We start from the raw sequence: 104,720 nt of genomic DNA, 5'->3' as shown, positions 1-104,720 counted from the left end.
CCAACAAGGTTGGCGCGCTTTTTCCAATCAGACGTAACGAGTGTTACTGGGAATTATTTCAAAAGGTTGTTTTTGATGTCCTTAAGGCCTTCCAAGGTGCTATCCCAGGTTTTTTCCACACTGGCTTTTACATCTTCCCAGCGCGCGTTGCTATCATTACGGACTTCATCCAGCCGCGCCGCCAGTTCCTGACGTTTTTCTTTCAGTTCCAGCTTACGGCTTTCCCACTTGTGGCGAACATCTTCACTGGCTTGGTCCGCCTTGACTTGCAACTGGTCGAATTCATTATCCAGCTCGTTCAGCTTACCTTTAATCTTTTCGATGAAAGCATTGCGATCCATCACAATCTCCTTTCAATGAATGGGTACCCCTTATCATGGGGCTGCCAAGACACTTTTCCATGGCGACTTTGTAAAATATCCATTTACAGAGTTTTCAGCATGGGCTGCACAAACGGTTAGCCCTCTTCTTCCTCCAGCGCCGACACATAGCCCAGATAACGGTTCTTGATCTGCCGGACATATTTCACCGGCTCGGCCCCGCGCACATAGCCGTAGCGAGCCTGACGGGCGTACTCCGGCCGGGAAAGTAACAGCATGGCCTCTTCCACGTTGCCGAACCATTTATCCGGATCCTTGCCCAGACGTTCCGCCAAGCGGCGTGCGTCTTCCACATGGCCGTGCCCGGCGTTGTAGGCAGCCAGAGTAAAATACAGCTTCTCCGCCAGGTCCAGACGTGCCGGGAAACGCTGTTCCAGCCAGTCCATATAGGCCACACCTGCCGCCACTCCGTTCTCTGGTCGAGTCAGGTTGCTATACCCGAGTTGCCGCCCGGTACGCGGCATCACTTGTAACAAGCCCTGCGCCCCGGCAAACGAGCGCGCCTTGGGATTGAACCGGCTTTCCTGGTACATCTGCGAGGTAATCAGACGCCAATCCAGCCCATATTTAAGGGCTTCGCTTTTTACCAACTCGTCGTAGGGAGAAATCGCTTTCCCCAATCCAACGCGATAGGCCTCGTGGGTATTGATGGTTTTTTTCTCGCGGAAGTAGCGGTTATAGGTGATGTTGTAGTTCAGGCCGCGGTAATGGCGGGCGATGTAGCTATTAAGCTGCTCTTCCAGCGCCTGCTGTTCAGGTCGCAGCCCCCAGCCAATTTCCTTGGCGGGTTCGAATTCAAACAACACCGCAATATCTTCCCGGTAGGTGGACTCCATGGCGGCCAGATGACTATCGGCCATGGTCAGATCATATTCGCCATTGGCGACAGCATTAATCAGCATCTCGGTGCTGGCGCCCGGCACCTCCTGAACGATGAAGGGAAAATCACTCTCTCGGAGTTTCTGCAGGGTATCGTAATAGGCGGTTTCAGGGTTGACGGCTACGGTACGACCGGCCAACTGGCCGATGTTTTCCAGCGGCGCTTCATCGGAACGGCCGATCAATTGCTCGTTTACTTCCAAATAACGATCACTGAACATCCAGCCCTGTTTCTGGCGATCCTCGGTAACGGTCATGGAAGCCGCAATGACATCTCCCTCCCCGACCTGTAACGCCGCGAACATAGCTGAAGGGCTGTCTCGGACAACGACACTCACTCTCAGCCGATGCTTCTTGGCAAAATCGTTGATCAAGTCGTAATCAAACCCCATCAACTCCCCACGCCACATGAAATAACTGGCGGGATTGTTGGAGGTAATGACTCGCAGAACGCCGTGCTCCTTGATCGCCGACCAGTCACGCTTTTCTTGTTCTTTGACAGAAGATATAACCCGCTCACTGGTTATGTACTGGTTGATGCGATCCAGCAGCTCGGTACTGTCCTGCCTCACTGCCCAGGCGATGCGCCGTTTACGGTTCACCACCGGGCCGATAGCTGCCTCGCCATCAGGGCTGATGAGAACATCCAGCATGTTGCTGTCGATAATAGTGGCAGCCAATTCTCCTGATTCCACTCCCTCAACCAGTTCTTCGTCGGAAAGGTTGGCATCCAGAATGTCCACCGAAATGTTGTCATGCCGGCGCGCCAGTTTTTCTGCGGTTTCCTGGTAAGAGGTCCCTTCCGGGACCGAAATAGTCAGGTTTTTCAGCTTGGTCAGAGTCAGGTCTGCCTTCTCTGCAGGCACAACCAGCTTCTCCTGCACTGCATTTACCGGGGTTGAGAATGCCAGGGTTTTCTGTCGGTCTTTGGTCACCGAATAGTTCGTCACGATAACGTCGGCAGCACCCGCATTGATGAGTGCACCCAGCTCCGCAAAACTTTCCGCGTAGACCCAGCGGGGCTGCAGCCCCAGGTGCCTGACAAACGCCTCGGCCTGGGCCTGATATTCTCTGGCAGGAACACCCTCCCGGGGCAGGCCGGAGGGCTCATCGAAACGGGGAGCCAAAAGACGGATATAGCCTCGCTCCTGCAAGGCAGGCAAATCGCCGGTTTCTTCATAGTTGTTGAAGGTGCTGACGACTTCGCCGACTCCTGGCTCCTTGTCACAACCTGTCAACAGGGAAACCAACAGACACACTGTCAGAAAAATACGGCTTCGCATGATGCCCCCTTACTGCACTGATTATCATTCTTGAGGCCAAAAATGGCCTTATAGACAGAGTAACGATTCAGGGCGAATCAGGCGATTATTTTGTCGATAGTAATACCGCTGTCACGTGAAGGGGCTAGCAGCAGAAAATCTCATACAAAAAAAGGGGCCCGAAGGCCCCTTTCAGTCACTCCCATGCGAAATCAGGGAGTTCCTACACAGACGTCATGTACACGGAAGGACTTGTTCGCGTTTACCAAGCCAGCGTAATCAAGCTGGATTGAATCAAACGCCTGGCTGGACGCAGGTGCGGCAACGAAACGCTGATCGGAGTTCGCCCCCAAACCTAGCAGGTCCAAATCCAACAGACCGCCACCGACGGTTGCACTGTCGACTTCTACCCCATCGTTGAAGAAGCGGATGGTGATGAAGTTGCCCAGCAGTTCCAGGTTAACCAGTTGAGACGACGGGTCGCTGATCACGAAGCCCACTTCACTCTCAGCGATGTCCATTGAAGTATCGTTAGCGACTGCAGCCACAAATCCGCCGCCGTACAACAGTGCTGCACCGATATTGATTTGCGCAAAGGTAGCGTTACTAGCATCCAGCGCATTGGCTTCGTCATCTACGGAGCAACCCAAGCAAACACCCAGAACACCACTGTCTGCCGTGTAATCAGTATTACCCAGCTGCTGGTAGGTGTTGGTGGCGGCGCAATTGAAACCATCGTCATCACACACATCACCTTTACCGTCGCCATCCGCATCGGTCTGATCAGCGTTAGGAATCAGTGGACAATTATCAGTCACATCCGGAATGCCATCGCCATCGGTATCGGTGGGGTCGCCACCACCGCCATCGCAGACATCGCCAATACCATTGCCATTGGAATCAGCCTGATCCGCATTGGCAGTGAACGGGCAGTTATCGGTATCGTTCGGGATGCCATCACCATCACGGTCGTCATCGCACACATCACCGATGCCGTCCAGATCCTGGTCCGCCTGATCCGTATTCGGCGTGTTCAGGCAGTTATCATTCGGGTCCAGAATGGTGTCACCGTCGCGGTCATCTTCGCACGCATCACCGATGCCATCAGTGTCTGTATCCACCTGATCATTGTTCGGGGTGTATACACAGTTGTCGTTGTTGTTATCGATACCATCGCCATCGGCATCATCATCACAAACATCACCGATACCATCATTGTCAACGTCACTCTGCTCAGGGTTGAAGATGGTCGGACAGTTATCAACGCCGTCATCGATGCCGTCGTTGTCTTGATCGTTATTCATGTCACAGGCATCACCGATACCGTCGCCATCGGTGTCTTCCTGATTCGGATTGGCAACTAGCGGACAGTTATCGGTAGGGTTGTCTTCGCCATCCCCATCACGGTCGTCATCGCAGACATCTCCAATGCCGTCACCATCTTGGTCTTCCTGCATGGCATTAGCGTTAGCGGGACAGTTGTCAACGTCATCCGGAACGCCATCATTGTCCTGATCATTGTCACGCGAGACAGGGTTGTTGTTACCAACGCTGCTTCCATCGCCTTCGGCTTCACAGCCTGCCAGCCCCATTCCCAACAAAGCGGTCAGGAGCATGGCAAACAAGATTCTCATTTGCGAGTTCATATCTTTATCCCTTATTTCTCAGTAACGCGGAATTCGACGCGACGATTCATGGCACGACCAGACTGATTTTCGTTGCTGGCGATCGGCTCGATTTCACCGTAACCGCGGGCGGTAAGGCGATCCGCATCAATGCCTTGCTCAATCAGGTATTGCCGCACTGATTTGGCACGCTCGTCAGACAGTTTCTCGTTGTAAGACGCAGAACCGGTGCTATCAGTATGACCGGCAATCTCAACGTTGAAGTTTTGCTGCGCCTTCAACGCCTTGGCCACACGGTTCAGAGAGGGGCCTGAACTTGCGGTAATCTCCGCGGAGTTCAACTCGAAATTGATATTATTGAAGGTAATGGTCTGGTTGGTGATCATGCAGCCATCAGAATCGACTTTGGCGCCCTGAATGGTATCCGGGCACTTGTCACGATCATCCGGCACACCGTCGCCATCGCTGTCCACAAAGGGCTTCTCGACAATTTTTTCCACTTCACGGGTTTCATAGACGATCTTCTCGACTTCAACCACCCTGGTCACACCCAGCGGGATTTCCAGACCCAGGGAGAAGCGCCAGTCATTGAAGCCGCCTTCGTCTTCAGATAGGGTTCCAGTGACGCCGTCAAAGTCGTCATACATGTAACGAGCTTCAGCGCGCAGTTTCAGGCCATTGTCGAAGATAGGCCCCGTTACGGCACCGATGCCAACGTTGGCATGAAGGTCTACACCATCATCATCGTCCGGCACTACATCGTTGTAGATCGCCCCGATATTTGCCAATACGAAAGGCGTAAAGCCTTCACGATCACCGAATGCATAAGCCAGACCTGTGCTGGCCGTGTATTGGTAAAAGTCGGTCGCACCGTCAATGCCGCTATCCAGGCCGTATGCGGCGCCCTCGGTCTCCCACCACCAGTGTTCAGACAGCTCACGGCCATAAATCAGACTGGCACCCAACCCCTTGCGAGAGATTTCACGGTCTTCGTCCAGAACCAGATAGCTGGCCATAGGCGCCAGGTACTGACGAGTAGTGTCCTCTGACTTGTTTTCTGCGAATGCCTGGTTTGCCATGGCCACAGAAAGTGCAAGTGCTGAGAGTCGTATGCATCCTTTCATGGTTACCCCCCTCGGGTATGATTGATCTGTGCAATTATTGAAATAGGATTGGGGGCGCTTTAAAACATCCAACGAGTGCCGTTACGTTGCTTTAATGTTGCCGGATGGTTGCTGGCACCCTATTTTGTTTCTGAGCGTATCTTTTCGTATCAAAAAGAGGGAAATGGCGCCGTTCAAAGGGTTATATTTCACAATTAACCCATATATGGCACGATGGTGCAAATTACTTGGAACACCATTCTCCATGCGAATATTGCGCACCCGCTACCTACTGCTATTACTCTTGTTTGCCGGCATTCTCGGTGGCTTGCTGCACACGGCCTGGCCGTTCCTGTTTTACCCCCGGCAGAACCTGTCTTTCTCATTCCCTGTACAACCGATAACAGCAGATGACTCAACAGCAAAAGCAGGTATCGCTGAACGGGACATTACGCCGCCCGCCGGCATACCCAAGTTCGGTTATTCCGCCTGGGCAAAGGATGCAGACGGCTTTCGCACCCGGCTCAAGGCAAGGGCGTTCTACCTGAAAGGCCCCGGCCAGACGCCACTTGCTATCGTACAACTGGATCTTGGCAGCGGCTCGCTGGTGCTGCGCCACCGGGTAGCAGAACTGATCGCCGACCATACCGATGTGCCCGCCCATGCGGTGACCCTGCTGGTTACCCACACCCACTCCGGTCCCGGTCAGTATCTCGGCAGCGATTTCTACAACGTCTTCGGCAGTAACCGAGCGGGCTTCGACCCGGCCCTGTTCGAGTTTTTCAGCCAACGTATCGCCGACGCCGTCATCAATGCCTATGAATCCCGGCGCGAAGCGCGCTTTGCCGTGGGCCAAAGTGATCTGTTTGGCGTTACCCATAACCGCGCCATCGGGGCCTGGGCCAATAACTTTCCTGAGCAGGATCCCTCCACCGCGGACCCCATGCAGGCGGTGAACCCCACCATGACCCTGCTGCGGATTGATCAACGCCGGGGCGACCGTTTCGAACCGGCCGGCGCGCTCAGCCTCTATTCCATCCACGGCACTGCCATCCCGCCCTTTACCCGTCCCTACCATGCGGATGTCTGGCACTGGATCAGCGAGCAACTGGAAAGCGAACTGGCCAGCGATTACCCCCAATTCATCCACGGCCCCGCCCAGGCAACCCATGCGGATAACAATCCGGCCTGGAAAGAGGGCCTGCGCGGCGACCGTGAAGCGGAACGTATCGGCAAGGCACTGGGCAAACATGCCTCACAGCTCTTTCATTCCCTGGAAAGTCAGCTCACTGACACCCTCAACACCGCCGTCGCCAGCCGCCAGCAGGACCTGCTCGACGACATCGATCCCGGCCGCTTCGGACTTTGCGAACGGGCCATCGCCGGTGCCTCCGTGGCCGGCGCCGCCAACGGCGACGAAGTCTTCCCGATTTCCTATCTCCCGTTTCTGAAGGAAAACTGGCCCCGGCGGGTCTTTAGCGACAACTGTCAGGGCGCGAAGCAGTGGATGTTATCCAAACTGCAACTGTTACTGCCGGCCGAACGCTTTCCCCACCAGGCCCTGTTCCAGATCGTGCGCATCAACGACCTGGTCCTGGTTCCCCTGCCCTGGGAAATAACCCTGGAAAGCGGCAATAGACTCCGCCAGGCAGTGGCGAGCACCCTGCCAGAAGGCACCGACTGGAAAGTAGAAATTTCCAGTCTGGCCAATGGCTACTTCGGTTATGCCGTCACCCCGGAAGAATATGCGCTCCAGTACTACGAGGGCGGCCACACTCTTTATGGTCCACATACCCTGGATTTCCTGATTCAGCAGAGCGAAAGGCTGAGCCGGGAACTGCAACAACAAGGCGACATCAATGACATCCCGGCCCAGCAGACCTTTTCCCTGCTCAGCCGACAATATTTTCCTGACTCGCTGGCAAATCCGGGCACAAGGCGTTGGTTGAGCGAGCCAACGCGACATGACGGTGACGCCACCACCGGCCCTTACTGGAGCCTGCTACTCGAAGCGGAACCCGCGGATCAACTGGCACTATATCGCCCTCTACTGGGGGTTCACTGCGACGATGGAGTGATCAGCGATGACAGCGCCGAGTTACAGTTGTTGCATCAGCAAGACACTGAGAAAGGGCACGGTCGTTATGAGGTGCGCTGGTACCCCGCCACACCCTCTCCTTCCAGGTCATGTCGCTTTTCCGTTAGTGCCAATCAGTCGCAATCGTCGGTGTTGTCCGCTCCCTTGCCATAGCCCGTTCAGCAAATAGCACTGAGTCAGCCTAACATCTGCGAAGCTGACTCAGTGCTGTACTGACAACCCTGTCACAACCACAGACGCAGTATGGCCGTTAGCGGATGAGCCCTGACAATGGCACTGCTACACTGGATTCGAGCGACACCGCTTTTTCTCCCGGAGATCCATCATGCGCCCGCTGCTTCGCTTTCTGCTGCCTGCCCTGCTTGTTGCCGGCTGTGCCAGCACCACTCAAGTTACAACTCGCTTCACCGCTGAAGGGAGTCATCCTCCCCGGGAAACATTGCTACTGGTGGCCCACACCCCGGAAGGCGGCACCCGTGAAACCTGGGAGCTGACCTGCAAGGAAATATTTTCAAGCAGTTCGTTGACCATTTTGCTCAGCCACCAGGAATTGCCGTTATGGTACGAAGGCGGAAAAAACCGCATCCTCGACTGGGCGCAAAGCAATGATGTGCAACGGATTCTGGTGGTGGAACTGACCCATCTGTTGATTGATGCAGCGGCACCACCGTCAGGCGGCAATCGCCTCAACCCCATGGACCAGTCCGCCAGTGAAATGACACCGACCTGGCAAGTGGGTATTGGCGGCGAGCTGGCCCGGGAAGCAGCTCCCGAGGCACTACGTCAACACGGTGCTGAGTTGATCAATGCTGACGGCAAACCCCTGTGGACCGGTATTGCCACCACACACGAAGCCAGCAACACCGTTGCCATTGCCAAGAGCCAATGTACGGCTCTGCGCAACACACTCAAAGAGCATGCTCTGATACCCTGACAACGGAAAATAAAGACTATGACTGGCCCACTGAACGGACTGACCTTTATCGAACTGGCCGGCATCGGCCCCGGCCCCTTCTGCGGCATGATGCTCGCTGACATGGGCGCCACCGTGATCCGCATTGATCGCCCCGGCGGCAACCCCCACGCCGCCATCGGCCATAGCGTTCTGTTCCGCAATCGACAGAACCTGGCCCTGGACCTGAAAAGCCCGGAAGGCATCGAGACCGTCCTCAAGCTCTGTGAAACCGCCGATGGCCTGTTCGAAGGCTTTCGCCCGGGTGTGACCGAGCGCCTGGGTATCGGCCCGGAACAGTGCCTGGCCCGCAATCCAAAACTGGTATACGGCCGCATGACCGGTTGGGGCCAGACGGGTCCGCTGGCCAAAGCGGCCGGTCACGACATGAATTACATCTCACTGTCCGGTGCCCTCCATGCCATGGGCCGCCAGGGGGAAAAGCCCGCCATTCCGCTGAACCTGGTGGGTGATTTCGGCGGCGGCGGCATGATGCTCGCCTTCGGCATGGTCTGTGCCGCCCTGGAAGCCCAGCGCTCCGGCGAAGGGCAGGTGGTCGACAGCTCCATGGTAGAAGGCTCCGCCGCCCTCATGGCCATGTTCTATGGCCTCAAGGCCCAGGGCATGTTCACCGAAAATCGCGGCACTCACATGCTCGATTCCGGCGCCCACTTTTATGAGATCTACGAAACCGCAGATGGCAAATATGTTTCCATCGGCAGTATTGAGCCGCAGTTCTACGCCGAACTGTGCCGCATTGCAGAGTTACCCGCCGAGGACTTTGGCCAGCAGATGAACCCGGCCATGTGGCCGCAACTGAAACAAAAACTGGCGGCGGTCATCAAACAGAAGAGCCGTGATGAATGGACTGCGCTGATGGAAGGTACCGACGTATGCTTTGCACCGGTATTGAGCCTTGAAGAAGCGCCTTCACACCCGCATAACGTGGCAAGAGGTTCCTTTGTCACAGTCGGCAACACCGTGCAGCCGGCACCGACACCGCGCTTCTCGCGCAGCGCCGCCGGCGATATCAAAGCCGCCGCCAGCGCCGGGGCCGACAGCCAGGCGGTTCTTCGCCAGGCCGGTTTCAGTGACGAACAGATCGACACATTGATCAGCAGCGGCGCAGTGAAGCAGGACTGACCTGAGCCACTGTTGGAGCCTTGCTCGCAAGGCGAAGGGGTTGGTCAAGTTGCGTGCAACCTGAAACCTTCGCTTTGCGAGCAAAGCTCCAACAGCCCCTTTTTCAGGCCAGCAGAGCCCCCGGCCACAAGCCGGGGCATTCTGACTAGCGGAGGACACCATGAGTGCAGTGATACCCGGAACATCCCTGGCCATTCATCCGGAACGTTTCCCCGATCCGGTAGACGACCTGCCAACTGACGGCACCCAGAAAGCCCTACTGGCGGGGGGCTGTTTCTGGTGCGTGGAAGCGGTCTACCTCAATCTGGATGGCGTACTGGCAGTCACCTCCGGTTATGCCGGTGGTCATGCCGCCCGTGCCAATTATGAGGCGGTCTGCACCGGCACCACCGGCCATGCGGAGGTGGTGGAAATCGAGTACGACAGCCAGGTAATCAGCTACGGACAGCTGCTCAAGGTATTGTTCTCCGTGGCCCACGACCCCACCCAGAAAGACCGCCAGGGCAACGACCGGGGTACCCAGTACCGGTCCGCCATTTTCTATCAGAGCCCGGAGGAAAAAGCGGTCGCCGAAGCCTATATTCGTCAGCTGGACAACGCCGGCGCCTTTACCGCGCCTATCGTGACCACGCTGGAACCGCTGGAGACATTCTATCGCGGCGAGGATTACCACCAGAACTTTGCCAACCACAACCCTAACCAGGGTTATATCGTTCACGTGGCCAGGCCCAAGGTGGAAAAACTCATCCACGCCTTTCCCGATCTGCTCAAAGGGGATACGCAATGAACGCAGCCCACTCCGCCAGCGGCCATGATCTCACGCCGCTTAGCGACGCCGAGAAACAGCAACGAGCAGAGCACCTCACCGACGAGGAAAAGCGCATCCTGCTCAATCAGGGAACCGAGCCGCCCTTCTGCGGCGGCCTGCTGGACAACAAGGAAGACGGTGCTTACCACTGCAAACTGTGCGACCTGCCACTCTTTGCCGCCAACGCCAAATTCGAATCCGGCACCGGCTGGCCCAGCTTCTACCAGCCCTTTGACCCGGAGCATATCCGCGAACTACGTGACAGCAGCCACGGCATGGTTCGGGTAGAAATCCGTTGTGCCCGCTGCGACGGCCACCTGGGCCACGTATTCCCCGATGGCCCGCCCCCGACGGGACTGCGCTATTGCCTGAATTCAGCGTCGATGGTGTTCAAGGCAAGCACCTGAACTACCCGTTACATCGTAGGAGCGGCGCTCTCTGTGGTTCAGATGCCGTTATGCCTGTCGTGCAAATCCCGGCACCACAGCACCCCTGACTTGACCGCAGCGTACAGCGGCAGTTTCTGTCATTGCCTCCCGCAACACCCTGTATACCATCGGAAGTGACCCCCAAGTCACGACACCCTGGCCGCTGCCAGAGCAATGGAAATCACAGGAGGCACCATGAACGCCGCGACCCCTGCCCCGCGCCGCGAGGAAAGCGCCGAACAGCGCTGGAACCGCTTTTCCGTCCTCAAGACCGGTGACGATTACCTGGCCAGCCTGCGCAACCGCGGCACACGCCTGTTCCTGTTTGGTGAGCTGATTGATGAGCCCGCCGACCACCCGATCATCAAGCCCAGCATCAACGCCCTGCGCGCCAGTTATGACCTGGCCATCGACGATCCGGAACTGGCCACGGCCTGGTCCCCGCTGATCGACGCCCAGGTAAATCGTTTCCTGCACATCGTGGAATCTCCCGGCGATCTGGTAATGAAGAACAAGATGCAGCGCCGCATGGGCCAGATCACCGGCACCTGCTTCCAGCGATGCACTGGGCTGGACACTATCAGTGTGCTGCACTCCGTGACCTACGAGATCGACGAGAAACACGGCACCAATTACCACCAGCGTTATCTGGACTTCCTCAAGGAAGCCCAGCGCAAGAACATCCTCATCGCCGCCGGCATGACCGACCCGAAAGGCGATCGCAGCAAGCGTCCTTCCGAGCAGGCTGATCCTGACATGTTCATGCGTGTCACGCGTCGCACTGACAAGGGAATCTACGTGAAAGGCGTGAAGGCCCACATGACCGGCGGCTGGAACCAGCACTGGATCTGTGTGCTGCCCACCATGAACCTGAGCGAAGCTGACAAGGATTATGCCGTCGTTGGCATGATCCCTGGTGACGCCGAGGGCATCACCTATATCTACGGCCGCCAGAGTTGTGACACCCGCGCCATGGAACCCGGCGACATCGACCAGGGCAACGCCCAGTATGGTGGCCAGGAAGTGCTGGTGTACTTCGATGACGTCTTCATCCCCAACGAGCATGTCTTCATGGATGGCCAATACCAATTCGCCCAGGAACTGGTAACCCGCTTCACCGCCTACCACCGAGCCAGCTACGTGTGTAAAACCGGACTGGGCGATGTACTGGTGGGAGCCGCCGCGTCAATCGTGGAATACAACGGCCTGGAAAAAGTCAGTCACCTGCGTGACAAGCTGGTAGAAATGACTCACCTGAACGAGACTATCTACTCCTCCGGTATTGCCAGTTCCCATGAAGCCAAGAAAATGCCCAGCGGCATATTCATGAACGACACCATGCTGGCCAACGTCTGCAAACATAACGTCACCCGCTTTCCCTATGAGATCTCCCGTCTCGCCCAGGATATCGCCGGCGGCATCATGGTGACCATGCCCAGCGAGCAGGATCTGGATAACGAAGAAGCCGGCGACATCATCCGTCGCTTCCTGAAAGGCCGAGACGATATCCCCACCGAGGACCGCATGCGTATCCTGCGCCTCATCGAGAACATGACCCTGGGCCGCAACGCGGTGGGTTACCTCACTGAATCCATGCACGGTGCCGGCAGCCCCCAGGCCCAGCGTATCCAGATCCTGCGCGGTATGGATGTGGAAACCAAAAAATGGCATGCCCGCAAACTGGCCGGCATCAAGCAGGTTTCTTGACGCCAATACTTGCCAGCCCGGGGCGTCCTGCTAAACTAGCGCCGCCCTGAGTACTGGGCATGCCGGGATAGCTCAGTCGGTAGAGCAACTGATTCGTAATCAGTAGGTCCGCGGTTCGATTCCGCGTTCCGGCACCATCGAATCACAGAAAAGCCGCCTCTTCAGGCGGCTTTTTTTGTGGGCGTGATTTTCACTCCGGCAGGATGCCGAGGCTCAACCAAACTGCCGCCGGTACTGACCCGGTGCACAACCTTGCCACCGCTTGAAGGCATGGTAAAAATTGGCGGTATCGGAAAAGCCCAGCTCCAGAGCCAGTGCCTGCATGTCACAGCCCGGCTCGCGCAGAGCCTGACAGGCATGCTGGTGGCGGACCTGGTCGCGAAGCTGGGCGAAGCGGGTGCCTTCCTCCTGCAGGCGACGCTGCAGAGTGCGGGGCGTCATGGCCAGGGCGTCGGCCACCGCTTCCATGGTCACGCCCTGACCACCCAGCATGATCTCAAGTTGCTTGATCACCTGGCCGGAAACACCGGCAGCCCGTGACAAACCAGACAGCACCTGGTCAGCGGATTGGCGCAGGCGCTCATTGTATTTGGGATAGGCCCTGGGCAGAGGCTCGGCTAACAGGCTGGCGGGAATGGTGATGGCATTGTATTGCTGCGTGAAGTGTAACGGGCACCGGAAAAACTGCTGGTAGACCGCTACCTGATCCGCCACCGGCTCGCCATGCAGAAACCAGGCAGCACTCACCGGCATGTTCCCCCCCAGCAGAGAGCGACCGATGGCAACCATGGTTGCCACCACCACTTCATTGTGGGTGCGGGTGGCGGTAAAGCGAAGGCTCGGGTCCTTGCTGGCCACGGCCAGCATCACGTCATTGCCAAGCGTCTCCAGGGTAAAGGCCAGATAGGGGACCACCAGATCCTTGTAGCGAAACAGCATGGCCAGACCCTGTTCCAGCGTATCGGCCGTGGCCATCAGGTTACCCAGCAGGTCCAGATTGCCATAGTGGTTATCGGCCCCTACGTGCAAGCCGAACAACGGGTCATCACTTTCAGTGAACGCGGAATAAAGCAGCTCGTCCAGTTGCAGCAAGCTGATAAACCGGTCGTTGCGGCCAACAATGTCAGCATCAATACCGGCACGCTCGAACAGGGATTGCACATCCAGACGGCTGCGCAGTGATACCTCGAGGAGGCCGGGTAGAATGGAAGCCGGAAGCAACGTTGTGGTCATGGTGTTTCCTCGCAATCTCCCGAAACTAGGCAAAGGCTCCGGACAGGTCAACCAACCGTGATGGATTGGCCCGTTTGACCGACTGGAGGTTAGCAGAGACAGTGAGTACTCTACCCTCACCCATAACAACAACCGGATCGATTATGCTCAAACGCTATCTGGTCGACGAGGTCACCGACACCCGGGCCTCCCGCAAGCAGGCCTTCAAATTGTTTACCGACGCGGCCAACTGGCAGAACTGGTGCTCAGTCGTCCGCCATGCCCGCCTGCTCAACGGCAATTGGCGACCCGGCGCCCTGCTGTTGTTTGTGGCAGACTTGCCCGGCCTGCCACCGGCGCCGGTGGTGGTAAGGGTGATGGAGTACAAGGAAAACGAGCGCATCACCTGGGGCTTGCATCTGCCCTTCGCCCGCATTACCCATCGCTTTACCTTTATCGATGATGGCCAGGGTGGTTGCCGGGTGCATCAGGAAGAATGGACCGAGGGGCTACTTACCCTGTTGGCCTGGCCGGCCGGCAAACTGATTCACCGTTTCGATACCCGCTTTGCAGCAGAATATGCTGCCATGTTCTAAAAACCGGCTTTACTGACCCTGAACGGATTCCTTCATGACTCATCGACTGTTTAATGCCTACTGCCGGGTTGTGCTGGCACACCCGGTTTTCTGGCTGGCTCTGCTGGCCCTGCTCTGTGCTGTTTCTGCCTGGCAGGCCCGGGAGTTCAAGATTGATGCATCAGCAGATTCGCTGGTGCTCGAGAACGATGAGGCATTGCAGTATTACCGGAAAATCTCCAAGCGCTATGGCGGCAGTGATTTCCTGATCATCACCTACACCCCGTCCCAGGCTCCCCTGTTTCAGCGGGACACTCTCACACACCTGCAGGCGCTGCAGAACGATCTGAAACAGGTCGACCGGGTCAGTTCGGTGTACAGCATGCTGGATGTGCCGCTGCTGTTCAGTCCCCAGGTGGAATTCAGCGACCTGGCCAACGACTACCGCACCCTCACCGACCAGGATGTGGACCTGTCACTGGCAGAAAAGGAATTCACCGAAGAAAACCCGCTGTATGAAGATCTGCTGGTCAGCGACGACGGCAACACCACTGCCTTGCTGGTGAGTTTCGAGCGCGACGAAAAGTATTACGAGCTGCTCTACCAGCGTAATGAGCTGCGCACTCAGAAACACGAGGGTCAACTGGACGAAGACGGCGAGCAGGCGCTGGAAGAAGCCTCACAGGCCTTCAGTGACTACAGCAGCCAGATTCAGGAACGCACCGCCGGCGAAATTGATCAAGTGCGCGATATCATGGACAGCTACCGGGACGAGGCAAAACTGTTCCTGGGCGGGGTGCCCATGATCGCCACTGACCTGGTGCGTTTCATTCGCGCAGACCTGAAAATTTTCGGGATCGGCGTGCTGGCCTTCCTGATCGTCACCCTGTTCATGATTTTCCGCCGCCCTCGCTGGGTGATAGTGCCCCTGGCCTGCTGTGGTGTCACCGTGCTGACCGTAACCGGCTGGCTGGGCTGGATGGACTGGAAAGTCTCGGTAATCAGTAGCAATTACATATCGCTGCTGCTGATTATCACCATGTCGATCACCATCCACTTGACCGTGCGCTTCCGGGAACTGCACGAGGAGAATCCGGATGCGAGCCAGAAGTGGCTGATCCGGGAAACCGCCGCCCACATGATGCGGCCCATGATCTACATGATCCTCACCACCATGGTGGGCTTTTCTTCTCTGGTGATCAGCGGGATTCGCCCGGTGATCGACTTCGGCTGGATGATGACCTTTGGTCTGGGCGTGTCGCTGGTGGTCTGTTTTCTGGTTTTCCCGGCCCTGCTGGGTCTGTTGAAGGCCGGCCAACCCCAACAGGGGCGTGACTTCAGCCGCAAGTTCACCCTGGCGTTTGCCGACTTTACCGAACGACACCGCCCTACCCTGATGGTGCTGGCCATTATCACCGTGATCGCCTCACTGTGGGGCGTCAGCCGATTGACGGTGGAAAACCGCTTTATCGACTATTTCCAGAAAGACACGGAAATCTACCAGGGCATGCTGCAGATTGATCGCAAGCTGGGGGGCACGACTCCGCTGGATATCGTCATCGATGCACCCAGTACTGAAGCCCAGACTGCGACAGCCTCATCCCCGCCGGCTACCGGCTGGGATGGTGAATCCATGGACGATAGCGCCGCAACAGATCCGTTCGCGGCAGGTGACGATAGCGACCCGTTCACCAGTGCCGAGCCGGATCCGTTTGCGGAAGGTGACAGTGATCCGTTCTCTGACGCCTCCGGCAGCGAAGATCCCTTTGCCAGCGCACCGTCAGAGGACCCGTTTGCCGAATCTAAACAGGCCAAACCCAATCCGCTGAAAGGTGCCTACTGGTTTACCCCGGCGCGTCTGGCCCAGCTGGTGGAGATCCAGAACTACCTGCAATCCCTGCCGGAAACCGGCAAGGTGTTGTCCATCGCCACTACCTACAAGGTAGCGGAAAAACTGAACGAGGGGCCGCTCAGCTATGTGCAGCTGATGCTGCTGGCCAGCTTCATCCCCGAGGACCTGCGCGACCAGCTGGTGCGCCCCTATCTGTCCGACGACGGCAATCAGGTGCGTTTCAGCGTGCGGGTGATTGACTCGGATGAAAACCTGAATCGCAACGAGCTGCTGGCCAAGATCCGCACCGATATGGAAAACAACTTCGGCCTGCAACCAGAACAGGTGCATCTGACCGGCGCCATGGTGCTTTACAACAACATGCTGCAGAGCCTGTTCGATTCCCAGATCAAGACCCTGGGCTATGTGTTCGCCGCTATTCTGGTGATGCTGCTGATTCTCTTCCGCAGCCTGCCGGTGGCGCTTATCAGCATGGTACCGAGCCTGATCTCCGCATCGCTGGTGCTGGGGCTGATGGGCTGGATCGGCCTGCCGCTGGATCTGATGACTATCACCATCACCGCCATCACTATCGGCATTGCCGTGGATGACACCATTCACTACATCCACCGCTTCCATGAAGAGCTGCCGAAAGATAATGACTACGTGGCCACCATGAAGCGCTGCCACGGCTCCATCGGCAAGGCCATGTACTACACCTCGCTGACCATCATTGCCGGCTTCTCGATTCTGGCGTTCTCCAACTTCAACCCCACAGTGTACTTCGGCCTGCTCACCGGTCTGGCCATGCTGGTGGCCCTGCTCAGCAACCTGACCCTGCTGCCGGCGCTGTTGATCTCGGTCAAGCCGAAGCTACAGGCGGGTTGAAGCCAGCTGTAGGAGCGGCGCTCGAGCCGCGAACTTACTTGCGAAAGCATTCCCAAGTACGGTTCGCGGCTCGAGCGCCGCTCCTACGGTGGACCAAGGCAGGTTCGGAGGCTTTGATTGACTACTGATCAAATGAACAGTATATTGATTGTCCGGGTGGCCCCAGGCCTTCGTACTGTGACCCCAGGAAGACCTGATTGATCTCCGTAGCCCCAGGGATGGGGCCGGGCTCCCGGACTTATTCGACAGATCTGGCTGGCAGGGTTTTGCAAAAAGAAACCCAGCCTAAGGCCAGTTGCGTAGGGTGGATTAGCTTCAAGCGTAATCCACCAGCACACCGTGAATATGTAGATTACGCCTACGGCTAATCCACCTACGGTACAGAATGATAATCACGTGTTCAGGGATTTAGAGCTTGGGGTGGGCCGTTAAGAAACGGTGAGCAAGCGGCTTAATTACCCGCTTGGCGGTCAGGCTGACACTGGGAACCCAGCAGGTTCTGGGCAAGCACGTAGCGATCCTGGGCATTTTCCGCCCGGATCTCACCCACCGACAGGTACTGCAAGGTCCAGTTGTCCCAGATTCTCGTATAGCGACTTTCCAGCAGCACATCACCGCGCATCATGGTGGCTCGTTCCGCCTTCACCGTCAGCTTGTCGCCATCACGCCGGATCTGGTACCCCTCATTGGGATACAGCACTTCCAGACAGGCCAGAAACCGTTTCAAAGTCATGTCCGAGGCGGAGCCCACGGTAAACGCCAGTGGCAGGTTGGGTACTTCCAGCATCAGGCTGTGGATATTGGCGCCGTCCAGCCTCTCCAGCCGCTGGCTCTGAGCCTTTTCCTGTTCCTCTTCGGCATTGCGCAAGGTTTCCGCCATTTGCTGGGCCTGGCGCATGCCCTCACGAATCTCCCGCCGCCGCTGTGCCTGTCGACGCTGCGCTTCCTTGTGGGCCAGCACTGCCTGCCAGGCACTTTCCACCTCCAGATCCACCTGTTGCGCATAGTGGCGGGCCTTGCGGGCTCCGGCGATTTGCTCCACGCAATCATCCAGCCATACCACCGCCTGCTGCTCTTTCAGGTAACGCGCCTCACGGTGATGCTCATAGAGAGACTGACAGCCCCCTACCCGGGCGCCCAGTGCGTCGATCTCATGGTAGTCCAGGCCATCCACCTGGGCCGGCGCACGGGTCCAGCCCAGCCAGTCGGCCGTGGTCGGCACAACAGTGCTGCAACCGCTGACAGCAGCTACCAGACACCCAGTGAGAAAAGCCGGAACAATACGCACAACAGAACGTCACCTGTGAGATCGGGACGGAAAGAAAGGGGGTAGCCAGGCTACCCCCTCCGAGACTTGCAGGAGCTTAACGTGCAGCGATCTTTTCTTTCCAGATCACCGGGCCGGTCTTGTGAACGGATTCACCCGTGGAGTCCACTGCCACGGTAACCGGCATATCTTCCACTTCGAATTCGTAGATGGCTTCCATGCCCAGATCTTCAAAGGCAGCCACGCGGGATTTACGGATCGCCTTGGACACCAGATAGGCAGCGCCACCCACGGCCATCAGGTACACCGCCTTGTTGTCCTTGATGGCTTCGATGGCGGTATCGCCACGCTCGGCCTTGCCGACCATGCCGATCAGACCGGTTTCTTCCAGCATGGTACGGGTGAACTTGTCCATACGGGTGGCCGTGGTCGGACCGGCGGGGCCGACGACTTCGTCACCCACCGGGTCCACCGGACCCACGTAGTAGATAAAGCGGTTGGTGAAGTCCACGGGCAGTTTTTCGCCGTTAGCCAGCATTTCTACCATGCGCTTGTGGGCCGCATCGCGGCCGGTGAGCAGCTTGCCAGAGAGCAGCAGGGTGTCGCCGGGCTGCCAGGTCTGCACCTCTTCCGGGGTGACCGTGTCCAGATTGACGCGCTTGGCGCCTTCGTCGTTGCCCCAGGCAATGTCCGGCCACTCTTCCAGGTCCGGTGCCTTCAGATCAGCCGGGCCGCTGCCATCAAGGATGAAATGCGCATGGCGGGTAGCCGCGCAGTTGGGGATCAGCGCCACCGGCTTGTTGGCCGCGTGGGTGGGGTAATCCACTACTTTTACGTCCAGCACGGTGGTCAAGCCGCCCAGGCCCTGGGCGCCAACACCGAGGGCATTCACTTTTTCGAACAACTCCAGACGCAACTCCTCAGAGCGGGTCTGGGCACCACGGGCCTGCAGCTCATGGATGTCGATCGGGTCCATCAGGGATTCCTTGGCGATCAGCATGGCCTTCTCGGCGGTGCCGCCGATGCCGATGCCAAGCATGCCTGGCGGGCACCAGCCAGCACCCATCTTGGGAATCTGTTCCAGCACCCAGTCCACCACGGAGTCGGACGGGTTGAGCATGGCGAACTTGGATTTCGCTTCTGAACCACCGCCTTTGGCGGCCACATCGATTTCCAGGGTGTCACCGGGCACGATGGAGTAGTTGATCACCGCAGGAGTATTGTCCTTGGTGTTGGCACGTTTGCCGTCCGGGTCCGCCAGCACCGAGGCGCGCAACACATTCTCCGGGTGGTTGTAGGCCCGACGCACGCCTTCGTTGATCATGTCGTCCAGGCTCATGTCGCCTTCAACGGTGACATTCATGCCCACCTTGGCAAACACGGTCACGATACCGGTGTCCTGGCAGATCGGGCGACGGCCCATGGCGGCCATGCGGGAGTTGACCAGGATCTGCGCCATGGCGTCCTTGGCAGCCTTGCTCTCTTCCTTCTCGTAGGCTTCTTTCACCGCGCGGATGAAATCCACCGGGTGGTAGTAAGAGATATACTGCAAGGCATCGGCCACGCTCTGAATCAGGTCATCCTGGCGAATCACCGTCATGGGATTACTCCTGCTGGGACAAATTGGGGGCGCGTAGTATAGCGCAGAGTGTGAAGGGGGTGAAAACCGAAAGCGGGCAGTGCTTGCCAGCCAGCCCTCTTTGCAGGAGTGTCGAGAATTGAGGCCTTTCTCTAGGAGCTATGCTTGTATGGCGAACCGAGCGCAGCGAGGCGGCAGAGATCCAGGTCGTCCGCCGTTCTTTCTGGAACCTGTCGAGCGCTGGGATTCCTAATCGCCCTACGGTCGATTTCCGCACAAGCGCGGTTCGCATGTCGCAGATCCCCCTTGGGGGGGCAAGCATAGCTCCTACAGCGGCTTCGTAGAGAGCACCGAAGTTTAGCCTTTTCCCCAGCCAACGAGCGTAGCTCGTAGCTCATTCAATCGCAGCGGGTATTGTTGAGTAACCGCAGCAGGTGATCATTGATCACCTCCGGTTGCTCCAGGTGCAGGAAGTGCCCGGCATTGGCGATCCGCTGCAGCTCCACTCCCCCGCTGAAATCACTCTCCACCAGGGTATGCTCAAGCAGTTTGGGGCTCATACAGCCATCATTCTCGCCAATCAGTATCTGAGTGGGCGTGGCAATATCCTGACCCAGCCAGCTCAAGGCTTTGCGCTGATCCTTCTTCCACAGCTTGAACATGGCCCGGTACCAGCCCAGCGCTGCCTTGATAACTCCCGGTTCGGCCAAGGTGTGCTTGGCATTGTCCAGATAGAGGCCGGGGTCCCAATCCGGCGACCAGCGCCGCCACAGGGTGTCCACCCCGCTGAGATCACCACGCTTGAGCCAGGCTTCCGGTGCTACCGGCAACTGGAAAAATTGCATGTACCCGCTCAGCAGGACTTGTTCCGGCACCTTGAGCAGCGCCTGGGGGATACGCCTCAAGGGCGGGATCGACAGGGCACTGAAAGAACAGAAGGTTTCCGGAGACTGGGCACAGGCCAGATAGCCCACCGCTGCGCCCCAGTCATGGCCGATCAAATGGACACGGCCACCCAGCTGAGCGGCAAAGACCATCAGGTCATCCACCGCCGCATAAACAGAATAATCACCACTCCCGGACTGACAGCTCGGGGCATAACCGCGCAGAGCCGGAGCGATCGCCGTATACCCGGCCGCCGCCAGGGCATTGATCTGCACCGCCCAGTTTTCGTAAGTGTCCGGAAAACCGTGGAGCAATATCACGGGCTCGCCGCTACCGGCCATCAGGGCCGGAAAGCGCAAGTCACCGTTTACCAGTTCAACCTGTTTCATCGAGTTACCTCAAAATGCCGGATCTGCGGCGCCTCACTTTCCCGGGTAATGATGTCATCCACCTGGGACATGGCCGGCCCCTGGCGCATGGCGTCCAGCATGGCCGACACCGCATCCGGCTGGCCGTGCAAGATGGCTTCCACACGGCCGTCATCACAATTACGCACCCAGCCGGCAAGATCTCGCAGGCTGGCTTCGTGTTGGGTCCAGGCGCGGTAGCCTACCCCCTGAACCCTACCGCTCACCAGTACATGTTTAGTGATCGCCATCATTGCTCTCCCGATTCTTCTCTTCGTCGCCACTACTGTCGCGGCGTTGAAAGAGTGTATCCAGCGGCATATCCAGCGGCGCCATCATACCGTCCCGGGCCTGATCCATTTTTTGCTTCAAGGTCCGCTCCCAGGCGGATTCATCATTCCCCAGCCGCACCCGCAGCTGGGCATGGGCAGGCCAGGGCAGCATGGCCACCAGTTGCCCCAGGGTCAGGTTGCGCAGATCCCGGGATAATATGTAACCGCCCTCCTCGGTACGCCGTATCAGCTTGGCGTCCATCAACAGATTGCGGAATTCATCCCACTGACTCACGCCGCAGTCGCGCATCACCTGACGTACTTCCTTGCTGCGCAGCACCTTGCCATGTTGCTGACGCAGCCAGAACGCGTGCAGTAAACGTATCAACGCATGCATTCTCGGTACCTGGCGTCGATGCTCCTGAAATACCACCAGGGCCCGCACCAGCTCTGCGCCACCAAGCACAATAATCCAGGAAATATAAACCCACAGCAGAAACAGCGGTACCGCCGCAAACGCACCGTACACCACTTCATAGCTGGGAGCCTGGCGAATAAAGAAGGTAAAGCCGCCTTTTGCCAGCTCAAACAGCAACGCCGCACTGGCAGCTCCCAGTATGCCCTGACGCAGTGGCACATTGGTATTGGGCACCACGGTGTACATCAGGGTTAGCATGGCCGTGGTAAAGAGAAAAGGCAGCAGAGACAACCACAGCCTGACCCCGCCGAGATAATGCACGGTATCACTGAATATGGCCTGGGAGGTCAGGTAGGAAGAGATCGCCAGCCCGGCGCCCAGACAGATCGGCCCCAACGACAGCACCGCCCAGTACATCATCAGACTGGTGAGTCCCTTGCGGGCGCTACGTACTTTCCAGATACGGTTCACGGTCTGCTCGATGGTGCGCAGCATCAGCACCGAGGTGATGATCAGAATAATCACCCCGGGGCCGGTCAGATTGGTGGCCTGCCGGGCAAATGACTGCAGGTGCTCCAGCAGCATATTGCCCGCCGACGGCACGAAGTATTCAAACGCCCATTGCTGAAGTTGAACGCCCTTGCCTTTCAGCGCGGGCACCGAGGCCAGTACCGAAAAACTCACGGTCATCACCGGCACGATGGCAAAGAGCGTGGTGTAAGTCAGTGCGGCGGCGCTTTCGCGACAGCCATCCTCCTTGAACTGACGCACCAGCAGCGCGAAGAAGGCACGAATGGAATCCAGCCTGGCACGAACCGGAATGACGTTTTCATCAGTTTCCATGCTATCGGCATCCTCTCCTTGCCAGCGGGTTCAAGCGCCTTACAATGGCACCCTCATCCACAGAATATGCAAAACTCATGACGGACTACACCATCTTCCATAACCCGCGCTGTTCAAAATCCCGCCAGACGCTGGCTTTGCTGGAAGAAAACGGCATCCAGCCCACTATCGTAAAGTACCTGGACGACACCCCGGATGCCGCCACGCTGAAAACCCTCATCAAGAAACTCGACCTTGCCAACGCCCATGATCTGGTGCGAAACAAGGAAGCCGACTATAAAACGGCAGGCTTGTCGGCGGATAGCAGCGAGGATGCAGTCATTGCCGCCATGGTGCAGTATCCGAAACTGATTGAGCGCCCCATCGTGGTACGGGGCGACAAGGCGGTGCTGGGACGCCCGCCGGAAAACGCCCTTAACCTGCTGGACTGACACCATCATGACGGATTATGTACTGGTGCTTTACTACAGCCGCAACGGCAGTGTGGCCAATCTGGCGCAACAGGTCGCTCGCGGCATTGAAGGCTCTGGCATGGAAGCCCGCCTGCGCACGGTACCGGCAATCTCTGCCAAGTGTGAAGCCACGGAACCCGCGGTACCAGAACAGGGCGCGCCCTATGCCACCCTGGAAGACCTGGCCGGTTGCAGCGGCCTGGCGCTGGGTTCGCCCACTCGCTTCGGCAATATGGCGGCGCCGTTGAAATACTTTGTCGACCAGACCAGCGATCTGTGGATGAAAGGCACTCTGATCGGCAAACCCGCCGGCGTGTTCTGTTCCACCAGCAGCCTGCACGGCGGCCAGGAAAGCACCCTGCTATCCATGATGACCCCACTGCTGCATCACGGCATGGTGATTACCGGTGTGCCCTATTCCGAACAAGCACTGCTGGATACTCGCAGTGGCGGCACTCCCTATGGTCCTACCCACGTTGCCGGCACCGATTCAGACCCGTCGCTGACCGACCATGAAATCTCTCTGGCAAGGGCCCTGGGCAAACGCCTGGCTACCCTCGCCCGCCAACTCAAGGCCTGAACATGAATCTCCTGCTTCTGCGTATCAGCTACGCACTATTATTGTTTGTTGGCATCTCCGGGCTGTTCAGCCTGGCCCCGCCGGATGTGCACATTGTCTCCAGCATTATCTTTGCGGTGATTCTCTATGCCCCTCTAGTGCTGATGCTGCCGGCCGTGATCAGTGGTAACAAGCGCCAGGCCACCTGGTTGTGCTTTATCCTGTTGTTCTATTTCTGCGGTTATGCCATCCAGCTGCTGGACCCGCCGCCGGTACGCACCCTGGCCATCGCCAAGACATCACTGACGGTAATGCTGTTTGTGTTCTCTGCGCTGCAGATTCGCCAGGGGCAACATGCTGATTGACGAACGGTTCGAGGTCGAAACACCGGAAGGGGCCATGCTCAGCCTGTCCCTGGCCGGCCCGGTGACACGGGCCATGGCCTATGGCATCGACCTCACCCTTCGTTTGTTGATCTTTGCGATACTGGCCTTTGTGCTCAGCCTGCTCGGCAAAATGGGCATCGGCCTGTTGCTGATTATCGGCTTTGCCCTGGAATGGTTTTACCCCACGCTCTTTGAAGCATTGCGACATGGCCAGACGCCAGGCAAGAAAGCCATGGGCATTGCTGTGGTCCACGCCAACGGCAGCCCGCTCAGTTTCAACGGCAGCCTGATCCGTAATCTGCTGCGCACCGCCGATGCCTTTCCGCTGTTTTACCTGCTCGGTTTCATCACTACCCTGATCAGCCCCCGCTATCAGCGCCTGGGAGATATGGCGGCCAATACCCTGGTGGTGCATATCGAAAAAACCGAGACCAGCCGCAAGCAACATAACGGCCCGACCAATCCACCGGACTGGCCGCTCAGCTCCCAGGACCAACTGGCCCTGCTGGCTTTCCACGAACGCCAGGACCAGTTTTCCGAAGCCCGCCAGCAGGAGTTGGCACAGCTGGCATTCCCGGAACTGAGCCCGCCCCAGGCACTGCAGCGTCTGCGATCAGTGACCCGTTACCTGATTGAGGGGGCCCAATGAAACAGGCCCGCTTCGAACAACAGTACCGCCCGCTATGGGACTCTCTGGAGCAGCAACTGGATCAACTGGAGGCGCTGCGGGTGTCGCGCAAGAAGCGCCTGCCCCTGGACCGCTTCGTGGCGGATTACCGCCAGCTCTGCCACCAACTGGCATTGGCCCGGGAGCGCACCTACAGCCTGGAACTACAGCAATACCTGAACAATCTGGTGCTACGTGCCCACCGTCAGCTGTACCGCTACAACCCGCCCCTGGCGGATCGCATCGGCGTTTTTTTTGCCAGCGGGTTTCCGGCGGCGGTTCGTCGGCAATGGAAGTGGCACCTGGTCAGCGCACTCAGCTTTGTGCTGTCCATCGCGCTAGCCTGGATTCTGGTGCAGCAACAGCCAGAGATGATCTACACCGTGGTGGACGAAGCCATGCTTTCGGATCTGGAGCTCATGTACCAGCCGGCGGATTCTGCAGGCGGCGACATCCATGCCGGGCGCGAGGGCGAAGATGACGTGCTGATGTTCGGTTTTTACATCAAGAACAACATCGGCATTGCCTTTCGCACCTTTGCCGGCGGCCTGCTGCTGGGCGTGGGTGCCATTTTTGTCATGCTGTTCAATGGCAGCTTCTTTGGCGCTATTGCCGGCCACCTGATCAATACCGGCGGCCATGAGGCCTTCTTTACCTTCGTGATCGCCCACGGCGCCCCGGAACTCACCGCCATCGTGCTGGCCGGGGGCGCCGGGCTGCGACTGGGCTGGTCGATTATCGCCCCGGGCCAATGGTCGCGACTGGATGCCCTGCGCCTGGCGGCACGGGATGCCTTGCCAACCATGTACGGGGTCTTCGCCCTGCTGCTGCTGGCCGCTTTCATCGAAGCCTTCTGGTCGCCCAGAGACTTCGACGCCACCCTAAAATACAGCGTCGGTGCCGCCTGCTGGGCACTGCTTTATCTCTATCTTTTCTTCGGGGGACGTCAACGTGGAGCTGGAAAAGGCTAGCGCCCGCCTGGCACCGCGTAGCCCCTGGCAGGCGGTGGACCTGGGCACAAAACTGTATCGGCAATGGGCCGCACCGGTGCTATGGGTATGGCTGGCGTTCACGCTGGCGCCCTTCGGCTTACTACTGGGCTGGTCGCTGCTGGCAGAAACCCTGTGGCCACTGTTCCTGTTCTGGTGGCTCAAGCCTCTCTGGGAGCGTCCGTTACTGGCCTGGTACAGCCATGCCCTGTTTGCGGAAACCCTGACCCTGAAGCAATTATTCCAGCGCTGGCGCCACTACGCCCTGCCCGGCCTCGCCAGCCAGCTCACCTGGCGACGTTTCAGTCCGGCACGCAGTTTCAACACCTGCGTCTGGCAATTGGAAGGCGCCAAAGAGGAACAACTCAGCCAGCGCTTGCGGGCGCTGAACAGCTACCCCTCCAACCGGGCCGGCATCATGACCATCGTGGTGCTTCACCTGGAGCAATTCATGGCCATGGGGCTGATGGTACTGCTTTACACCCTGGTGCCCTGGCAGTTCAGCCTGGAATGGAGCGACTGGTTCTACGATCAGGGCGCCCTGCAGATGGCCATTGCCAGTGCCACACTGTACCTGGTCATGTTTGTCACCGAACCGCTCTACGTGGCCTGTGGTTTTGCCCTCTATCTGAACAAGCGCACCTGGCTGGAAGGCTGGGATCTGCAACTGGGGCTGACCCGTCTTGGCCGCCACCGGGCCACCCGCAGCGGCGCCACCGTGTTGATGCTGCTGGCCCTGATGCTGCTACCCCTGCCGGAACCGGCAACGGCTCAACCCGCGCCCCGCAATGAAGAGCAACAGGAAGTCATCGAGCTGCTGGCAAGCCCGGACTATATGCCCTTCGAAGAGCGCACTGAGCGACAATGGAAAGACCGGGACGAAGACAGCAACAGCTGGCTGGAAGAGTTCTGGAAGCACTTCTTCGATAACCTGGACGATGATGAGCAACCGGAATCCTCCTCCCAGCCCTTTGACATCCCGGATGCGGTGCTGTGGATTCTGTTCTGGGCCCTGTTCGCCGGGCTGGTTATCTGGTTGCTCACCAAGGTGATGAATCAGTTGGGCCTGGGAAGCCAGCGGCGGGACCACAGCCCGGTGATCCCCACTCACGTAGCCGGCATGGATATTCGCCGCCATAGCCTGCCGAAAAACCTGCGCCAGGCGGTGGAGAACGCACTGGCAGCCAACGACATTCGCCTGGCCCTGTCGCTGATGCTGCGCAGTGCCCTGGCCAGCTTGCTGCGCCGCTACCCGGTGGCACTGGCCGCCGGCAGCACCGAACAGCAATGCCTGCGCAACCTCAAGGCAGCCCATGGTGAACCCTTGCCGATTCTCTACCTGCAGCGCCTGATCCAGGCCTGGATCAGCACCGCCTGGGCCCATCGTCCGGTAGATGCCGATGCAGTCCGCAGCCTGCTCACTCACTGGGAGGAGATTCGTGCTGAGGAGGCTGCCGATGCATAGGAAACTGCCCTGGCTGGGCGCCCTGCTGGTGGTGGCACTGATCATCGCTTACTACGCGCTCACCGAGCCAGTCACTGTAATCCAGCGGACTGCGCCTGACAGCGCCATTCAACGCAATCCCTACAGCGCCGCCCAGGCCTGGCTGGCACAACGGGGGCAACCCAGTCAGCGAGTGCTCAGTGCCGCTGCCCTTTTCCCGTTGCCGGAAGAAGACATCACCCTGATCATCGACAAGCAGCGAGGTCTGCTCAGCCACAGTCAGGTACGCGCGTTGCTGCACTGGGTGGAAGCGGGCGGCGAACTGATCGTCGAGGCACGACCACTGCCAAAATCCCGGGATGAAGATACCGCCACAGAAACGGACTGGCAGGACAACGATGCCCTGCTCTACAGCTTGGGAATCACCGTCTGGAAAGGGGAAGCGTTGGCTGACGAGGAGGAACTGGACCCGTTTTTCGAACTGCTCGACGCCCTGCCTGCCTTTGCCGGCAATCCCCTGCAATACTGCCTGCTCACCGACAACGATGAACTGCGCGAAACCTGCGAGGCGCTGGCCTGTGAGGCCCCGCCACAACCGGAGCCCCTGCTGCTCCATGCCGGCGATGACCAGCCCTCCCGTCGCATCCAGCTGCATAGCCAGCATGTACTCTGGCACGACAGCTGGAACGAGGAAGACACCCCGGCAGAGTTTCTCCCCGAGTGGCCAGTGGAAGTGACCGCCTATGCGGACAACGATGACGGCAGCCAGCTGGTCCAGCTATCCCTGGGCGACGGCCAGGTCACCGTGCTCACCGACCTGGGGCTGTGGGACAACCAGAACCTGCTTTATTTCGACCATGCCTGGCTGCTGGCCTGGCTCACTGGCAACCAGCCGGTGTGGTTCGTGCACTCCGTGGCCATGCCACCATTACTGCAATGGTTATGGCTGCGCGCCCCGGAACTGGGAACCGCCCTGCTGCTGCTGGTTGGCCTGTGGTTATGGTCACGAATTCCCCGCCGCGGCCCGATTCAGCCGGTGGCCGAAGACAACAACCGGGATTACCTCCAGCATCTGCATGCCAGTGGCTATTTCCAGTGGCGCACCGAACAGCAGGACACGCTGCTCACCGCCCTGCGGCAGCAGGCCCTGGCCCGACTCAACCGTTACCATCATCAGCGTCAGCAGGCCCTGGAACGCGCCGCCAGTCACCTGAAAGTGACTGTCGCGCAACTGGACCACGCGCTGACACAGCCCCCGGCAAACCGTGACCAGCTCGCCCAGCAGGTAGCCCTGCTGCAGGCTTTAAGGAGTGACACATGACACAGCCCACCACCCTGGCCGACGCCACCCAGCTGGCCCAGGATATTGAACATCATCTCAATCAAGTGCTGATCGGTCAGCAGCAGGTGGTTCGCGAAGTGCTGATCGCCCTGGTCTCCGGTGGCCATGTGCTGATTGAGGGGGTACCCGGACTCGGCAAGACCCTGCTGGTACGCAGCCTTGGCAAGGTGCTGGAACTGGACTTCAACCGCATCCAGTTCACCCCGGACCTGATGCCCACGGACGTGACCGGCCACGCCATGTACGACCAGAAAAGCGAGCAATTCCGTATTCGCCGCGGTCCCGCCTTTACGCAACTGCTGCTGGCCGATGAAATCAATCGGGCCCCGGCCAAGACTCAGGCGGCGCTTCTGGAAGTCATGCAGGAGCGGCAGATCACCATTGAGGGCAAAGCCTTTACGCTGAATGAGCCCTACATGGTACTGGCCACCCAGAACCCGCTGGACCAGGAGGGCACCTACCCGCTGCCGGAAGCGGAACTGGACCGTTTCCTGTTCAAGGTGTTGATCGATTACCCGGATCACGCGGACGAAACCCGTCTGGTGAACATGGTGCTGGACGGTACCATCCGCGCCAGCCTGGATGTGGAAAGCCTGAGCCCGGTCACCGATGCCGCCGGCCTGAAAGCCATGAAGGCGCTCAGCGACAGCGTGCTGATTGATGACGAGGTGCTCGACTATGCCCTGCGCATCGTACGCGCCACCCGGGATTTCAGCGGCCTGAGCCACGGCGCCAGCCCCCGTGCCAGCATCGCCCTGGCCCGGGCCAGCCGGGTACAGGCCCTCTTTGAGGGCCGCGACTTTGTCACCCCGGACGATGTACAGCAGGTGGCCCGCCCGGTGCTGCGCCACCGCATTCAGCTCAGCGCCGATGCGGAAATCGAAGGCCAGACTCCGGAAACCGCCCTGGGTCGACTGCTGGAACAGGTGGAAGCGCCGAAGCAATGACAGGGAACGCGAGACGCCGGACGCCAGACGCTGGAAGCCTAAAACCCGCACCGCGACTGCTTGCCATCGTTGCGCTGTGGGCCTTGCTGGCCGTTGCACTATTCTGGCTGCCCGCCGGGTTTGTCGTCGTCTGGTGGGCACTGGGCGCCCTGACTTTGGTGATTGCCCTGCTGGATCAGTGGCACGCCCGCCGCTTGCCTGCCCCACAGGCACAGCGGGAGTTACCTACAGCCCTGTCGGTTCAGCAACCGCACCCGGTACGGGTGCGGGTCTCCTCGGCAAGCCTGCCGGAAACCGTAGAGCTGGCCGACCAGCACCCCGGTGACGATCCCCACACCGGCCTGCCGGCCACCCTGACACGGGCCGAAGCAGAGCTGACCGAGCTGACCTATCACTACCGGCCCAGCCGCCGCGGCCCGGTACAGTTCGGCGACCTGGTGTTCTGGTTCCCCAGCCGCCTGATGCTGTGGCAGGTACGCAAGGTATGCGACGCCGCCTGCACCGTGCCGGTATACCCGGATTTCTCCCGTCTCAGCCACAGCGGATTGGATGCCAATCATGCCCACCTGCTCACCGGCACACGGCTGCAACCGCGCCGCGGCGAAGGCATGGAGTTTCATCAGTTACGCGAATATCACCCCGGTGACAGCCTGCGCCAGATCGACTGGAAAGCCACCGCCCGCCGCCGCAGTCTGATCAGCCGGGAATATCAGGATGAGCAGAATCAGCAGGTGCTGGTGATGCTGGATGGCGGGCGGCGTCTGGGGATGCCGGTTGGCTCGCTGACCGGCTTCGACCACGCGCTTAACGCCGCCCTGCTACTGGCCTGGAGTGCGCTCAAGCAAAAGGACAAGGCCGGCGCCATGCTGTTTTCCGGCGACCAGCCACGCTGGCTGCCACCGGTGCAGGGCCAGCAGGGCATCAACCACCTACTCAACGGGCTCTACGATCTACACCCCAGCCAGCATGCCAGCGACTTCAGCCTGGCCGCCCGGCAACTGGTGCGCCGCAGCCGGCGACGAGCCCTTGTGGTACTGGTTACCCGCCTGCAGCAGGAAGATCTGGATGATCTGATGAGCGCCGTGTCCCTGCTGCGTCGCCACCATCTGGTACTGATTGCCGACATGCTGCTGCCGGAACAGGAACAACTGTCACGCCAGCCGGTGGGCAACGATTTTGATCAGGCCCTGCAAGTGTGCGCCGACGCCCAGGAACAACAGGCCCGCCACGACCTGCACACCCGCCTGCGCCATGCGGGGGCGCTGGTCACTGCCACCACACCACAACAGATGCCGGCGCAGCTCAATAACCTTTACCTTATGCTGAAACGCAGCGGACGTTTGTAGAACTGACACACATTGAAACGTACCAACCACACGTTCTGAACTAGCTGTAGGAGCCCCGCTTGAGCCGCGAACCGCGCTTGCGCGGAAATCGCACGTAGGGCGATCAGGGATATCAGGACCCGACAGGCCCGAGCCTGCCCGTCATAACAATGTTTTCCTCACTCCGCTCGGTTCGCCCCTCAAGCGGGGCTCCTACAGCCACTCCGGCTATATGAACGTATCTTCCAAAGCCGTTTCCAGTTCCCTGTCCGCCAGGCCGTAATACTCCATCAGCACCTGGCACCAGCGCTGCGGGCGATCCGGCAACCCGCTTTTCAGCAGATCCTGAGCCTTTTCCCTGACCTTCAAGGCAAACGCGCCCTCTTCCCCCGCCTCCCCATTCAGGTTATCCAGTGACACCCGGAATGGATGGCCGCATGCTGCACAGAACAGGGCTTCCAAGGCCTGGGGGTAGACTTCTACCCGGGTGAACTGCGCCTGCTGCTCGGCATTGCGTCCGTCCGGGGCATACCAGTAGCCATAATCTTCCTGCTGTCGGCGGGTCGGGCCGGCCACACACCAGTGGGCGATTTCGTGCAGGGCGCTGCGGAAATAATCGCGGGTGTAACAGATACGATGGGGGTTGCCCGGACGATACACGGGCTCGTCCGCGCCGCCTTCCAGAACGGTGGTATGAGAATGAAAAAAAGTGGCCCTAAACAGTCTGTCCAGGTCCTCGCTACGGTGCCCCCGGACAGCGCTTTGCGGTATGGTAGCCGCCTTTGTTTGGCCCTGTGGCTTACCGCCAAGATCACCCATAAGATTCGTCGCGCCTATGTCATCCCGTCGTCAGGAGCTCGCCGCCCAGCTCACACTTGCCCTGCCCATTCTCGGCGGCCAGTTGGCCCAGACCGCCAACGGCTTTGTGGATACCATGATGGCAGGGAGAGTCAGTGCCAATGATCTGGCGGCGGTGGCGGTGGGCGCCAGTATCTGGGTGCCACTGTTCCTGTTCATGACCGGCGTGCTGATGAGCGCCACGCCGATTCTTTCCCGCCATCTTGGCGGCGAAGCTTACCATCGCATCAACCCGCTCGCCCAGCAGGGCATCTGGCTGGGCCTGGGTCTGGGTATTCTCTGCGCCCTGATCCTGCGCAGCATCGCACCGGTACTGGTATGGATGGACGTGGACCCGGCCATTCGCCCGCTGGTCAGCGGTTATCTGGATGCCCTCAGCTGGGGGATGCCCGGCGCCGCCCTGATGCTGGCCATGCGCAGCTACACCGAGTCCATGAACCACACCCGCCCGGTGTTGCTGTTCAGCGTGATCGGGCTACTGATCAATATTCCCAGTAACTATGTGCTGATTTACGGCAAATTGGGTTTCCCTGCCATGGGCGGAGTCGGCTGCGGCTGGGCCACCTCCCTGGTGATGTGGTCTATGGCACTGATGATGCTGTTTTATACCCACCGCCACCCGGTGTACCAGCACGCGCCGCTCAATCTGCGCCGGCGCCATTTTGAAATGGCCAGCCTGGGGTACATGCTGCGTCTGGGGCTGCCAGTAGGGTTATCGATCTTTTTCGAGGTCAGCATCTTTGCCGTGATTGCCCTGCTGATCGGCAGCCTGGGAGCCCAGATCGTGGCCAGCCACCAGATCGCCCTGAACTTTACCTCGCTGATTTTCATGGTGCCGCTCAGCTTTTCCCTGGCCGCCTCGGTCCGGGTGGGCCATGCCAGGGGGCGCCACGACGAGCCGGGACTGCGCCATGCGGTGCAGGTGGCACTGTGTATCACCACCGTGGTGGGGGTGACGGCAGCAGCGGCGCTGGTCTTGGCAAGAAGCTGGATCCCCCATATCTATACCAATAACCGGGACGTGATCGAACTGGCCACCTATCTGTTGCTGTTCGCAGCGTTATACCAGGTATCCGACGCCCTGCAGGTCTGCGCCAACGGCTGCCTGCGCGGCTTCGAAGACACTGCCTGGCCTATGATCATGACCCTGTTCGCCTACTGGGGTGTAGGCCTGCCACTGGGTTACGGCCTGGGACTGACCCACTGGTTCGGCGAGCCCATGGGCCCGGCAGGGTTCTGGATCGGGCTGGTAGCCGGCCTGACCGTGGCGGCCATTCTGCTGGGCTGGCGACTGCGCTGGCGGATGCGGCAAACCTTGTCACCAACCACCTGACACCATCCCTGTCCCGCGTCCTCCGTAGGGTGGATTAGCCTAGGCGTAATCCACCATCGTTTCGGCGTGATGACACCTTGCCCAGTCAGGCAGCAGGTGGATTACGCTTAGGCTAATCCACCCTACGATACTGTCCGGCATCTTCTCGGCAGCCGCCCGCCTACGTTTCAAATACCGGCACCTGCAACAGCCTTCGGTAATAACTGTCGGTCAACCAGGGGCGTCCGCTTAACAGATGGTTAAGGTACCAGCGCTCCGGTTTCAGGTTTTCCGCCTGCCAGTCTGCGTTGGCAATATAAACCCAGGTTGGCACTTCACCCGCACCTGTCAGCACCGGCAGGCATTCACGCCGGTAACGGACCGGGTGCCCTTCATAGGGGTCCATCCGCTCGATTTCCCGATGATCGCGCAAGCGGTACAACACCCCTTCCACCGCATCATTGGTCGGCACAATGTTGGCGTAGGCAATGCCCTGCTTGCCATGGGCCCGCTTGTTGAATGCCAGCGTCCACCCTTCCAGCCGCGCCGCCATGGACTCCCGATACTGCATGCCCCGCACCGCCATTCGGCCCGGGTTCATGTTCGAGCCATAGGCAAAATAATACTCACACTGCACACCCGCCTCCTGGATGAAATGAACATTAAAAGGGGATAAAGCCGAACCACAAGTCAACCGCGTTCAGACCTACAGGCTACGCCACCCCGACGCGCGGGCACCTTCGCAGCGAGCCACCTCAGTACCAAAACCGCGCAGCTATCAATTATCCATTATCAACTATGAATTGCTTTCTGCACCGGCTTGCATGGCCGCCCCGTACAGGCTAACGTGAATTCAGGAGACTCTGAATAACTCCTTGCATGCTCAGTCTTTCAGGCTGGCTCGTAATCTAGGCGCAATTTTGATGGCATGCTGGTTGCCTGTCGAGAAATTGCAACGACGAGTACGGGTCAGCCTGGAAGACCCGGAGGGCGCGGCCTGAAAGGCACATCTGCTGCGTTTTGTCCCTAGGAAAGGGAACCACCCTGTCCTTCGCGACAAACCACAACAGCTGCACCTTTCAGGCCACGCTGAGTATGCAACGAGTTATTCAGAGTCTCCTCAGGGCCGTGCAGAACGAACACTGTGTGTCGGGCTGGCGGCGCCAAGGACTTGTACCGGGAGGTGCCCATGACTCAGGCTCACCGGCAACACCCTGGCGGGAACAATGTGGTTCCCTTCTCTCCACGCCGCAAAGCGGCACAGCCCCCCATTTTGCGTCTTTCCCCGGAATACGATGGCATTGAGCTGTTGTACGCCAATGACCACCACCCGGATAAACTCTTTTCCCTGAAAATTCTGGCCTGGGCTCGTCTCGCCAATGGCGACACGGTGGCCATGGTCCCCTGGCTGAAAGAGCCGGTGACCGCCATGGCGCTGGCGGACCCTCTGAACGGCCGCTGGGAAGGATACCGACTGCCGGAAAGCGACTACCTGTTCGTTGATGCTCCCGAGCACAAGGTACAGGAGCTGGATGCGGCACTGGGCTTCTTTGGCAAACCCCGGCCCGGCGATCAGACGATTCAGGAAATCCCCGACACCATCGGCACCCACGCGGTTTTTTCCGAGGATGGCTTCCATACCATCAGCCTGATGGAGGTGGTGAGCTGGCGCCTGACCGCAGACGGCACCCTGGCCGCCATGGTGGCCGATGAAACCGGCACCATGGAAACCCCGGTGCTACCTGGCGCCAAATGCCTGATCCAGGCCCAACAATTACCGCACTTCCGCTACTTCTTCCAGCACGGCATCGCCAATAAACTGAAAGAACGTGACCCGGAAGCACTGGCCGCGGTGGCGATGCTTTCCAGGACCAATTGATAGTTGAGAATGGATAATTGATAACGTCGCGGTAAAGATTACGGTGACCTGAAATGCAAGAGGCCGCGCCCAGAGATTGGCCGCGGCCTCTTGCATTTTAATGCTGCACGGGGCTTGATCGCGCAGTTATCAATTATCCATTCTCAACTATCAATTACCCTTCTTCCGTATCCAATAAACCCAAAGCTCCCCCTCCTGCTCCTGGCCCAACAAGGTATGGCCAAGAAACTGGCAGAACTTGGGAATATCCCGTTCGGTGGACGGGTCGGTGGCGCGGACTTCCAGGACCTCGCCAGGGGCCATGTCGCGCACCTTGTTGTGCAACATCATCACCGGTTCCGGGCACAGCAGACCAGTGGCGTCGAGGTGGTGTTGGGCGTCCTGGGTCATGGAGTTACCTTTTGCGCGTTGTCATTAAGTGGCGCTTGCCAGAAAAAGGCGGCCATTATAACGGTTGTGCAGAGAATCGCAGCCAGCAGGAAGTGGCCCGCATAGCCCAGCCAGGCCGCACTGAAGCCACTCGCCAGTGTAAAGGCGCCCACCGCAAACAGCTGTACCGAGGCCTGCATGGTGTAGTCACTCCCCTCGTGGCCGCTACGGCAGTAGTCCATCATTAATACGAACAGAGCCACTGTGGACAGACCGTCGGCGAATTGCTCGAACAGGGCCACCGGCCAGATCCAGTGATCCGCCGGGCTGCTGGCCACCATCCACCAGCCAAGAAAGGACACGGCCTGCAAGGCGGCAAAACCGAACAGCGCCAGTTTGCGCGACAGCCGCATCATCAGCACGCCCGCCAGTGCCGCGCCGGCCAGTCCCACCAGGGATGAAACTAAATCCAGTCGACCGATGGCTTCCAGGCTCCACTGCCGGTCCACCAGAAAGGGTTTGATCATACGGGTACCGAACCCGTCACCGACCTTGTAGCCCAGCAGGATCACCAGCCAAACAGCCATCTGCGGCCGCCACCAGAACAGGGTCAGTTGTCGCCGCCACCAGAGCAACGTCACGGGTCGACGGGGTTTGATCTGCTCCCGGGGCTCACGAAATCGCCAGACAACCAGTGCCACCAGCAGCAGGGCGACAATCAGGCTTGCCAGGGTACCCTGCCAGCCCCAGCGACCGACCATGATCAGCAAGGCACCACTACCCAGGATCATGCCAATCTTGTAGCCGTTCACCTGAATGCTGTTGCCCAACCCGCGCAAGTCCGGTGTCAGCAAACGGGTGGCCAGGCCGTCGGTAGCGATATCCTGAGTGGCACTGAACAGGTTGAGCAGAAACAGCAGCACCACCAACAGCGCAAAGCCCGGACCAAACAACCATTCGCGGGGAAACAGTGCCGTGATGGCCAGTACCAGCATCACGGCAAACACGCAGGCCAGAATCCACCGCTTGCGATGATTGGGTTTGCCACTACCCCAGCGATCCACCCAGGGAGCCCAGAGAAACTTCAACGCCCAGGGCAAGGCCGGCAGAGCCAGCAGGCCGATCCATTCCGGTGACAGGCCTGCGTCTCTGGCCAGAGCCGGCATGGATTTTCCCAGCAAACCGGCCGGCAGCCCCTGGGCAAAATACAGCACGCCAAGAGTGACAAAGAGAGCCGGCGCGGGACGCTGTGCAGGCATGCTCAGTAGTCCCGGTGGAACGCTGCCCACACGGTAATTTCCTCACGATCGTAGTAAAGCTGTGCCGCCTTGATCTCGGGCACCCCCAGATGCTCATGGCGCTCCATGGCAGCAGTCAGCTTTTCCAGTAATTGCCAGGCCTCCTGGAAACGGCGCTTCATGGGCAGCTTGAGATTGAACAGCGCCGCTTTGGACCAGCCCTGGGTGAGCCACTTTTCCATCTGCTGCAGGGTCCGCGCCGGCTTGTCCACCACATCGCAGACCACCAGATCCACACTGCTTCGGGGCCGCCAGGTAAAGGCATCACCGTGGATATGCTCCACCGGATATTCATCCATCAGGCGGGTATCGAGTTTACCGTGATCCACGGCCTGCACCTTGATGCCACGCCGGGCCAGTTGCCAGCTCCAGCCGCCCGGGGCGGCGCCCAGATCAACGGCGGTTTTCGCTGTGAGACTGTCGGTGCTGCCGAAGAAGCGGATCAGCGCTTCTTCCACCTTGAGCGCGGAGCGGCTGGGGGCTTCAGCCGGCAATTTCAGCCGTCGCACCCCGCCTTCGACCAACGGTACAGCGGTCGGGCTGCTGGTCACCCAGCCATTGTGGGAATCACTGAAGAACAGGTGCACCCGTTGGCGGGCACCGGGTTTCAACAGGCCGGCCTTTTTCAGGCGTGGCTCCAGCGCCTTGCGAAAGCCGCGCAGAAAGCGCTGCATCTCACGACCTTCGTTGGTGTCCGGATGCTCCAGAAACACCTCGCTGAAAGGGGCCGCCTGCTTCAGAAGCGGCCACAGTTCGGCAATCCGGTCATCGCCGATATCCACGAACTGGCCCTCGGCCAGGCTCAGGCTACGGGCAAAAATCAGCCCGCTCCCCAGCAGTGCCGCCATCGAGCCCTGCTGACTGTGCCAGAGCACATAGCCGCTATCCGGGACGGTACGCGGATAACCGCCAACCATCTGCTCTGCCGCATGGAAGTTCAGCTCCGCAGCCAGGTCGTTCTCGAACCCGGGGCGGCACAACCCCAGCAGGGTTTCATCATGGGCGTGCTGCAAGTCACTGTGCATGTTGGTCTCGCGCTGGTTACAATGTGGCACATTGTCCTTATCACAACGGCTGGATCAATAATGAAAACAATATTGCCGCTGACCCTGGGCCTTGGCGCTGCCCTGCTCTCCCCTTTTATACACGCCGAAGAAGAACTGGCACCACCGGATGTGGATTTCTACGCCGAGGCGCAGATGCTACGTGTCGACCTGGCCCCCTATGGCTTTGATACCACCGACGGGCTGGATATTCGCCTGGGAATGTGGCTCAACAGTGTGGATATCGGCGGAAACTCTAGGCTGGGACTGGAGGCGGGCTTCCTACGTAACAGCGAAGACTCGAATGACCGTCAGTTTGAGCGTGCACCAGAGTCCAATGAAACCCCGATCAATGGAACCCCCATCGATAGTGTCAGGATCAGCGAAGAGAATTCACTACGCCTTAACGGCATTACGGTGGGTGTTGTCTGGCAAACCAAACGTTGGGTCTATCTGAAAGGCGGTGCCTATATCTACGATTTCAAGCTAGAAAACAGCCAGCAACGCGCATTCCTCGACAATAATTCCGACACCGTTGCCACCGTCAACGAAGCCCCAACTAACGACAGTCAAAGCGGTATCGCCCCCTATATCAGCGTGGGGCTAGCCATCCCGGTACTGGACAAGCTGTCTGTCACTGCAGATTATCGCCAAACGCAGTTGGAATCCGAAAACTTTGGCTCCTTCGGTGTTGGGATTCGCTTTTCCAACTGACCCGTAAACGCGGTTGGAGCCTTGCTTTCAAGGCGCAGCGCCTGGAACCGGCCTTCGCTTTGCTCGCAAAGCTCCAACAAGTCAGGCACCTTTTCATACCACAGCAGATGACCCTCTGCTGTTACTTCACAAACACCACGGTCTTGTTGCCATCAACGATGACCCGGTCTTCCAGGTGCCAGCGTACTGCCCGCAGCATTACCTGCCGCTCCACGTCCTGACCCAGCGATTTGAGCTCGTCAGCGGAATGTCGATGACTGACCCGCTGCACGTTCTGCTCAATGATCGGGCCCTGATCCAGATCTTCCGTCACATAATGGCTGGTGGCACCGATCAGTTTGACGCCACGATCGTGGGCCTGCTGATACGGGTTGGCGCCCACAAAGGCAGGCAAGAAGGAATGGTGGATGTTGATAATGCGATGCGGATGGTGTGAAACAAACTCGCTGCTAAGAATCTGCATGTAGCGGGCCAACACGATCACGTCCACCTGTCCGTCCAACAGCGCCAACGCCTTGGCCTCTGCCTCGGCCTTGTTATCGCCGTTCACTGGAATATGGTGATAGTCGATCCCAAATCGCTCCACTTCACCGCGTAAATCCTCATGGTTGCTGATCACCATGGGGATGGTTGCTGGTAGATCGCCCCGCGAGGTTCGCCACAAGAGATCCATGATCACGTGGTCATGGCGTGACACCAGCACCGCCATGCGCTTTTTCTCGCTGGCGTAGCTGATCTGCCACTGCATACCGTAGGGTTCGGCAACACGGCTGGCGAAATTGTTACGCAGAGCGTCCCGGGAACAATCCAGCTCCGGCGTCTGGAATTCCAGACGCAAAAAGAAAGTGCCACCTCGCGCATCGCTGGAGTGCTGATCGAAATCGGTGATGTTGGCACCGTGGTTGAACAGAAAGGTACTTACGGCGCTGATAATACCCGGCTTGTCCGGGCAGGTTACCAGCAGGCGGGCCGTATTGGCGTCTTGCACTGTCATTGCGGGTCCTGGTAATCGGGCAGATTAATGACTAACGCCGAAATGCTCTTTGCGGAAGCTGGATGGGGTCTTGCCCGTCCACTTTTTGAAGGCACGGTGGAAAGAGCTGGCTTCACTGAAGCCCATCAACAGGGCAATTTCATCGATGCTCAGATCCGGCTTGGACAGGTAATAGACTGACGCATCCTTGCGGATGGAGTCCTTGATCTCCTGGTAGCTGGTATTGGCCTCTTTCAGCCGGCGGCGCAGGGTTTGCGGCGTCATGTTCAGTTTACCGCAGATTTCCGTGAAATCGGGGAAACTGTTGCCGTACTCGTTGGAAATGATCGCCCGGATTTGCGCCGGCAAGCCCACATTGTGGATATTGCCATCGAACAACTGGGCCAGGGAATCCTTGAGGAACTTGGAGAGAGACAGCTCGTTCTGCACCAGGGGCAGGTCGAGAAAGTCAGCACGGAAACTCACCGCATTTTCGTCGGCACTGTACTCGATGGGGCAATCGAACAGGAAACGGTGTTCCTCATCGTTTCTCACATCGGTGTAATCCAGCTTCACCAGCTGGGGTTCAATAGCCTTGCCCACCAGCCAGCTCATGAAACGCAGCCAGACAAAAAGGGACGTCTCGATGATCACTTCCCTAAAATCCAGGCGCGAGTCCGCCTTGACGACCAGCCGGGCGATGTCTCCTTGCCGCTCGATCCGGGAATGCATGCTCAGTTCGAACAGATCGTAAAAACGAATACCCCGCTCAATGGCCGCACCGAGGGTCGGGCAGTTGATCACCGCGTGGGCCATCATTGAAAATGTGCCCGGCTTGGATTTGCGCCCCTGCCCGAAACCGAGAAACTCGTCTTGGGTCTGCTGCATAATCAGCAGCATCATCTTGATAAAGGTGTCGCGCTCGATGGTGCCGTCCGGATCATCCAGCAATTGCCGAGGAATATCACATTGATCAAGCAGATCAGGGATACTGGCACCGGACCGCCCTGCCCCCTGAAGCAACTTCACTACGCGATTGATATTGATTGTTCTGCGCTGGTACATCGACCGCCACCCTCACACCGTTGGCAATGCCAAAAAGCTGTCTCTATCAGAATCCAGTATCGTGATCTTCAATGATACCCGTTCCGCATCTCTCCGCAGGACCGTTCACGGGCCATCATAATAAAGAAACTGACCGTAATTAACACACTGTTTACCCTGGGCAGACCTGCGATTGTACTTTACCGCAACGAAAACTGCCTTGACGTGACATTCACTCTTGTTATCGGCTTGCCGTTACGTTACAAAATCAGTCATGAATGTTCTCGTTGTCGAAGACAATAAAGCTGTCAGTCTGATCATCTGCCGCATCATTGAAGAGCTGGGCCATGAATATGTGCTGGCAGCCGACGGTGAGGCAGCCTTGCGCCTTTATCGGCAACGGAACGTGGACCTGCTGATTCTGGACGTGGAACTACCGATACTGGACGGCTTCAGTGTGGCTCGGGAAATCCGCAACCAGAATGGCCAGACCCCCATCCTGTTCATCTCCGGCAACCACAGTGAGGCCTACCAGCAGCAATGCCTGGATGCCGGCGGCGAGACACTGATGCCCAAACCCTTGCGCCCCAGTGAGTTACGGCGCTGGCTGGAAGTCGCCTTCACCCAGTTAGCCTGCAGCAACCTGACTCCCTCCGGTGCGTCAGCCTGACCCCTGCCTCTACTCAGTCGCATCATCCATTACCGCCAGACTTCGCAACCAGTGGCGCCCACTTTCATCCACTTCTCTCGCCAGATTCAATACGCTGATACCCCGCATACGGGCATCTGCCACCAACGAATAGGCCTCACGTTGCAGCTGCTCCATGGCCTGCCGGTGCTGGGCCGCCAGGTCCGCGCAGGGTGGTGCCTGGTAGAGCCTGTCCAACGCTCGCAGGATCTGCTCACTGAAGCCCTGCAAACCGGGATCATGGCTTTCTGTCAGTAGCGCCAGGTCATCCGCCACATCCTTCAGCGCCTTCAAGGCATAAACCGCTTCACGCACCCTGGCACGCAAACGTTGCAGGCGCTGCTCCTGTCCCTCAGTCATGGGCTGCTGGGCCAACCGATTGGCATAGTCTGCCAGCTGCATTTCCAGATCCGTGACCTGACTATATTCCTCAAAGAAGCGGGACAGGGAACGTCCCTGCAGTGGGTTCCGGCAATAATCCCTGACCCGATCAATGAGAATGCCGGTTTCCCGTGCCAGCACCAACAGCGCAGGCTCTACCGATTGCGGGCTGATATCCGCGAACAGATCATGATGCCCTCGCTTGCCGATATGCGCTTCAATCGCTCGCTCCATAACACCCAGTAACGGCGCAAACACCACAATACCGATCAAGTTGAAGCCAGTATGGAAGGCCACCAGGCCATATAACGGATCATCGATACCCAACCAGCCCGAGACCTGTGGCCACACGGGCATCACCAGCAGAAAGGCCAGCAACGCCGTTCCCACGTTATAAAGCACATGAAACGCCGCCACTTGCTTCTTCTGCACGGACCCCTTGATCGCACCGAGCAGCAAGGTGCTGGTAGTCCCCAGGTCCGCACCGATCACCAGCGCCAGAGCTTCCGGCAAGGCAATCAAGCCGCCGTTTAGCGCCGATAGCGTAATCAGCATGGCTGCAGAAGAAGACTGGATGATGGCCGTCAGCAACACCCCGGCCATCAGATACAGCACCGGTGGATAAACTTGCAGCCAGCTCACATCAAAGCGCTGGCCGACGCCTTCCACCGCCACCTTCATGGTATCCAGACCAAAGATCAGTAAGCCGAAAGCCAGCAAAAACAGGCCGGCAGAACGCCACATGCCTTTCGGCAGGAGCACATAACAGAGGGCACCGGCCCCCGCCAGCGGCAGGCTGACCGCAGAAAGCGAGAGTTTGAAGCCCAGCAGCGTTACTAGCCAGCCGGTTACTGTGGTGCCCAGATTGGCGCCCAGCATCACCGCCATGGCATGGCGCAGAGGGAGTATCCCCACCGACACGAATGCCAGCACCAATAACCCAACGAGAGAACTGCTCTGCATCACTGCTGTAATCAGGCCCCCTGCCACCACCCCTTTCAGGGTGGTGTTGGTGGACCGTTGCAGCCACAGGGAAGCCTTTTCGCTGAACAGGGTCTGCACCGCCTGTTCCACCAGTTGCATGGCAAACAGAAACAGACCCAGCCCGGCAATCATTGTCAGCACACTGTTCATCGCTGCGGCTCAATCATTCTTTTTCGTCAGTACTTGCCGATAGTGCTCAATACACTGGGGATCTTCCTGCGGGTATTCTGGCGCCAGCTCCTTCAGCGTATCCAGGAGCAACGCCGCCACCGCGGCTCTGGCATTTTTCTTGTCATCGTTGGGAATCAGATGCCAGGGAGCATGAAGGGTATGGGTTGGCACGAGGGTCTCGTTGACCAGCGATAGATAGGCGTCTCTTGCCAGCCAGCTTTCCACATCCGCCGCGTCAAACTTCCAGCGTTTGCGGGGCTTGTCCAAGCGCTTTAAGAGACGGCGACGCTGTTCTTCCTGCGAGGTATTCAGCCAGATCTTGATGATCCGGGTTCCTTCCCGGTGCAAGTGCTGCTCGAAGGCGTTGATGGCCTCGTATTTCAGCGGCCAGTCATCACTGCTGTGTTCGGTGACCGGCCACAACCGTTCAGCCAACACCGATTCATAGTGGCTGCGATTGAAGGCGACCACTTCCCCCCTGCCCGGCAGGTGGCGCCAAACCCGCCAGAGAAAATCATGATCCACCTCTTCACCCAGCGGTCGACTGAACCCATGTACCCGAAACGCGGCCGGATCCATGGCCCGGGCCAGGGTGCGAATCAGGCTGTCCTTGCCGGCAGCATCCAGCCCCTGCACGACCAGGAGCACCCCGTGACGTCGATTGGCAAACAGGCGCCGCTGGTATTCGTGCAGACCGTCCAGCACCGTATCGAGATCCTGTTGCGGTGGTTCCCTGAAATCAGTGGGTAAACTTTGTACGTTGAGGGTGGGCCCCGACGGCCAACCAAAGCGGTCCAGTTCCATGCGCACTCCCTTGGGTATACCGTATTGAGCATAAAGGGCAGTGAGAGCCAGGCAAACAGGAGATTTTCATGGAACCACGTATCAGCATGATCACCCTTGGCGTCAATGACCTTGCGACGGCGATCCGCTTTTATGAGCAGGGTCTCGGCCTGCCCCGCCGCCCCATGCCGGACGAAGCGCCGGTGGCGTTCTTTGAATTGAACGGCACCTGGCTGGGCTTGTTCGGTCATGATGCGCTGGCCGCTGATGCCGGCGTTGCGCCATCGGGTCAGGGCTTTCGCGGCGTGGCGATGGCACACAATGTGGAAAGCCCACAGCAGGTCGACCAGTTACTGTCCCAGGCTCAGGAAGCCGGTGCGCAACTGATCAAGCCCGGACAGTCCACCGATTGGGGCGGTTACGCCGGCTACTTTGCCGATCCGGATGGCCACCTGTGGGAAGTGGCCTGCAATCCGCATTTCTGGGTGGGGCCCCGCTAGCTGGCGACTGACATCAACGTGCAGACATAAAAAAGCCCGGCACAGGGCCGGGCTTTTTTATCAGACGGAACCTACGTTACTTGTAGATTTCGCCTTTTTCCGCTTTCTCCACCAGGGAAGCCGGCGGGTTGAAGCGATCACCATACAACTTGGCCAGCTCCTGGGCGCGGGCCGCGAAACCACGCAGACCACCCTCGTACTGGTTGATGTACTGGATCACACCACCGGTCCAGGCCGGGAAGCCAATACCGAAGATGGAACCGATGTTGGCATCGGCCACAGATTCCATAACGCCTTCGTCGAAGCATTTCACTGCTTCGATGGCTTCCACAAACATCATCCGTTCCTTGATATCTTCAAACGGAATCTCTTTGTCACCACCAAAGGCGTCTTTCAGACCTGGCCACAGGTGCTTCTTGCCGTTTTCCGGGTACTCGTAGAAGCCTTTGCCCTGGACTTTACCGGGACGGTCCAGCTCTTCGACCATTTTCTTCATGACCACTTCAGCCGGATGCTCGGGCGGCAGTTCCTGACCTTCACGCTTGGCATCGTCACGGGCCGCCTTGCCGATCTTCAGGGCGGTTTCCATGTTGATCTCATCGATCAGGTTCAGCGTACCCACCGGGTAACCGGCCTGCATGGCGGCCTGCTCAATGGACTGGGCATTGATACCTTCACCCAGCATGGCAATCCCTTCGTTGGCGAAAGTGCCGATTACGCGGGTGGTGAAGAAGCCACGGGCATCGTTGACCACGATGGGGGTCTTCTTGATCTGCTGGCAGTAATCGTAGGTTTTCGCCAGCGCTTCCGGGCTGGTGTCCTTGCCGGAAATGATTTCCACCAGCGGCATCTTGTCCACCGGACTGAAGAAGTGGATCCCAATAAAGTTATCCTGCTTCTTCACACCCTTGGCCAGACCGGTAATCGGCAAAGATGAGGTGTTGGAGCCAAGCACGGCATCCGGCTTCACCACATCCTCGATTTCCTGGAAGACCTTGTGCTTCAGTTCGGTGCTCTCGAATACCGCCTCGATCACGAAGTCCACCCCGTCCAGATCCTTGGCATCTGCCGTGGCATGGATCAGCGACAGGATCTGCTCTTTCTTCTCTTCGGTCATCTTGCCGCGGGAGATGTCCTTGTCGAGCAGCTTGCGGGAGTAATCCTTGCCCTTGTCCGCGTTTTCCTGGGAGATGTCTTTCAGCACAACCTGGGCGCCACTGCGAGCGGTCACATAGGCAATGCCCGCGCCCATCATGCCGGCACCGAGGATACCGACTTTTTCGGCACGGAATTTCGGCACATCCTTGGGACGGCTGGCACCGGCGTTGATCGCCTGCAGGTTGAAGAAGAAGGCGGTGATCATGTTCTTGGCCACCTGGCTGGTAACCAGGGACACGAAGTAGCGACCTTCGATGGTGGAGGCATTGTCGAAATCCACCTGGGCCCCTTCCACGGCCGCAGACATGATCGCCAGCGGTGCCGGATAATTGGCGCCCTTGATCTGCTTCTTCAGGTTGGCCGGGAACGCCGGCAGGTTCATGGCGAACTTGGGATTCTTGGGGTCACCACCGGGGATCTTGTAACCTTTCTGATCCCAGGGCTGCTGGGCTTTGGGATTGGCCTTGACCCATTCGCGGGCCTTGGCCAGCATCTCGTCACGGTCAACAGCCAGCTCGTCGATCAGCCCCACTTTCTGGGCCTTGTCGGCTTTCATGCGCTGGCCCTGCATCAGCACTTTCATCAGGCCATCCTGGATACCCAGCATGCGGATCACGCGGGTGACACCGCCACCACCGGGCAGCAGACCCAGGGTCACTTCCGGAAGACCGAACTGGGCGGATTTGTCGTTGATGGCAACACGGTGATGACAGGCCAGGGCGATTTCCAGACCGCCACCCAGAGCCGTACCGTTCAGGGCAGCCACAACCGGCTTGCCGAGGGTTTCCAGCACGCGCAACTGACGCTTGATCTCGGTAACGTTATCCAGGAAAACCTGGCCGTCTTCCTTTTTCGCCTTAAGCAGGTCACGCAGATCACCGCCGGCAAAGAAGGTCTTCTTGGCGGAGGTGATGATCACCCCGGCAATGTTGTCTTTCTCTTTTTCCAGACGCTCCACGGTGGCTGCCATGGACTTGCCGTACAGCTCGTTCATGGTGTTCGCGGACTGGTTGGGATCATCCAGAATCAGGGTAACGATGTTGTCCGCGTCCTGTTCCCAACGGATTGCAGTTTGTTCACTCATGTTCTTTCTCCGAATTCGTTCGACGCGGTTTACAGACGCTCAATGATGGTGGCGATACCCATGCCACCGCCCACACACAAGGTGCACAGCGCGTACTTCTTGTCGCGACGTTCGAGTTCATCCAGCGCGGTGCCCAGGATCATGGCGCCGGTGGCACCCAGTGGGTGGCCCATGGCGATGGAACCGCCATTCACGTTGGTCACATCCGGGGTGATGTCCATGTCCCTCATGAAGCGCATGGCCACGGCGGCGAACGCTTCGTTGATTTCCCACAGATCAATATCGCTAGCCTTCAGGCCGGCCTTGGCCAGTGCCTTTTTGGCAGCCGGGCCCGGACCAGTCAGCATGATGGTCGGATCGGCACCACTGATCGCTGTGCAGACAATACGGCCACGAGCCTTCATGCCGTAATCCTTGCCAACCTGCTCGTTACCCAGCACGACCAGTGACGCGCCATCCACGATGCCGGAAGAGTTACCGGCGTGATGGACGTGATCGATCTTTTCCAGCCAGTGGTATTTCTGCAGAGCCACCGCATCGAAACCACCCATTTCGCCCATCATGGCGAAAGACGGATTCAGACCGGCAAGGCCATCGGCGGTGGTGCCGGCGCGAACGTGCTCGTCGCGATCCAGTACGGTCAGGCCGTTGAGGTCTGTAACCGGTACCACAGAATTTCCGAAGTAGCCTTTTTCCCAGGCAGTGGCAGCCCGCGCCTGGGATTCGGCAGCGAATTCATCCACATCACGGCGGGAAAAGCCTTCGATGGTGGCGATCAGATCAGCGCCGATGCCCTGGGGGACGAAACCGGTCTTGTAGTTGGTAACCGGGTCCATGGCCCAGGCGCCACCATCAGAGCCCATGGGAATACGGCTCATGGCTTCAACACCACCCGCCAGAATCAGATCATCCCAACCGGAAGCCACTTTCTGGGCACCGGTGTTCACCGCTTCCAGGCCGGAAGCACAGAAACGGTTCAGCTGATAACCTGCCACAGTGTCCGGCAGACCCGCAGCCAGCGCCGCAGTCTTGGCGATACAGGCGCCCTGATCACCCACCGGGGTAACCACGCCCAACAACAGATCATCAATACGGTTGGTGTCCATATTGGGGAAACGGGCTTTCACTTCATCGATCAGGCCGACCACCAAGTCCAGCGGCTTCACCGTATGCAGTGAGCCATCTTTTTTACCCCGACCACGGGGAGTACGGATGGCATCGTAAATATAGGCTTCGGTCATGGAACCTTCCTCTTGCCTCAGGCAGATGTCAGCTCAGCTGACGGGTTGTGAAAGGCGGCACCTGTCAGTGCATGGGTTCAATCATGCGCAACAAAGTGACAGGTACCGGCCAAATGTAGACCGCAGAGATTGCCCTACACGCGCCCGTCACTCAATGACAGGAGTTAACAGCCTGGGTGAGCGGAACGGGCAGTGGTTAACCGCTTGATATGCAAGGCGTCTTGAGGGCCAATGCGAGTCGCTCGAGAGATGGTAAGGTCCGGACATTCGTTTCAGGAGAATTCGCTATGTCCCATAACACCGAGGTGCTGCGCTCCCTGGCCGCTTCCGCCCTGCAGCAGGGTCGCGGCATTGCCAGCAAAGGCCACCGCAAGACACCCCAGGAACCCCTTGAACTGTATGACATGGAAGGCTGCCCGTTTTGCCGCCTGGTTCGCGAAGCATTGACGGATCTGGACCTGGATGTAGTGATTTTCCCCTGCCCCAAGGGGGGTGAGCGTTACCGCCCGCTGGTGGAACGCCTGGGTGGGCGTCAGCAATTCCCCTATCTGATGGACCCGAATACCGGGGCCGCCCTTTACGAATCCGCCGACATCATCGACTACCTGTACCGGGAATACGGCGGCCGCCCGGCGCCGCGCCGCTGGCTGGTTCGCAGCCTGCGCACGGCCGCGGCGGTGTCCGCCTCTCTCCCTCGCGCCTCCCGCGGTCTACGCGCCCAGGACAGCCAGGTGCCGGAACAGGCACTGGAACTCTACTCGTTCGAAGCCAGCCCTTTTGCCAGGCTGGTCCGCGAACGCCTCACCGAGCTGCAACTGCCCTACCTGCTCCGCCAGTGCGGCCGGGATCAGTGGCAAGACTGGGTGCTGCCGCCGCTACGTCGACGCCTTCTTGATGACTACGCACCCCGCCAGCGGAACCGAATTGCCCTGATGGAACGGGCCGGCCGCATCGCCGTTCCCTACCTGGTAGATCCCAATACTGGCGCAGAACTATTCGAATCCGCGGACATTCTGGATTACCTGGATCAGACTTACGGTCGATAATCGCAACCCGGCGCATCAACAAATGGTGTGCCGGACACTTCTCCCTTCCCCGAATTAGTGCTATATAAAGCACTGAGAACCCCCTTTAATTCTGTAAAGAGAGTAGCACCATGGGTCGTCGACATTTTGATGACTATGAACCGGACGATTGGAACGAAGAACACAAGCGCGCTGAACGTGAACGTCGCAAACGTGATGCAAAACGTCATCGGCACGATTCAGAGGACAAAAGTGACTCGCGCGAAAGCCGCGATTCGCGTCCTTACTGAAACAGGTTCCATCTCGGGAGCATTCGCTTCCAGGTCTGAAAACCGGGCTTCATGGATGAAGCCCCTCTCTCGTTTTGGCTAATTATCGCCGTAACGGCTGGCAAGAGTGGTCAGTGCCGCAGCCGTGTTCTCATCCGCCAGAAGTTTGAATCCACCTCGCCAGTGTCCATTGGGCAAATAATCATGCCAGCGGTGTTCCGCCATCACTGTCAATTCACGGTGGCCCGATAAAGCTAGCGGTAATTGTAGTAGTAGTGACTGGCTGCCCTGAGGTGGCGTACCACGCCCGGTAAGGCACAGGCCCTCGTCAGTCAGATTGAGAATATGCCCCACCGGTTTTCGATCGATGGAAGCTCGGACATTCAGTCTCAGTCGAGGCCTGCGGAAACGTCGTCGTTCCATAACTACCTCTCGGGAAGGGTCTCACTGCCAGTTTCTGCCCGCTTTGTGTACCATGCAAGCATGAACTAACGGGTTTTGTGGAGCAGTTCCATGGCCACCAATGACGATGATCTGTTCCGCCAGGAAATGGCGGATGTGACACCGATGAAACCGGATAATCGCGCGACCCAGCCCCGGTCCAAGCGCCCAAACAGTCTGCGCGAACAGCTGCGCCGCGCCGCCGCCATGGACGATCGCCAGGATCGCAATCCCCTCACCGTGCCGGAACAGGTCCCCCGGATTGGCCCCACCGACATTGTCGGAGTCAAGAAAAACGGTGTTCAGGAAGGGGTGTACCGTAAATTGCGACTGGGCAAATACGATGCCCAGGATCTGCTGGATCTGCACCGGGTACGCCTGATGGATGCCCGTGACCGAATGCAGACCTTTCTGATGAAAGCCCACGAACAGGGCTTGCGGTCCGTGCTGATCAACCATGGTAAAGGCGTACACAGCGAGCGTCCCGGCTTCCTGAAAAGCTACGTAATGCACTGGCTCGAGGAGAGTCACCTGGTACTCGCCTTCCATTCCGCCCCACAGAATCAAGGCGGCAGCGGCGCCACCTATGTGCTGATCAGAAAAAGCAGTCAGTCACGGCAGCGCAATAGGGAGTTCTTTATGGAGGCGGGAAAGAACAATAGAAGCAGTTGATAATTGAGAATGGATAATTGATAACTACGCGCCAACAGACTTTGGGTACTTAACCGCTGGAGGCCGCGACCTTACTTTGGGACGCGGCCTCCAGCACTCTAATTAGCTGCCTTGCCTATTCCGCGCCGTTATCAACTATCCATTCTCAATTATCAATTCAACCCTCACCTTCTTATCCGGTTAATCCCGTTGATCGCCGCCACCCGATACGCTTCCGCCATGGTCGGGTAGTTGAAGGTGGTGTCGATGAAGTACTCCAGGGTGTTCAGCTCACCGGGCTGGCGCATGATGGCCTGCCCTACGTGGACAATTTCCATGGCCTGATAGCCGAAGCAATGGATACCCAGCACCGCCAGGGTCTCCCGGTGAAACAGGATTTTCAGCATCCCCACCCGCTCACCGGTAATCTGCGCGCGGGCCAGATTACGAAAGAAGGCCTGCCCGACTTCATAGGGCACCTTGGCTTCGGTGAGCTCCTGCTCGTTACGCCCCACACTACTGATCCCCGGAATGGTATAGATCCCGGTAGGCACGTCGGTCACCTGCCGTACTTCATCGCCAGCAATGGCCGCCGCACAGAAACGGCCCTGATCATAGGACGCACTGGCAAGAGATGGCCAACCCACCACATCGCCGACGGCATAAATACCTTCCACCTCGGTCTTGTAGCGCTCATTGACCTGTAATTGCCCGCGGTTGTTGGGTTTCAGCCCGGCGGCTTCCAGCCCCATGTCCTGAGTGTTGCCGGAACGACCATTACACCAAAGCAAGGCGTCAGCGCGCAGTTTCTTGCCGGACTGCAATTCCAGGGTGACGCCCTCATCGTCGGCAACAACCCGCTGGTACTCCTCATCCTGACGAATGGTGCAGCCCTGCTCGCGCAGGTGATAACTGAGCGCATCGGAAATTTCCGTATCCAGAAAATCCAGCAGATGCTGCCGTGAATTCACCAGGTCAACCCGGATCCCCAGGCCGGTAAAGATGCAGGCATATTCCGAGCCGATCACCCCCGCCCCATAGATGATGATATGGCGCGGCGTATGGTCCATGGTGAGAATGGTATCGGAGTCGTAGATACGGGGATGATCAAAATCCACATCCTCCGGATGATAGGGCCTTGAGCCGGTAGCAATCACCACGTTACGGGTTTTCAACAGATGCAGCCGCCCTTCCCGGTCTTCCACCCTCACCTCATTGTTGCCAAGCAACTCACCCCTTCCACCAAACACCGTCACCCGGTTGCGGATATAGAAATCCGTGCGCACCTGGACCTGGGAATCGATCACCTCACGGGTTCTGACAATCAGGTCCTGCCAGCGGACTTCTCTGGGATTGATGATGCCGCGAAGTAACGGATTGCGCTGGGTACGGATCACCTGGCGGACCAGATGACGAAGCGCCTTGGAAGGGATCGTTCCCCAATGTGTGCAGTTGCCGCCCAGAGACTTCTGGTCTTCGACAATGGCCACTCGCAGGCCTTTTTTTGTCGCCTGCATCGCCGCCGCTTCACCGGCCGGCCCGCTACCGATCACCACCAGATCCCAACCCGCACTGATATCCATTCACTTCTCCTTTCCACGACAGCACTATTATAGGCATGTCCCCTCGCTCGCACGAGTAAGACCAAAGCAGAGGCCTGACCATGTTGGCCAAGACTGGCATGGTGGGGATAGAGGAAAGAATCGTTTCAATTCAATAACAGGAGCCTGACATGGAAGAGCGCAGCGAACAAAAGCCCTCGAAGTTGGCCCGTGGCGGCAAAACGACAGGACGCTGGCTGGTGGCCCACCCGATCGGGGCCCTGCAGATTCTGGCAGTGATACTGGTATCAATTATCGTGCTTCAGAATCTGGAGCCCACCAGCATCGACATCCTGTTCTGGACACTGGTGGACATCCCCAAATTGCTGCTCTTGCTAGCAAGCATGCTGGCCGGGGGGCTGATCTGGGAGCTGTTGCGGCGCAGCCTGCTACGCCGCCGCAAGGCGCCGGCGGCGCCAAAACAGTAATAGCAGGCTGGAGAACAGGCCGAGACTCCAGCTTCCAGCGCTGGTGTCTTCCTGTTCTCCCGGGTATGTGATGGTGAAGGTGGCTGCCGCTGACGTACTACCACAGTAATCCTCCACTTCCAGAGTGAAGCGGTCCTTGAACGGACTGAAGTTGCTATCAGGGATGTATGTCACGGTGCGTGCGTCAGAATTTATGATTATCCCCGTGCCCTGAGCGCTACCCGTTTCATTACTACGTTTAGTAAAATTAGGCTCATCCTTGATTCTAAGCGTTGGCCAATTGATGGAACTCGCGTCACCATCGGGGTCATCAGCAGTAATCTTAAAGGTTACCGATTCACCAGGACGGCTACTGCGGGTCTGCCCAGTGATACTCGGTGCCTTGTTGGTGATACTCATGCTGACAGAAGCATCTGAGGACTGCTGGGCCGGGTTCGCGTTGTCTTCAAAGTTGTACAGGAAAACCAGCCGAGGCGTGTCTCTCTCATCATCATTGAGGGCTTCACAAACTGCATCCTTGGCTGGATCTATTGAATCTGGAATGAAGCCCTGGTTTGAAGGAGTGAACAGGACGATACAATTTTCGGCCACATCTCCATCATCGTAATTGTCCGGATTGCGATTGATAAAACGCTGAGGAAGCGGATCGCCGCATTTCACGTCATAGCCATCAACCGATTCGCTGTAAAATTCCCAGACAAACTCAATGGTGGTGCCATCGGCTTGGGATCCACTACTACCAAGAACATAACGGCGGGTCGCTGAGTCATACGTGTAAGAGCCGGCCGCCGGATTGACCTCCTCTTCCCCGCCGACAATATCAAATTGTGCCGGAGTGAAAACGAACCTGTCGTCCAGTAACGCACCATTTCCATCAAGTAGCTGGATCTCGGCTCCATCACTCGGCAAATCATTATCAAAGACGTCTATCAGGACACGGCGGTCTGGAGCACGCTGGTTATTGGCCTCATCATCAGAAGCGGTAATCTGTTGATATTCGAATGCCCCACGGTCGCACTCCCCCCCGGACGTCCTGGCAATACCACGCAAATCCGTGGCACGGCATCGCAGCGGGGTTGAGGTACCAGATTGCAGATCGTCTTCGTTGCCAGCATCAATGATTAATGCATCGTTGAGATCAGCAGCAACGAGATACGGAGGCGTATAGTCCGTAGAACTACCCGACTCAACGGCAAGGTCAGTGGACATGCCCGCGGTTCCACCTTCCCCATCATCATTGTTCTCATCTGTACCACTTGCCGTACATGCAGCGTCTGAAAACAGGTTATAAACGCTATCGCGCAATTCCCCGGTACCTGTAGAGCAACTGGCTCCACTTGCCGCAACAATACTGTTTGCTAAGCTGACCGAGGCTTCAGAATCCCCCAGTTCAATACCATTTCCCGGAGCATTATTCACGAAGGTCAGATTCATCAGACGGACATTAATATCCACGCCGCTGAGATCCAGGGCCGAGCCTTTCGGTGCACTGTTATCCACAAAGGTACTGTTGGAAAATGCAATAAAATTGCCAGTTGGAATATTCAAATCAAAGGCGCCGCCCTCAACGTCAGCATGGTTGTTCTCAAACGTTGTATCAACAGCGGCAAACCGGAAACTCTCTCCATTCTGAGCTGTGGTTGCCATAACACCACCGGATTGCAACGCCTCATTACCTGTCACATAGGCACGATTGAAGGACACCTGCTTTTCATTGCCGGCGTTGGCCCGTACATAGATAACCCCGCCGGAACGGTCTGCCCGGTTATTGCGAAGTACAACCCGGTCGAAAACCACGGAGCCGCCGGTAATGATTGCACCGCCAAATCCCTGATCACCCACGGGGGTACCTCCAGGCACTGAGGCATTACCGTCTTCCAGCTGGAGATAGCGAAACAATACATTGGGATGGCCATTGCTAACTGGCGCTCGCACTTCGAACAATCGACTCTGCCCATCCCCGATAATTCGGGTAATGGTGTCTTCAGCATCCGGCTCTGCATCATCATCATTGCGAACACCCTTGCCGACCAACTCGACACTGCCCCCCTGGATGACCAGGGTGCCTTCCAGATGGATATCACCAGCAGGTAGCAGGATGCGGTCTTCGCCTTTGGCACCGAAATCACAATCCGGGCTACTGAAAGTGGCCGCATTGGCCAACGCTTCTCGCAAGGTGCACAGGCCATCGTTGGTAATGGAGGGGTTATCATCGAGCAGGGAGTTCACTTCAATATCAGCTGCCAACACTGTGCCCGATAGCATAACGGCAAGGGCAACAAGCCCTGAACGCCACCGACGCAGCAGGCCACTAGCGATCAACGTCAAAAATGCCAGGACTGAAAAAGAACCGCCGCTGTTGCCACCTAGAATGCTCTTGGACTCTGTAAGACCACTGGCCGGTTGCGCCACCATATTGGCGATTTCACTCTGATCCAGACCAATATCGGTGCCACCGGCAAAGGCATGCCGGGAAACCACATAACGAATCTGGTCTACGCCGTGAAAACTGCTGTCAGGGGAATAACGAATACGAGGATAGCCTTGGTCATCAATTTCCACTGATGCCCGTCCACGCTCAGGGGCAACAATAATCGTCATGCAACGTTCGAGTACTTCTTGCTCAAGACAGGCACTATCAATGGCCGGGCAGGTGCCTTCATCAATAATGATCTGTTCCAGACGTCCACAATCCACCATGGTGTCATTTCTGTCGTTTTTCAGCACATCACCGAGTACTGTCCGGCCGCTAATCAGATCAATCTCATCCGGTTGCGCCAGTGCACGCAGAAATTCCACCGCGCCCACGTCACAACGTCCACCAGCACCACCCCGCGATTGACCGCGCATGTCTTCCTTGGCACATTGATCTACCGTTTCCGGGTTACCGCGATCGAACAGGCTGGGAGTCGCCTCCGGTATTGTCGTATCCAACCCGGCGGGTTCCGGGTTAGGGAGAAAGCCAGGAAAATTTCCGCCCAGCTCCTCGGCAGGAATCGGCATGCAGGCTCCGGAGCCGGTCCCCACGCAAGTGACACGACTCATCGTTGCCTCATTCCAGCCAAGCAGTACTTCAGCCGTTGCCCCGTTCGGGTCCAGTGTCACCGGCGTCCCTTCGGTCTGCTCCCGCGGCAAGGGGCATGTCGCATCGTCGGTAATGGTGTAAAGCAGGGTGGCATCGGCATCGTCAATTCCATCCAGCGCAGTACCCGCACAAGCGCCAGCGCTGTTACCCGCCAGCACCGTATTGAAGATAAAAGCGGTACTGAAAGCTTCAGGCGGATCTGCATTCGGGTCGGTCGGCACATCCAGCTGAGCTTCGTCAAGATGCAACGCCAAGCCTTCGTTGAAAACAATCGTCATATTCTGCAGCACAAGCTGGTGCTTTGGCGCTACCAACTGAATCACGCCACCACTATTGTTGGTGATAGTTCCATTCGTCAGATCAAAAAGAATCTGCTGGTCTTCATCTCCATCAAGATAGAACAGGCCACCATCAGACTCCGATTCATTACCTGCCATGTAAAAACGGTGACCGGTAATTTCCCCATCAAATTCGGCAGACGTTGCTATCACGGCACCGTTGCCGCTGGCCACATTGTCTTCGAACAGCGTGCTTTCCGGAAAGTCCAGATTGCTACCGTTCTCAAGGTATACCGCGCCACCGTTGACCGCTTGGCCTCCACGCAACTCGACATTCTCTGCTAAGCCGAGCCCACCCCGAGCCAGGATCAACCCACCATTTTGGTCTGCCGGATCGATTTCATGATTCGCCGAGCCTTCCTGCAGAACAAGATTACTCAGCGTCAGCGAACCTCGCTCCAGCAGGAACAGGCGGCTGTTGCCGCCCGCCGAGATGACCGGCTTTTCCTTGTCTTCCGCTTCTTCAAAGCTGTCCAGAAACACATCAATTCTGATACTCGGCGAAATAGGAGTGTCATCGCCCTCATTAAGATCGACAGGCACTTTCACAACGATCTCTACTAGACAGTCATTTTGGGCTGTTATAGTACATTCGGGGTCCAGAACTTCTTTTGTCTGATCAATAAACTTGATTTTCCTGCCCCCCAAGGGAAGCTCCCCTTCGGTCAACAGGTACGTCTCACCTTCAAGCAAGCGAATGGTGTCATTACCAGTACCCGCCTCACAGGCCCCGACGCTGACTTGGTAACTGATCGCATAGATGGCTTCGCGCAGAGTGCACAAACCACCGCTGGATGCTGCTGTCACCTGGTAATAGCTATCTGCCGGAGTGAAATCGGGGGCATCATTTTCTGTATAAATGACACGATCTGCAGAAACGGCCACATCGTCCGTAGTCTCGATCTTGTAAACGGTTGCCTGGGAGGTGACGGCTGCGAGAATAAGGGCGCAGCCCGCAAGGGTTTGCCAAAGCGCAGTGTGGCGCATGTTGTGCTCCTGCAGGCTTTTTTGTGCCTGGCGTTATTGTTCTAATCTGGATCCAAAATCCGGCAATACTCAGATTGCCGGAAACGTAACCTGATGTAATGAATCATCAATATACCGGTTACTTGCGTAGCAAACTGTTGCTTCTTCGTTAAGCGACCCTTTTTACCACCCCAGCGCATCCTTGACAAAGGGAATAGTGACCGAGCGTTGTTGCGCGAGGGCCATACGGTCAAGGCGGTCCAGCAGCGCCATCAGCGCCCCAGGGCTGCGCTCGCTGCGCAACACGATATAGTGAGCTACATCCTGCTCAATCCGCAGCCCACGGGCCTTGGCTCGCTCTTGCAACACTTTTTGCATATCACCATCTTCCAAAGGGCCAAGCCTGTATACCGGCCCGGCGGCCAAGCGGGTGGCCAGATCCGGCAGCAACAGGCCGGCAGCGGCCGGAGAGGCATTGGCGGTCACCAGAAGGCGCCCGCCCTGCGCCATCAGACGGTTGTAAAGGTGAAACAGGGCTTCTTCCCAGGCCGGATCGCCGGCAAAGCGCTGACAATCATCCAGCGCCAACAGATCGAATTGTTCCATGGCCTCCAGCACCGCCGGCACCAGCGGCAGTAGCTCGCTGGCAGGCAACAGGCAAGCATCCATGCCCTGCTGCTGGGCCAGACGAACCGCCCCTTCCAGCAGGTGGCTCTTGCCCTGCTGTTCCCCGCCCCAGATAAAGGCCTGCCGGTCTGCACCCAGCACCACTTCACGGACACCGGCCAGCGCGGCCCCGTTGGGGCCGGAAAGGAAGTTGGAGAGGTTATTTCCCTCACGCAATTGCAGCGCCAGGGGCAGCTGTGCGCTCATGGATCAGGAACGCCAGCAGTAGCGCCACTGCGGCCCGGCGACCGACTCGTCCGGGCAGGGGCGCAATTGTCGGGAAAGCTCCAGCAGGCTACGTAGCTGGGAATCGCTGGCACCGAAATCCAGGCCGAAAGTCACGCCCTGATCAGTGGTCTGTACCAGCGAAACGGCCCGCATACCACTCAGCCCTGCCAGGAAAGCCTGGAGTTGATGCCAATCAGCGAGCGTTTCCACCTGCTCGACCTCCAACAAGGTGAGCCGCTCGGAAGCGCTGCTGGCCACCGCATAACGTTGGGCGAGCTGATCGGTCACCGCATCCACCAGCGTCGTCACCGCCTGCTCAGCGGAGGCACTTTTCTCACGGCCCTGGTCCAAGGTCTTCTTGCCCTGAAGCACACGCCAGCTCACCGTGGCCGGCGAGCCTTCATATAAGACGGCAGCGACAACAAGCTCATGGGGATAACGGTCGGAAGCGGACAGCAACTGATTATCGAAACGGCCGCGGACATCCGCTACGGTGACCGCATTGCGGTCTTGGCTGTCCCATTCGGGCACTACCAGGGAAAGCCCCCGACGCCGGGCTTCGCCAACCAGGTGGTCGCGCAGTTCATGCTCTCCCGCCACCATGTCTCCACGGCCGGCTCCCTGCTCTACCAACCAGATCAACACCTTAGGACGGGGAAAGCCCCATACCGGCGCCCCTGCTGCCGCCATGAAATCCATCAAGCCGCGAGTGTCATAGCGGACCATCAGTCGATCACCGTCGTAATCGTAGCGAGTGACCCAACGATCCAGCTGCGCCAGAGCCTGCTCTAATACCGGCTGCTCAAGCACCTGTTGTTTGCCACTCAGGCGCACCAGCATGTCCTTCAGCCCTTGCTGCAGAGCCTGCTGGCGCTGAGCCTCGCCACGGCTTTCCACCGTCAGCTCCACTGTATTCAGAGACTCTGCCTGGGCCACAAGGGCCAACCCCAACAACAATGCCACCATTCCAAGAAAACGCATGACCGCCCATTCCAACCTGAAAATTCAAGCGCGCTATTATCACTGATAACCCGCCGGGACGCGAGACGACTGAAAGCAGAGAGAGTGCAATCGCGCAAAGGTTTTCTACTGGCACCGCGTGAGGCGCGTCGCCAGCGGCAATTCTGCCGGTTTGGCTGGAAAGATAGCCCCCTCACCCTTAAAATACGCGCCTTCACCAATCCGGAGCCCCCCATGACCGATCAGAAACGGCCGCTGACTTACCGTGACGCCGGTGTCGATATCGACGCTGGCAACGAGCTGGTAAAACGTATCGCCCCCGTGGCCAAACGCACCCGCCGTCCCGAGGTGCTGGGCGGTCTGGGCGGTTTTGGCGCCCTCTGCGAGCTGCCCAGCCGCTACAAGAACCCGGTTCTGGTAGCCGGTACCGACGGGGTTGGCACCAAGCTGCGCCTGGCCATTGATACCGGTCGCCACGACAAGGTAGGCATCGATCTGGTGGCCATGTGTGTCAACGACCTGATCGTGGGTGGCGCCGAGCCCCTGTTCTTTCTCGACTATTACGCCACCGGCAAACTGGATGTGGACACCGCCACCAGCGTTGTCACTGGCATCGGTGAAGGCTGCGAAATGGCCGGTTGTGCCCTGATCGGTGGTGAAACCGCAGAAATGCCGGGAATGTACGAGGGCGAGGATTACGATCTGGCCGGCTTCTGTGTCGGCGTGGTGGAAAAAGATGGCGTGCTGGATGGCAGCAAGCTCCAGGCCGGCGACAAACTCATCGGCCTCGCGTCCTCCGGCCCCCACTCCAACGGCTATTCGCTGATTCGCCGCATCATGGCCCAGTCCGATATCAACATCGAGCTGGAAGGCCAGCCCCTGATGGAGCATCTGCTGGCACCCACCCGCATCTATGTCAAACCCCTGCTGAAACTTATCGAGCAGGTGCCCGTGCATGCCCTGGCACACATCACCGGCGGCGGCCTGCCGGAAAACCTGCCCCGGGTGATGCCGGACAACACCCGTGCAGTTATCGACACCCGTAGCTGGGAATTCCCCGCCGTATTCAAGTGGTTGCAGCAAGAAGGCCAGGTCCCGGCTTTCGAGATGTACCGCACCTTTAACTGTGGTGTCGGCATGGTCATCGCCGTCCCGGCGGATCAGGTGGATGCCACCCTGGCATTGATGGAAGCCGAAGGCGAAGTCGCCTTCCTGATGGGTGAAATCCAGGCCGGCGAAGGGGAACCGGGAGTGGTGCTGGAAGGCCTGGCAGAGTGACGCACCGCCTTGCTGTTCTGATCAGCGGCTCAGGTACCAATCTGCAGGCCATCATGGCGGCCATTGATAGTGGCCGCCTGGATGCACAAATCGCAGTGGTACTGTCCAACCGTGCCGATGCCGGTGGCCTGAGCCGTGCCCAGCATGCCGGCATTGCCACCGAAGTACTGGATCATCGCCAGTACGACAGCCGGGAAGCATTCGACCAGGCAATGATCACCACCCTGGACCGTTACCAGCCCGGCACGGTGGTCCTGGCCGGTTTCATGCGCATTCTCTCTGCGCTGTTTGTCCGCCACTATGCCGGCCAGCTGATCAACATCCATCCCTCTCTATTGCCCAAGTACCGAGGGCTCCATACCCATGCCCGCGCTCTGGAAGCCGGCGATCAACAGCATGGCTGCTCCATCCATTTCGTCACCGAAGAACTGGATGGCGGCCCGCTGATCGCCCAGGCCCCGCTGGACGTCCTTGCGAACGATACCGTTGATTCCTTGTCCAAACGCGTACAACAACGCGAACACCTGCTTTATCCTCTGGTGTTGCAATGGCGTGCTGAACAGCGCCTGGAACTGAATCAAAACGGAGTCATGCTGGATGCCAAACCTCTCCCCGAACAGGGGTTTCAACTGGTCTAGCAGTCTGTTGCTGACATTGGCCCTGGTGGCTCCGGCCAGCCATGCTGCGTCACCGGTTGCGCCTTTTTCTCTGGATTACAGTCTGAAGAGTGAAGGCATTCCTTTCACCGTTACGGCCACACGTACCCTGAAACCCATGCAGGACGGCCTGTGGAAAATGGAAGTGCAGGCCAAAAACTGGCTGGGCGAAATCCGCGAAACCACCCTGTTCGACTGGCAACAATGTATTCCCGAAAGCACGTTCTATGGCTACTACCGTCGTGGCCTGGGGCGGGTCAAGGAAGCCAAACTACATCTGGACCGGGAGGCCGGGGTCGCCGCCAGTGAACGCACGGATAAACCCACGCGCAACTACCCGATCACAGATCAAGCCACGGACGAACTCTCCGTCTCTCTGGCCCTGCAATGCTCTCTTCAGGCAGGCCAGCGTGACATCAAACTGCAGGTTGCCGATGAGCGCTCCATGGAAGCACACCGCTACCGTGTAGTCGGCGAGGAACATCTGAATATTGACGGCAAGCAGGTAGAGACAGTAAAAGTACAGCGCCAGCGCGGCACCAACAGCAAACGGCAGACCTACATGTGGTTTGCACCGCAGCATGATTATCTGCTCGTCCAACTGCTGCAGGAAAACAGTGATGGCGACCACGTGATGAAGCTGCAATCTATCGAGGGAGACTAACGGTGCGACGGATTATTCTTGCCTTACTGGTAGCCGCCAGCAGCGTAGCCGGTGCCGAACCACTGGCTCCTTTTGCGGCCGAATTCCGCATTTATGTGAACAAGCTGCCCACCCCGGTCAAGGCCGACCTGGTACTGGAACCGGCTGAAGGCAAAGACTATTACCGCATGCTGTTGAAGGCCAAATCCTTTCTGCTTACCAACACCGAAGAGAGTTATTTCCACTGGCGCGACTGTCAGCCCCGCACCAACCAGTATGTCCATGAATTCAAGGGCTTCGGCCAACACCGCTACCACCATATGGATTTCCAGTGGAACCCACCCATGGTCCACAACGAATCCGAGGACGATCAGGAAAGCCTGGAAATTCCGGAAAACACCCTGGACGAGCTAACCATTCTGCTGCGCGGGCGTTGTGTGTTTGCTACCGGTGACAAGGCCTACAAAGTCACCAGTGTCTACGGTGACAAGCTGCGCACCCATCATTTCGAGATCATCGACCGGGAAGTGATCGATACGCCCATGGGCGAAATCGACACCCTGCTGGTGGAAAAAAAGCGCGAAGGGGACAGCAAGGAGAAACGTCGCACCCTGTTCTGGGTGGCGCCAAGCCTGGACTACATGGTGGTCAAGGCCAGGCACATTGAAAGCACCCTGCTCAAGGCAGAATTGATCATGATTGATTACGACGGCCCGGATCTGCCGCCGTCGTCCTAGCAGCCCGCCCCCCCCTCTGTAGGAGCGTCGCTGGCGGCGCGATAGTCCAACGCCTGAAAAGATGGATTTACCACAGAGGGCACAGATATCACTGAAGGAAAGAAAGGGTTTGCTCTGTGTGCTCTGTGCTCTCTGTGGTGAATTTTTTTTGACCGACCCTGCTATCGACACGCCTACGACAAGGTTAGAAGCTGGCTTCAGGCCCGTGGCAGGGTGACACCGCGCTGGCCCTGGTATTTCCCGCCCCGATCCATATAAGACGTTTCACACACCTCATCGGACTCGAAGAACAACATCTGCGCCACACCTTCGTGGGCATAAATTTTTGCCGGCAGCGTAGTGGTGTTGGAAAACTCCAGGGTCACATGGCCCTCCCACTCCGGCTCCAGCGGCGTCACATTGACGATAATGCCGCAGCGGGCGTAGGTGGACTTGCCCAGACAGATGGTCAGCACATTACGGGGAATGCGGAAGTATTCCACAGTTCGTGCGAGCGCAAAGGAATTAGGCGGAATAATGCAGTAGTCGCCTTTGATGTCCACGAAGCTGCGCTCATCGAAAGCCTTCGGGTCTACCGTAGCGGAATGAATATTGGTGAACACCTTGAATTCATCCGCACAGCGCACATCGTACCCGTAGCTGGACACACCATAGGAAATCATTTTTTCGCCATTTTCATCCGCGCGGATCTGTCCGCTCTGAAAGGGCTCTATCATGCCCTTCTCGGCGGCCATGCGGGTAATCCAGCGATCCGATTTAATCGTCATTGTTGCGCCTCAAAATTCCGGGGTGGTTGGCGTTCAAGCAGATAATGGTATAGACGCCGAACGCCGGGCGCCAGATGTGGGGCGCCGCTAATTCGGCCCCGACATGTGGCGTTTGTTCAATGCTGCGTCACCTTGGGAAACGCCCGCTTGCCGCCTTCCGTCAGTGACAGTCTCGCTGCCAGCCGACGGGCAGCCTGGCGGTACAGGCCTGCCTCCTCGCTGTCCGGGCAGGCCGCCACCATCGGTTCACCGCTGTCTGCCTGTTCGCGGATACGCAAGGACAGCGGCAGGGCCGCCAGCACTTCGGTGTGATACTCACTGGCCATCTTTTCTCCACCGCCCTGGCCAAACACATGCTCATGATGGCCACACTGGCTGCAGATATGCACCGCCATGTTCTCAACGATGCCCAGCACGCGGATATCCACCTTGCGGAACATCTCCACGCCCTTGATGGCGTCCAGCAGGGCAATGTCCTGGGGCGTGGTAATCACCACCGCGCCGGCCACCGGAATTTTCTGGGCCAGAGTCAACTGGATATCACCGGTACCTGGCGGCAAATCCACCAGCAGATAATCCAGATGATGCCAACGGGTCTGCTCCATCATTTGCACCAGAGCACCACTGGCTTTCGGGCCACGCCAGACCACCGGGGTCTGCTTGGTGGTCAGATAGCCCATGGACATGGTCTGCAAACCATAGGCATCCACCGGCACAAAGTACTTACCTTCGAGTACCTCCGGGCGGGTACCGTCTGGCAACCCCAGCATCAGCGGCTGACTAGGGCCGAATACGTCCGCATCAAGCAGCCCCACCCGGGCGCCTTCCGCCTGTAAGGCCAATGCCAGATTCACTGCCGTGGTGGACTTGCCAACGCCCCCCTTGCCAGAAGCGATGGCAATCACATTGGCCACCTGGTCCATGGCCGGCAAGCTGCTCTGAGCGCGATGCGGAATAATCTTCGCCGTCAGATCCAGGGCCAGCTCACGCCCTCCCAGCACCTCGCTCACATGCTCCCGGATCTGGGTCATTAGGTGCTCACGGATACCGTCAATCGGAAAACCAAGAACGATTCGGGCGTGGACGGTGCTGTCATCCACAGTCAGTGATTCAATGGCATCCACGGACGTCAGGCTGACACCCAGATCGTCGGGAATAAAACCGCCCAGTTGCTGTCGAATGCGTTGCTCGGCTGAACTCATAATGGCCTCCGTTTCGAGAGGTGCGATGATAGGGGCTAAGCCGTTAACAACCAAGCCACCTTCGCGGAAGTTATTCGTTGCACAAACGCGAACCATGGGGTGGTTATCCCGCTGTAAATGCGCAAAATAGAGTGCCGATTGCACGGCAGTACAAGGAGAGTCCATGAAACGCATCACCGCCGCATCCCTAATCGCCCTGGGAGCATTGAGCCTGACAGCCTGCAACGATGCCCCCCATCTTATCAATCACGGACCTGACAGCATCACCGTGTCCGGCAGTGGCGACATCTCAGCGCAACCGGATATTTTCCGCGTGGTAGCGACTGCCAGCGAACAGGGCGACGACATTACCGCCATGAAATCCCGCGTCGACGACACCGTAGCCGATATGCTCGACCTGGCGGACGACCTGGATATTGAGGAAAAACAGGTGCGCGCCAGCGATCTGCGCGTTCAGCCGCAATGGCAATACCAGCCGGAGCGTAAACTGATCGGCCATCAGGTAAGCCGTGACGTCACCTTCCGGGCCAATGGCCTGGACACCTATACCCAGCTGCTCGACGGCCTGGCCAAGCAAGGTTTGCGGGATATTCGCCCGGCCGGCACCGAAGTCAGCAACGCCGACGAGCTGGCCAATCAGGCTCTGGAGAAAGCGGTGGCAGATGCCCGCCAGCGGGCCAGCATCATCGCCGAGGCCGCTGACCGGGAGCTTGGCAAGGCTATCCAGATCCAGGCCCAGGATTTCCAGCCCCCGCAACCGGTAATGATGATGGCACGGAGCGAGAAAAGCGGTAACGCCGACAGCTACCGGCCCGGCGAAACCGATATCACCGCCCGGGTCCAGATCACCTTCGAACTGGACTAGGGCCTGCTCCCACTAATTCCGAGGCCCCTGTTGCGGCCCAAAATGCGCCAATCTAGGCGCGAGGAGAGATGTTTGGTGTCTCCAAATGAACGACGAGCAACAACGAGTGGCGCATTTTGGGCCTCAACCCGAAGGGCTGGGCCCTTTTTCCGTCCAGCAGCCCCAACCGTTACTTATGTAGAACAACTACACCGCGCACCGGTTGGAACGACTGGACAAAAAAATGACTCCAGCAGGGGCCACGGAATTAGTGGGAGCAGGCCCTAATGGATCGCCTCGGTCAGATCTGCAGCGCCGCGCTGCAGCAGTATCTTGCCCACGGTGAAGCCCGGGGGCTGGATATCGCTGCGGCGCTGGATACCGCAGCGCTGGATGCGGAACGGGTCCGCCAGCCGGACGCTCGCATTCCCGGTGTCAGCTTCCAGACGCTGCTGCACACTCTGATTGATCACTCCCGCGACCCGCTCTTCGGCCTGCACACCTCCGAGTTTGTCCAGCCGGGCTCCTATAATGTGATGGGTTACATCGCCATGAGTGCCGGCACTCTCCAGGAAGCCCTGTCCAAGGTCAGCCTCTATGAAAAGCTGGTGGGCGATATGGGCACCACCGACACCCGCATTGACGACAACCAGGCCGCCATTCGCTGGGACTGTCGCTACAGACAACAACCCGCTCGCCAACACCTGATAGACAATGTGCTGGGCTCCTGGATCCGCTACGCCCGCTGGCTGACCGGCAATGACCAACTGGCCCCCGCCGAAGTCTGGCTGGAACATCCCCGACCCAGCCCCGCACAGGTGGAGGAATACCAGCGGGTGTTCCTCTGCGAGGTGCGGTTCGCGCAACCCTGCTCTGCCCTGATCGGTCCGCCGGACCTGCTGGAACAACCGATTCGCCAGCCGGACCCGCTATTGCTGTCGACCCTGGAAGCCCACGCCATTCAACAGCTTCACCAGCTGGGCGTGGAAACCAGCCTGGCCCAGCGGGTAAAACAGTGCATTCAGGATGCCATTGGCCATTCCCTGCCGCGCAAGGAAACCATCGCCGAACGGCTGGGTATGAACGTGCGCACCCTGCACCGTCGGCTCGCCGATGAAGGCCACAGCTGGCAGAAACTGCTGGACCAGGTGCGACTGCATCAGGCCCGGCAATTACTCTGCCAGAGCCCGGCCCCCCAGGCAGAAATCGCCGAAGCCCTGGGCTACTCGGATATTCGGTCATTTCAACGCAGCTTCAAGCGACATACGGGGATGACCCCTGGCCAGTTTCGCACCCAACAAAAGCCGGATTTGTAGGAAATCACTTACACGCTTTGTCGGCTTTCTCTTATGCGCATTTACTTATAGCCCCGTTCAGTGTCTACCTCACCGCCGCTGGTCGTTATCGCTTTGCCCATACCGCCAGCGGTTGACTACAACAGTTCCCAAGGGATCACGAAGTTCCCTCAAACCACCGGCTATGCCGGTTTCGGGAACCGTTACAGGGACGCACCATGAACCGAAAAATTTCCGTCAGCGGCCTCACCCATGACTCAGCCAGCGCCTTTGTCTCCATGATGGGCATCATCAATGGCCGCTGCAGTGTCATCTGGGAGAATGCCGACCCGGGTCAGGCCGACGTACTGCTGGTGACCGCCAAAGATAGCCCTCGCGCCACCTCCAGCAAGAGTGACAAACCCTGCATCCTGGTTTATCCCAGCTCCCAGGACCGGCCCGACGCTCCCTTTACCCTGTCCCATCCATTCCGGGCCATGAATATGATCCGGGTATTGGAAGATGTGGCACGGGCGCTGCCCGGCTAACTGCCCCACCCCATCAGCTTGCGCTGATCGCCTGTTAGGCAATTCTGCCCATATAAACGCGGCCTTTTCTTTTCGGCCGCGTTCTTTTTGTCCTACAAAGCCTTAATTCTCCCCATGGGTCATGGCTATACTGACATCAGCTAATGACAACAATGAGCGGAGACCTGCATGAAAGGCACTCTCAAACAACTGGATCGGGCCATCGAGCACGCTGAAACCTACGAAGAGTGGTACGAAGCCAGCCGCGAACACGACCGTCTTTCCGGTGCGGACGAATGGAAAGAAATTGATCGCTCCCCCCATTATGACTACGAGCTGATCCGCAATCGCCTGTGGCAGATTCGCCAGGCCCGTGAACGCAATGACGTCAACAAGCTGGTGTTTCACCTGCACGAAGGCCTGCATGGCAATCTGGGCAACATTTCCAACCCGCGCCTCTATCAACAAACTCGCGTGGGCACCAAACGCCTGATCGAGAATTATCTCGAAGAAGTCACCATCGCCCTGAACTACCTGTGCGACACCAATTTCAAGGAGTTCGGGCTCAAGGAGAAACTGGATTTCTTCGAAACCACCGGCCAGGCCTTCGGCCAGAGCTGTCTGATGCTCTCCGGTGGCGCCGCTCTGGGTCTGTTTCATATCGGTGTGGCCCGCTGCCTGTGGGAACAGGGGTTGCTACCTTCGGTGATCTCCGGCTCCAGTGCCGGCAGCATCATTGCCTCCGTTGTGGGCACCCACAACGATGAAGAACTGAAACTCAAGCTGGAACCGGAAAACATCTACCTGGAAGCCTTCAAGGTGCTGGGCTGGAAGGGCATCATCCGTGGCACCCCGGTGCTGGATGGCGACCACCTGGAAGCCTGCCTGGAAGAAAACATCCTCGACATGACCTTCGAGGAGGCCTACCGGCACACCGGCCGCGAAATCAACATTACCGTCAGCCCTTACGACCGTAATCAGCATGCCCGTCTGCTCAACTGGCGCACCTCGCCCAATGTGCTGATCCGCAAGGCATCACTGGCTTCCTGCGCGATTCCCGGCATCTATCCACCGGTTTCCCTGTGGGCCAAGAATATTGATGGCGAGCGGGTGCCCTACATTCCTGGTCGCAAGTTCGTGGATGGCTCCATCGTCGACGACCTGCCGATCCGCCGCCTGTCCCGACTCTATGGCGTCAACCATTCCATCGTCAGCCAGACCAACCCCCATGTGGTGCCATTCCTGTCGCGTAACGAAAATACCGACAGCTCAATGAGCACCCTGGCGGACTGGGGGCTGAAAAATGTCTCCATGAATCTGCGCTACGCCCTGCAACTGATTCAGCGCAGGGTGGAATCGAACGACGTGGGGCTGATGTTCGACAAGGCCAAGAGCATGGTCACCCAGAAGTATATCGGCGATATCAACATGATCCCGCCACGCCAGCCCATGAATGCCTTCAAAGTGCTTAATAACCCCACCTTGCAGGATGTTCGCAACTACATCCGCAAAGGGGAAAAGGCGACCTGGCCCAAGCTCGGCATGGTGGCCAACACCACCGCCATCAGCCGCACCTTCCGCGACTGTCGCGCCCGCCTGGACCGTATCGAGGAACGCATGCTCGAACAGGTACCGATGACCGCCGTCTGAGCCCTACCCTCTGCCCCGTGGCTCATCGAGCCCGGGGCAGATCGGCCCAGCGGGTGGTATAGGCCGGCGATAAATGGGCTCGGCGCATGGCCCAAACACACCGTTCATTCTGGTTCATTCCCCGACCCGCCAGCCATACCTTGCCCTTGCCGCTGCTGTTGATGGTATCCATCACCTGCATTAACGCGTTCCCTTTCTCCGCGTTTTCGTCTTCCCGAAACAGGGTGACCTGCTCACGCCCCGCCGGGCCCAGGTCCGTCAGCATGACGCCCGCCTTGCCATAGCGATAACCGGCCTGCCAGAGGGCCGTTACCATCTCCACCGCATGGTGCACCATCACCCGGGTATCTACCGTGGCTGGCGACAGACTTGTTCGGCCAGAATCGGGGAATAACTGCTGCGGCTTGCCCATCGGCGCTGTGCGGAGATAAACGCTGATGGCACCGGCACTGAGCCCTTCTGCCCGCATGCTTTCCGCCGCCCGGGCGGTGAAATCACTGACCGCCTGCCGCACCGCTGCCAGCGATGCCACCGGCTCACCGAAAGAGCGGGAATGGATAATCTGCTGACGGGGTTCCTGCCGGGCTTCCAGGGGCAGACAACTCTCGCCGTTCAACTCCCGTACTACCCGCTCCTGAACCACCGAGAACCGCTTGCGGATCAGACGATAGTCGGCACGGGCCAGATCCAGAGCCGTCTCGATCTCCATATTATTCAAACGCTGCCCGAGGCGCCGACCGATACCCCAGACCGCCGAGACCGGTGTACGTGCCAGCAGGCGCTCACGCCACCGCGGATCTGTCAGCACCAGCACGCCCCCAGTCTGCGGGTACGTCTTGGCGGCATGGTTGGCCAGCTTGGCCAGGGTCTTGGTGGGTGCCACTCCCACACACACCGGCACACCCACCCACTTGCCTACCCGTTCGCGGAGGGCCAACCCCAGCGGCTGAAGCTCCTCAGGTTGCATCAGGGACAGATCCAGAAAGGCCTCATCAATGGAGTACACCTCCACCGCCGGCACCAGGGTAGCCAGTGACGCCATCACCCGCCGGGAGAGATCCCCGTAGAGCACATAGTTGGAGGAGAACACCGCGACCCGGTGCTTACGAATCAGATCCCGAGCCTCGAACAATGGCATGCCGGTTCTCACCCCCAGCGCCTTGGCCTCGGCAGAACCAGCCACGATGCAGCCGTCATTATTGGATAGCACCACCACCGGCCGCCCTGCCAGATCCGGCCGGAAAACGCGCTCACAGGAGGCATAGAAACTGTTGCAATCGACCAGGGCAAACATGGCACTCACCGCCGGGGCCGGGCCACCGGCCGGTGTGCATGAAGGGAAAATGTCACCACACCAAACAACTCCCACTCCTGATCCGCCAGCGGTATCGCTGCATAGCGGGGGTTACGTGGCATCAGCATGGGCTGTGGCCGCAGCCGCAACTCCTTCACGGTGAACTCCCCATTCAGCGACGCCACCACCACATCACCGTGAGATGGCTCCAGGGAGCGGTCCACCACCAGAATATCGTCCGGGAAAATCCCCGCTTCCCGCATGGAGTCCCCCTCTACCCGAAGCAGAAAGGTGGCCTCCTGCTGGCCAATGCATAGCTGGTTCAGATCCAGCGGCGCCTCCATATAGCCCTGGGCCGGGGACGGAAAACCGGCAGCAACACGTTCGGAGAAAAAAGGCAGCGCAGTCATGGGACACCACAGGAAAGATAACGATGGGGCCATGCTATCAAATACTGTCTTTATGTACAGCTAAATGACATTTCCACACCATCGATACCGGCACTGACAGAACACACAGCAAGGTAACAAAACGCAAAGAAAGGTATATCCAAACGCCGCCATGGCTGCCTTAGGGTTGGACTAACAATGCCGTCATCAGGGTGTAGTCATGATGCTTGAAGGTAACCCGGGCTGGATGTCCGACTTTCTGGAAGAAATGGGGCTGCCGGCCAGCGCCGCGTTTCAGGGATATGTGCTCTATCATCGGGAAAGTGACAGCTTTGTCGCCGATGCACCCGACCCGTCCTTTCCCCATTATGTGAAGCCTTGTGCCTGGGCTCACCGCTACCCTTACATCATGCTGGCACGGGACGCTGCCATGGACATGGAGGATGGCATGCAGGTGCAGGTGCTGTTCCGGCTGGGCGGACAGTTTCTTGCCTACCCGATCTGAAAACGCCGGATCCGGAAAAACAAAAAGCCACCCGATGGGTGGCTTTTTTTGATATGGAGCGGGTGAAGAGAATCGAACTCTCGTATGCAGCTTGGGAAGCTGCCGTTCTACCATTGAACTACACCCGCTTGAACAACCGGCAATATAGTCAAAAGGATGCGCCTTGGCCAGCGCTGATGTGAGCAGATACGCCATCATGACGGGTTTGAGGTTACACTGCGGGACAGATCAGAATGACAAAGAGGAGCGTGGCCATGCCAATGGCATTTGTGAGTGGGGCCCGGGGGTTTCTCGGTGGACACATCGTCGACCAGCTGCTGGAAAAAGGCTGGGACGTCACTGCGGTTATACGGCCACGCAGTGATGCCGCGGCGCTTCAGGCCAAAGGCGTTCAGGTCGTACAGGCTCCGCTGGATAATGCCACCGAACTGGCACTGGTGATGCCGGCAGCGCCGGATGCCGTCTTTCACGTGGCCGGCAATACCAGCCTGTGGCGGCGTGGCAACGCGCAACAGTACAAAGATAACGTACTGGGCACCCGGGCCATGGTCAGCGCGGCACTGAAAAACGTGGCGGGCCGATTTGTCCATACCTCCTCAATCTCCGCCTGGGGCATTCAGGACACCCCCATCAACGAACAGACGCCCTCCAATGCAGCTAACGACTGGATCGGCTACAACCGCAGCAAGTACCTCGCCGAGCAGGAAATAGAGAACGGTATCCGGCAGGGTCTGGACGCGGTGATCCTCAATCCCTGCGGCATTATCGGCGCCGGTGACACCCATAACTGGTCGCAGATGATCAAATTGATCCAGGACGGCAAGCTGCCAGGGGTGCCACCGGGCGGGGGCAACTTCTGTGCCGTTGAAGAGGTGGCCAAAGCACACCTGGCGGCGTTGGAAAGCGGCCAATGCGGCGAGCGCTATATCCTGGCCGGGGTGGAAGCCAGCTTTCTGGAACTGGTACAGACCATTGCCGGACAGCTCGGTAAAAAAGCCCCGTCGCGAACCGTGCCCCCGGCGGTATTGAAACTGGCCGGACAGCTATACCCCATCGGCAGCCTGTTTACCGGTAATGAGCCTCGGCTGACACCGGAAAAAGTGGCGCTGGTCACCAGCCGGGTACATGCCGACGGCAGTAAAGCCGTCCAGGAATTAGGCTTTAACGATCAGGTGCCACTGGCCACCATGATCGCAAACTGTATTCGCTGGATGGAGCAGGAAAAACGCCTCTAGAAACGAAGCGTAGCGGTGTGGGCAGTTCGCCATGCATGCCAGCATGGCTGCTACAGAAAACCGTTACCGGAAAAAGACATCAGGGCAGCAATGCCCTTTTCCTGATTTAAACCACTGCCCGGTATACCCGAAAACGCGTGGTTTCCCCTGCCACCTGCACATGGGAAAAGGCATCGTCCAGCCACTGGGCATAAGGCAGCTCGCGGTTCGCCACCAACCACATTACCCCTTCCTTGTTCAGATAGGCTGGCGCCTCGGCGATCAATCGTCGGGTGATATCGGTGGTACGCTGGCGCCGGTCGTGGAACGGCGGGTTGGTTACGATCATGTCCACCCGACCGGCCAGTGGGGAAAACAGATCGCCGCCAGTCACGCGGCCCTGCAAGCTGTTGCGAGCCAGGCTCGCAGTTGTCGCAGCGACCGCACAGGCACTCACGTCCACCGCCTGCACCTTCCACCCCTGGCTGGCCAGGCTGGCACTGATCACACCAGCACCGCAGCCCATGTCGATCATGCTTCCCCGTCTGGGCAAGCGGTGTTCTGCCATCAGATCCAGCAACAACCGGGTGCCCTCATCCAGACGGCCATGGCTGAATACGCCCGGGTAGCTGACGATTTCCAGCTCACCCACCGGAATCACCTCTCCCCAGGCCGCCAGGGTCTGCGTTTCTCCCGGCTGTAGCTGCCCGCTATACAGCTTGCAATGGCGGGCACTATCCACCAGTACCGCATCATCCACATGTGCCTGCAGATATTTCAGTGCCCCGCGGATGCCGCCCTTCGCCGGCCCGATCAGCCACAACTCCACCGGCTGACTGATTTCGCCAGCCAGCCAGTTGAGCAAAAACCGCAAGCGGTCGATGGATTTGGGCAGAGGCAACACCAGCAGGTCCACCTCGGGTGGCACCGTCGGTGCCGGCGCCCATTGCTGGGCGCCCACGGTGAAATCATCCGCATGCAACTGCAGCTGGGCATCCACATCCAGGCTTTTCAACGCCGGGTCGTTGGCATCGATCACCAGCACCTGACGGCCCGACAGAGCGCCAGCCTGGCGCAGTAGCAATTGTGTCGTGTTTTCCATAGCAGCAAGCCCGAACCGGCGGAGTAAAGTGCGCCGCAGTATAGAGCAGCAGGCGTTTTCATGTCAGGCATAACGCACTCTCAGACTTTTGTACCAGCCTGCAAGTTTTACACATTCCGCACGCCAAAGAGTCTGCCGCACCGGTAGAATTGGAACGTTGACCCGACGATGTGGAGGCTCAAATGGTTAGCGCTGCACCCTGCATTCGCGCTGTAACCTATTTTCGCGCTGTGGCACTGTTTAGCTGTTGCCTGTTTTCTTCGTTGGTAGCCGCCGCTACGGATAGCGGCGTCTTCCGCCAGGCACTGGACGCAGCACGCAATGATGACTGGAATACTCTGACCCGACTGGAAAAACAGCTGGGCGATGATCACCCCCTGCAAGCCTATCTGGATTTTCATCGGCTGCGCGCGGCCCTGCCCGACCTGGCACCGGAAAAGATAAACGACTACGCCCGGCGTTACCCCGATTCCCCGCTGCCAAACGACATTCGCCAGCTGGCCAACGTGGCTTATGGCAAGGTGGAAAAATGGGACGCCCTGCTGGCCGTCAACAGCAACGAGCCTTCAGCCACCGCGCGTCAGTGTTATTACTACCAGGCCAAATTGGCCAACGGTGACGATAGTGCCCTGCAAGCCGCTGCCGACATCTGGGCCAGCGGCCAGTCACGCCCAAATCAGTGTGATCCCCTGTTTGATCAGGCCCAGGCAGGCGGCGTCATTGATGATGCGGCAATCTGGGAAAGACAGCTGCTGGCCTTCAAGGCCAACAGCCATGGCCTGGTTCGTTACCTGGCCAGAAAACTCGAGGATACGGATTACGACACCGCCAGTGACTGGCTGGAAACCCTTTATCGACATCCCGACAAGGTGGACAACCTGCCCACCAACATCAAACCGGAACAGCGTCAGCAACTGCTGGCCGCCGCTATACATCGCTGGGCCTACAAGGACACCGTTAAGGCACGGCAATGGTTCGATGACCACAGTCGCCGTCAAGGCCTTCGCGATGACGCCATGCGGGAAGACGCCGGCCGGCGCATCGCCTGGTATTCCACCATTCGAGGTATTGAAGAAAACCGCCAATGGCTGGACAACTGGCTGACGGTCAACCCGGATGCGGAGCTGCTGGACCAACGTGCCCGCCGCACCATCATCGAACAGGACTGGGACAGCGCGGAACTGTGGATTACCCGTTTACCTGATAGCGAACAGCAGGATTCGCGCTGGCTCTACTGGCGCGCCCGGGCACTGGAAGAACTGAACCAGCCTGACCAGGCCCGTGCCCTCTACCGGCAAGCCTCCAGACACAGAAACTTCTTTGCCTTTATGGCCGCCGACCGCCTGGGCGAGCCCTACCATTTCTCCAATGCCCAGGTGCAACCGTCCGCGGATTTCACTCCCCCTCAGGCTATCGCCCGTGTACGCCTGCTGCGCGAGCTGAACGAGGATTACGCGGCCCGTCAGGAATGGCTGTGGCTGATGTGGCACAACGATGATGCCAACGTCCGCCAGCTTGCCCAGCATGCGCTGGAGCAACACTGGTACGATCTGGCGGTACAGGCATCTATCCAGGCCAAGGCCTGGGATGTTCTCGCCTGGCGTTTCCCGCCTGCCTATCAGCGCGAGTTTGAACAGCAAGCGCAAAGGCATGATCTGGACCCCTGGTTGGCCATGGCCGTGGCTCGGCGGGAAAGTGCCTTCAATCCCCAGGCCCGTTCACCTGTCGGCGCCATGGGGCTGATGCAACTGATGCCGGGCACCGCCCGTAAGGTTGCCAAAGATGCCAACCTGGGCCGCCCCACCACCAACACCCTGCAAAACGCGGACTTGAATATCAAGCTCGGCAGCCGCTATCTGGCGGAGCTGCTGGACGAGTTCAAAGGCAACCGAGTACTGGCTCTGGCGGCCTATAACGCCGGTCCGCATCGGGTGAACAACTGGTTGAGGGAAGAGGACGAGGCGGTGCCCGCCGATGTCTGGATTGAATCCATTCCCTTCCGGGAAACCCGGGATTATGTCCAGGCCGTGCTCACCTATCGGGCCCTGTTTGTTGGGCTACACGACAACCAGGCACGCACCTCACAACTGCTCACCGAAAAGGAAAGCCAGGATCTGTATTCGGTATCGATGCTGGATTGATAACAGGAAAATCGATTAACCACAGAGGGCACAGAGTTCACTGAGAAAAGCGTGCTTGTACGCGAACGGTTCGGCTGCAAGCAGCCTCCTACAGAAAGAAAGACCATGACCGCAGGCCGCGTAGTGACAAGTGTTCCTCAGTGAACTCTCTGTCCTCTGTGGTGAAAGATTGCCTTTGCTCGGCAGCCACTCTCAATCCAGCTGGCGGATGTGGTAATCCAGCCGGGCGCGAGCATCGCGGGTGCTGAGGGACTTGGTGGCTTCTACCCTTCTGCGCAGATGAATACTGCGGGCCGGTTCCCGGGTAAAAGCGATAATCGCATTGTGGCAGTCACTGCATGACAGCCGGAAACGGCTGGCATAGCCAGCCATGGCTTCATCCGTGGCAGCGGGACTTTCCCGGTATTCCTTCCAGTCACCAAAGTTCATCACCAGGGTACCGCTGGCCGACAGATTGTCCGCCAGGCATTGCAGCCACGCCTTGTCCGCCGGCACCGCCCGGCTGACTTGCTGATTGCTGGGCGCAAACAGGTCTTCGATGATCAGGTCGAACGGTTCCCCCTGATACGCCTGCAGCCATGCCTGGGCATCGCCCTCATAGGTCTCCACGCCGAAAGCGTCCATGCCAAACACTTCACGGGCCACCTGCAAGTGGGCAGCGTCCAGCTCCACGGCAACCAGCGTTTCAGGATTCAGTAACTGGCGAATGGGCGGGATCAACGACCCGCCCCCCAGGCCCAGCACCAGCACCCGTCGGAACCGGGAGGGCTCGTGCAGCAGGGCCGGCAACCAGAGCAGATCCCAGACACTGCCGGTGAGCAGGCGTTTGGGGTGAAACTCGGAGTGTTGTACGCCATTGGCATAAAGCCGCAGGGTTCGACCGGCACGGCGCACTTCGTAATGCACCCCCTGCAGCTCGGTTTTCCAGATTAGCGCCACACTTATTTTTCCAGGGTCAGAGTCAGGCCAGCTACTTTGCCATCGACATTGGTTTCGTTCAGGAAAATCCGGCTCTGTTCAATACCCAGTGTCTGCACCAGCATCGCCTTGGCATTTTCCCCTCGCAGGCGTGCCAGTTCTGTGAGCTGAGCCCGGTCCAGGGCCTTGGTATCGGTTGCCAGCATGGTCTCCCAGGCGGCTTTGGCCAGTACCGTTTCAGGTTGCTCTTCATCCTCGGGAAGCGCGTTGCCTACCAGACTTTCCACATCCCGATCGGTGCTGGATTCATAGCGACGAATCAATTTTCGGCGCCATTTCTTTTCCTGCAAGGCATCATCAATACCCTGCCAGTCCTCGTCTGCCACCTCGCGGCCGATGGCCTGCGCAGCCAGGGCGGTGCGATCCTCAGCGTTGGTGGTACCGATCAGCCCCACACGCAATTCCGGGCGCTCATTGAGCACCTTGGCCAGCGCCTCCAGGGAAGAAGCCGTGTCCTGACCAGTTGCTGCCAGCCCCGGCTCAAAAGCAATACTCTCCAGGTTCTTGCCGCCCGCCAGCGCCGACAGCACAGAGAACGGTGCCGTCGCCGCCTTCACCACAACGTTGCTCAACACCTTGAGCACCATGCCTCCAACGCTAAAGCTCGGATCATTCAGATCCCCGTCCATGGCGACCGGCAGGGTGATCTTCCCCGAACGGTTACGCAGCACCGACAACCCCAGTTTCACAGGCGCGTTCACCGCCGTATCACTGGACACTTTTTCTCCCAGGTAGAATTCATCGGCAAGAATATTCGTGTTGCTGCTAAGCCGGTTGTTGTCGATGGACACGCCCGAGTTCACGCCGAGTTGGCCCTTCTCCACCTTGTAACCCAGATATTGCCCCGTATAGGGGGTCAGGCCAGTCATTTCGTAATTCTTCAGGGAAATGTTCAAGTCAGTGAACAGAGGCTCCGCCGTCAGCGCGCCCTTGATGCTGAACGGCGCATAACGATCCACCTGGGCGTTCAGATCCATGGTGGCCTTTCTGCCCGGGCGGGTATCCAGATTGCGCAGGTTCCCTGAAAGCTCATAAAGGCCAATGCGGAAATCAGGACTGAGCGACAAGTCCTCGTGGCGGATCTGGCTGCCAACCAGACGTACTCGATCCACCGTCACCTGCCAGGATTTACCCTGCTCACCCTGGCTCGTATCACTGCCGCTACCGCTGGCATCACCGGAAGCCATGCCCGCCTGAATCCGTGTGGCCACATCCCGGCCCTGGGCATCCACCCGATTGGCCATATCCATGCCGGTAAGGCCGATTTCCCCAATACGTACCGTCTGCCCGGCAGAGGCCAACGACAGATCCGTCACGCTGCCCTGGTTGATCTTGAGCAGGGATTCGCCGTTCTCCAGCAAACTGAAGTTTTCCAGGGACGCATTGGCGCTGACGGTGACCGCCGTGTTCTCACCTTTCACACTGGCGCGGGTATCCACAGACAAAACCCCGTCGGCCAGAACCAGCGGCGCCTCGCGTTCCAGCCAGGGCGAAAAGGGAACCAACGGCAATCCTTGCAAGGCCGCCTGGGCATCAACACTGAAGGGGGTCAGATTGCCTTCCCCGGAATGCTTCAGTGTGCCGCTTTGCTGGATCTTGCTGCTACCTTCCCAGGTGAAGGTAGCAGGCTCACCGATAATAAGGTTTTTCAAGGTCAGTTGACCGTCCGAAAGGGTCAAGGCCTGAGCAGGTTGCAGAGTACGGTCAGTAAAGCGCAGTCCACTGCCGTCCACTTGCAGGGTGTCCAGCCGCACGATCCAGTCAGCCTTGCCTTCCTGCACCTTCTGGGCCGCCTGCTCGGCTTTTTCCTTTACTTCCTCCACCCGCTCTTCAGCGGCTTCCCGGTCCGACGGCAAAAATAGCGTCGCCAGGTCGATGCCCTGTTCATTCAGCACCACGCCTAGCTCAGGATTAGTGACGGTCACTTTGGGAACGTTGACCTTCTGTGCCAGGGAATCCAGCTCCACCCCTTCAACACTGACTTGCGGCAGCGACACGCTGGGGGAGTCTTCACCTGGCTTGAGCAGCTGAAGCTGTCGTAATACCATCTGGCCATCACTGAGCACTACCTTCGGTTGCGGCTCCGCAGCAAAATGATAGGCGGTTTCCACATCCAGTTCGCCGGACGGCACGGTAAAGCGGACTTCATTCTTGAGCAGCCGCGCCAGGGGCACCAGGTCGACCTTTTCCACACTCAAGTGTCCCCGCGCGATGAAGGGAGTGAATTCAAAGCGACCCTGCCAATCCAGTGCGCCACCGTCCGGCCCCTCCAGACGAATCGCGTAGTCATTGCTGTTTTCACCTTTGCCCTTGGTAGAAAAATTGCTCACCGTGAAAGCCAGTGGCAGCACCAGCTTTTCCGGCTCGTCGCCGGAGGCCTCGGTAAAACGCAGATCGCCGGCGGCAAGGCTGAGGCTGGCAATGGAAATGGCCGGCAAGCCAGGCTCCTCCTGCTCCGGCTCCGGAGCTTCCTCTTCCGGAGCCTGGGCAAGCTGCTCCTGGATATGGGTCAACACATCATCAAAGCTGAAGGTGTTACCGGGATTGCGTTGGGCACGCACCGTCAATGCATCGAGCATGACTTCATCAAAATGCCAGCTCCAGCGGAACAGGGAAGACAACTGGAAATTCACATACAGCTGGTTGAAGCCTAGCAATACCTCTGTCTGGTCATCCTGGATGGAGAAACCATTCACCGTGGCGCTCAGCACCAGAGGATTGATCTTCACCTCATCAATGGTGACTTGCCGACCAGTCAGATCCGCCAGTGCCTTGCTGGCATTATCCCGGACCAGTCCCGGCGCCAGGAAAAAGCCAAACAAGGCGTAAAGCAGATAAAGGCTAGCCAGAATAATCAGGGTTTTCACTTTCCAGCTACTGCTTTTCCAGGCCTGTAACACCTTCACATCTGTCTCCCTATCAAGACGCTCCGATTTTGACGCCATGGTAGCAGTTGCGCGCCCCGCTGGCGCTCCAAACCCATTGCGCCGCCATGGTGGCTATGGAAAATGGGCGCATCTTGCACAGGAGTCCTGCCATGAGCGACAACTACCTTCTGAACATGTACGAAAAAGCCCTGAAGCTGCCCGCCGGCCGCAAGCTGTTTTCCATGGTGTTCAGCCGCAAAGCCCCCTACTTTGCCACTATTACCCCGATCATCAGCGAACTTCGCCCCAACTTTTGTGAGGTAAAGTTCAAGAAACGTAAAGGTGTGGAAAACCACATCCAGACAGTGCACGTGATCGCCATCTGCAACGCACTGGAATGTGCCATGGGCGCCATGGCGGAATCCTCTGTGCCCAAGCACCTGCGCTGGATTCCCAAAGGCATGGATGTGAACTATACCGCCAAGGCCACCAGCGATATTACTGCCACCGCCGAAGCCAATCCGGAAGACTGGAAACCCGGCAACCTTCCCGTCACCGTCAAAGCCATGCGCGACGATGGCACCGTGGTAGTGGAAGGCACCATCAATCTGTGGATCAGTGAGAAACCCGCTAAAAGCAGTTAACAGTGAATAGTTAACGGTTCCCGAGCTGGGGCCGTGTTTGCGTCACTGTATGAGGCCGTGTCCAGGCATTTGGGCGCGGCTTCTTTCGTTCTGAACCCGCAGCGCTCTGACAGCCCTCCCCCGCCTGCAAGGATGACGCTACACTAGTCGCCGGGAAAAGGGGGAACCACATGCTTATCGTACCCGTCGGTGACAAGGAAGCGCGCCGCACTACGCCCTGGATCTGCATTCTGCTGATCCTGATCAATATTGCCGTCTATACCTGGACCACCCACCAGGATCTGCAAAGAGACGGTCCGCTGACTGCAGAACAGGCCAATCTGCTGGCGGACTATGAAGTGGATTTGCTGCTGCAGTGGCTATCACAGCAGGACAGCAGGACCTATGCCGATGCTGTGGCCATGAACGACAAGGGCGCGGATTTCATGATGGCCTACGGCTGGTACGATCAGGCATTCGCCCTGCATGTTCACCACCACTGGCAGCAACACCCCCCTGCCAACCAGTGGCGCCAGCTTCGCAACGATCTTGAAGACTGGATGGATCAGCAATCCACTATTCGCTGGGGGCTGATTCCCAATGATCCCAGCCTGGTCACCCTGCTCAGCTCCCAGTTCATGCATGGTGACTGGTTTCATCTTCTCGGCAACATGCTGTTCCTGATCATGTTTGGCATTGCCATGGAACGGCATTGGGGTGCCCGGCGTTTCCTACCGGCTTATCTGCTTTGTGGCATCGGTGCAGGCCTGTTGTTTATCGCATCCGCTCCGAACAGCGGCATTCCACTGGTGGGGGCATCTGGCGCCATTTCCGGTCTGATGGGACTGTTTGCCGGCACATTCCGTCTGCGCAAGCTGGAGTTTTTCTACACGCTGGGATTTTTCTTCGGTAGCTTCCGGGCACCGGCACTGGTGCTGTTTCCGGTATGGCTGGGCTGGGAACTGATACAGGCGGCGACAATGAACAGCAACGTCGCCTATATGGCCCACGCCGGCGGCCTGCTGACCGGGCTGGCTCTGGCTTTCCTGCTTCCTTTCACCGAGCAACCGAACCGGCAGAAAGGCAATCAGCCCGGCATGGACGGAGATGACACTCAGGTGCCTGCAATCTGCCAGCAACTGGCCGAACAATTACGCTTTGATGATGCCCAGTCCCGCTGCCGCCAATGGCTTGTCAACCACCCTAAAAGCCGCCCCTTGTGGTTTTTCTTCCTGCAGATGGGCCTGCGCCGCAAGCAGCTGGATGCGGCCATGAAAGAGGCAGTTAAAACCTTGAGCGAACGCCAGGGCAGTGATGCCCTGCTGGGGGCGCTATGGCAGGAATACGAATTTCTGGGCGGCGACATCCGTGCCCTGCCTCCCGCCTACCAACTGCTGCTGGCAGAGCTGGCCTGGCGCCAGCAGCGTAGCAAGCTGGTACGAGAGATCGTGCAGGATCTGCAAAAGAAACAGTGGCAGCACCCTCGCCTGGAACGGCTCAGCCAGCGGCTTTAAGACGCTGGAATACCTGCATGGCTTCGCAGGATTCCTGGCTCTGAAACTGATCGGGAAAGTGCTTTTCCACAAAGGCCAGCAACTTGCCCGCCCGGAGCAGATCCCCGTGCTGCTCCATATACAATCGGGCCAACAGCACATAGGCCGTGCCCAACAATGGGAAGCCCGGCGTTCGTTGATGCAGGTTTACCAGCAAATGCTGCGCTTCTTTCAATCGCCCCCTCTCGTACAACGCCTGGGCCAACGACAAAGACAAACTGCCTTCTTCTTCAAAGCGGAATCCCGGCTGTTGCTGCTGGGCTTCCAGCCAGATCTGCACAGCGGAACCCTCGTTGCCATTGGCGAATTGCTGGCGAAGAAAACGGGCAAGATGCGCCTGCCAGGGTTTGTCTTTTTCCAGCAAGCGCAGCAGACGCAGTCGGCGCCAGTTCAGTTCCTGGTGCATTGGGGCTGCATTGAGGCCACGATTTACCACGCCCAGCGCATCGTCAAAACGCCCTTCCTGAGCATAGATATGGGCAGAACCCAGCGCTTCTGCCACATCAAAATCATCCGCAGCCAGGGAACGCCCCCGGGGCTCATCTTCTGCCAGCCCCAGTTCGCGGGCCTTTTCATTGAGCATGGCGCCCATCATGGCAGAGGCAACAATCGTCGTATAAGCAGAGAACGCCGTACCCAGAAATACCAACACCTGAAGATCACTCTGGGTTTGCAGTAACGACGGAGCAGCCGTCACCGCCATCACGGCAAACCACAAAAGCAGGTAGGACACCCCGACAGTGACCACCAGCTGCAACCAGCGCAACGGGTTCAACGCCATGCGCAGAGATCGACTCACTGCAAGAATCATCACCGCCGCCGGCAACACCAGCGCAGCCAGGGCCAGCAGCCCCATGGCCAGAACCATGGACGTTGAAACCAGCAACAGGGGCACCGTAAACAAGGTAATCAACAGGACGATCTGCTTGACCAGCAAGCCACCTTCGGACATCACATCCATCGGGGATGGCGGTACCCAGTCATCGCCAGCGACCTCCGCGATCACTACCAGCGAATAAACAAACAGGGTGAGAGCCAGAAACAATAACAACAGGCCCGTAAGCAGCCCCAGAGACAGCACACTGGCAATGCCCAGAGACAGAATCAGCCATAACGCCGGTGGCTTGAGCGGGTATTGCAGGATTTCCCCGGAGCGTTGCCAGAATGGCGTTCCAGGCTCACCATCGCCCTGCCAGTCCAGCTGTTGGCTGCACAACACACAGCGCGGCAAGCCAGGACGAAAATTCTCTTCTCCACCCGGCACACACTGCCCACAAAACCGTTTGCTGCAACCGGAGCAATGCCAGCTCCCTGGCTTCTTCAGGTGATAATTACAGGCTTCCATGTCACTCCCTTACCCTTCCCTACCGGCACGTCATTGTGCCGCTCTTATTTCCCTGATGAACAATGCTGCCCTGACAGCAGCGTCACCAATCAAATCGGTCTGCTCAAGACCACTGCGCTTTAGTGGTCGAAAATCATGATCCCCATGGGGCAGCCAGTGTAAAGAGATGGCTTGCGGCAAACCATAATTCGTCACCTCCTGCGGCTTGCCGAAGGGGTCACGTTCACCCTGGCAAATCAGCATGGGGACAGCCAGATGTGGCAGATGCTCAGTGCGGGTTTTCTCCGGTTTTCCCGGTGGGTGAAACGGGTAACCCAACGCCACCACTCCATGGATAGGCGGACAGTCTGTTTCCGCTGCCAGCAGTGATGCCATGCGCCCGCCCATGGATTTGCCCCCGATCCAGATCGGCAGATTGTCGTCCGGCAACGCCGCCAGTACGTCCCGGAAGTGCGCCAGCAACTGCGGGGCGCGATTCGGCGGGAACTTGCGTTGTTCCTGGCGACGGCGCGCCATATAGGGGAACTCGAAACGGACAACGGAGATTCCCCGATCGGCCAGAGCTTCCGCCATGGCGTTCATGAAGTCACTATCCATGGGAGCGCCAGCGCCATGGGCCAGCACCAACAGCGCCGCTGGCTGCTCGGCACAGTTCCACAGCAAATCCATCACAGCGCCATCTCCAGCGCCTTGAACTGGGCCTGCAGCGCCGTTTTGAAATCTACCCGAAAAAGATCCAGCCCAGGTGTATCAAGCACCTTCTCTACCACCGGTGCCGGATGACTGACAGCCCAGCAGCCGATCAAGGTTTGCTGTACCTGCATCAGATAAGTGGCCGCCTTATCGCTGGACAGACCATAGGCCTGCTGCAGACGCTGAGCCAATTGCGCGAAATGCGCTAGCAGGGACTGTTTGAACGCTAAGGCCGCCGCCTCATCCAGATTCTGTTCCAGCACTGAGTGCAGGATCGCTGTGAGCCGGCAAAACAATGGGCGCGCCACCAGCATCTCCGACAAGGCCTGCCACAGTGGCAAGCTGTCATCCACTGGCGCATGGCTTACCCGCTCAAGTTCATCCAGGTACAAGCCAAGAAACAGCGCTTCCTTGGAAGGGAAGTAACGATACAACGCCGCCTTGGTGACGCCGGCCCTGCGGGCAATGGAGGCAAGGCTGATGGCTTCGAAACGCTCCTGCTCAAAGAAGGTTGCCGCCGCCGCAAGAATCTGGGCGCGCCGTTCCGCCTTCTGCTCAGGTGAGCGGGCGCGCTGAAAAACACATTCGGCCATAGGGAACCTCTGATTGAATCAGGAATCAGTGCCAGATCGCTCATCATGCAAGCATGATTTTCCGCCGACATTAGTATCCAGTCGGAACCTGCAGGGGCGCCGAGCGTAGGGTTCAGAACTGCACCAGAAAAATTGATAATGAATAATTGAGAATTGATAACGTGCGGGATAGTGCCTTTATTCTCAAAGCCCGGATGCCGCACTTGCATTTTGAACGCGGCTTCTGAGTTTTCCAATCAGGCAGGCGTTTGATCGCGTCGTTATCAATTATCCATTCTCAATTATCAACTTAACGGTATTGGTGCAGTTCGCCTAAGGCTCAGTGCACCCTACGCCAGAGATCCGCCAGCGCAGATTACGCCTGAAGCATGCCTGCCAGTCGGCGGGTAATCATACGGGGCGAGAACTTGCCCATCCACACCAGCAGCAAATTTTTCAGGCCGGGAATCACAATGGCGCGACGGCGCCCTGCCAGAGACTTTTTCACCACCGCTTCGGTAGTCATGGTGCCAGCCTTGAACAACAGGGTATCGGTCATGTGGGCTTCGGTAGCAAACTCTGAATCGGTAGCACCTGGACACAGAGCGCTGACCGCGATCCCGTTACCTTTCAGCTCTTCGTGCAGGCCTTCAGAGAACGACAGAACAAAGGCCTTGGTGGCGTAATAAATGGTCATGTTCGGGCCTGCCTGAAAGGCCGCCGAAGACGCCACATTGATCACAAACGCATCCTTAGCCTGCTTGAGCGCCGGCACCAGACGCCAGGTCAGATCTACCAGGGCTGTCACATTCACCTGCACCATATCCAGCTGCCGCTGCAGATCCAGATCCGCAAACTGCCCGCGATCACCAAAGCCGGCATTGTTGATCAGGCCAGTCACCGCGATCTGCTGTTGCTCCAGCGCCTTTGCCAGCTCGGCGGAGGCTTCCGGCTGCGCCAGATCCGAGGCGATGCAGGCAACCTCAATACCGTTTCGCTCGCGCAACTCGCCGGCAAGGGCCTCCAGGCGATCCAGGCGCCGGGCCACCAATACCAGGTTGTTCCCTTCCATTGCCAATTGCCGGGCAAATTCCTTACCAATACCGGCACTGGCGCCAGTAATAACGACCGCTTGCATAGCTTTTCTCCATTAAGTAACCATCGGTCACTAATTTAGAGAAAAATCACCGATCTGTAAATAACCGCTGGTTACTTAAATGAGTTGCGCCTCGACACTACCTTTTGAGAGCCCTGGTTTTCAGTGCAATCTTCGCTTTGCGAGCAAAGCTCCAACAGCGCCATCGCTTCAGGTCTCCCCTTCTGCCACGCCCCACAGGTTGAGCTGGCCATGGGGACCTGGTGGCACAAAGCCACTGCAATCCAGAGATTGTTCTTCACGGGCCTGCAATCCGGCCGCTTTGCAAGCGGATGCAAAACGCTGGCGCAGCAGATGCGCCCAGGCCCCCTGCCCGCTTTGTCGCTGGTGCCAGCGGCTGTCATAGACGGCGCCACCATGCAGATCCCGCATCACCGACATCACCTTCTCCGCCCGCTCCGGGTAATGCTCATGCAGCCACTCCTCCCAGAGCGGCCCCACTTCATGGGGAAGTCGCAACACCACATAACCCGCCTGCTGAGCACCGGCCTGGGCCACCTGCTCGACAATATCTTCCAGCTCGTGGTCGTTGATGAAAGGAATCACTGGCGCCACCAGGGCAGTTACAGGCACCCCGGCCCGGCTCAGCTCACGAATCACCTTGATGCGCTCACGGCCACCACTGGCCCGTGGCTCCAACTCGCCTTTGAGGCGGTTATCCAGCGTGGTCACGGACACCGCCACCGACGCCCTGCCCAGGCGCGCCATGGGAGCAATCAGGTCAAGATCTCGCAGTACCAGGGTGCTCTTGGTGATCAGGCTGAAGGGATGCTGGCAATCCACCAGCACCTGCAACAGTTCCCGGCTTATACGCCGTTCTCGTTCGATGGGCTGATAAGGATCTGTCACCGTACCCAGCACAATGGGCCGACAGCGATATCCTGGCTTGCGCAAACTATCGCGCAGTACCTCTGCCGCATTGTCCTTGCAGAAGATTTCACTCTCGAAATCCTGGCCCGGTGACAGATCCACATAGGCATGATTGGGGCGGGCATAGCAGTAGATACAGCCATGCTCACAGCCCCGGTAGGGATTGATGCTCTGCTCAAATGGCAGGTCCGGGCTGCGATTGGTCATGATCAGGCTTTTTGCCTGTTCACGGTGATAGCGGGTGGGCCGGTTTACCGGCGCGTCATCCATATCGCTATGGCTGACGGCAAAGCGTCCCGGTATCTGGCTGAAGGTACCCCGGTTCACAGCAGGCATAATGGCTCCCGTCAAATACTGTCTTTTTGTACAGTATATCGAGAAGAGCCCGGACTCAATACTTTTTACCCAACTACGCCCAGCCAGCCCGGTGGCGCCTTGCTCGCAAGGCGAATGGGAGTATTGATCACCAGCATATGGCGAAGCGGGCAACCCCTTCGCCATGCAAGCATAGCTCCAACGAAGTCTGGTGGCATAAGTGGCCTACAAACTCCGAAGCTTGCGCAGCTCCCTTACCCCGACTGCAAGTGTCATGAAGTCGTGGGGGCTGTCTGCCTGCAGGGTTTGCAAGCGGTGGATGCCGAAGGCGACCTTGCGGCTGGCCTTGTCTTCCCACGCAGCAAAGCGAGCGGCGGCGTTGTCGCCCTCCTGTTCCAGTACCTTGGCAGCCACCTGGCGGTGCAGGCGATAAGAGTCTTCGCGCAGGTTGGCGCGGGCCAGGGCCTGCCAGCGACCCTGTACGCTCAGGTCGATGATGGCGGACAACAGCCAGAGGATCTGCAGGCGATCCCCGACCAGGAAGTAGACCTCCGCCGCCAGTTTCAGCGGCACCTGGGCCTGGGAGGCCAATTCGATCACGTCCGGCGCGCTGCCCAGCACCATGGTGTTGGCCAGCAGGCGAGCTTCTTTTTCCGGCACGCCATCGTCGCCCATGCCGGCCACCGCCTGATCCCACTCCTGACGGTAACTGCCTGGCAGGATATCCGGCAGCATGGCTTCCAGCTCACCAATGGACTTGCGATAGCGGTTGACCGCTTCCGCCACCGGGCGACGACCCCATTTGTAATGGATCAGCCAGGTGGTGACGTGTTTCATCAGGCCGATGACACGACCATAGAGGCGCAGCTGCACCTGGCTGTCCACCTTGCCATCCAGCCCGTCCACCGGTGCCCAGTAAAGGTCCCCATCGAACACCGCGTGAGCCATGGCATAGGCCTTGACGATACGGTGCAGGGACAGCCCATGCTCATCGGCATAACGGTGGACAAAGGAAAAGCCCATACGATTGACCACCGCATTGGACAACACAGTGGCAATCAGCTCCCTGCGCAACCCATGCGCCAATAAATCCTCGCGGAAGGATTCCACCAGCTCTTCCGGGAAATAGTTGAGTACGTCCTGATCGAAGAAGGGGTCGTCCGGCACATCGGTGGCCAGCATGGCATCAAACAAAGCATTCTTGGTGTAGGACAACAACACCGACAGTTCCGGCCGTGTCAGCCCTTTGCCCCGGGTGCGGCGCTCACTGAGCCCCTCGTCATCCGGCAGGTATTCCACCGAGCGGGTCAGCGAGCCCTGGCGCTCCAGAGTGCGCAGGTGGTTGGCGTGTTCGTCGAGACGGCTGGCGGCATTGAATTCCAACAGGCTCAGGGCCAGGCATTGCACATAGTTGTCGCGCAGTACGGCCGTTGCCACGTCATCGGTCATCCGCTCTAGTAGCGGGTCACGGGTTTCCCGGTCCAGGCGACCATCACGCAGCCGCTGATTGAGTGGAATCTTGATGTTCACTTCCCGGTCGGAGCTGTGCACGCCACCGGAATTGTCGATGGCATCGGTGTTGATACAGCCGCCGTTCAGCGCGTACTCGATCCGCCCCAACTGGGTCAGCCCCAGGTTGCCGCCCTCGCCCACCACCTGACAACGCAGGTCGCGACCATTGATACGGATGGCATCGTTGGCCCGGTCGCCTACCTGTGCCGGACTTTCGTTGCTGCCTTTCACATAGGTGCCAATGCCACCGTTCCAGAGCAGCTCCACCGGTGCCTTTAGGATGGCGGTGATCAACTCCGCGGGTGTCAGGGTACGTTGCTCGATACACAGAGCGTTACAAGCCTGCTCACTGAGGGTGATGCTTTTGGCACTGCGCGACCAGACCCCGCCACCGTCGGAAATCAGCGATGCATCGAAATCTTCCCAGGTGGTGCCACGCGTGTTGAACAGCCGCTGACGTTCGGCAAAGGTGGTCATCGGGTCCGGGTCCGGATCAATGAAGATGTGCATGTGGTTGAACGCGGCAACCAGCTTGATCTGTTCGGACAGCAACATGCCGTTGCCGAACACATCGCCGCCCATATCGCCGATGCCCACCACCGTAAAGGGCGCTGTCTGGATATCCTTGCCCGCTTCCCGGAAGTGCCGCTTAACGCTCTCCCAGGCACCGCGGGCGGTAATACCCATCTTCTTGTGGTCGTAGCCGGCACTGCCGCCGGAGGCAAAGGCATCGCCCAGCCAGAAGCCGTATTCATCGGCCAGGCCATTGGCGATATCAGAAAAGGTCGCGGTGCCCTTGTCAGCGGCCACCACCAGATAAGGGTCATCGCCATCATGACGGACCACGGAGGCTGGCGGCACCACCTGATCCCCGACCCGGTTATCGGTGATATCCAGCAGGCCGCGAATAAATTCCTTGTAGCAGATGATGCCCAGCTGCTGCCAGGCCTCCCGGTCCGCCGGGTTGCCTCGCTTGAGCACAAAGCCGCCCTTGGCACCCACCGGCACGATAATGGCGTTCTTCACCATCTGCGCCTTCACCAGGCCCAACACCTCGGTTCGGAAATCCTCGCGCCGGTCAGACCAGCGCAGCCCGCCCCTGGCCACCGGACCACCACGCAGATGGATACCTTCCATTTGCGGTGAATAGACGAAGGCTTCATACATGGGCAGCGGCGGCGGCAGTTCCGATACCTGACTCGGGTCCAGCTTCAGACTCACATAGGACTTGTCGTGGCCGGCCGCATCCGGCTGGTAGAAGTTGGTGCGCAACCCGGCCCGCACCACACTGAGGAAGGCACGCAGCACCCGGTCCGCATCCAGCGAGGCCACCTGGTCCAGCTGGTGATCCAGGTTCTGGGCCAGCTTGAGGCCCTCGTTTTTGCGGCGCTCGTCGCTGATTCCGGGGTCAAAACGGGTTTCAAACAGCTGCACCAGAGAGCGGGCGATGCTGGCATGGTCCGCCAGCAACTGTTCCATATAATTCTGCGAATAGGGCAAGCCGGTCTGTACCAGGTACTTGGTCAGCGTCCGCAGACAGACGATCTGCCGGGAGTTAAGGCCAGCCAACAGTACCAAGCGGTTAAGGCCGTCGTTTTCCGTGTTGCCATGCCAGCATTCCAGAAACGCCTCTTCAAAAAAGCGTTTCTGCTGCACCGGCCCCAGGGCACAATCACCATGCACCTGCACATCAAACACCTGTACCCACTGGGCCTCACCATCCCGAGGGATGACCTGAGTGGGTTCCTGTCTCACCACGCGCAGACCGAAATTTTCCAGCGCGGGTAACACATCTGACAGGCCAATCGGTTTCTTCTGGCTATAGAGACGCAGACTGGTGGGGCAGGCAGCCCCGTCGCCGCTATTGATGGACAGCGAGGGCAGCACCGGCTGGCGGTCATTCAACTGCGCCAGATAATGAATATCCGCTGCAGCTTCCATCGGATCAGTCTTTTCCTGATAGCCCACCGGGAAAGCGTCGCCGAAGCGCTGCGCCAGTCCGGCACCCTCTTCGCCATGCTCGCCCTCCTTGCGCAGGATGTCGCGAAGCTGGTCAGCCCAGGTGCGGGTAACTGCCAACAGGCGTTCTTCCACCTGGGCCTGTGACATGGCCAGATGAGTCCCCTGGGGAATACGGATAATGCAGTGAATCCGTGCCAGCCCCTCACGCAGAAAATCCACCGTGCGCTCCACCGAGCTGCCATTGCAGAGCTGCTTCAACTCGGCGGTGACATGATCACGCAGTTCCCGGGAATAACGCTCCCGGCTCAGATAGACCATGCAGGAATAGAACCGTCCGTAACGATCTCGCCGCATGAACAGGCTGAGGTGGTGACGGTCGCGCAGGGCACGGATACCCATGCAGATGCTGTAGAGCTCCTCTTCACTGCACTGGAACAGTTCGTCTCTGGGTAACTGATAGATAATGTCGCGGAGATGTTTGCCGGAGTGGGACCGCTCGGGCAGGCGGGAGCGGTCCAGCACATAATTGACCTTGCGACGGATCAACGGGATGTCCCGGGGACGATTGATATAGGCATCCAGCGAGAACAAGCCGATGTAACGATCGGTCCCCTCTACAGTGCCGTCCTCCGCCAACCGTTTGACCGATACCACATCCATGTAATGGGGGTGGTGGATCGGCGAACGGGCATTGGCCTTGGTCACCACCACCAGACGACCATGGGCAATGTACTTGGCCATCTCGTCGTGGGGGGCAATAAACTCTTCCGCGTTGGCATAACGGCTGCCGGGGCGGGCCAGGCCAAGCCCGGCATCATGATCCAGGGAAAGCTTGATGCCGTCGTCCACGGGCTCCGCCCGGGAGCGGGCATAGCCTAGGAAGGTAAAATGATCCAGTGACAACCAGTCAATAAAGGCCTGAGCCTCGGCAAGTTCTTCCTGATCGCGACTGGGGAAATCCCCAGAGAGGTTCTTCTGGGTGGTTTCCAGGTTATCCAGCATGGCCGGAAAATCCTCCACCACCAGGCGCAACTCTCCCAGCACCTGTTCTAGGGATTCCTGGAGATGCTCATAGGCCTCGTCGCTGGCCAGTGGTTCAAACTCAACATAGACCAGGGATTCCGCCGGATTCTCGCCATCGCCAACGCCGGCCACCCTAGTCATGTGTCCATGGGTATCACGAAGCACCTGTATCACTGGATGAATAGTCCAGTCGATAGCCGTGCCCGCATCTCGTACCGCCATGGCGATCGAATCCACCAGAAATGGCACGTCATCGGTCACCGTCCGCAACGCCGCCAGCCCACCTGGCCTAGTGGGTGGTTTCAGATGAATCAGGGTTTCTTCAGGGTGGCGCTGGAAGGCCATCATCCAGTGTTGCTGGGCGATGTGAAAAAGCTGCTCGGGGGTACGGGCGGTGAGCGCCGCCTGGCTGCTCATTTCAAAATAAGCCGCCATGAAACTGCGGAACAGGGGCTGATGTTCGACCCCGACGTGGGCGGTAACCAGTGCTTCAAGCTGGGCCTGTAACAGGGCCTGGCGCTGCGCGACGTCATCCTGCATCGAATCCTCCGGCGTCCGTTCGGGCGCGCCGGCAAGGGGCCAGCGGCCTCGGTTTCACTCTATACCGGAGGAATGGATCAATACCAGCCCGGCGCCGTGATTAGATCGGCAAACAGGAAAATGACAGGAAAGCGGCAGCAACATTGTGCAGCGGGCTATATCGCTATGCAGCAGGGTGCACTGAGTCCAAGCGAACTGCACCAACACCGCTAAATTGTTAATGGAGAGAGTGGATAATTGATAACGACGCGATCAGACGCCGGCCTGACCGGAAAACTAAGAAGTCGCGTTCCCAATGTAAGCGCGGCCTCCTAGCTTTGATAATAAAGGCACCATCCCGCGCGTTATCAATTCTCAATTGTCCATTATCAATTATTCTGGTGCAGTTCGCCTCAGCCTCAGTGCGCCCTGCATAAAAGGCTTCTGGCGCCTTACTGCACCTGCACCGGCTGCACCAGCACCCAGGGCATCACTACCACCGTCCATAGGCCCTGATCGATCTCAAACCACTTGGCGGCCTGATCATCGGTGACCTTGTCTACCTGCCCCTTGTCCCGCCACAGAGACAGGGTGTCGGCCTGGTCTTCGGAAAACGCCAGTGCCACTTCGATCAGGTCCAGTTCTGGCGCCACATAGACAGTCTGGCCACGGGCAAAGAACGGCTGCAGCTCTTTCCAGGTGGCCTTGGCCGTTTCCTGATTGAGTTTGGCTTTGAGAATATCGCGATCTGCGGATGAATCAGACATGGGCGGCTCCGTGTTCAGGGCCGTGCATTATCCGTATTCGGGAGGGTGCAATCAAAGAGGGAAAAAAGAACGCCCGCCACTTGGGGAATGGCGGGCGGGCTGTACCGGGGCCGAAATTGAACATCCGTGTTCGATTGCGTCCTTGCGAGATCCACTTTAGGGAAACCAGCAAGGCGGCATAAGACGCGATTTGCTACATCTTTTGTAAGCCATTTGCCATAGCAAGGTGTGGTTTTCGGCCTCGGCAAGCCAAGGCTTATTGCTGTAGGAACCCAGCCTAGCGAAGTAACAGCCGCAGGCTGGCCCGAAGGGGGAGCGAAGCGAATAACGCCGCTTGAGGCGCGAAGCCTTCTGGCACGAGGCTTTCATGTGCGACCGTGCCATTTCGCGCCTCAAGCGGCGCTCCTACAAAACAGCCAGCCAACGCTCCGGGGTCAGCGCCAGCGAATCTCACGGCTTGTCTCGCTGATTGGTCGCTGCCTGCGATCGAACAGCTGAAAGCTGGCCCCTTCGGCGCTGAAGCTCACTTCGGAAAAGGCGTTATCGCTGAATACCTCGCCGGGGACCTCCACCCGGCCCAGAGGCTTACCCCAGCCCCCATGGAGCACACCCGGCACCCGAATCATCGGGCGATACCAGCGGAACGCCCGCAGCGCTGTGGGCCAGAACAAACCGGAGCAGGTCCAGCTATGCACCTGCTTGCCACCATTTAACGTCAAACAGGCATACAGGGAGGCATGCACATCCCCACTCAGCACCACCAGCTTGTCGCTACGGCTGCGCCCCATGGCCTCCAGCAGACGCTGACGCTGGTGCTTGAAACCCTCCCAGGCATCCTTGCCACGGAACGGGCGTCGCTGCTCCGGGAACAACAGCACCGAGGTCACCAGCACCTTGATGCGGTCCGGATCACGATCCAGCCACTCGATAAAGGCCTGTTCCTGAATATCGCCGATCATGCGACGCTGCCAAGGCCAACGACTCAGTACCCGCTCGGTGCGCACATCCATGACAAAGAAATCTGCCGGCCCCCGGGAGAAGGTGTACCAGAAACGGTCCGGATCGCGATCCAGATAGGTGCCCGCCTGATTCAGGGGGGCCGCCGGAGAGTGGGACGCCTGGTAAATCTGATAGGCCTTGATGGCGGCGGGATATTTGCTGGTCCACAACTCAGCATTGGCCCGGGCCGGCCAGTTATTCTCGATCTCGTGATCGTCAAGGATCATGTAGCTGTTGGTATCGCGAAGCAGCTTGGCCAGATGCGGCTGGGAAAAGCTTTCCCGGTAAAGCGCATCAAAATCCTCACGGGTGGTGGCGGCACCTAACTTATACATGGAATCGGCATATACCTGATCTCCGCCGAAAAGCACAAAATCCGGTTTCGAGGTATCCGCCCGCGACGACATTTCGGCAAAAATCTTGTCTGCCCGATCGTCCTGAATTTCACCATCCAGGCCGACAAACCGGTAGCAACAGGAGCCAAAAAAGAAACGCGTGGCATCCGCATCCGGCTGATTGGTAAGAAACTCCCCCTGATCTGCTGCTTCCCAGTCCAGCGCTACCTCATCTTCCGTGGCCACCCAGCCAGCCTGATATTCATAGCGGGTACCAGGCTGCAACTGATTGAGAATCACCACACCGGAGCCATCGAAGTTGCCATTAAGCCGAAACGTTCTCGCCGGCGACCAGTCAGTGCTTCCCTTACGACGCCAGCGAATCCGCCCCCACAGCCATTTTTTTCCGGCTCCCAGCTTCCCTTTTGGCAGCGCACCGAACACTCTCACATGGGTGTCCACCGCCTCCCCTACCACCGGCCCTACGGCAAACCTGTTCACACTTTGACTCATGGCTTATGCCCCCCCTGCATTGAGCCCCCCGGCCCACGCTGCTAGCATCACGGTTAAGCGGTGCAGGCAGCCTCATGGTCACTCGTATGGGCCCGAAATAAACGGCACCCTCTGTCAGGAATAAAAACGTTGTTCAAGGATGCGAAAACTGCCTTTATTCTGCTTGTTGCCTTTCTCTCACTCGGGCTGACATCAGCCGTCTGGGCTAACGGTCCCGAGCTGCAGATTATTGGCGAAAAGCAGGAAGAACTACACCCCTATCAAGGGCTGGATTACTTCTGTACCCCTGCGGCACAGTCGCCGACCATTAATGCCCTGCAAAAACGCCCGACCCTGCCCTGGCAATCCAGCCGGGGAGAAATGCCCAACCTGGGATTCACCAATCAACACTGCTGGTTCCGATTTGCCGTGCGCAACCAGAACCCACGGCACAGCGACTGGCAGCTACTGGTTGATTACGCCATGCTCGGCGAGCTGGACGTCTACCAACTGGATGCCGGCGGCAACCTGGTCAATCACTTCCAGGCCGGCATGGACCGGGATTTTGCCGTACGGCCTGGCAACTACCCCACTCCCGCTTTCCCGCTGTCCCTGCCCAGCGGCAAAGACAGCAGTTTTTATCTTAAGGTCACCTCTCCTCACAGCATCCAGCTGCCGATACGACTGCTTAGCCACGATCAGTTCGCCCGATCCGCGCAGAACCAGACCATTATCCAGGGAATCTTTTTCGGCGGCATGCTGGTGATGATTCTCTATAACCTCTCGCTGTTCTTCTCCATACGCGAAAAGGTCTATCTGCTATATGTGTGCTGGTCGGCAGTGGTTACCCTGTTTCTGGCAGTACTGCACGGCTATGCCCACCGTTACTTGTGGCCGCACTCTCCGCTTGTCAGTCAGTACATCATTCACTACCTGCTACCCCTGATCGTGCTGCTGCCACCGTTGTTTACGCTGCATTTTCTGTCGCTGCGGGAAAAGGCGCCGCGCCTGGCGGCATGGCTGAAAGGCCTGGTAATCATCGGTACGCTGCTGTTCCTTGCCGCCCCCTTTACCAGCCGCGGTTTCCTGATTCCGATTTCCGTCAGCGCCATTCTGGTGATGGACTTCAGCATCCTGGTGGTAGGGCTGCTACGCACCCGCGCCGGCGACCCGGATGCCCGCATTTTCACTATTGCCTGGGCCTGCTTCATTACCGGTGTGGCGGCCATGGCGCTGAACAAATACGGCGTACTGCCGCGCACCGGCCTTACGGAAAACCTGGTCCAGACCGGCGTATTCCTGGAAGTCATTCTGCTGTCACTGGCGCTGGCCCGGCGCATCAGCCGGCTCAAGGAAGCCCATTCCGACTCCATTCGCGAAAAAGCCATTGCAGAAATGGAAGCCTTCAAGGCCGGCGCTCGTAACCATGCCAAGAGCGAGTTCCTGGCCACCATGAGCCATGAAATCCGCACCCCCATGAATGGCATCATGGGTATGACCGACTTGCTGCGTCGCACCTCCATGACCCAGCAGCAGGCTCAGTATGTGGGCACCATTTACCAGTCCACCCAGTCCCTGCTCACAGTGATCAACGACATTCTCGATTATTCCAAGATTGAATCCGGCAAGCTGGAGCTGGATTACCAGAGCGTGCAGCTGGAAAGCATTGTCGACGACTGTGTGCGGTTGTTTGCCCTGCGCTCCAGCGAGAAACAACTGCCGCTGTATATCCATATCGACAGCCGCGTACCGGAACGCATCAAAACCGATCCGATCCGGCTCAAGCAGATCATTACCAACCTGCTCAGCAATGCCTTCAAGTTCACCGAACGAGGTAATGTCTCTCTGCACGTCACCGTGAAACAACCGGTGAATGAAAAGAACCTGTGCGTGCTGATGTTTGAAGTGGTGGATACCGGTGTGGGCCTGGACGAAGGACAACAGAACAGTTTGTTCCAGGCATTTCACGAGCTATCCGGCAAGGGCAAACATACCGGCGCCGGTCTGGGGCTGGTGATCTGCAAACGACTGATCGAACTGCTCAACGGGGATATCGGTGTATCCAGCTCGCTGGGCCGCGGCGCCACCTTCTGGCTGTCCCTGCCAGTGGAAGTGGAAAAACCGCAAAGCAAACCGGTATTGCAAAACCGCAGCGCCCTGCTCATTTCCAATACCCCGGCCCAGTTGCTGAGCCTGTCCCAGATTCTCACACGCTGGGGGGCGAAGACCCTGGAATACCGTGATGTGGAAAGCGCTCTGGATCCGGCCAATCCGTCACGCCCGGTGGACTTTGTCATCGCCGAGCATGCGGTAATGGAGAACCCGCAGTATGTGCAACGGCTGAAGCAACACTTCCGTAACCCGGTGCTGGTACTGCTACACCCCACCGGCAAACCGCTGAGCGACAATCTGCCCGAGAACCTGTTGCTGATCGAAACCCCGTTCTCCTGTCAGGCCCTCAAACGCAGCCTGCTCACCGGCCATGACGAACAACTCGCCCAACAAAGTGCTGAAGAACCCGCCATCGTGTTGGACAAGGGCAACGCCCTGAACGTAATCGTGGCCGAAGACAACCCGGTCAACCAGCTGGTGATCGACAGCATTCTCAAATCCCTGGGTATTTACGCCACCCTGGTCAGCGACGGCGAACAGGCGCTGGAACTGGTTGGCGAACAACCCGGTTACTGGGACATCATCTTCATGGATTGTGAGATGCCGGTGATGGACGGTTACCAGGCAACCCGGGAAATCCGCACTCTGGAGCAGGAATCCACCGCTCACCCGCATTGCTGGATTATCGCCCTGTCAGCCCATGCCACCGGCGACTATGTACAGAAAGCCCGCGACGCCGGCGTGGACGACTACCTGAGCAAACCGGTTTCCCAGCAACAGGTGCGCGAAGCGCTCCATCGCGGTCAGGTCGCTACCCCATCAGGTATCTCTGGCTGAGCAAGCAACCCGGCACACACGGTAATCAGCTGTTTCACGCGAATGGGCTTGCCAAGGAAGGCATCGCAACCCGCGTCCATGCAGCGCTGGCGGTCCACCGCCAGTACGTTGGCCGTTAATGCCAGTATCGGGCCCGCAAAGCCACGGTCCCGTAGTGCCTGGGCGGCTTCATAACCGTCCATCACCGGCATCTGCATATCCAGCACCACCAGATCAAAACGGTCCTCGGCATAATAACGGCAGGCTTCGCGCCCATCCTCGGCTTCTACCACCTGCATCCCGGATTTCTCCAGCACTTTGCGAACAAACAAGCGATTCACCGCGTTATCTTCCACGAGTAATGCCCGGCCTTTCAGCTCCATGGCGGTCCCTGCCAGTTCAGGCAACTGTTGGGCCGCTGCTGCCCGCATATCCACTTCGGTCGCCTGAGACAGTGGCATCACCAGGGAGAACTGGCTGCCCTTGTTCAGTTCACTGGACACTGAGATATCACCGCCCTGGGAACGGGCCAGCTGGCGGGCGATGCTTAACCCCAGCCCGGTTCCGGTATAGCGACGGGAATGGGACGCGTCCGCCTGGGAAAACGGCTGAAAAATCTTCTGTTGCTCCGCGTCACTGATACCAATACCGGAATCCTCCACCGACACCTGCAGTTGCTGCTCCACCTCCGACCAGCCAGCACAAACCTGAACATGGCCTTCCTCCGTGAACTTCACTGCATTGCCGACCAGATTCACCAGAATCTGGCGCAGCCGAAAGGCATCGCCACACACTGTCATCGGCATGCTCGAGAGATAATCCAGGCGCAGGTCAATCTGCTTTTCCTGCGCTCGCAATTGCAGGCTATCAACCACTTCATCCAGCAGCTCGGTCACGGAAAACAGACGCTGCTCGTTATGTAATTGCCCCGCCTCGATACGCGACAAATCCAGCACATCATTAATCAGTGCCAGCAGGGCATCGCCGTTGTGCTGGATAATGGTGAGATAGCGATTCTGATCTGCCTGGCTCAGGGAACCATCACGCAGCAACTCGGTATAACCGAGTATCGCCGTCATCGGGGTGCGGATTTCATGGCTGATATTCGCCAGGAACTGGCTCTTGGTCTGGCTTGCCTCCTCCGCCTGACGGCGGGCATCCGCCAACTGTGTCTGGGCGTGATTAATGCTGTCCACCATGGCATTGAAGTCTTCCGCCAGAGCGCCGATCTCATCATTACCCAGCACCGGCACCCGCTGATCCAGCGCCCCGCCTCGCGCAATGGAACGCACCGCGTTATGCACCAGGTTCAAACGCCCGAACAACATCGGCTGAATCCGGTAGTTGATCACCAGCACGGTAAGCCCGGCCAGCACCGCCATGATCAACCCGATCACCAGCACCGACAGATTCAGGGATTTATAGCCATCGCGAGGCAGTTCCACCACCACTTCCAGCGGATTGCCGCCAAGGAAATCCGGCACCGGGAAACGGCCGAGAAGCTGCTTGTCCTCGGTCATGGTCAATCCCCGCACCGGTTTCAGCGATTCCGGAACCTCACGAACATAAAGCGCATGGCCCAGCCGGTCTGACAGATAGCTCATCCAGTCACTGTCCAGCCACACCCCCAGCAGATAGGCTTGGCAGCCCATCTCCACCGCGGTGCTGAACAACAATGGGCGGCCTTCCACCTTCACCACCCCCCAGATCGGCATGCAGCCCTGCTCGTCAAAGCGCTCCGCCAGAGTGGCAAACACCGGAGAGGAAACCTTATCGGCGCCGTTATTCCAGACCACCGAGCTGCCACGCAGCTCCATCATCAGGTCCAGATAACCCAGCCCCCCCTGATTGCTGGGCGGGTGATCCGGTTGCTGGCTCCAGTCCTGGGCCCGCACCCGCAAGATGGAAAGCTGATCCAGAAAGGTAGCCTCCACCTTTTCCAGTTCCCGCTCGGCGTTGCGTTCGGTGAGGGTATCCACCAGCGATAGATTCACCCAATACAGCGCCACGGTGGCCAGCACCACACAACAAGCCGCGGAAATTACCAGCAACCACCGAATGCGCACTCTCAGTGACATCGTTACCTTCCCCTGACCGGGTGGCCGGACGACAAAAAGTGCCGCCCCATGGCCTGCATGAGCTCCCGGAATCACTGTATTGAAAGAATAATTTTGAGCCGAAACCCTAGCACAAGATTCCCCGCAGCGGGCCCCTGCCAGTATCAGCGGTGGGAGATGCCGCACAGCCGTTCACCCACAGGATGAAAAAGCCCCGCCGCACCCGTATCATAGGCCACCCTTTTTCCGGAATGACGACGTCGACCCCATGAGTGACACGCCCCGCAAAATCCTGGTGACCAGTGCCCTTCCCTACGCCAATGGCCCCATTCACCTGGGCCACCTGCTGGAATACATCCAGACCGATATCTGGGTCCGTTTCCAGAAACTGCGCGGTGAGCAGTGCATCTACGTGTGCGCCGACGATGCCCATGGCACCGCCATCATGCTCAAGGCGGAAGAAAACGGCATCACCCCGGAGCAACAAATTGCGCAAGTCAAAGCGGACCATGAACGGGACTTCGCCGACTTCCAGATCCAGTTCGACAACTACTACAGCACCCACAGCCCGGAAAACCGCGCGCTGTCGGAAATGGTGTTCCAGCGTAATAAAGACGCCGGCTATATCGTCGAGAAAACCATTACCCAGCTCTACGACCCGCAGAAAGGCATGTTCCTGGCGGACCGTTTCGTCAAGGGCACCTGCCCCAAGTGCAAGTCCGAAGACCAGTACGGCGACAACTGTGAAGTGTGCGGCGCCACTTACACCCCGGCTGACCTGATCAAGCCCTACTCCTCCGTGAGTGGCGCCACCCCGGTGGAAAAGGAAACTACCCAGCTGTTCTTCGATCTGCCCAAGTTCGAGTCGCTGCTGCGCGAATGGACCCGCTCCGGCGCCCTGCAGGAACAGGTGGCCAACAAGCTGCAGGAATGGATCGAAGATCTGCAGCCCTGGGATATCTCCCGCGAGGCCCCCTACTTCGGCTTCGAAATTCCCGGCTACCCGGGCAAGTTTTTCTACGTCTGGCTGGATGCCCCCATCGGCTACATGGCCAGCTTCCAGAACTACTGCGACCGCGAAGGCCTGAGCTTCGACGACTACTGGGGCAAGGAATCCACCGCCGAGCTGTATCACTTCATCGGCAAGGACATCATCAATTTCCACGGCCTGTTCTGGCCCGCCATGCTCGACGGTGCCGGACTGCGCAAACCCACCGCCATCTACAGCCACGGTTTCGTCACCGTGAACGGCGCCAAGATGTCCAAGTCCCGTGGCACCTTTATCAAGGCGCGCACCTACCTGGATCATCTGGGCCCGGAATACCTGCGCTACTACTTCGCCGCAAAGCTCTCCAGTCGTGTGGATGATTTCGACCTGAACCTGGAAGACTTCGCCCAGCGGGTGAACTCCGACCTGGTGGGTAAACTGGTGAACATCGCCAGCCGCACTGGCAACTTCGTGAAGAAGTTCGGCGGCACGCTTAGTGACGAACTGGACAACCCACTGCTGGTCCGCGAAGTGCAAGAAGCGGCTCCGCGCCTGGCTGAGTTCTATGAGAAGCGTGAATTCGGCAAGGCCATGCGCGAAATCATGGCCCTGGCCGACCACGCCAACGGCTACATCGCCGACAAGGCCCCCTGGACCTTGGCCAAGGAAGACGGCAAGGAACAGGAAGTGCTGGCCATCTGCACCACCGCCATCAACGTGTTCCGCCTGCTGGTGATCTACCTGAAGCCGGTGTTGCCGGCGCTGGCCGAGCGCGCAGAAGCCTTCCTGCAGGTCGAGCCACTGACCTGGAGTGATAGCGACACCCTGCTGCTGGGCCACGAGATCGCCAAGTTCAAACCGCTGCTCAACCGCATCGACATGGCGCAGATCGAAACCATGCTCAACGCCTCCAAGGAAGACGTACCGGCCAAACCGGCCAGCAATAAAAGCGAACCGAAAAAGGCCGACCACGTGGCAGACGACACCATCAGCATCGATGACTTCCTCAAGGTAAAACTGCGCGTGGCCCGCGTAGCCAAGGCCGCCCATGTGGAAGGGGCCGACAAGCTACTGCAGCTCACCCTGGACGTGGGCGAACTGGGCGAACGCAATGTGTTTGCCGGCATCAAGGCCAAATACAGCCCGGAAGATCTGGAAGGCAAACTGGTGGTACTGGTCGCCAACCTGGCCCCGCGCAAGATGAAATTCGGTATCTCCGAAGGCATGGTGCTGGCCGCCGGCCCGGGCGGTGAGGACATCCACATCCTCAGCCCGGACAGCGGCGCCCAGCCGGGTATGGAAGTGCGCTAACCCGGCACCGATCCCCGCTCCCCTCGTGGGAGCGGTGGTGCCACCGCGAATGCTTTCCTTCCCGAACTCACCCCGATATCCCTCCCCTGTGCGGTTACCGCCATCTTTCCGGCCAGCCACGACGTACAATCGCTTTCCCCTTGCCCCGGATATGGTCTTTCCCTCTACACTGTAAAAACGAAAAACAAGGGAGAGCGCTACCATGAACCGCCAGGCAACACTGACCCCGGACGCCATCCAGTCCAAGAAAAACACCGTCAGCGCAGAAGAATGGCAACTGCGTGTGGATCTGGCCGCCGCCTACCGGCTGATCGCCCTGCACGGCTGGGACGACCTGATCTTTACCCACCTGTCTGCCCGCATCCCCGGCGACGAGCATCACTTCCTGATCAATCCCTACGGCATGATGTTCGACGAGATCACCGCTTCCAGCCTGGTGCGCGTGGATCAGGCCGGCAACAAACTCGATGACAGTGACTTCGATATCAACCCGGCGGGCTTCACCATCCACAGCGCCATCCACGCCGTGCGCGAGGATGCCAACTGCGTGATGCACACCCACACCACCGCCGGTGTGGCCGTGTCCGCCCAGCAGGAAGGCCTGCTCGCTCTGTCGCAACAGAGCCTGTTCCCGCTGGCCAGCCTGGCCTACCACGACTACGAAGGCGTGGCCCTGCGTGAAGACGAAAAGGCCCGCCTGCAGGCCGACCTGGGCGACGCCAACTTCATGATCCTGCGCAACCATGGCCTGCTCACCGTGGGCAGCAGCATCGCCGATGCCTTCCTGGGCATGTTCATCCTCCAGCGCGCCTGCGAAATCCAGCTCCAGGCCCTGTCCGGCAACCGCCCGCTCACTCCGATCCCCGATGGCATCGTCAACACCATCAAACAGCAGGCCTCCCAGGTCACCAAAGGCATGGGCGGCAACCTGGCCTGGCCAGGCCTGCTACGCAAACTGGACCGCCAGAACCCCGGGTACGCGGACTAAGCACCTGTTTAACGCGCTAGTCGAAAGCCAAGATTATTTACAGAACCTTTCCCTCCCCCTACGACCTCTCTAGAGGGTTCCCTCTCCCTTGAGGGGAGAGGGACAGGGAGAGGGTGAAAGGCCTACCAGACAATGGATGGCGCTGGCTCAATTGCCCAAACACCCCACCCAAATCTGTTTCCTCTCCCCTATTCCCCCTGTCAAAGCAGGCCAAAACCGGCCAACCTATACAGAAAGGCGACTTCCGTTAATTGTCTTGCCAGACAGGTATACGCAATGTGTAGGGAATTAACAGACACTGTCTACCGAGGTCACCGATGACACAGTCACTGGACGCTCTCTGGGAAAAGGTCCGCGCCCAGAAAACCCGGATCCCCTCTCTCTACGGCGATATCGACTTTGATGCCACCCCGGAGCGATTCACGGATTCCATGGATGTCCGCAGTACATTGCCGGCCCACTTCGCCAGGAAGTACCGCAAGAAAATCCTCGCCGACCATGAAAAGGTGGAACGGGCCCGCGCTTACACCCTGCTGGGCGACACCGTGGCCGATGCCTACGCCGCCCTGATGCCGGCATACAGCTTTCGCGATCTCATCGGTATGCTGAAGAAAGCCTGTGACGAAGGGCTCGACGCGGTACCCGATGCGCCACAGGAACTGGTGGACTTTATCACCGCCATGGAAACCACCCCGGACTGGGTGGACATGGAGCTGGTGCGCGAAGGCGCCCGCCTGAGCCGCAACCAGATGGCCAACCTGGCCCCCTACGTGATCCGTGGCGCCTTCGTGGCCACCTTCATGAACAAGTACTCCGGCCTGCCCATGGCCATCACTGGTACCCTGGCCAACGACTCGGTAAACCGGCGCATCAACGAAACCGCCAGCTTCTTCACCACCGCCACCCTGCCCGGCGCCCTGGAACGCTTCGGCCCAGGCTTCAAGGCCGCCGCCATGGTGCGCCTGATGCACTCCATGGTGCGCTTCAATATCCTCAAACGGGTAAAGAAATGGGACCCGGCCATCTACGGCATCCCCATCCCCCAGGTAGACCAGATGCCCGCCGGCACCATGCCTGCCTATCTGGCCGCCTTCAAGGCCATGCGCAAGGGCCGCAAACACTTCACCCGCAACGAACGGGCCATCGTCGAACTGTCCCGCTACCAGTGTTTCCTGCTGGGCCTGCCCGAAGAACTGCTACCCGCCGAGGCGCCGGACATTATCGACACCATGCTCACCTACTCCGGCACCCTGCGCGAAGGGTACGATGACGAGACCTGCGGCGAACTCACTCGCGCCACCATGTCCGTCTACCGCCCAAAGGACAACAAGCTCACCAGCAAGGTCCACAACCTGGTGGAGCGCAGCGTCTCCAAGGTGTTCTTCAATCAGGCGTTTCTCGGCAAAAACGACAAATCCAAAGCGAAAGAGATGGGCGTGGAACCACACCTGCTCGACTACGCCCTGTCCAGCATCGGCAGTCTGTTCATCATGCCCCGCCTGATCGCCTATCGGACCCTGCAAGACATCCCCGTGGCCAACAAGATCGCGGACAGGATACTGGTCAGACGCATCAACGAATTGCTGGTGGACTATGGCCATGCGGAATTCACCACCGATGCGGCGCAGTACACTCCCACCATCAAGAACGCCACCTGATCCTGCATTAATGCCCTGCTACGACAGCGGCAAAGAGCCACAAAAAAGCCCCCTTAATCAGGGGGCTTTTTTATCATCAGGCAACAGCATCGAAACAGGACGCGCGCGATTCAAGGGTAACGGTCAACCCAGACTACACACCCAGATACTCCCCGATCAGAAACGCATCCCCCTGCCCTTCCTGCTTGCCAAAGTAGCTAACCGGATCACGCTCATCGTTCTCGATAGAGCCCACCTCGCAATCAATGCCATATTGCTTGGCAAGATCATTGAAAAGGGTGACCGGCGTCTTCAGCTGCGCCTTCTTCTTCACCGGCTGGCTGATACCCAGTTGCCAGTCCTCACAATCGTCACTCTCGCAGTCATTGATCAGGGTGACCTTCCCCGCTTCGTTCTCATCCACATACGCCTGCAGCGCCGCTTGCAGGTCAGGCAGGTTGCGCTTGAGCTTCTTTTCCTGCTTTTCATCCAGGCGATCACAGGCGACGAGGAGGTATACGAGCATATCTGGGTCCGGGGTTGGGGCTTTGGGGGTATTTTACCACAGTGGGGCGGTTTGTTGGTTTCAGTAGAGAACCGATGCAGGACTGACTACGAGTCGTAGAAGCAAGAAATTTTTAGCCGCTTGACGCACGGAGCAAGACCTCGCATTCCTCATGTTCCGATACTGCCGGTGCTTTCCCTGATTATTCTATGGAGAAATATGCATCTACTCTGGTTAGGAGAAGATGCCCACTAAAATGGGGAAACTACATATCCTGCCTGCTCACCCTTGTTCATCCGCCTAACTTAAAAATACAAAAACAAAAAAAGAAAACAAGCCAGCAAATGATGTTATTAATGTAACCCTTTTGAGCTTAGGTGTTTGCCAAGCCATAATAAAACCCGAAACGAGTAAAGCAACGATGGAAATAGCAAGAACCACAGCATAAAATTTAAAAGCTATGCCGCCTTTAGCCTTGTGGAGTTGAACCAGGCTTCTGTACCAATCAGTGCGTTTAACAGTGAGCTTGGCGATCAACGGATCTTCAGTTGGCTCTAAGACTACGTCTTTAGAAGAGCCTGTCCATTCAAGGAGAAAGTGACTGCCATAGGCCTTGAGCTTTGGCTGACCTTCAGGATACTCAATCACAAGGTCATCGAGCTCTAACTGAGCAAGGTTTATTAATTCACTAAGGTTTGACTGTACAGGCTTACTAAGTTTCACTTCATAGACATCATTTTTGTATCCCCCTTTTACACTCCAAGTATACAAGGCCCCCGTAACCATAAACATTATCGCGGCAGGAAAAATAAACGCTGCAAGCAATGCATGGGCTTTCATCAGCTTCATTCTATCCATCATTCATTTTCCGTACATTGAGATTTTATTTTTATCCTAACGCCTGCCTTCAGCCGCCCACTTGGAGCGAATGACCGAAGGGAAGTAGCGGAAAGTGGGTCGGCTGCAAGGCATTGTTAGGTAACAATTTCTTGGGATTTGGTTGCTTTGGCATCTTTAAGAATTTTTATGCCGCCTCTGACTACTACGGCGGATATTATTGCCCCGATAACTAAATCTGGGTATCTACTACCGAGGAGCCAAACGAGAGCGCCAGAACAGATGACGCCAACGTTAGCAATTACGTCATTTGTGGAGAATATCCAGGATGCTCGCATGTGAACCCCGCCGTCTCGGTGCTTGGATATGAGCATTAGGCAGGCTACGTTAGCTATTAGCGCTAGAAGCCCGACAGCCATGATGAGCATGCTTTGAGGTTCGCTTCCATAGAGTGAGCGACGCACAACCTCAAAAAGGACTCCAAGACCGAGAATGATTTGGAGTACACCGCTTACACTTGCTGCTTTTGCTTGCTGAGAAATGCCTTTACCTACGACGTAAAGTGATATTCCGTAAACGGTAGCATCCGCTAGCATGTCCAATGAATCTGCGATAAGGCCGGTTGATTGGGCGTAGAAGCCTAACGCAGCCTCAACCACGAACATTACCCCATTGATAGAAAGAAGATAGGCCAGAGTAGTTCTTTCTAGCTTCTTTGCTTGCTCTGCGCCGCAGCCGCAATCTGACATTGGTTTTATTCCTCTTTGAGGGTGGGACTTGTTACCTAACGCCCGCATTTGCGGCTGGATTGGAGCGCAGCGGAAAACCAGTGATCTTCACCCGATAAAACGGAC

Annotated in this window: 87 protein-coding genes and 2 tRNA genes; 43 read left to right on the top strand and 46 right to left on the bottom strand. The window is 58.3% G+C overall.

What is annotated here, in order from left to right; translation table 11 throughout:
• Positions 1-53: 53 nt before the first annotated feature.
• The 4 genes from T9A_RS14195 to T9A_RS14180 form a co-directional block, all read right to left on the bottom strand.
• A complete protein-coding gene (locus T9A_RS14195) occupies positions 54-341 on the bottom strand; it encodes a sll1863 family stress response protein (protein ID WP_035249668.1) in 288 nt (95 codons plus the stop codon).
• Between the two features lie 116 nt (positions 342-457).
• Positions 458-2,542 carry an MltF family protein gene (locus T9A_RS14190; RefSeq protein ID WP_035249666.1) on the bottom strand — a complete coding sequence of 695 codons (2,085 nt, stop codon included), beginning with the start codon at positions 2,540-2,542 and terminating at the stop codon, positions 458-460.
• 191 nt (positions 2,543-2,733) lie between these two features.
• A complete protein-coding gene (locus tag T9A_RS14185) occupies positions 2,734-4,155 on the bottom strand; it encodes a thrombospondin type 3 repeat-containing protein (RefSeq protein WP_232222124.1) in 1,422 nt (473 codons plus the stop codon).
• A gap of 23 nt (positions 4,156-4,178) precedes the next feature.
• On the bottom strand, positions 4,179-5,270 hold the full coding sequence (locus T9A_RS14180; RefSeq protein ID WP_035249663.1) for an OmpA family protein: 1,092 nt from the start codon (positions 5,268-5,270) through the stop codon (positions 4,179-4,181).
• 244 nt (positions 5,271-5,514) lie between these two features.
• Here T9A_RS14180 and T9A_RS14175 point away from each other — a divergent pair, with 244 nt between their 5' ends.
• The 7 genes from T9A_RS14175 (at position 5,515) to T9A_RS14145 (ending at position 12,522) form a co-directional block, all read left to right on the top strand.
• Positions 5,515-7,500 carry a neutral/alkaline non-lysosomal ceramidase N-terminal domain-containing protein gene (locus T9A_RS14175; RefSeq protein ID WP_035249660.1) on the top strand — a complete coding sequence of 662 codons (1,986 nt, stop codon included), beginning with the start codon at positions 5,515-5,517 and terminating at the stop codon, positions 7,498-7,500.
• 172 nt (positions 7,501-7,672) lie between these two features.
• Positions 7,673-8,281 carry a hypothetical protein gene (locus T9A_RS14170; RefSeq protein WP_035249658.1) on the top strand — a complete coding sequence of 203 codons (609 nt, stop codon included), beginning with the start codon at positions 7,673-7,675 and terminating at the stop codon, positions 8,279-8,281.
• Between the two features lie 18 nt (positions 8,282-8,299).
• Entirely contained in the window at positions 8,300-9,442 is a 1,143-nt protein-coding gene (locus tag T9A_RS14165) for a CaiB/BaiF CoA transferase family protein (RefSeq protein WP_035249656.1), read from the top strand.
• Positions 9,443-9,602: 160 nt separating this feature from the next.
• Positions 9,603-10,229 carry a peptide-methionine (S)-S-oxide reductase MsrA gene (gene msrA, locus T9A_RS14160; protein WP_035249654.1) on the top strand — a complete coding sequence of 209 codons (627 nt, stop codon included), beginning with the start codon at positions 9,603-9,605 and terminating at the stop codon, positions 10,227-10,229.
• A complete protein-coding gene (gene msrB / locus T9A_RS14155) occupies positions 10,226-10,657 on the top strand; it encodes a peptide-methionine (R)-S-oxide reductase MsrB (protein ID WP_035249651.1) in 432 nt (143 codons plus the stop codon). The genes msrA and msrB overlap by 4 nt, the downstream gene beginning before the upstream one ends.
• Positions 10,658-10,873: 216 nt before the next feature.
• On the top strand, positions 10,874-12,385 hold the full coding sequence (locus T9A_RS14150; RefSeq protein ID WP_035249649.1) for a 4-hydroxyphenylacetate 3-hydroxylase family protein: 1,512 nt from the start codon (positions 10,874-10,876) through the stop codon (positions 12,383-12,385).
• A gap of 61 nt (positions 12,386-12,446) precedes the next feature.
• Positions 12,447-12,522, top strand: a tRNA-Thr gene (locus tag T9A_RS14145).
• A 76-nt stretch (positions 12,523-12,598) separates the two neighbouring features.
• Here T9A_RS14145 and T9A_RS14140 read toward each other — a convergent pair.
• Positions 12,599-13,618: an AraC family transcriptional regulator gene (locus tag T9A_RS14140; RefSeq protein ID WP_035249646.1), complete on the bottom strand. Its 1,020-nt coding sequence runs from the start codon at positions 13,616-13,618 to the stop codon at positions 12,599-12,601.
• Positions 13,619-13,761: 143 nt separating this feature from the next.
• Between T9A_RS14140 and T9A_RS14135 the strand changes: the two genes are divergently transcribed.
• Entirely contained in the window at positions 13,762-14,193 is a 432-nt protein-coding gene (locus T9A_RS14135; RefSeq protein WP_035249644.1) for an SRPBCC domain-containing protein, read from the top strand.
• A 34-nt stretch (positions 14,194-14,227) separates the two neighbouring features.
• Complete coding sequence (locus T9A_RS14130) at positions 14,228-16,891, top strand: efflux RND transporter permease subunit (RefSeq protein WP_035249642.1); 2,664 nt, start codon at positions 14,228-14,230, stop codon at positions 16,889-16,891.
• A 451-nt stretch (positions 16,892-17,342) separates the two neighbouring features.
• Here T9A_RS14130 and T9A_RS14125 read toward each other — a convergent pair whose 3' ends face one another.
• The 5 genes from T9A_RS14125 to T9A_RS14105 all read right to left on the bottom strand — a co-directional run bounded on the left by T9A_RS14125 (position 17,343) and on the right by T9A_RS14105 (position 22,562).
• Positions 17,343-18,113, bottom strand: coding sequence for a hypothetical protein (locus T9A_RS14125; protein WP_035249640.1), 771 nt, complete (start codon positions 18,111-18,113; stop codon positions 17,343-17,345).
• Between the two features lie 142 nt (positions 18,114-18,255).
• On the bottom strand, positions 18,256-19,758 hold the full coding sequence (locus T9A_RS14120) for a fumarate hydratase (RefSeq protein WP_035249638.1): 1,503 nt from the start codon (positions 19,756-19,758) through the stop codon (positions 18,256-18,258).
• A gap of 377 nt (positions 19,759-20,135) precedes the next feature.
• Entirely contained in the window at positions 20,136-21,011 is an 876-nt protein-coding gene (locus T9A_RS14115) for an alpha/beta fold hydrolase (protein ID WP_035249637.1), read from the bottom strand.
• Positions 21,008-21,283 (bottom strand): acylphosphatase, encoded by a 276-nt coding sequence (locus T9A_RS14110; protein ID WP_035249635.1) that lies wholly within the window; start codon positions 21,281-21,283, stop codon positions 21,008-21,010. The genes T9A_RS14115 and T9A_RS14110 overlap by 4 nt, the downstream gene beginning before the upstream one ends.
• Positions 21,267-22,562 (bottom strand): YihY family inner membrane protein, encoded by a 1,296-nt coding sequence (locus T9A_RS14105; protein WP_035249634.1) that lies wholly within the window; start codon positions 22,560-22,562, stop codon positions 21,267-21,269. The genes T9A_RS14110 and T9A_RS14105 overlap by 17 nt, the downstream gene beginning before the upstream one ends.
• Positions 22,563-22,639: 77 nt before the next feature.
• On the opposite strand from T9A_RS14105, the gene arsC reads away from it, so the two are divergent.
• From arsC to T9A_RS14060, 9 genes are read left to right on the top strand one after another with little or no spacing between them, the layout of a single operon-like run.
• Positions 22,640-22,993: an arsenate reductase (glutaredoxin) gene (gene arsC / locus T9A_RS14100; RefSeq protein WP_035249633.1), complete on the top strand. Its 354-nt coding sequence runs from the start codon at positions 22,640-22,642 to the stop codon at positions 22,991-22,993.
• Between the two features lie 7 nt (positions 22,994-23,000).
• The gene (gene wrbA / locus T9A_RS14095; RefSeq protein ID WP_198030671.1) at positions 23,001-23,594 is read left to right on the top strand and encodes an NAD(P)H:quinone oxidoreductase; all 594 of its coding nucleotides are present in this window, start codon (positions 23,001-23,003) and stop codon (positions 23,592-23,594) included.
• A gap of 2 nt (positions 23,595-23,596) precedes the next feature.
• Complete coding sequence (locus T9A_RS14090) at positions 23,597-23,938, top strand: DUF2069 domain-containing protein (RefSeq protein ID WP_035249632.1); 342 nt, start codon at positions 23,597-23,599, stop codon at positions 23,936-23,938.
• A complete protein-coding gene (locus tag T9A_RS14085) occupies positions 23,928-24,608 on the top strand; it encodes an RDD family protein (protein WP_035249631.1) in 681 nt (226 codons plus the stop codon). Before T9A_RS14090 ends, T9A_RS14085 begins: the two co-directional genes overlap by 11 nt.
• Entirely contained in the window at positions 24,605-25,597 is a 993-nt protein-coding gene (locus tag T9A_RS14080; RefSeq protein WP_035249630.1) for a stage II sporulation protein M, read from the top strand. Before T9A_RS14085 ends, T9A_RS14080 begins: the two co-directional genes overlap by 4 nt.
• A complete protein-coding gene (locus T9A_RS14075; RefSeq protein ID WP_035249629.1) occupies positions 25,578-27,080 on the top strand; it encodes a hypothetical protein in 1,503 nt (500 codons plus the stop codon). The genes T9A_RS14080 and T9A_RS14075 overlap by 20 nt, the downstream gene beginning before the upstream one ends.
• The gene (locus T9A_RS14070) at positions 27,073-28,380 is read left to right on the top strand and encodes a DUF4350 domain-containing protein (protein ID WP_035249627.1); all 1,308 of its coding nucleotides are present in this window, start codon (positions 27,073-27,075) and stop codon (positions 28,378-28,380) included. The genes T9A_RS14075 and T9A_RS14070 overlap by 8 nt, the downstream gene beginning before the upstream one ends.
• The gene (locus T9A_RS14065) at positions 28,377-29,348 is read left to right on the top strand and encodes an AAA family ATPase (RefSeq protein ID WP_035249625.1); all 972 of its coding nucleotides are present in this window, start codon (positions 28,377-28,379) and stop codon (positions 29,346-29,348) included. Before T9A_RS14070 ends, T9A_RS14065 begins: the two co-directional genes overlap by 4 nt.
• The gene (locus tag T9A_RS14060) at positions 29,345-30,694 is read left to right on the top strand and encodes a DUF58 domain-containing protein (RefSeq protein ID WP_052043046.1); all 1,350 of its coding nucleotides are present in this window, start codon (positions 29,345-29,347) and stop codon (positions 30,692-30,694) included. The genes T9A_RS14065 and T9A_RS14060 overlap by 4 nt, the downstream gene beginning before the upstream one ends.
• Positions 30,695-30,901: 207 nt before the next feature.
• Here T9A_RS14060 and T9A_RS14055 read toward each other — a convergent pair whose 3' ends face one another.
• Positions 30,902-31,396 carry an elongation factor P hydroxylase gene (locus T9A_RS14055; protein ID WP_232222125.1) on the bottom strand — a complete coding sequence of 165 codons (495 nt, stop codon included), beginning with the start codon at positions 31,394-31,396 and terminating at the stop codon, positions 30,902-30,904.
• Positions 31,397-31,508: 112 nt separating this feature from the next.
• Between T9A_RS14055 and T9A_RS14050 the strand changes: the two genes are divergently transcribed.
• A complete protein-coding gene (locus T9A_RS14050) occupies positions 31,509-32,864 on the top strand; it encodes an MATE family efflux transporter (RefSeq protein WP_035249623.1) in 1,356 nt (451 codons plus the stop codon).
• Between the two features lie 160 nt (positions 32,865-33,024).
• Here T9A_RS14050 and T9A_RS14045 read toward each other — a convergent pair whose 3' ends face one another.
• On the bottom strand, positions 33,025-33,480 hold the full coding sequence (locus tag T9A_RS14045) for a gamma-glutamylcyclotransferase family protein (RefSeq protein ID WP_035249621.1): 456 nt from the start codon (positions 33,478-33,480) through the stop codon (positions 33,025-33,027).
• Between the two features lie 552 nt (positions 33,481-34,032).
• On the opposite strand from T9A_RS14045, the gene T9A_RS14040 reads away from it, so the two are divergent.
• Entirely contained in the window at positions 34,033-34,722 is a 690-nt protein-coding gene (locus T9A_RS14040) for a hypothetical protein (RefSeq protein WP_035249619.1), read from the top strand.
• A 150-nt stretch (positions 34,723-34,872) separates the two neighbouring features.
• On the opposite strand, the gene tusA is transcribed toward T9A_RS14040, so the two are convergent.
• From tusA to rlmM, 3 genes are read right to left on the bottom strand one after another with little or no spacing between them, the layout of a single operon-like run.
• Positions 34,873-35,112 carry a sulfurtransferase TusA gene (tusA, locus tag T9A_RS14035; RefSeq protein ID WP_035249617.1) on the bottom strand — a complete coding sequence of 80 codons (240 nt, stop codon included), beginning with the start codon at positions 35,110-35,112 and terminating at the stop codon, positions 34,873-34,875.
• The gene (locus T9A_RS14030; RefSeq protein ID WP_035249615.1) at positions 35,109-36,350 is read right to left on the bottom strand and encodes an MFS transporter; all 1,242 of its coding nucleotides are present in this window, start codon (positions 36,348-36,350) and stop codon (positions 35,109-35,111) included. Before T9A_RS14030 ends, tusA begins: the two co-directional genes overlap by 4 nt.
• A 2-nt stretch (positions 36,351-36,352) precedes the next feature.
• Positions 36,353-37,414, bottom strand: a complete 1,062-nt coding sequence (rlmM, locus tag T9A_RS14025; RefSeq protein WP_052043045.1) for a 23S rRNA (cytidine(2498)-2'-O)-methyltransferase RlmM — start codon at positions 37,412-37,414, stop codon at positions 36,353-36,355.
• A gap of 60 nt (positions 37,415-37,474) precedes the next feature.
• Between rlmM and T9A_RS14020 the strand changes: the two genes are divergently transcribed.
• Positions 37,475-38,146 (top strand): outer membrane beta-barrel protein, encoded by a 672-nt coding sequence (locus T9A_RS14020; RefSeq protein ID WP_035249613.1) that lies wholly within the window; start codon positions 37,475-37,477, stop codon positions 38,144-38,146.
• Between the two features lie 121 nt (positions 38,147-38,267).
• On the opposite strand, the gene purU is transcribed toward T9A_RS14020, so the two are convergent.
• Positions 38,268-39,140, bottom strand: a complete 873-nt coding sequence (gene purU / locus T9A_RS14015) for a formyltetrahydrofolate deformylase (protein WP_035249612.1) — start codon at positions 39,138-39,140, stop codon at positions 38,268-38,270.
• Between the two features lie 24 nt (positions 39,141-39,164).
• Complete coding sequence (locus tag T9A_RS14010) at positions 39,165-40,184, bottom strand: AraC family transcriptional regulator (RefSeq protein WP_035249610.1); 1,020 nt, start codon at positions 40,182-40,184, stop codon at positions 39,165-39,167.
• Positions 40,185-40,437: 253 nt separating this feature from the next.
• Here T9A_RS14010 and T9A_RS16700 point away from each other — a divergent pair, with 253 nt between their 5' ends.
• A complete protein-coding gene (locus T9A_RS16700) occupies positions 40,438-40,833 on the top strand; it encodes a response regulator (protein ID WP_052043042.1) in 396 nt (131 codons plus the stop codon).
• 9 nt (positions 40,834-40,842) lie between these two features.
• On the opposite strand, the gene T9A_RS16695 is transcribed toward T9A_RS16700, so the two are convergent.
• Together T9A_RS16695 and T9A_RS13995 are read right to left on the bottom strand one after the other, a co-directional pair.
• On the bottom strand, positions 40,843-42,366 hold the full coding sequence (locus T9A_RS16695; protein ID WP_052043040.1) for a Na/Pi cotransporter family protein: 1,524 nt from the start codon (positions 42,364-42,366) through the stop codon (positions 40,843-40,845).
• A 9-nt stretch (positions 42,367-42,375) separates the two neighbouring features.
• Positions 42,376-43,191, bottom strand: a complete 816-nt coding sequence (locus T9A_RS13995) for a PPK2 family polyphosphate kinase (protein ID WP_035249608.1) — start codon at positions 43,189-43,191, stop codon at positions 42,376-42,378.
• Positions 43,192-43,259: 68 nt separating this feature from the next.
• Between T9A_RS13995 and T9A_RS13990 the strand changes: the two genes are divergently transcribed.
• Positions 43,260-43,670, top strand: coding sequence for a VOC family protein (locus T9A_RS13990; protein ID WP_035249606.1), 411 nt, complete (start codon positions 43,260-43,262; stop codon positions 43,668-43,670).
• Between the two features lie 76 nt (positions 43,671-43,746).
• Here the strand turns inward: T9A_RS13990 and T9A_RS13985 are convergent, their stop codons facing one another.
• Positions 43,747-45,912: a 3-hydroxyacyl-CoA dehydrogenase NAD-binding domain-containing protein gene (locus T9A_RS13985; RefSeq protein WP_035249604.1), complete on the bottom strand. Its 2,166-nt coding sequence runs from the start codon at positions 45,910-45,912 to the stop codon at positions 43,747-43,749.
• 29 nt (positions 45,913-45,941) lie between these two features.
• Positions 45,942-47,153 carry an acetyl-CoA C-acetyltransferase gene (locus tag T9A_RS13980; RefSeq protein ID WP_035249602.1) on the bottom strand — a complete coding sequence of 404 codons (1,212 nt, stop codon included), beginning with the start codon at positions 47,151-47,153 and terminating at the stop codon, positions 45,942-45,944.
• Positions 47,154-47,440: 287 nt separating this feature from the next.
• On the opposite strand from T9A_RS13980, the gene T9A_RS13975 reads away from it, so the two are divergent.
• Complete coding sequence (locus T9A_RS13975) at positions 47,441-48,199, top strand: glutathione S-transferase N-terminal domain-containing protein (protein ID WP_035249600.1); 759 nt, start codon at positions 47,441-47,443, stop codon at positions 48,197-48,199.
• A gap of 347 nt (positions 48,200-48,546) precedes the next feature.
• On the opposite strand, the gene T9A_RS17110 is transcribed toward T9A_RS13975, so the two are convergent.
• Positions 48,547-48,870 (bottom strand): hypothetical protein, encoded by a 324-nt coding sequence (locus T9A_RS17110; protein ID WP_156964908.1) that lies wholly within the window; start codon positions 48,868-48,870, stop codon positions 48,547-48,549.
• A gap of 90 nt (positions 48,871-48,960) precedes the next feature.
• Between T9A_RS17110 and smrA the strand changes: the two genes are divergently transcribed.
• Positions 48,961-49,560: a DNA endonuclease SmrA gene (gene smrA / locus T9A_RS13965; protein WP_035249596.1), complete on the top strand. Its 600-nt coding sequence runs from the start codon at positions 48,961-48,963 to the stop codon at positions 49,558-49,560.
• A 164-nt stretch (positions 49,561-49,724) separates the two neighbouring features.
• On the opposite strand, the gene sthA is transcribed toward smrA, so the two are convergent.
• Positions 49,725-51,122 carry a Si-specific NAD(P)(+) transhydrogenase gene (sthA, locus tag T9A_RS13960; RefSeq protein ID WP_035249595.1) on the bottom strand — a complete coding sequence of 466 codons (1,398 nt, stop codon included), beginning with the start codon at positions 51,120-51,122 and terminating at the stop codon, positions 49,725-49,727.
• A 149-nt stretch (positions 51,123-51,271) separates the two neighbouring features.
• Here sthA and T9A_RS13955 point away from each other — a divergent pair, with 149 nt between their 5' ends.
• On the top strand, positions 51,272-51,568 hold the full coding sequence (locus tag T9A_RS13955; protein WP_035249593.1) for a hypothetical protein: 297 nt from the start codon (positions 51,272-51,274) through the stop codon (positions 51,566-51,568).
• On the opposite strand, the gene T9A_RS13950 is transcribed toward T9A_RS13955, so the two are convergent.
• The 3 genes from T9A_RS13950 to T9A_RS13940 form a co-directional block, all read right to left on the bottom strand.
• A complete protein-coding gene (locus T9A_RS13950) occupies positions 51,530-55,978 on the bottom strand; it encodes a choice-of-anchor Q domain-containing protein (RefSeq protein ID WP_035249591.1) in 4,449 nt (1,482 codons plus the stop codon). The genes T9A_RS13955 and T9A_RS13950 overlap by 39 nt on opposite strands.
• 162 nt (positions 55,979-56,140) lie before the next feature.
• Complete coding sequence (gene hda, locus T9A_RS13945; RefSeq protein WP_035249589.1) at positions 56,141-56,830, bottom strand: DnaA regulatory inactivator Hda; 690 nt, start codon at positions 56,828-56,830, stop codon at positions 56,141-56,143.
• 3 nt (positions 56,831-56,833) lie between these two features.
• Complete coding sequence (locus T9A_RS13940; protein ID WP_035249587.1) at positions 56,834-57,832, bottom strand: DUF2066 domain-containing protein; 999 nt, start codon at positions 57,830-57,832, stop codon at positions 56,834-56,836.
• A gap of 213 nt (positions 57,833-58,045) precedes the next feature.
• Here T9A_RS13940 and purM point away from each other — a divergent pair, with 213 nt between their 5' ends.
• Genes purM through T9A_RS13920 form a run of 4 tightly spaced genes read left to right on the top strand, consistent with a single transcriptional unit; the run spans position 58,046 to position 61,125 of the window.
• Entirely contained in the window at positions 58,046-59,089 is a 1,044-nt protein-coding gene (gene purM, locus T9A_RS13935; RefSeq protein WP_035249585.1) for a phosphoribosylformylglycinamidine cyclo-ligase, read from the top strand.
• Complete coding sequence (purN, locus tag T9A_RS13930) at positions 59,086-59,727, top strand: phosphoribosylglycinamide formyltransferase (RefSeq protein WP_035249583.1); 642 nt, start codon at positions 59,086-59,088, stop codon at positions 59,725-59,727. The genes purM and purN overlap by 4 nt, the downstream gene beginning before the upstream one ends.
• A gap of 7 nt (positions 59,728-59,734) precedes the next feature.
• A complete protein-coding gene (locus T9A_RS13925) occupies positions 59,735-60,409 on the top strand; it encodes a DUF3108 domain-containing protein (protein ID WP_232222123.1) in 675 nt (224 codons plus the stop codon).
• A 2-nt stretch (positions 60,410-60,411) separates the two neighbouring features.
• Positions 60,412-61,125, top strand: coding sequence for a DUF3108 domain-containing protein (locus T9A_RS13920; protein WP_035249580.1), 714 nt, complete (start codon positions 60,412-60,414; stop codon positions 61,123-61,125).
• A 197-nt stretch (positions 61,126-61,322) separates the two neighbouring features.
• Here the strand turns inward: T9A_RS13920 and dcd are convergent, their stop codons facing one another.
• Together dcd and apbC are read right to left on the bottom strand one after the other, a co-directional pair.
• The gene (gene dcd, locus T9A_RS13915) at positions 61,323-61,892 is read right to left on the bottom strand and encodes a dCTP deaminase (protein ID WP_035249579.1); all 570 of its coding nucleotides are present in this window, start codon (positions 61,890-61,892) and stop codon (positions 61,323-61,325) included.
• 116 nt (positions 61,893-62,008) lie between these two features.
• The gene (apbC, locus tag T9A_RS13910) at positions 62,009-63,094 is read right to left on the bottom strand and encodes an iron-sulfur cluster carrier protein ApbC (RefSeq protein ID WP_035249577.1); all 1,086 of its coding nucleotides are present in this window, start codon (positions 63,092-63,094) and stop codon (positions 62,009-62,011) included.
• 163 nt (positions 63,095-63,257) lie between these two features.
• Between apbC and T9A_RS13905 the strand changes: the two genes are divergently transcribed.
• From T9A_RS13905 to T9A_RS13890, 4 genes are all read left to right on the top strand, one after another.
• Entirely contained in the window at positions 63,258-63,959 is a 702-nt protein-coding gene (locus T9A_RS13905) for an SIMPL domain-containing protein (RefSeq protein WP_035249575.1), read from the top strand.
• Positions 63,960-64,225: 266 nt separating this feature from the next.
• Positions 64,226-65,254 (top strand): AraC family transcriptional regulator, encoded by a 1,029-nt coding sequence (locus T9A_RS13900; RefSeq protein ID WP_035249573.1) that lies wholly within the window; start codon positions 64,226-64,228, stop codon positions 65,252-65,254.
• Between the two features lie 197 nt (positions 65,255-65,451).
• Positions 65,452-65,760, top strand: coding sequence for a hypothetical protein (locus T9A_RS13895; protein ID WP_035249572.1), 309 nt, complete (start codon positions 65,452-65,454; stop codon positions 65,758-65,760).
• A gap of 168 nt (positions 65,761-65,928) precedes the next feature.
• Positions 65,929-67,389 (top strand): DUF3336 domain-containing protein, encoded by a 1,461-nt coding sequence (locus tag T9A_RS13890; protein WP_035249570.1) that lies wholly within the window; start codon positions 65,929-65,931, stop codon positions 67,387-67,389.
• A gap of 22 nt (positions 67,390-67,411) precedes the next feature.
• Here the strand turns inward: T9A_RS13890 and umuC are convergent, their stop codons facing one another.
• Both umuC and T9A_RS13880 read right to left on the bottom strand, forming a co-directional pair.
• Entirely contained in the window at positions 67,412-68,683 is a 1,272-nt protein-coding gene (umuC, locus tag T9A_RS13885; RefSeq protein WP_035249568.1) for a translesion error-prone DNA polymerase V subunit UmuC, read from the bottom strand.
• A gap of 5 nt (positions 68,684-68,688) precedes the next feature.
• A complete protein-coding gene (locus T9A_RS13880) occupies positions 68,689-69,093 on the bottom strand; it encodes a LexA family protein (protein WP_084573515.1) in 405 nt (134 codons plus the stop codon).
• 199 nt (positions 69,094-69,292) lie between these two features.
• On the opposite strand from T9A_RS13880, the gene T9A_RS13875 reads away from it, so the two are divergent.
• Positions 69,293-69,577: a hypothetical protein gene (locus T9A_RS13875; RefSeq protein WP_035249563.1), complete on the top strand. Its 285-nt coding sequence runs from the start codon at positions 69,293-69,295 to the stop codon at positions 69,575-69,577.
• A gap of 54 nt (positions 69,578-69,631) precedes the next feature.
• Here T9A_RS13875 and T9A_RS13870 read toward each other — a convergent pair.
• A tRNA-Gly gene (locus T9A_RS13870) sits at positions 69,632-69,705 on the bottom strand.
• A 126-nt stretch (positions 69,706-69,831) separates the two neighbouring features.
• On the opposite strand from T9A_RS13870, the gene T9A_RS13865 reads away from it, so the two are divergent.
• Positions 69,832-70,812 (top strand): SDR family oxidoreductase, encoded by a 981-nt coding sequence (locus T9A_RS13865; protein WP_035249561.1) that lies wholly within the window; start codon positions 69,832-69,834, stop codon positions 70,810-70,812.
• Positions 70,813-70,918: 106 nt separating this feature from the next.
• Here the strand turns inward: T9A_RS13865 and T9A_RS13860 are convergent, their stop codons facing one another.
• The gene (locus tag T9A_RS13860) at positions 70,919-71,893 is read right to left on the bottom strand and encodes a methyltransferase (RefSeq protein WP_035249558.1); all 975 of its coding nucleotides are present in this window, start codon (positions 71,891-71,893) and stop codon (positions 70,919-70,921) included.
• A gap of 182 nt (positions 71,894-72,075) precedes the next feature.
• Here T9A_RS13860 and T9A_RS13855 point away from each other — a divergent pair, with 182 nt between their 5' ends.
• Complete coding sequence (locus T9A_RS13855) at positions 72,076-74,034, top strand: transglycosylase SLT domain-containing protein (protein WP_052043039.1); 1,959 nt, start codon at positions 72,076-72,078, stop codon at positions 74,032-74,034.
• 192 nt (positions 74,035-74,226) lie between these two features.
• Here the strand turns inward: T9A_RS13855 and T9A_RS13850 are convergent, their stop codons facing one another.
• Positions 74,227-74,973: a spermine/spermidine synthase domain-containing protein gene (locus tag T9A_RS13850; RefSeq protein ID WP_035249555.1), complete on the bottom strand. Its 747-nt coding sequence runs from the start codon at positions 74,971-74,973 to the stop codon at positions 74,227-74,229.
• A 2-nt stretch (positions 74,974-74,975) separates the two neighbouring features.
• Positions 74,976-77,918, bottom strand: a complete 2,943-nt coding sequence (locus T9A_RS13845; protein WP_035249552.1) for a DUF748 domain-containing protein — start codon at positions 77,916-77,918, stop codon at positions 74,976-74,978.
• 131 nt (positions 77,919-78,049) lie between these two features.
• Here T9A_RS13845 and T9A_RS13840 point away from each other — a divergent pair, with 131 nt between their 5' ends.
• Positions 78,050-78,523, top strand: coding sequence for a hotdog fold domain-containing protein (locus T9A_RS13840; RefSeq protein ID WP_035249548.1), 474 nt, complete (start codon positions 78,050-78,052; stop codon positions 78,521-78,523).
• 170 nt (positions 78,524-78,693) lie between these two features.
• On the top strand, positions 78,694-80,016 hold the full coding sequence (locus tag T9A_RS16690) for a rhomboid family intramembrane serine protease (RefSeq protein WP_052043037.1): 1,323 nt from the start codon (positions 78,694-78,696) through the stop codon (positions 80,014-80,016).
• Here the strand turns inward: T9A_RS16690 and T9A_RS13830 are convergent.
• From T9A_RS13830 to T9A_RS13795, 8 genes are all read right to left on the bottom strand, one after another.
• Positions 80,000-81,400 (bottom strand): tetratricopeptide repeat protein, encoded by a 1,401-nt coding sequence (locus T9A_RS13830; protein ID WP_035249546.1) that lies wholly within the window; start codon positions 81,398-81,400, stop codon positions 80,000-80,002. The two genes, T9A_RS16690 and T9A_RS13830, sit on opposite strands and share 17 nt — an antisense overlap.
• Positions 81,401-81,430: 30 nt before the next feature.
• Positions 81,431-82,069: an alpha/beta fold hydrolase gene (locus T9A_RS13825; protein WP_035249543.1), complete on the bottom strand. Its 639-nt coding sequence runs from the start codon at positions 82,067-82,069 to the stop codon at positions 81,431-81,433.
• Positions 82,069-82,686, bottom strand: coding sequence for a TetR/AcrR family transcriptional regulator (locus T9A_RS13820; protein ID WP_035249540.1), 618 nt, complete (start codon positions 82,684-82,686; stop codon positions 82,069-82,071). The genes T9A_RS13825 and T9A_RS13820 overlap by 1 nt, the downstream gene beginning before the upstream one ends.
• A 355-nt stretch (positions 82,687-83,041) precedes the next feature.
• Positions 83,042-83,803, bottom strand: coding sequence for an SDR family NAD(P)-dependent oxidoreductase (locus T9A_RS13815; protein ID WP_035249537.1), 762 nt, complete (start codon positions 83,801-83,803; stop codon positions 83,042-83,044).
• Between the two features lie 168 nt (positions 83,804-83,971).
• Positions 83,972-85,027, bottom strand: coding sequence for a PA0069 family radical SAM protein (locus T9A_RS13810; RefSeq protein ID WP_052043035.1), 1,056 nt, complete (start codon positions 85,025-85,027; stop codon positions 83,972-83,974).
• 204 nt (positions 85,028-85,231) lie between these two features.
• Entirely contained in the window at positions 85,232-90,043 is a 4,812-nt protein-coding gene (locus T9A_RS13805) for an NAD-glutamate dehydrogenase (protein ID WP_035249535.1), read from the bottom strand.
• A 431-nt stretch (positions 90,044-90,474) separates the two neighbouring features.
• Positions 90,475-90,789 carry a DUF2288 domain-containing protein gene (locus tag T9A_RS13800; RefSeq protein WP_035249533.1) on the bottom strand — a complete coding sequence of 105 codons (315 nt, stop codon included), beginning with the start codon at positions 90,787-90,789 and terminating at the stop codon, positions 90,475-90,477.
• Between the two features lie 434 nt (positions 90,790-91,223).
• A complete protein-coding gene (locus tag T9A_RS13795) occupies positions 91,224-92,624 on the bottom strand; it encodes an alkaline phosphatase D family protein (RefSeq protein ID WP_232222122.1) in 1,401 nt (466 codons plus the stop codon).
• A gap of 141 nt (positions 92,625-92,765) precedes the next feature.
• Between T9A_RS13795 and T9A_RS13790 the strand changes: the two genes are divergently transcribed.
• Positions 92,766-95,564, top strand: a complete 2,799-nt coding sequence (locus T9A_RS13790) for a hybrid sensor histidine kinase/response regulator (protein WP_035249528.1) — start codon at positions 92,766-92,768, stop codon at positions 95,562-95,564.
• On the opposite strand, the gene T9A_RS13785 is transcribed toward T9A_RS13790, so the two are convergent.
• Positions 95,531-97,621 (bottom strand): ATP-binding protein, encoded by a 2,091-nt coding sequence (locus T9A_RS13785; RefSeq protein ID WP_035249526.1) that lies wholly within the window; start codon positions 97,619-97,621, stop codon positions 95,531-95,533. The genes T9A_RS13790 and T9A_RS13785 overlap by 34 nt on opposite strands.
• A gap of 247 nt (positions 97,622-97,868) precedes the next feature.
• Here T9A_RS13785 and metG point away from each other — a divergent pair, with 247 nt between their 5' ends.
• The 3 genes from metG (at position 97,869) to T9A_RS13770 (ending at position 102,545) form a co-directional block, all read left to right on the top strand.
• Positions 97,869-99,899, top strand: coding sequence for a methionine--tRNA ligase (gene metG, locus T9A_RS13780; RefSeq protein ID WP_035249524.1), 2,031 nt, complete (start codon positions 97,869-97,871; stop codon positions 99,897-99,899).
• A gap of 202 nt (positions 99,900-100,101) precedes the next feature.
• Positions 100,102-100,887 (top strand): class II aldolase/adducin family protein, encoded by a 786-nt coding sequence (locus T9A_RS13775; RefSeq protein WP_035249522.1) that lies wholly within the window; start codon positions 100,102-100,104, stop codon positions 100,885-100,887.
• 317 nt (positions 100,888-101,204) lie between these two features.
• Positions 101,205-102,545 (top strand): oxygenase MpaB family protein, encoded by a 1,341-nt coding sequence (locus T9A_RS13770; RefSeq protein ID WP_035249520.1) that lies wholly within the window; start codon positions 101,205-101,207, stop codon positions 102,543-102,545.
• Positions 102,546-102,678: 133 nt separating this feature from the next.
• On the opposite strand, the gene T9A_RS13765 is transcribed toward T9A_RS13770, so the two are convergent.
• From T9A_RS13765 to T9A_RS13755, 3 genes are all read right to left on the bottom strand, one after another.
• Positions 102,679-103,050, bottom strand: coding sequence for a hypothetical protein (locus T9A_RS13765; RefSeq protein ID WP_035249518.1), 372 nt, complete (start codon positions 103,048-103,050; stop codon positions 102,679-102,681).
• Between the two features lie 279 nt (positions 103,051-103,329).
• Positions 103,330-103,890 carry a PepSY domain-containing protein gene (locus T9A_RS13760; protein WP_035249516.1) on the bottom strand — a complete coding sequence of 187 codons (561 nt, stop codon included), beginning with the start codon at positions 103,888-103,890 and terminating at the stop codon, positions 103,330-103,332.
• Positions 103,891-104,003: 113 nt separating this feature from the next.
• Entirely contained in the window at positions 104,004-104,615 is a 612-nt protein-coding gene (locus tag T9A_RS13755) for a cation efflux transmembrane domain-containing protein (protein ID WP_035249514.1), read from the bottom strand.
• Positions 104,616-104,720 lie beyond the last annotated feature (105 nt).

The organism is Alcanivorax jadensis T9, assembly GCF_000756655.1.
Lineage (GTDB): Bacteria > Pseudomonadota > Gammaproteobacteria > Pseudomonadales > Alcanivoracaceae > Alcanivorax > Alcanivorax jadensis.
This window is presented reverse-complemented; position numbering and strand designations above follow the sequence as displayed.

Coding starts and splice junctions, on each gene's coding strand:
- T9A_RS14195 (WP_035249668.1), bottom strand. CDS start 341: ATGGATCGCAATGCTTTCATCGAAAAGATTAAAGGTAAGCTGAACGAG.
- T9A_RS14190 (WP_035249666.1), bottom strand. CDS start 2,542: ATGCGAAGCCGTATTTTTCTGACAGTGTGTCTGTTGGTTTCCCTGTTG.
- T9A_RS14185 (WP_232222124.1), bottom strand. CDS start 4,155: ATGAGAATCTTGTTTGCCATGCTCCTGACCGCTTTGTTGGGAATGGGG.
- T9A_RS14180 (WP_035249663.1), bottom strand. CDS start 5,270: ATGAAAGGATGCATACGACTCTCAGCACTTGCACTTTCTGTGGCCATG.
- T9A_RS14175 (WP_035249660.1), top strand. CDS start 5,515: ATGCGAATATTGCGCACCCGCTACCTACTGCTATTACTCTTGTTTGCC.
- T9A_RS14170 (WP_035249658.1), top strand. CDS start 7,673: ATGCGCCCGCTGCTTCGCTTTCTGCTGCCTGCCCTGCTTGTTGCCGGC.
- T9A_RS14165 (WP_035249656.1), top strand. CDS start 8,300: ATGACTGGCCCACTGAACGGACTGACCTTTATCGAACTGGCCGGCATC.
- msrA (WP_035249654.1), top strand. CDS start 9,603: ATGAGTGCAGTGATACCCGGAACATCCCTGGCCATTCATCCGGAACGT.
- msrB (WP_035249651.1), top strand. CDS start 10,226: ATGAACGCAGCCCACTCCGCCAGCGGCCATGATCTCACGCCGCTTAGC.
- T9A_RS14150 (WP_035249649.1), top strand. CDS start 10,874: ATGAACGCCGCGACCCCTGCCCCGCGCCGCGAGGAAAGCGCCGAACAG.
- T9A_RS14140 (WP_035249646.1), bottom strand. CDS start 13,618: ATGACCACAACGTTGCTTCCGGCTTCCATTCTACCCGGCCTCCTCGAG.
- T9A_RS14135 (WP_035249644.1), top strand. CDS start 13,762: ATGCTCAAACGCTATCTGGTCGACGAGGTCACCGACACCCGGGCCTCC.
- T9A_RS14130 (WP_035249642.1), top strand. CDS start 14,228: ATGACTCATCGACTGTTTAATGCCTACTGCCGGGTTGTGCTGGCACAC.
- T9A_RS14120 (WP_035249638.1), bottom strand. CDS start 19,758: ATGACGGTGATTCGCCAGGATGACCTGATTCAGAGCGTGGCCGATGCC.
- T9A_RS14115 (WP_035249637.1), bottom strand. CDS start 21,011: ATGAAACAGGTTGAACTGGTAAACGGTGACTTGCGCTTTCCGGCCCTG.
- T9A_RS14110 (WP_035249635.1), bottom strand. CDS start 21,283: ATGATGGCGATCACTAAACATGTACTGGTGAGCGGTAGGGTTCAGGGG.
- T9A_RS14105 (WP_035249634.1), bottom strand. CDS start 22,562: ATGGAAACTGATGAAAACGTCATTCCGGTTCGTGCCAGGCTGGATTCC.
- arsC (WP_035249633.1), top strand. CDS start 22,640: ATGACGGACTACACCATCTTCCATAACCCGCGCTGTTCAAAATCCCGC.
- wrbA (WP_198030671.1), top strand. CDS start 23,001: ATGACGGATTATGTACTGGTGCTTTACTACAGCCGCAACGGCAGTGTG.
- T9A_RS14090 (WP_035249632.1), top strand. CDS start 23,597: ATGAATCTCCTGCTTCTGCGTATCAGCTACGCACTATTATTGTTTGTT.
- T9A_RS14085 (WP_035249631.1), top strand. CDS start 23,928: ATGCTGATTGACGAACGGTTCGAGGTCGAAACACCGGAAGGGGCCATG.
- T9A_RS14080 (WP_035249630.1), top strand. CDS start 24,605: ATGAAACAGGCCCGCTTCGAACAACAGTACCGCCCGCTATGGGACTCT.
- T9A_RS14070 (WP_035249627.1), top strand. CDS start 27,073: ATGCATAGGAAACTGCCCTGGCTGGGCGCCCTGCTGGTGGTGGCACTG.
- T9A_RS14065 (WP_035249625.1), top strand. CDS start 28,377: ATGACACAGCCCACCACCCTGGCCGACGCCACCCAGCTGGCCCAGGAT.
- T9A_RS14060 (WP_052043046.1), top strand. CDS start 29,345: ATGACAGGGAACGCGAGACGCCGGACGCCAGACGCTGGAAGCCTAAAA.
- T9A_RS14050 (WP_035249623.1), top strand. CDS start 31,509: ATGTCATCCCGTCGTCAGGAGCTCGCCGCCCAGCTCACACTTGCCCTG.
- T9A_RS14040 (WP_035249619.1), top strand. CDS start 34,033: ATGACTCAGGCTCACCGGCAACACCCTGGCGGGAACAATGTGGTTCCC.
- tusA (WP_035249617.1), bottom strand. CDS start 35,112: ATGACCCAGGACGCCCAACACCACCTCGACGCCACTGGTCTGCTGTGC.
- T9A_RS14030 (WP_035249615.1), bottom strand. CDS start 36,350: ATGCCTGCACAGCGTCCCGCGCCGGCTCTCTTTGTCACTCTTGGCGTG.
- rlmM (WP_052043045.1), bottom strand. CDS start 37,414: ATGCACAGTGACTTGCAGCACGCCCATGATGAAACCCTGCTGGGGTTG.
- T9A_RS14020 (WP_035249613.1), top strand. CDS start 37,475: ATGAAAACAATATTGCCGCTGACCCTGGGCCTTGGCGCTGCCCTGCTC.
- purU (WP_035249612.1), bottom strand. CDS start 39,140: ATGACAGTGCAAGACGCCAATACGGCCCGCCTGCTGGTAACCTGCCCG.
- T9A_RS14010 (WP_035249610.1), bottom strand. CDS start 40,184: ATGTACCAGCGCAGAACAATCAATATCAATCGCGTAGTGAAGTTGCTT.
- T9A_RS16700 (WP_052043042.1), top strand. CDS start 40,438: ATGAATGTTCTCGTTGTCGAAGACAATAAAGCTGTCAGTCTGATCATC.
- T9A_RS16695 (WP_052043040.1), bottom strand. CDS start 42,366: ATGAACAGTGTGCTGACAATGATTGCCGGGCTGGGTCTGTTTCTGTTT.
- T9A_RS13995 (WP_035249608.1), bottom strand. CDS start 43,191: ATGGAACTGGACCGCTTTGGTTGGCCGTCGGGGCCCACCCTCAACGTA.
- T9A_RS13990 (WP_035249606.1), top strand. CDS start 43,260: ATGGAACCACGTATCAGCATGATCACCCTTGGCGTCAATGACCTTGCG.
- T9A_RS13985 (WP_035249604.1), bottom strand. CDS start 45,912: ATGAGTGAACAAACTGCAATCCGTTGGGAACAGGACGCGGACAACATC.
- T9A_RS13980 (WP_035249602.1), bottom strand. CDS start 47,153: ATGACCGAAGCCTATATTTACGATGCCATCCGTACTCCCCGTGGTCGG.
- T9A_RS13975 (WP_035249600.1), top strand. CDS start 47,441: ATGTCCCATAACACCGAGGTGCTGCGCTCCCTGGCCGCTTCCGCCCTG.
- T9A_RS17110 (WP_156964908.1), bottom strand. CDS start 48,870: ATGGAACGACGACGTTTCCGCAGGCCTCGACTGAGACTGAATGTCCGA.
- smrA (WP_035249596.1), top strand. CDS start 48,961: ATGGCCACCAATGACGATGATCTGTTCCGCCAGGAAATGGCGGATGTG.
- sthA (WP_035249595.1), bottom strand. CDS start 51,122: ATGGATATCAGTGCGGGTTGGGATCTGGTGGTGATCGGTAGCGGGCCG.
- T9A_RS13955 (WP_035249593.1), top strand. CDS start 51,272: ATGGAAGAGCGCAGCGAACAAAAGCCCTCGAAGTTGGCCCGTGGCGGC.
- T9A_RS13950 (WP_035249591.1), bottom strand. CDS start 55,978: ATGCGCCACACTGCGCTTTGGCAAACCCTTGCGGGCTGCGCCCTTATT.
- hda (WP_035249589.1), bottom strand. CDS start 56,830: ATGAGCGCACAGCTGCCCCTGGCGCTGCAATTGCGTGAGGGAAATAAC.
- T9A_RS13940 (WP_035249587.1), bottom strand. CDS start 57,832: ATGCGTTTTCTTGGAATGGTGGCATTGTTGTTGGGGTTGGCCCTTGTG.
- purM (WP_035249585.1), top strand. CDS start 58,046: ATGACCGATCAGAAACGGCCGCTGACTTACCGTGACGCCGGTGTCGAT.
- dcd (WP_035249579.1), bottom strand. CDS start 61,892: ATGACGATTAAATCGGATCGCTGGATTACCCGCATGGCCGCCGAGAAG.
- apbC (WP_035249577.1), bottom strand. CDS start 63,094: ATGAGTTCAGCCGAGCAACGCATTCGACAGCAACTGGGCGGTTTTATT.
- T9A_RS13905 (WP_035249575.1), top strand. CDS start 63,258: ATGAAACGCATCACCGCCGCATCCCTAATCGCCCTGGGAGCATTGAGC.
- T9A_RS13900 (WP_035249573.1), top strand. CDS start 64,226: ATGGATCGCCTCGGTCAGATCTGCAGCGCCGCGCTGCAGCAGTATCTT.
- T9A_RS13895 (WP_035249572.1), top strand. CDS start 65,452: ATGAACCGAAAAATTTCCGTCAGCGGCCTCACCCATGACTCAGCCAGC.
- T9A_RS13890 (WP_035249570.1), top strand. CDS start 65,929: ATGAAAGGCACTCTCAAACAACTGGATCGGGCCATCGAGCACGCTGAA.
- umuC (WP_035249568.1), bottom strand. CDS start 68,683: ATGTTTGCCCTGGTCGATTGCAACAGTTTCTATGCCTCCTGTGAGCGC.
- T9A_RS13880 (WP_084573515.1), bottom strand. CDS start 69,093: ATGACTGCGCTGCCTTTTTTCTCCGAACGTGTTGCTGCCGGTTTTCCG.
- T9A_RS13875 (WP_035249563.1), top strand. CDS start 69,293: ATGATGCTTGAAGGTAACCCGGGCTGGATGTCCGACTTTCTGGAAGAA.
- T9A_RS13865 (WP_035249561.1), top strand. CDS start 69,832: ATGCCAATGGCATTTGTGAGTGGGGCCCGGGGGTTTCTCGGTGGACAC.
- T9A_RS13860 (WP_035249558.1), bottom strand. CDS start 71,893: ATGGAAAACACGACACAATTGCTACTGCGCCAGGCTGGCGCTCTGTCG.
- T9A_RS13855 (WP_052043039.1), top strand. CDS start 72,076: ATGGTTAGCGCTGCACCCTGCATTCGCGCTGTAACCTATTTTCGCGCT.
- T9A_RS13840 (WP_035249548.1), top strand. CDS start 78,050: ATGAGCGACAACTACCTTCTGAACATGTACGAAAAAGCCCTGAAGCTG.
- T9A_RS16690 (WP_052043037.1), top strand. CDS start 78,694: ATGCTTATCGTACCCGTCGGTGACAAGGAAGCGCGCCGCACTACGCCC.
- T9A_RS13830 (WP_035249546.1), bottom strand. CDS start 81,400: ATGGAAGCCTGTAATTATCACCTGAAGAAGCCAGGGAGCTGGCATTGC.
- T9A_RS13825 (WP_035249543.1), bottom strand. CDS start 82,069: ATGGATTTGCTGTGGAACTGTGCCGAGCAGCCAGCGGCGCTGTTGGTG.
- T9A_RS13820 (WP_035249540.1), bottom strand. CDS start 82,686: ATGGCCGAATGTGTTTTTCAGCGCGCCCGCTCACCTGAGCAGAAGGCG.
- T9A_RS13815 (WP_035249537.1), bottom strand. CDS start 83,803: ATGCAAGCGGTCGTTATTACTGGCGCCAGTGCCGGTATTGGTAAGGAA.
- T9A_RS13810 (WP_052043035.1), bottom strand. CDS start 85,027: ATGCCTGCTGTGAACCGGGGTACCTTCAGCCAGATACCGGGACGCTTT.
- T9A_RS13805 (WP_035249535.1), bottom strand. CDS start 90,043: ATGCAGGATGACGTCGCGCAGCGCCAGGCCCTGTTACAGGCCCAGCTT.
- T9A_RS13800 (WP_035249533.1), bottom strand. CDS start 90,789: ATGTCTGATTCATCCGCAGATCGCGATATTCTCAAAGCCAAACTCAAT.
- T9A_RS13785 (WP_035249526.1), bottom strand. CDS start 97,621: ATGTCACTGAGAGTGCGCATTCGGTGGTTGCTGGTAATTTCCGCGGCT.
- metG (WP_035249524.1), top strand. CDS start 97,869: ATGAGTGACACGCCCCGCAAAATCCTGGTGACCAGTGCCCTTCCCTAC.
- T9A_RS13775 (WP_035249522.1), top strand. CDS start 100,102: ATGAACCGCCAGGCAACACTGACCCCGGACGCCATCCAGTCCAAGAAA.
- T9A_RS13770 (WP_035249520.1), top strand. CDS start 101,205: ATGACACAGTCACTGGACGCTCTCTGGGAAAAGGTCCGCGCCCAGAAA.
- T9A_RS13765 (WP_035249518.1), bottom strand. CDS start 103,050: ATGCTCGTATACCTCCTCGTCGCCTGTGATCGCCTGGATGAAAAGCAG.
- T9A_RS13760 (WP_035249516.1), bottom strand. CDS start 103,890: ATGATGGATAGAATGAAGCTGATGAAAGCCCATGCATTGCTTGCAGCG.
- T9A_RS13755 (WP_035249514.1), bottom strand. CDS start 104,615: ATGTCAGATTGCGGCTGCGGCGCAGAGCAAGCAAAGAAGCTAGAAAGA.